The 111861-nt window shown below is 59.0% G+C and carries 116 protein-coding genes and 3 pseudogenes; 52 read left to right on the top strand and 67 right to left on the bottom strand.

What is annotated here, in order from left to right; all coding sequences use genetic code 11:
• Positions 1 to 104: 104 nt before the first annotated feature.
• Together HTT03_RS18945 and HTT03_RS18940 are read left to right on the top strand one after the other, a co-directional pair.
• A pseudogene (locus HTT03_RS18945) lies at positions 105 to 263 on the top strand (MgtC/SapB family protein); the annotation flags it as partial.
• A 19-nt stretch (positions 264 to 282) separates the two neighbouring features.
• Entirely contained in the window at positions 283 to 537 is a 255-nt protein-coding gene (locus tag HTT03_RS18940) for an MgtC/SapB family protein (protein ID WP_425506273.1), read from the top strand.
• Positions 538 to 635: 98 nt separating this feature from the next.
• Here the strand turns inward: HTT03_RS18940 and HTT03_RS18935 are convergent.
• Both HTT03_RS18935 and HTT03_RS18930 read right to left on the bottom strand, forming a co-directional pair.
• A pseudogene (locus HTT03_RS18935) lies at positions 636 to 1061 on the bottom strand (exopolysaccharide biosynthesis protein).
• The gene (locus HTT03_RS18930; protein ID WP_174858111.1) at positions 1033 to 1281 is read right to left on the bottom strand and encodes an exopolysaccharide biosynthesis protein; all 249 of its coding nucleotides are present in this window, start codon (positions 1279 to 1281) and stop codon (positions 1033 to 1035) included. Before HTT03_RS18930 ends, HTT03_RS18935 begins: the two are co-directional and overlap by 29 nt.
• Positions 1282 to 1504: 223 nt before the next feature.
• On the opposite strand from HTT03_RS18930, the gene HTT03_RS01500 reads away from it, so the two are divergent.
• On the top strand, positions 1505 to 2470 hold the full coding sequence (locus tag HTT03_RS01500) for a calcium/sodium antiporter (protein ID WP_174858110.1): 966 nt from the start codon (positions 1505 to 1507) through the stop codon (positions 2468 to 2470).
• A gap of 66 nt (positions 2471 to 2536) precedes the next feature.
• Here the strand turns inward: HTT03_RS01500 and HTT03_RS01495 are convergent, their stop codons facing one another.
• Positions 2537 to 2998, bottom strand: a complete 462-nt coding sequence (locus tag HTT03_RS01495) for a pentapeptide repeat-containing protein (RefSeq protein ID WP_246253318.1) — start codon at positions 2996 to 2998, stop codon at positions 2537 to 2539.
• A gap of 27 nt (positions 2999 to 3025) precedes the next feature.
• The gene (locus tag HTT03_RS01490) at positions 3026 to 3277 is read right to left on the bottom strand and encodes a TFIIB-type zinc ribbon-containing protein (RefSeq protein WP_174858138.1); all 252 of its coding nucleotides are present in this window, start codon (positions 3275 to 3277) and stop codon (positions 3026 to 3028) included.
• A gap of 879 nt (positions 3278 to 4156) precedes the next feature.
• Between HTT03_RS01490 and HTT03_RS01485 the strand changes: the two genes are divergently transcribed.
• Complete coding sequence (locus HTT03_RS01485; RefSeq protein WP_174858109.1) at positions 4157 to 5704, top strand: PAS domain-containing sensor histidine kinase; 1548 nt, start codon at positions 4157 to 4159, stop codon at positions 5702 to 5704.
• A 142-nt stretch (positions 5705 to 5846) separates the two neighbouring features.
• On the opposite strand, the gene HTT03_RS01480 is transcribed toward HTT03_RS01485, so the two are convergent.
• The 3 genes from HTT03_RS01480 to HTT03_RS01470 form a co-directional block, all read right to left on the bottom strand.
• Entirely contained in the window at positions 5847 to 6722 is an 876-nt protein-coding gene (locus HTT03_RS01480) for a DMT family transporter (RefSeq protein ID WP_174858108.1), read from the bottom strand.
• 63 nt (positions 6723 to 6785) lie between these two features.
• Positions 6786 to 7142 carry an H-NS histone family protein gene (locus HTT03_RS01475; RefSeq protein ID WP_174858107.1) on the bottom strand — a complete coding sequence of 119 codons (357 nt, stop codon included), beginning with the start codon at positions 7140 to 7142 and terminating at the stop codon, positions 6786 to 6788.
• An 841-nt stretch (positions 7143 to 7983) separates the two neighbouring features.
• Entirely contained in the window at positions 7984 to 9600 is a 1617-nt protein-coding gene (locus tag HTT03_RS01470) for an MFS transporter (protein WP_174858106.1), read from the bottom strand.
• Positions 9601 to 9767: 167 nt separating this feature from the next.
• Here HTT03_RS01470 and HTT03_RS18800 point away from each other — a divergent pair, with 167 nt between their 5' ends.
• From HTT03_RS18800 to HTT03_RS01460, 3 genes and pseudogenes are all read left to right on the top strand, one after another.
• The gene (locus HTT03_RS18800) at positions 9768 to 10022 is read left to right on the top strand and encodes an ATP-binding protein (RefSeq protein ID WP_281361029.1); all 255 of its coding nucleotides are present in this window, start codon (positions 9768 to 9770) and stop codon (positions 10020 to 10022) included.
• A gap of 19 nt (positions 10023 to 10041) precedes the next feature.
• Positions 10042 to 10365 carry an ATP-binding protein gene (locus HTT03_RS18795; protein WP_343035620.1) on the top strand — a complete coding sequence of 108 codons (324 nt, stop codon included), beginning with the start codon at positions 10042 to 10044 and terminating at the stop codon, positions 10363 to 10365.
• 79 nt (positions 10366 to 10444) lie between these two features.
• A pseudogene (locus HTT03_RS01460) lies at positions 10445 to 10797 on the top strand (IS3 family transposase); the annotation flags it as partial.
• Positions 10798 to 11050: 253 nt separating this feature from the next.
• Here HTT03_RS01460 and HTT03_RS01455 read toward each other — a convergent pair.
• From HTT03_RS01455 to HTT03_RS01415, 9 genes are all read right to left on the bottom strand, one after another.
• Positions 11051 to 11515 (bottom strand): PRC-barrel domain-containing protein, encoded by a 465-nt coding sequence (locus tag HTT03_RS01455; protein ID WP_174858105.1) that lies wholly within the window; start codon positions 11513 to 11515, stop codon positions 11051 to 11053.
• 274 nt (positions 11516 to 11789) lie between these two features.
• Positions 11790 to 12683, bottom strand: coding sequence for a DUF2189 domain-containing protein (locus HTT03_RS01450; protein ID WP_174858104.1), 894 nt, complete (start codon positions 12681 to 12683; stop codon positions 11790 to 11792).
• A 160-nt stretch (positions 12684 to 12843) separates the two neighbouring features.
• Positions 12844 to 13722, bottom strand: a complete 879-nt coding sequence (gene ccoP / locus HTT03_RS01445) for a cytochrome-c oxidase, cbb3-type subunit III (protein ID WP_174858103.1) — start codon at positions 13720 to 13722, stop codon at positions 12844 to 12846.
• Positions 13713 to 13883, bottom strand: coding sequence for a CcoQ/FixQ family Cbb3-type cytochrome c oxidase assembly chaperone (locus tag HTT03_RS18620; protein ID WP_174858102.1), 171 nt, complete (start codon positions 13881 to 13883; stop codon positions 13713 to 13715). Before HTT03_RS18620 ends, ccoP begins: the two co-directional genes overlap by 10 nt.
• A gap of 4 nt (positions 13884 to 13887) precedes the next feature.
• Positions 13888 to 14664 carry a cytochrome-c oxidase, cbb3-type subunit II gene (gene ccoO / locus HTT03_RS01435; RefSeq protein ID WP_174858101.1) on the bottom strand — a complete coding sequence of 259 codons (777 nt, stop codon included), beginning with the start codon at positions 14662 to 14664 and terminating at the stop codon, positions 13888 to 13890.
• Between the two features lie 5 nt (positions 14665 to 14669).
• Complete coding sequence (gene ccoN, locus HTT03_RS01430) at positions 14670 to 16322, bottom strand: cytochrome-c oxidase, cbb3-type subunit I (RefSeq protein ID WP_174858100.1); 1653 nt, start codon at positions 16320 to 16322, stop codon at positions 14670 to 14672.
• Positions 16319 to 16495 carry a cbb3-type cytochrome oxidase assembly protein CcoS gene (ccoS, locus tag HTT03_RS01425; RefSeq protein WP_174858099.1) on the bottom strand — a complete coding sequence of 59 codons (177 nt, stop codon included), beginning with the start codon at positions 16493 to 16495 and terminating at the stop codon, positions 16319 to 16321. Before ccoS ends, ccoN begins: the two co-directional genes overlap by 4 nt.
• Positions 16492 to 18669 carry a heavy metal translocating P-type ATPase gene (locus tag HTT03_RS01420; RefSeq protein WP_174858098.1) on the bottom strand — a complete coding sequence of 726 codons (2178 nt, stop codon included), beginning with the start codon at positions 18667 to 18669 and terminating at the stop codon, positions 16492 to 16494. The genes ccoS and HTT03_RS01420 overlap by 4 nt, the downstream gene beginning before the upstream one ends.
• Before the next feature lie 241 nt (positions 18670 to 18910).
• Complete coding sequence (locus tag HTT03_RS01415) at positions 18911 to 19357, bottom strand: RrF2 family transcriptional regulator (protein ID WP_174858097.1); 447 nt, start codon at positions 19355 to 19357, stop codon at positions 18911 to 18913.
• A gap of 81 nt (positions 19358 to 19438) precedes the next feature.
• Between HTT03_RS01415 and HTT03_RS01410 the strand changes: the two genes are divergently transcribed.
• The gene (locus HTT03_RS01410) at positions 19439 to 19594 is read left to right on the top strand and encodes a hypothetical protein (protein WP_174858096.1); all 156 of its coding nucleotides are present in this window, start codon (positions 19439 to 19441) and stop codon (positions 19592 to 19594) included.
• Positions 19591 to 19998: a group III truncated hemoglobin gene (locus HTT03_RS01405; RefSeq protein ID WP_174858095.1), complete on the top strand. Its 408-nt coding sequence runs from the start codon at positions 19591 to 19593 to the stop codon at positions 19996 to 19998. Before HTT03_RS01410 ends, HTT03_RS01405 begins: the two co-directional genes overlap by 4 nt.
• A gap of 246 nt (positions 19999 to 20244) precedes the next feature.
• Here the strand turns inward: HTT03_RS01405 and gabT are convergent, their stop codons facing one another.
• Positions 20245 to 21546, bottom strand: coding sequence for a 4-aminobutyrate--2-oxoglutarate transaminase (gene gabT, locus HTT03_RS01400; RefSeq protein ID WP_174858137.1), 1302 nt, complete (start codon positions 21544 to 21546; stop codon positions 20245 to 20247).
• Positions 21547 to 21668: 122 nt separating this feature from the next.
• On the opposite strand from gabT, the gene HTT03_RS01395 reads away from it, so the two are divergent.
• Positions 21669 to 22247, top strand: coding sequence for a cupin domain-containing protein (locus HTT03_RS01395; RefSeq protein WP_174858094.1), 579 nt, complete (start codon positions 21669 to 21671; stop codon positions 22245 to 22247).
• Here HTT03_RS01395 and HTT03_RS01390 read toward each other — a convergent pair.
• A complete protein-coding gene (locus HTT03_RS01390) occupies positions 22244 to 23152 on the bottom strand; it encodes a LysR family transcriptional regulator (protein ID WP_174858093.1) in 909 nt (302 codons plus the stop codon). The two genes, HTT03_RS01395 and HTT03_RS01390, sit on opposite strands and share 4 nt — an antisense overlap.
• Before the next feature lie 126 nt (positions 23153 to 23278).
• Between HTT03_RS01390 and HTT03_RS01385 the strand changes: the two genes are divergently transcribed.
• Complete coding sequence (locus HTT03_RS01385; RefSeq protein WP_174858092.1) at positions 23279 to 24427, top strand: CaiB/BaiF CoA transferase family protein; 1149 nt, start codon at positions 23279 to 23281, stop codon at positions 24425 to 24427.
• A gap of 47 nt (positions 24428 to 24474) precedes the next feature.
• Here the strand turns inward: HTT03_RS01385 and HTT03_RS01380 are convergent, their stop codons facing one another.
• The 11 genes from HTT03_RS01380 to HTT03_RS01330 all read right to left on the bottom strand — a co-directional run bounded on the left by HTT03_RS01380 (position 24475) and on the right by HTT03_RS01330 (position 36680).
• The gene (locus HTT03_RS01380) at positions 24475 to 25797 is read right to left on the bottom strand and encodes a TRAP transporter large permease (protein ID WP_174858091.1); all 1323 of its coding nucleotides are present in this window, start codon (positions 25795 to 25797) and stop codon (positions 24475 to 24477) included.
• A gap of 40 nt (positions 25798 to 25837) precedes the next feature.
• On the bottom strand, positions 25838 to 26413 hold the full coding sequence (locus HTT03_RS01375) for a TRAP transporter small permease subunit (RefSeq protein WP_174858090.1): 576 nt from the start codon (positions 26411 to 26413) through the stop codon (positions 25838 to 25840).
• Positions 26410 to 27429, bottom strand: a complete 1020-nt coding sequence (locus HTT03_RS01370; protein WP_174858089.1) for a TRAP transporter substrate-binding protein — start codon at positions 27427 to 27429, stop codon at positions 26410 to 26412. The genes HTT03_RS01375 and HTT03_RS01370 overlap by 4 nt, the downstream gene beginning before the upstream one ends.
• Positions 27430 to 27751: 322 nt before the next feature.
• Complete coding sequence (locus HTT03_RS01365; RefSeq protein WP_217482700.1) at positions 27752 to 27916, bottom strand: hypothetical protein; 165 nt, start codon at positions 27914 to 27916, stop codon at positions 27752 to 27754.
• 326 nt (positions 27917 to 28242) lie between these two features.
• Positions 28243 to 29637, bottom strand: a complete 1395-nt coding sequence (locus HTT03_RS01360) for a M20 family metallopeptidase (protein WP_174858088.1) — start codon at positions 29635 to 29637, stop codon at positions 28243 to 28245.
• The gene (locus HTT03_RS01355) at positions 29634 to 31223 is read right to left on the bottom strand and encodes a gamma-glutamyltransferase (protein ID WP_174858087.1); all 1590 of its coding nucleotides are present in this window, start codon (positions 31221 to 31223) and stop codon (positions 29634 to 29636) included. The genes HTT03_RS01360 and HTT03_RS01355 overlap by 4 nt, the downstream gene beginning before the upstream one ends.
• A 4-nt stretch (positions 31224 to 31227) precedes the next feature.
• Positions 31228 to 32223 (bottom strand): ABC transporter ATP-binding protein, encoded by a 996-nt coding sequence (locus HTT03_RS01350; RefSeq protein ID WP_174858086.1) that lies wholly within the window; start codon positions 32221 to 32223, stop codon positions 31228 to 31230.
• Entirely contained in the window at positions 32220 to 33218 is a 999-nt protein-coding gene (locus HTT03_RS01345; RefSeq protein ID WP_174858085.1) for an ABC transporter ATP-binding protein, read from the bottom strand. Before HTT03_RS01345 ends, HTT03_RS01350 begins: the two co-directional genes overlap by 4 nt.
• A 3-nt stretch (positions 33219 to 33221) precedes the next feature.
• Complete coding sequence (locus HTT03_RS01340) at positions 33222 to 34124, bottom strand: ABC transporter permease (protein WP_174858084.1); 903 nt, start codon at positions 34122 to 34124, stop codon at positions 33222 to 33224.
• A gap of 1 nt (position 34125) precedes the next feature.
• Complete coding sequence (locus tag HTT03_RS01335; RefSeq protein WP_174858083.1) at positions 34126 to 35043, bottom strand: ABC transporter permease subunit; 918 nt, start codon at positions 35041 to 35043, stop codon at positions 34126 to 34128.
• 119 nt (positions 35044 to 35162) lie between these two features.
• Entirely contained in the window at positions 35163 to 36680 is a 1518-nt protein-coding gene (locus tag HTT03_RS01330) for an ABC transporter substrate-binding protein (RefSeq protein ID WP_174858082.1), read from the bottom strand.
• Between the two features lie 163 nt (positions 36681 to 36843).
• On the opposite strand from HTT03_RS01330, the gene HTT03_RS01325 reads away from it, so the two are divergent.
• Positions 36844 to 37626, top strand: a complete 783-nt coding sequence (locus HTT03_RS01325; RefSeq protein ID WP_174858081.1) for an IclR family transcriptional regulator — start codon at positions 36844 to 36846, stop codon at positions 37624 to 37626.
• An 83-nt stretch (positions 37627 to 37709) separates the two neighbouring features.
• Here the strand turns inward: HTT03_RS01325 and HTT03_RS01320 are convergent, their stop codons facing one another.
• The 8 genes from HTT03_RS01320 to HTT03_RS01290 all read right to left on the bottom strand — a co-directional run bounded on the left by HTT03_RS01320 (position 37710) and on the right by HTT03_RS01290 (position 44125).
• Positions 37710 to 38045 carry a type II toxin-antitoxin system RelE/ParE family toxin gene (locus HTT03_RS01320; RefSeq protein WP_174858080.1) on the bottom strand — a complete coding sequence of 112 codons (336 nt, stop codon included), beginning with the start codon at positions 38043 to 38045 and terminating at the stop codon, positions 37710 to 37712.
• Positions 38042 to 38299, bottom strand: a complete 258-nt coding sequence (locus HTT03_RS01315; protein ID WP_174858079.1) for a type II toxin-antitoxin system ParD family antitoxin — start codon at positions 38297 to 38299, stop codon at positions 38042 to 38044. The genes HTT03_RS01320 and HTT03_RS01315 overlap by 4 nt, the downstream gene beginning before the upstream one ends.
• 90 nt (positions 38300 to 38389) lie before the next feature.
• Positions 38390 to 38581 carry a hypothetical protein gene (locus tag HTT03_RS01310; RefSeq protein WP_174858078.1) on the bottom strand — a complete coding sequence of 64 codons (192 nt, stop codon included), beginning with the start codon at positions 38579 to 38581 and terminating at the stop codon, positions 38390 to 38392.
• 336 nt (positions 38582 to 38917) lie between these two features.
• Positions 38918 to 39049, bottom strand: coding sequence for a putative transporter small subunit (locus HTT03_RS18545; RefSeq protein ID WP_217482694.1), 132 nt, complete (start codon positions 39047 to 39049; stop codon positions 38918 to 38920).
• A 14-nt stretch (positions 39050 to 39063) separates the two neighbouring features.
• Complete coding sequence (locus HTT03_RS01305; RefSeq protein ID WP_174858077.1) at positions 39064 to 40704, bottom strand: sodium:solute symporter family transporter; 1641 nt, start codon at positions 40702 to 40704, stop codon at positions 39064 to 39066.
• Positions 40705 to 40926: 222 nt separating this feature from the next.
• Positions 40927 to 42072 carry a 2Fe-2S iron-sulfur cluster-binding protein gene (locus HTT03_RS01300; RefSeq protein WP_174858076.1) on the bottom strand — a complete coding sequence of 382 codons (1146 nt, stop codon included), beginning with the start codon at positions 42070 to 42072 and terminating at the stop codon, positions 40927 to 40929.
• A 2-nt stretch (positions 42073 to 42074) separates the two neighbouring features.
• Positions 42075 to 43115 carry an aromatic ring-hydroxylating dioxygenase subunit alpha gene (locus tag HTT03_RS01295; protein WP_174858075.1) on the bottom strand — a complete coding sequence of 347 codons (1041 nt, stop codon included), beginning with the start codon at positions 43113 to 43115 and terminating at the stop codon, positions 42075 to 42077.
• Positions 43116 to 43222: 107 nt separating this feature from the next.
• The gene (locus HTT03_RS01290; RefSeq protein WP_174858074.1) at positions 43223 to 44125 is read right to left on the bottom strand and encodes a LysR substrate-binding domain-containing protein; all 903 of its coding nucleotides are present in this window, start codon (positions 44123 to 44125) and stop codon (positions 43223 to 43225) included.
• A 232-nt stretch (positions 44126 to 44357) separates the two neighbouring features.
• Here HTT03_RS01290 and HTT03_RS01285 point away from each other — a divergent pair, with 232 nt between their 5' ends.
• The 4 genes from HTT03_RS01285 to HTT03_RS01270 all read left to right on the top strand — a co-directional run bounded on the left by HTT03_RS01285 (position 44358) and on the right by HTT03_RS01270 (position 47122).
• Positions 44358 to 44711: an MliC family protein gene (locus HTT03_RS01285; RefSeq protein ID WP_174858073.1), complete on the top strand. Its 354-nt coding sequence runs from the start codon at positions 44358 to 44360 to the stop codon at positions 44709 to 44711.
• A gap of 316 nt (positions 44712 to 45027) precedes the next feature.
• Positions 45028 to 45315, top strand: a complete 288-nt coding sequence (locus HTT03_RS01280) for a DUF1127 domain-containing protein (protein WP_174858072.1) — start codon at positions 45028 to 45030, stop codon at positions 45313 to 45315.
• A gap of 90 nt (positions 45316 to 45405) precedes the next feature.
• A complete protein-coding gene (locus HTT03_RS01275; RefSeq protein WP_174858071.1) occupies positions 45406 to 45693 on the top strand; it encodes a hypothetical protein in 288 nt (95 codons plus the stop codon).
• 160 nt (positions 45694 to 45853) lie between these two features.
• A complete protein-coding gene (locus HTT03_RS01270) occupies positions 45854 to 47122 on the top strand; it encodes an MFS transporter (RefSeq protein WP_343035604.1) in 1269 nt (422 codons plus the stop codon).
• A 15-nt stretch (positions 47123 to 47137) separates the two neighbouring features.
• Here the strand turns inward: HTT03_RS01270 and HTT03_RS01265 are convergent, their stop codons facing one another.
• The 6 genes from HTT03_RS01265 to HTT03_RS01240 all read right to left on the bottom strand — a co-directional run bounded on the left by HTT03_RS01265 (position 47138) and on the right by HTT03_RS01240 (position 53212).
• Positions 47138 to 48238: an HPP family protein gene (locus HTT03_RS01265; protein ID WP_174858070.1), complete on the bottom strand. Its 1101-nt coding sequence runs from the start codon at positions 48236 to 48238 to the stop codon at positions 47138 to 47140.
• A gap of 177 nt (positions 48239 to 48415) precedes the next feature.
• Positions 48416 to 50284 carry a monovalent cation:proton antiporter-2 (CPA2) family protein gene (locus HTT03_RS01260; RefSeq protein WP_174858069.1) on the bottom strand — a complete coding sequence of 623 codons (1869 nt, stop codon included), beginning with the start codon at positions 50282 to 50284 and terminating at the stop codon, positions 48416 to 48418.
• Positions 50281 to 51258 carry a pirin family protein gene (locus HTT03_RS01255; RefSeq protein ID WP_174858068.1) on the bottom strand — a complete coding sequence of 326 codons (978 nt, stop codon included), beginning with the start codon at positions 51256 to 51258 and terminating at the stop codon, positions 50281 to 50283. The genes HTT03_RS01260 and HTT03_RS01255 overlap by 4 nt, the downstream gene beginning before the upstream one ends.
• A 12-nt stretch (positions 51259 to 51270) precedes the next feature.
• Positions 51271 to 51573, bottom strand: a complete 303-nt coding sequence (locus HTT03_RS01250) for a GNAT family N-acetyltransferase (RefSeq protein ID WP_174858067.1) — start codon at positions 51571 to 51573, stop codon at positions 51271 to 51273.
• Positions 51574 to 51584: 11 nt separating this feature from the next.
• Positions 51585 to 52286, bottom strand: a complete 702-nt coding sequence (locus tag HTT03_RS01245) for an alpha/beta hydrolase (RefSeq protein ID WP_174858066.1) — start codon at positions 52284 to 52286, stop codon at positions 51585 to 51587.
• Positions 52283 to 53212 (bottom strand): ring-cleaving dioxygenase, encoded by a 930-nt coding sequence (locus HTT03_RS01240; RefSeq protein WP_174858065.1) that lies wholly within the window; start codon positions 53210 to 53212, stop codon positions 52283 to 52285. The genes HTT03_RS01245 and HTT03_RS01240 overlap by 4 nt, the downstream gene beginning before the upstream one ends.
• 111 nt (positions 53213 to 53323) lie before the next feature.
• Here HTT03_RS01240 and HTT03_RS01235 point away from each other — a divergent pair, with 111 nt between their 5' ends.
• The 5 genes from HTT03_RS01235 to HTT03_RS01215 all read left to right on the top strand — a co-directional run bounded on the left by HTT03_RS01235 (position 53324) and on the right by HTT03_RS01215 (position 56543).
• Positions 53324 to 53665, top strand: coding sequence for a winged helix-turn-helix transcriptional regulator (locus HTT03_RS01235; RefSeq protein WP_174858064.1), 342 nt, complete (start codon positions 53324 to 53326; stop codon positions 53663 to 53665).
• A gap of 173 nt (positions 53666 to 53838) precedes the next feature.
• Positions 53839 to 54270 carry a DoxX family protein gene (locus HTT03_RS01230; protein WP_174858063.1) on the top strand — a complete coding sequence of 144 codons (432 nt, stop codon included), beginning with the start codon at positions 53839 to 53841 and terminating at the stop codon, positions 54268 to 54270.
• A 105-nt stretch (positions 54271 to 54375) separates the two neighbouring features.
• Complete coding sequence (locus HTT03_RS01225; RefSeq protein WP_174858062.1) at positions 54376 to 54930, top strand: NADPH-dependent FMN reductase; 555 nt, start codon at positions 54376 to 54378, stop codon at positions 54928 to 54930.
• A 36-nt stretch (positions 54931 to 54966) separates the two neighbouring features.
• Entirely contained in the window at positions 54967 to 55590 is a 624-nt protein-coding gene (locus tag HTT03_RS01220; RefSeq protein ID WP_174858061.1) for a glutathione S-transferase family protein, read from the top strand.
• The gene (locus HTT03_RS01215) at positions 55587 to 56543 is read left to right on the top strand and encodes a DUF5996 family protein (RefSeq protein ID WP_174858060.1); all 957 of its coding nucleotides are present in this window, start codon (positions 55587 to 55589) and stop codon (positions 56541 to 56543) included. The genes HTT03_RS01220 and HTT03_RS01215 overlap by 4 nt, the downstream gene beginning before the upstream one ends.
• Here HTT03_RS01215 and HTT03_RS01210 read toward each other — a convergent pair.
• A complete protein-coding gene (locus tag HTT03_RS01210; protein ID WP_174858059.1) occupies positions 56540 to 57010 on the bottom strand; it encodes an HIT family protein in 471 nt (156 codons plus the stop codon). The genes HTT03_RS01215 and HTT03_RS01210 overlap by 4 nt on opposite strands.
• A gap of 81 nt (positions 57011 to 57091) precedes the next feature.
• Complete coding sequence (locus HTT03_RS01205) at positions 57092 to 57829, bottom strand: 16S rRNA pseudouridine(516) synthase (protein ID WP_174858058.1); 738 nt, start codon at positions 57827 to 57829, stop codon at positions 57092 to 57094.
• A 175-nt stretch (positions 57830 to 58004) separates the two neighbouring features.
• Here HTT03_RS01205 and HTT03_RS01200 point away from each other — a divergent pair, with 175 nt between their 5' ends.
• The 3 genes from HTT03_RS01200 to HTT03_RS01190 all read left to right on the top strand — a co-directional run bounded on the left by HTT03_RS01200 (position 58005) and on the right by HTT03_RS01190 (position 59374).
• Positions 58005 to 58220, top strand: coding sequence for a hypothetical protein (locus tag HTT03_RS01200; protein ID WP_174858057.1), 216 nt, complete (start codon positions 58005 to 58007; stop codon positions 58218 to 58220).
• Between the two features lie 276 nt (positions 58221 to 58496).
• Entirely contained in the window at positions 58497 to 58808 is a 312-nt protein-coding gene (locus HTT03_RS01195; protein ID WP_217482693.1) for a YjiS-like domain-containing protein, read from the top strand.
• Positions 58809 to 58909: 101 nt separating this feature from the next.
• On the top strand, positions 58910 to 59374 hold the full coding sequence (locus HTT03_RS01190; RefSeq protein ID WP_343035598.1) for a Dps family protein: 465 nt from the start codon (positions 58910 to 58912) through the stop codon (positions 59372 to 59374).
• A 43-nt stretch (positions 59375 to 59417) separates the two neighbouring features.
• Here the strand turns inward: HTT03_RS01190 and mgtE are convergent, their stop codons facing one another.
• Complete coding sequence (gene mgtE / locus HTT03_RS01185; RefSeq protein WP_174858055.1) at positions 59418 to 60743, bottom strand: magnesium transporter; 1326 nt, start codon at positions 60741 to 60743, stop codon at positions 59418 to 59420.
• Positions 60744 to 60788: 45 nt separating this feature from the next.
• Positions 60789 to 61694: a mechanosensitive ion channel domain-containing protein gene (locus tag HTT03_RS01180; RefSeq protein WP_174858054.1), complete on the bottom strand. Its 906-nt coding sequence runs from the start codon at positions 61692 to 61694 to the stop codon at positions 60789 to 60791.
• A gap of 392 nt (positions 61695 to 62086) precedes the next feature.
• Between HTT03_RS01180 and HTT03_RS01175 the strand changes: the two genes are divergently transcribed.
• Genes HTT03_RS01175 through HTT03_RS01165 form a run of 3 tightly spaced genes read left to right on the top strand, consistent with a single transcriptional unit; the run spans position 62087 to position 64340 of the window.
• On the top strand, positions 62087 to 62578 hold the full coding sequence (locus tag HTT03_RS01175; protein WP_174858053.1) for a hypothetical protein: 492 nt from the start codon (positions 62087 to 62089) through the stop codon (positions 62576 to 62578).
• Between the two features lie 2 nt (positions 62579 to 62580).
• Complete coding sequence (gene rnk, locus HTT03_RS01170) at positions 62581 to 63021, top strand: nucleoside diphosphate kinase regulator (protein WP_174858052.1); 441 nt, start codon at positions 62581 to 62583, stop codon at positions 63019 to 63021.
• A 20-nt stretch (positions 63022 to 63041) separates the two neighbouring features.
• On the top strand, positions 63042 to 64340 hold the full coding sequence (locus HTT03_RS01165; RefSeq protein ID WP_343035619.1) for a D-amino acid dehydrogenase: 1299 nt from the start codon (positions 63042 to 63044) through the stop codon (positions 64338 to 64340).
• A 28-nt stretch (positions 64341 to 64368) separates the two neighbouring features.
• Here the strand turns inward: HTT03_RS01165 and HTT03_RS01160 are convergent, their stop codons facing one another.
• A complete protein-coding gene (locus HTT03_RS01160) occupies positions 64369 to 65913 on the bottom strand; it encodes a phospholipase D family protein (protein WP_174858050.1) in 1545 nt (514 codons plus the stop codon).
• A 75-nt stretch (positions 65914 to 65988) separates the two neighbouring features.
• On the bottom strand, positions 65989 to 66333 hold the full coding sequence (locus HTT03_RS01155; RefSeq protein ID WP_174858049.1) for a GNAT family N-acetyltransferase: 345 nt from the start codon (positions 66331 to 66333) through the stop codon (positions 65989 to 65991).
• 307 nt (positions 66334 to 66640) lie between these two features.
• Between HTT03_RS01155 and HTT03_RS01150 the strand changes: the two genes are divergently transcribed.
• The gene (locus tag HTT03_RS01150) at positions 66641 to 67759 is read left to right on the top strand and encodes a DSD1 family PLP-dependent enzyme (RefSeq protein ID WP_174858048.1); all 1119 of its coding nucleotides are present in this window, start codon (positions 66641 to 66643) and stop codon (positions 67757 to 67759) included.
• A 10-nt stretch (positions 67760 to 67769) separates the two neighbouring features.
• Entirely contained in the window at positions 67770 to 68699 is a 930-nt protein-coding gene (locus HTT03_RS01145; RefSeq protein ID WP_174858047.1) for an ornithine cyclodeaminase family protein, read from the top strand.
• Positions 68700 to 68766: 67 nt separating this feature from the next.
• Here the strand turns inward: HTT03_RS01145 and fghA are convergent, their stop codons facing one another.
• The gene (gene fghA / locus HTT03_RS01140; RefSeq protein WP_174858046.1) at positions 68767 to 69606 is read right to left on the bottom strand and encodes an S-formylglutathione hydrolase; all 840 of its coding nucleotides are present in this window, start codon (positions 69604 to 69606) and stop codon (positions 68767 to 68769) included.
• A gap of 58 nt (positions 69607 to 69664) precedes the next feature.
• Positions 69665 to 70780 (bottom strand): S-(hydroxymethyl)glutathione dehydrogenase/class III alcohol dehydrogenase, encoded by a 1116-nt coding sequence (locus HTT03_RS01135; protein WP_174858134.1) that lies wholly within the window; start codon positions 70778 to 70780, stop codon positions 69665 to 69667.
• Positions 70781 to 70790: 10 nt separating this feature from the next.
• Between HTT03_RS01135 and HTT03_RS01130 the strand changes: the two genes are divergently transcribed.
• A complete protein-coding gene (locus HTT03_RS01130) occupies positions 70791 to 71792 on the top strand; it encodes a LysR family transcriptional regulator (RefSeq protein WP_246253316.1) in 1002 nt (333 codons plus the stop codon).
• 82 nt (positions 71793 to 71874) lie between these two features.
• Here the strand turns inward: HTT03_RS01130 and HTT03_RS01125 are convergent, their stop codons facing one another.
• Positions 71875 to 73002: a ParB/RepB/Spo0J family partition protein gene (locus tag HTT03_RS01125; protein ID WP_174858045.1), complete on the bottom strand. Its 1128-nt coding sequence runs from the start codon at positions 73000 to 73002 to the stop codon at positions 71875 to 71877.
• 3 nt (positions 73003 to 73005) lie between these two features.
• Complete coding sequence (locus HTT03_RS01120; protein ID WP_174858044.1) at positions 73006 to 74301, bottom strand: AAA family ATPase; 1296 nt, start codon at positions 74299 to 74301, stop codon at positions 73006 to 73008.
• 499 nt (positions 74302 to 74800) lie between these two features.
• Between HTT03_RS01120 and HTT03_RS01115 the strand changes: the two genes are divergently transcribed.
• From HTT03_RS01115 to HTT03_RS01090, 6 genes are all read left to right on the top strand, one after another.
• Positions 74801 to 75481, top strand: a complete 681-nt coding sequence (locus tag HTT03_RS01115) for a DnaA N-terminal domain-containing protein (RefSeq protein WP_174858043.1) — start codon at positions 74801 to 74803, stop codon at positions 75479 to 75481.
• 264 nt (positions 75482 to 75745) lie between these two features.
• Positions 75746 to 76942, top strand: coding sequence for a kynureninase (kynU, locus tag HTT03_RS01110; RefSeq protein ID WP_174858042.1), 1197 nt, complete (start codon positions 75746 to 75748; stop codon positions 76940 to 76942).
• On the top strand, positions 76939 to 78552 hold the full coding sequence (locus tag HTT03_RS01105) for an alkaline phosphatase family protein (RefSeq protein ID WP_174858041.1): 1614 nt from the start codon (positions 76939 to 76941) through the stop codon (positions 78550 to 78552). Before kynU ends, HTT03_RS01105 begins: the two co-directional genes overlap by 4 nt.
• A 37-nt stretch (positions 78553 to 78589) precedes the next feature.
• Complete coding sequence (locus HTT03_RS01100; RefSeq protein ID WP_174858040.1) at positions 78590 to 79522, top strand: tripartite tricarboxylate transporter substrate-binding protein; 933 nt, start codon at positions 78590 to 78592, stop codon at positions 79520 to 79522.
• Positions 79523 to 79530: 8 nt separating this feature from the next.
• Entirely contained in the window at positions 79531 to 80091 is a 561-nt protein-coding gene (locus tag HTT03_RS01095) for a tripartite tricarboxylate transporter TctB family protein (RefSeq protein ID WP_174858039.1), read from the top strand.
• A gap of 10 nt (positions 80092 to 80101) precedes the next feature.
• On the top strand, positions 80102 to 81583 hold the full coding sequence (locus HTT03_RS01090) for a tripartite tricarboxylate transporter permease (protein ID WP_174858038.1): 1482 nt from the start codon (positions 80102 to 80104) through the stop codon (positions 81581 to 81583).
• A gap of 39 nt (positions 81584 to 81622) precedes the next feature.
• Here HTT03_RS01090 and HTT03_RS01085 read toward each other — a convergent pair whose 3' ends face one another.
• From HTT03_RS01085 to HTT03_RS01075, 3 genes are all read right to left on the bottom strand, one after another.
• Positions 81623 to 82159, bottom strand: a complete 537-nt coding sequence (locus HTT03_RS01085) for a cytochrome b (protein ID WP_174858037.1) — start codon at positions 82157 to 82159, stop codon at positions 81623 to 81625.
• Between the two features lie 90 nt (positions 82160 to 82249).
• Positions 82250 to 82843, bottom strand: a complete 594-nt coding sequence (gene wrbA / locus HTT03_RS01080) for an NAD(P)H:quinone oxidoreductase (protein ID WP_174858036.1) — start codon at positions 82841 to 82843, stop codon at positions 82250 to 82252.
• A 182-nt stretch (positions 82844 to 83025) separates the two neighbouring features.
• Positions 83026 to 83958: a VOC family protein gene (locus HTT03_RS01075; RefSeq protein WP_174858035.1), complete on the bottom strand. Its 933-nt coding sequence runs from the start codon at positions 83956 to 83958 to the stop codon at positions 83026 to 83028.
• Positions 83959 to 84071: 113 nt separating this feature from the next.
• On the opposite strand from HTT03_RS01075, the gene HTT03_RS01070 reads away from it, so the two are divergent.
• The 3 genes from HTT03_RS01070 to HTT03_RS01060 all read left to right on the top strand — a co-directional run bounded on the left by HTT03_RS01070 (position 84072) and on the right by HTT03_RS01060 (position 86373).
• A complete protein-coding gene (locus HTT03_RS01070; RefSeq protein ID WP_174858034.1) occupies positions 84072 to 84989 on the top strand; it encodes a LysR family transcriptional regulator in 918 nt (305 codons plus the stop codon).
• Positions 84990 to 85029: 40 nt separating this feature from the next.
• Positions 85030 to 85926 carry a LysR family transcriptional regulator gene (locus tag HTT03_RS01065; protein ID WP_174858033.1) on the top strand — a complete coding sequence of 299 codons (897 nt, stop codon included), beginning with the start codon at positions 85030 to 85032 and terminating at the stop codon, positions 85924 to 85926.
• 150 nt (positions 85927 to 86076) lie between these two features.
• The gene (locus tag HTT03_RS01060; protein ID WP_174858032.1) at positions 86077 to 86373 is read left to right on the top strand and encodes a hypothetical protein; all 297 of its coding nucleotides are present in this window, start codon (positions 86077 to 86079) and stop codon (positions 86371 to 86373) included.
• 111 nt (positions 86374 to 86484) lie between these two features.
• Here the strand turns inward: HTT03_RS01060 and HTT03_RS01055 are convergent, their stop codons facing one another.
• The 3 genes from HTT03_RS01055 to HTT03_RS01045 all read right to left on the bottom strand — a co-directional run bounded on the left by HTT03_RS01055 (position 86485) and on the right by HTT03_RS01045 (position 89763).
• Positions 86485 to 87921, bottom strand: coding sequence for an NAD-dependent succinate-semialdehyde dehydrogenase (locus HTT03_RS01055; protein ID WP_174858031.1), 1437 nt, complete (start codon positions 87919 to 87921; stop codon positions 86485 to 86487).
• 105 nt (positions 87922 to 88026) lie between these two features.
• The gene (locus tag HTT03_RS01050; RefSeq protein ID WP_174858030.1) at positions 88027 to 88971 is read right to left on the bottom strand and encodes a LysR substrate-binding domain-containing protein; all 945 of its coding nucleotides are present in this window, start codon (positions 88969 to 88971) and stop codon (positions 88027 to 88029) included.
• Positions 88972 to 88980: 9 nt separating this feature from the next.
• Entirely contained in the window at positions 88981 to 89763 is a 783-nt protein-coding gene (locus HTT03_RS01045; RefSeq protein ID WP_174858029.1) for an aspartate dehydrogenase, read from the bottom strand.
• Between the two features lie 158 nt (positions 89764 to 89921).
• On the opposite strand from HTT03_RS01045, the gene HTT03_RS01040 reads away from it, so the two are divergent.
• The 6 genes from HTT03_RS01040 to HTT03_RS01015 all read left to right on the top strand — a co-directional run bounded on the left by HTT03_RS01040 (position 89922) and on the right by HTT03_RS01015 (position 95340).
• Positions 89922 to 90875: a dihydrodipicolinate synthase family protein gene (locus HTT03_RS01040; RefSeq protein ID WP_174858028.1), complete on the top strand. Its 954-nt coding sequence runs from the start codon at positions 89922 to 89924 to the stop codon at positions 90873 to 90875.
• 10 nt (positions 90876 to 90885) lie between these two features.
• The gene (locus HTT03_RS01035; protein WP_174858027.1) at positions 90886 to 91764 is read left to right on the top strand and encodes a DMT family transporter; all 879 of its coding nucleotides are present in this window, start codon (positions 90886 to 90888) and stop codon (positions 91762 to 91764) included.
• 141 nt (positions 91765 to 91905) lie between these two features.
• A complete protein-coding gene (locus HTT03_RS01030; protein ID WP_174858026.1) occupies positions 91906 to 92469 on the top strand; it encodes a 3-hydroxyanthranilate 3,4-dioxygenase in 564 nt (187 codons plus the stop codon).
• Between the two features lie 37 nt (positions 92470 to 92506).
• Positions 92507 to 93484 (top strand): TRAP transporter substrate-binding protein, encoded by a 978-nt coding sequence (locus HTT03_RS01025; RefSeq protein ID WP_425506272.1) that lies wholly within the window; start codon positions 92507 to 92509, stop codon positions 93482 to 93484.
• 60 nt (positions 93485 to 93544) lie between these two features.
• Positions 93545 to 94084, top strand: a complete 540-nt coding sequence (locus HTT03_RS01020) for a TRAP transporter small permease (protein WP_174858024.1) — start codon at positions 93545 to 93547, stop codon at positions 94082 to 94084.
• Positions 94081 to 95340 carry a TRAP transporter large permease gene (locus HTT03_RS01015; RefSeq protein WP_174858023.1) on the top strand — a complete coding sequence of 420 codons (1260 nt, stop codon included), beginning with the start codon at positions 94081 to 94083 and terminating at the stop codon, positions 95338 to 95340. Before HTT03_RS01020 ends, HTT03_RS01015 begins: the two co-directional genes overlap by 4 nt.
• 35 nt (positions 95341 to 95375) lie before the next feature.
• On the opposite strand, the gene fahA is transcribed toward HTT03_RS01015, so the two are convergent.
• Genes fahA through hmgA form a run of 3 tightly spaced genes read right to left on the bottom strand, consistent with a single transcriptional unit; the run spans position 95376 to position 98627 of the window.
• Positions 95376 to 96626 (bottom strand): fumarylacetoacetase, encoded by a 1251-nt coding sequence (gene fahA / locus HTT03_RS01010; protein ID WP_174858022.1) that lies wholly within the window; start codon positions 96624 to 96626, stop codon positions 95376 to 95378.
• A 10-nt stretch (positions 96627 to 96636) separates the two neighbouring features.
• On the bottom strand, positions 96637 to 97272 hold the full coding sequence (gene maiA / locus HTT03_RS01005) for a maleylacetoacetate isomerase (RefSeq protein ID WP_174858021.1): 636 nt from the start codon (positions 97270 to 97272) through the stop codon (positions 96637 to 96639).
• Between the two features lie 5 nt (positions 97273 to 97277).
• Entirely contained in the window at positions 97278 to 98627 is a 1350-nt protein-coding gene (hmgA, locus tag HTT03_RS01000) for a homogentisate 1,2-dioxygenase (RefSeq protein ID WP_174858020.1), read from the bottom strand.
• 151 nt (positions 98628 to 98778) lie between these two features.
• On the opposite strand from hmgA, the gene HTT03_RS00995 reads away from it, so the two are divergent.
• Positions 98779 to 99255 carry a MarR family winged helix-turn-helix transcriptional regulator gene (locus HTT03_RS00995; protein ID WP_174858019.1) on the top strand — a complete coding sequence of 159 codons (477 nt, stop codon included), beginning with the start codon at positions 98779 to 98781 and terminating at the stop codon, positions 99253 to 99255.
• Here the strand turns inward: HTT03_RS00995 and HTT03_RS00990 are convergent.
• Entirely contained in the window at positions 99252 to 100037 is a 786-nt protein-coding gene (locus HTT03_RS00990; RefSeq protein WP_174858018.1) for an IclR family transcriptional regulator, read from the bottom strand. The two genes, HTT03_RS00995 and HTT03_RS00990, sit on opposite strands and share 4 nt — an antisense overlap.
• 122 nt (positions 100038 to 100159) lie before the next feature.
• Here HTT03_RS00990 and HTT03_RS00985 point away from each other — a divergent pair, with 122 nt between their 5' ends.
• From HTT03_RS00985 to HTT03_RS00970, 4 genes are all read left to right on the top strand, one after another.
• On the top strand, positions 100160 to 102019 hold the full coding sequence (locus HTT03_RS00985; RefSeq protein WP_174858017.1) for a TRAP transporter permease: 1860 nt from the start codon (positions 100160 to 100162) through the stop codon (positions 102017 to 102019).
• A 19-nt stretch (positions 102020 to 102038) separates the two neighbouring features.
• Complete coding sequence (locus HTT03_RS00980) at positions 102039 to 103070, top strand: TAXI family TRAP transporter solute-binding subunit (protein WP_174858016.1); 1032 nt, start codon at positions 102039 to 102041, stop codon at positions 103068 to 103070.
• A 76-nt stretch (positions 103071 to 103146) separates the two neighbouring features.
• Positions 103147 to 104775 (top strand): alkaline phosphatase family protein, encoded by a 1629-nt coding sequence (locus HTT03_RS00975; protein WP_174858015.1) that lies wholly within the window; start codon positions 103147 to 103149, stop codon positions 104773 to 104775.
• 51 nt (positions 104776 to 104826) lie between these two features.
• Positions 104827 to 106608: a SulP family inorganic anion transporter gene (locus tag HTT03_RS00970; RefSeq protein WP_174858014.1), complete on the top strand. Its 1782-nt coding sequence runs from the start codon at positions 104827 to 104829 to the stop codon at positions 106606 to 106608.
• A gap of 461 nt (positions 106609 to 107069) precedes the next feature.
• Here the strand turns inward: HTT03_RS00970 and rnk (HTT03_RS00965) are convergent, their stop codons facing one another.
• Both rnk (HTT03_RS00965) and HTT03_RS00960 read right to left on the bottom strand, forming a co-directional pair.
• The gene (rnk, locus tag HTT03_RS00965) at positions 107070 to 107504 is read right to left on the bottom strand and encodes a nucleoside diphosphate kinase regulator (protein WP_174858013.1); all 435 of its coding nucleotides are present in this window, start codon (positions 107502 to 107504) and stop codon (positions 107070 to 107072) included.
• A gap of 66 nt (positions 107505 to 107570) precedes the next feature.
• Positions 107571 to 108020: a hypothetical protein gene (locus HTT03_RS00960; protein WP_174858012.1), complete on the bottom strand. Its 450-nt coding sequence runs from the start codon at positions 108018 to 108020 to the stop codon at positions 107571 to 107573.
• A gap of 365 nt (positions 108021 to 108385) precedes the next feature.
• Here HTT03_RS00960 and HTT03_RS00955 point away from each other — a divergent pair, with 365 nt between their 5' ends.
• On the top strand, positions 108386 to 108673 hold the full coding sequence (locus HTT03_RS00955) for a hypothetical protein (RefSeq protein ID WP_174858011.1): 288 nt from the start codon (positions 108386 to 108388) through the stop codon (positions 108671 to 108673).
• A 40-nt stretch (positions 108674 to 108713) separates the two neighbouring features.
• On the opposite strand, the gene HTT03_RS00950 is transcribed toward HTT03_RS00955, so the two are convergent.
• Both HTT03_RS00950 and HTT03_RS00945 read right to left on the bottom strand, forming a co-directional pair.
• Positions 108714 to 109292, bottom strand: a complete 579-nt coding sequence (locus HTT03_RS00950) for a DUF1190 domain-containing protein (protein ID WP_174858010.1) — start codon at positions 109290 to 109292, stop codon at positions 108714 to 108716.
• 35 nt (positions 109293 to 109327) lie between these two features.
• Entirely contained in the window at positions 109328 to 110554 is a 1227-nt protein-coding gene (locus HTT03_RS00945) for a glutathionylspermidine synthase family protein (RefSeq protein WP_174858009.1), read from the bottom strand.
• A gap of 139 nt (positions 110555 to 110693) precedes the next feature.
• On the opposite strand from HTT03_RS00945, the gene HTT03_RS00940 reads away from it, so the two are divergent.
• A protein-coding gene (locus tag HTT03_RS00940) for an IS3 family transposase (protein WP_174858008.1) occupies positions 110694 to 111823 on the top strand; the annotation gives its coding sequence in 2 pieces (ribosomal slippage) (positions 110694 to 110937 and positions 110937 to 111823; 1131 coding nt in all).
• Positions 111824 to 111861 lie beyond the last annotated feature (38 nt).

Raw genomic sequence — 111861 nt, 5'->3', positions numbered from 1 at the left:
TGCTGTGCCTCGGTCGAGTTTGGCGGAATGAGGATTGAATCCGTATGGCAAGAAGTTTGGGCAACCATCATCAGTGAATTTTCGATATTCCCGACTTGTCGACCATGACGCGTATAACGCTGCGTTCGGTGTTGGCGGCGTTTCTGGGCGGGCTGCTTGGCTATGAACGCGAACTCAAGGCGCGAAGTGCCGGGGTGCGCAGCCATATGCTAGTGGCTGTAGGTGCGGCACTCTTCGTGATCGGCCCATTGCAGATTGGCATGCCCACACCAGACATGTCACGTGTTCTGCAAGGTATCATCCAGGGCATTGGTTTTTTTGGGTGCAGGAGCGATCATTATTCGCGCAGCAGAACAAAAGGTCCAAGGATTGACGACCGCTGCAAACATTTGGGCTACGACTGGGATTGGCATCGTTGCAGGACTCGGTCTGGAGGCAACTGCAGTCCTGGCGACAGTGATCGTGCTCATCAACCTAGCCGTTATCCCGCGCATCCTACCGTCGTCGGTCAGGTCCAACGAGGCCCAAAAATACTAAACGGAATGGGTTTAAATTGGTCATACGTTGTGGCCTATTAATTCAAACAGAGTGTGCTTACCACGATGCGTATCTGGTTTCATTTACCTAGGGTAATCTCAATGCATGACGGCTTCCGCTCCGACTGCAACTGACATTGCGACGAAAACCGTTAAGACTCTCGCCGCCAGCCCTATGCCAACTCCGGCAAGCACAACCAGACCGTCTCGCTCAATGAAGCCGATACCAGCGACGAAGAGCGCAATAGCAGGAAACCACCCGCTGAGCGGCAAAGGCACAAACAGTGCTAAAGCGATGCACAAGAGTACCATTCCGAGCAGCCGCTCGGTCGTAGGTTGAAATACGACTTGGAGACGCGGCTGAGTCAGGCGCTCAAGGGGCTTGGAAATAGGACGCTAACGTAGCACTGTGCGGCGCAGCGCGGAACGCGACAGTGTCCGCTTTGCGATCCAAGACGGCAGCCAAATATAAGAACAACCAAGCCCCAGTTGACCACTAAAGAAAACCAAGGGGAAGGCCGTCACCAGCGTAGCGCCGGGGGGGCAGTGGCAACAGGTTAATTAGGGATGAGAGCAGAATGGCCCATCCGAACGACCGCTCCCCCAACCGTTCTAAGAGATGACCAAGGGGTATCGCACTGTGCTGGCGCTCATTCCGAAGAACGCAGAGCAAATTGAAGGATAAGGAACGACCTCTCGCGGCTGTTAGTCTTTTCGACAGTAGATAACTAGAATTGGGTGTCACAATTCCCCTAAGCCCCGATGAGGGGGAGTTAAGAACAGTGTCTCTCGGATCGTCATCATTGGCCTGCCTTTAACTTGAGGGCCAAATCTGCCCGGCGCGTTGATTGGCAGATCCCTTTGGAAACCGCCTGTTCCACTCTTGTAGGGAGCTGACTGGAACTCTATCTGGGTATGAACTTGAGGGAACCAAGATCCTATGCGATATTCTGACGAAATGAGACCGCATGGGCGTTGATTTGATCTACATCGCAGCTGGCCTCGTTTTGCTCTTCGCCGGGGGTGAAGGGCTTGTACGCGGCAGCGTTGCGATTGCCGAACGAGCTGGGCTTTCCAAAATGGTTATCGGCTTGACGATCGTGGGGTTCGGCACCTCCGCACCAGAACTGCTGGTCTCCTTGAAAGCCGCTTTTAGCGGATCCCCTGAGATTGCTTTGGGCAACGTGGTCGGGAGCAATATCGCCAATATCCTACTCATCATCGGGGCTGGCGCCCTGATCATGCCGATTGCCGGATGGGATAGATCAGCGGTTCGGGAAGCTCTGGTTGCGGCTTTGGTCGCTTTCGCGCTGTTTGGTTTGCTTAAAGGCGCGTTCCTGAATCGGCTCGAAGGCGCGCTTTTGCTAGCGGTTCTAGCTGTTTACCTCGGCGCGACGTTCTGGATGGAGAAGCGTAGCCGGGACTCTCAGATGTTCGAGCGCGAAGCCGAAGAATTTGAAGGCTACGGTGCTTCAAGAATGAGCCTGGCCACAGTACTTGTTCTGGGCGGCATCATAGCACTTGTGCTGGGGGCTAATCTGCTAGTGTCTGGAGCTGGGTCTATCGCGAAAACGTTCGGCGTCTCCGATGCTGTGATTGGCCTGTCTCTCGTAGCCATCGGCACCTCCCTACCGGAGCTAGCCACATCTATATCTGCGGCCCTCAAAAAGCAATCTGACGTTGTCATCGGCAACGTGATCGGGAGTAACATTTTCAATGTTTTGGCGATCCTCGGGATCACATCCGCGATTGTTCCGATCGAAGTGAGTGAACGGTTTCAAGGGTTTGACATGGTGTTAATGGTGCTCCTGTCCTGCGGGCTGGCTGTGATTTTGTTTGCAGCCAAGCGCATCGGTCGAGTAGTCGGCATCCTGTTTCTAGCGGGCTATGCCGCCTACATCGGCTTCCTGTTTCAAAGCGGCGTGATCGGCTAGTCCTCCTAAGTATTCCCAGCCGAGACAGCAAAGATATTTCTCAAGCCAGATCGGCTGGAAGACCGATCAATCGCATTCGGTGCTGATCATCGTCTCGTCTGGCACCTGCGTGTTGCAATATATTCCGGCGTCAAGGTTGGTATTGATCAGAATTGCATCTTCGAAAACGGCTCCCTTGAGGATTGCATTGTCAAATGACACGTTGATGAACTTAGCGCCGGTAAAACTCGCGCCCGTCAGATCGGCAGAGTCAAACGAGATATTCTCCAATGTTGCCTGATCAAACAGCGAAAGATTAAGGCCCGCTTCCGAGAAGTCCACGTCCCGAAGCTCAGCTTCGGTCAGGTCTATTCCGGTCAGTTTCTTGCCCGAGAGGTCCAGCTGCTCAAAATTACAGCCAAAACATCTCCCGAGCATACGCAATTGTTTCTCTTCCTCTGGTTCCTGTCCGATCGCGGACGTGCCAGATAGCGAAACGACAGTCAGAAGCACGCCGAGGCGGCTCGTCTGAAACGCAGGTTTTTTCAAGAAGTACCGCCTTAGCCTACAAGGCCTCTAAAAATTAAAAAGCTCGCTCAAGAAACCCTCGCGGCGCTTCTTTTTATAGGGCCTGCCGCGCTCGCGATCTTGTCCAGTGCTGCGCAAGGGGGCAGTCTCTTGACACGCGGATTGGAAATTGGACCGCTCTATAATCTTGTCTAGCTCGCCTCGGTCCAACCAGACGCCGCGACACTGGGGGCAATAGTCAATTTCAACATCAGAGCGGTCTGTCATCACCAGGTGGGTTCCGTCAATCGGACATTGCATCGGGTCAGCCTCCTTCATTCTTAGGTTAATTGGGCACCCGCGCCCCAAACTGCAACCTAATCAAGTTTATTATTATCGTCAGAACCTCTGCAGGCTTGATCGGGTAAAACGGCGACAGCTCCGTCCCAAGTCTTTGCGCACTTTGCAGAATAAGGACTTACCCGCACAGCGGGTGGCACCCCGGCGGCCATGTAAAGTGTGGTGCATGCATGCTATCCAGGCCCGAGTTGGATTACACCTGAGCAGAGGGATCGCGCTACGCTGCTTACCAACGATCAAGTGAAGCAGCGCTTTTCAAGCAAGCTATGGCAGTCTCGGGGAGATAGAGTTTTGCAAGATATGCCGTGCCGGGCGGTACGTTGTTTGACGCTACATTTGAGGCTCCAGATGCGACTATGGTCGCAATGCGGGGCCATCGGCAGCGTACAACCTTCGCCAGTTCTAAGCCGTATGTTGAGGCAAGGCATTTCAATATTCGTAAACATGACGCCTATATCATTATGGGAATTTAGAACCGCGAATGCCTTGCCCGAGTGACCGACAGCGAGGCCCGAAAGTTCAGCATCCTCCACGAAACCCAAGCTCGCAAGGCGCAAAAAAGGATCACGCTCCATGACGAGAACACCGCATGCATCATTAACTGATCTTATCAGAGAATCCTTAGGCCTCTGGGATCACATTGTATGGTCAACCAATATTCCATCGCAGAACGAGCTTCCTTAACAATCTTTGCGCACCCACGCCTGCTAAAGCCTTGTTATGGACAAACATTTAACAATATTGAATATCCGCAGAATGCTTTTTTCCATGCGTGAAGGGTGGTTAAGTGGCGTCGGTGGAGGGAAGCGGAAATTTCGCTTTCGGAAGTAATGTGGCCCTATGAAAAGAACTACGCGCAGCGCCTCTCCTGAAAGTTGTCCGGCTGACCAGCCTTTAAATCAAGATCATCCGGTCAATAAAACAACGCATGCCATAGAGATGGAAACTATGGAAACGGCCTTGGCAGCCGCTCGTGTCGGCGTCTTTGAGCTTGATCTGGTTTCGGACACCTCGAATGTCTCAGCGACTTGGCGTGACCTTATGGATGTCAGCTCATCCGACAAGGTCGATTTTCAAGCAGAATGGCGGAAAAGGGTTCACCCTGACGACGAGATGGTTATCGAACGCGCATTGGCTGATCACGTAAGCGGACGGACATCGCACGTGGCTGTGGAATATCGGCTACGTTCACCTGATGGGCTGGATTGGCTCTGGATGCGTACAGATGCTCAGACAACTAGGTGGGATGCTCAGGGGAACGCTCTTAACCTAGTCGGGACCCAACGAGACATTACAGACCGAAAACGCGCCGAGCTAGCACTGCAAGGTAGTGAAAAGCAATTTAGATCTCTGATGAACAATGCCCCAATCGGGACCGCCGTGGTTTCACTGGAGGGTAAGTGGCTCGCGACAAACGCTGCAATGACCGCCTTTGTTGGGTATTCGGAAGAAGAGCTGAGATGCACGGATTTCCAGTCGATAACGCACGAGGATGATCTGCAAAGTTGCATACATAATGTTCAAAAGCTTTTAAGCGGTGAAGTTGACGCGTTCAAAATCGACAAAAGGTATGTTCGCCCTGATGGAGAGGTCGTGTGGGGCCATCTCTGCGTCGTCTTGGTGCGCAGCGAAAGTGGCCAACCCATGCACTACATAGCCCAGGTCCTAGACATAACTGAAAATCGGAAGCTGGATTTTCTTAGGAGCGAGTTCATGTCCATCATAGCGCATGAACTACGTACTCCCGTGACGGCAATCGCAGGGGCTTTGGATATGCTTGATCTAGCTTGTTCCAGCGGGTCCATCGAGAACGCACAGAAACTTGTAAAAATAGCCAAGCGTGGAAGTGACAGATTGCGCTCCGCGCTCGAAGATATACTCGACTTTGAACAGGTATCAGGCGGAGCCCTATCGCCCAATCTAACTGAGACGAATATTATCGAAGTTATAAAAGAGGCTCTGCTAAAAAGCCAAACTGTCATGGATAAGCATAGGGCTTCGGCGCGCTTGCTCTCCCAGGAAGACGAGATTTCCTGTCCCTGCGATCCGGTCCTGTTAGATAAAGTTCTTAAGCATCTGCTTTCAAATGCTGCAAAATTTTCGCCTGAAGGTAGGGAGGCATGGGTTATAGTGACGAAATGTGTTCGCCAAATAAGCATCCGTGTAAAAGATTCAGGCCCCGGAATTCCCGATAACCTTCATCAGAAGGTATTCCAGCCTTTCTGGCAACAAGACACATCTGACACAAGGGACCAACAAGGTATCGGCCTTGGGCTGACTATATCCCGGCGAGCGATCCGGAAGATGGGGGGCGAGCTGTCCATCAAAGCCTGTGGTGGGTCAGGGGCAGAGTTTCTCATCACGCTTCCCGCCTACCCCTCCCTATGAATCTACCTCAACGAGGAAGGCGACAGAAAGAGCCGCCATGGACGGCATCACGGCCCAGATAAATAGCCGTTGCTGTTTCATCCTATTGCGCTTCTCTTCCTCACCCAGATCATCTAAACACATCGTGTTCTCCGCGGGACGATCAAACTTTCATCTGACCTTCGCGGTATACGATGAACGCCCCGCTAAATACGATGACCGCAGCCCCGACAAATGTTGCGAGGTCGGGTACCTCACGCCAGATAAGCCACCCCAGCAGGGTAGCCCAAATTAGACCCGTATACTCGAAATTCGCCACGGTAGAGGCTTCAGAGAAACGAAAAGCTTGGGTAATAAAGGTCATGCCAGCTGTGCCAAACACCGCAATCGCCCCGAACAGCCAAAGATCTTCATATTGGACTGGCGTCCAATAAAACGGCGCAAACAGAGCGCTTATCAGTGCGCCTGCGCCGACGAGCCAAAGCATGACGGTCCAAACACTTTCACGCGGGTCCACCCAGCGTGATCCGATCATAAGCAAAGCATAAAATAGCGCCGTTCCGACCGGGAAAAGCGCCGCCGGCTGAAAAGCAGCACTTCCTGGCCGTACGACAATCAGCACACCCACAAAGCCGATGATGACCGCCGTCCAGCGGCGCCAGCCGACGTGCTCTCCGAGAAACAAGCTTGATAGCGAAATTATGAAGATGGGGGCAGAAAATGTCAGGGTAGTCGCTTCGGCGAGATTCAGATATTTTAAACCCGTAAAATAGAACGTCGCTGCACAAGTCCAGAATGCGCCCCGCAACAAATGTGCCAATGGCCGACGCGAACTAACCGCTGTTTTACCTCGCAAGAGAAGAACCACGGCCAATGCGAACGGAAGGGCAAGGATGTTACGCAGGAACAAGATTTGAACGGGCGCATATCCGTCGGTCAGCACTTTCGCGAACGCATCGTTAATTGCGATGCACGCAATGCCCGCGCACATCAGCAAGATCCCCGACCCAGAGGGCGAAAACGTTCGGGTTACCTGCATAATACTGCGCCTCCGACAGGTGCCTTAAACGGGATCGCCCCCTCTACGAGCCCGAAGTTCTCGTCAATTTTTGATGCGCATCGTCTCGGGATCCGTGCCAGTAGCAACCTGTTCACGATACCAGTTGGGTTGCCGCCCCTTCCCAGTCCAAGTTTGTGTCGCGTCTTCCGGATTAGAAAAAACCGGCTTTGATGGCATCTTGGCCGCCTTTGCCTTATTTTTTTTCTTCTTGGGAAGCGGCGCTGCGGTTTCGGCAATATCGTTTAGCGAAAAACCGAACTCGGCAGCCGCCCTCGCCGCGGCTTTTTTTGCCTCTCGCTGATCCCGCGCTTTGGCAGACGCCAGTGCTTTCTTGACGTCCGCCAGCAGCTTTTCAAGCTCTTTGCGCGACATCGCTTTCAACTCACTCTTATCGAACATGCATTTCTTCCGTTTGTTTGCTGGCCTAAATACTTGAGAAGCCTCATATGCTTGATCATATAACTATTCAACATAGCGACACCTGAGAAGTTAGATTACATTTTAAATCACCCGGCATCAGTCGGATGTTTCGTGACAAGAAGATCGCTTAATCTGAAGGCGTAATCTGTGCCCAAATGCTTTAACTACCCTTGGATTACGTCAAACGATGGTCGGAGCGTCCATCATCGAGGCAATGAAGCGTGAACTAACTTCCGCTGCGGGAGTCAAAAGTGGGCGCCAAGTCAGACCTAACCCGCGAAATCGGAGCTCGATAGATCAAAAACCAGCGCAAGCAAAATGGTAGATTAGGCACTCCCTGTAAGGGAATAAAAGCGACGACTCCAGATGCCAGGGAATGAATAGAAACTGCCGCAGTTTAGTGAAGCGATAGAGGGCAAGCCCCATTAGAACTGGGAGTCATCCAAAACCCTAAAATTGCACTAAAAGAAACCTCTACAATGCAAACCGTTCGCATATCATTTATTTAAACAGCTGCCGTGTTTTTGTGGCTGAACCCGCACCTGTTGCTCTCTGTCCGGAAGAGCGTCCGCTGCATTATTAGAGACATCGTTACCCCAAGCTGAGGATTGAGCGATGATCCGATATAACCCGTTCGAGGGGCACAGGTTTCTGCGCGAGGTCTTCCTGCTGGCGGTGCGCTGGTAGTGGCTTTATCCATTGTCGTACCGGCGCGTACAAGACATGCCTGCCGAGCGGGGTACACAGTTGACGCCTTGGCCTTTCGCTGGCCCTGGCTTGCGGTTAATGCTCGGCGATTTAGTTGCGAGATGGGGGTGTTTCAAACGTTCTTCTGCAACATGATATCGCGCAGCGGTACGGTCTGATGCTCGATCATCCTATGTACCTCCGGTCGCCCCTCCCCCCGGTGCAAACGCCTGATCCGGTCGGACAATTCCGCGTCCGACTGGGTGCGGCGTTCATTGTGGCGCACATATTCGCCCCACGTCGGCACATGGTAGCTTTCGCTCCAATGTTCTGGGCGGTGCAAGTCGCGCAGCAGCGCCCATTGCTGGGCGCCGTCGCGGATCCGCACCCGCCGCCGCAGCGCCATTGCCGCAAGGAAATCCGCCACGTCTTCCTGCGCAATTTCGTAATCCACCATGACCATCACCGGGCCGCTACGATAGCTGAGGTCAAACCGCGTGTCGGGTTCCTTAAAGCGTCCCAAGGGGTCGAGATTCAAGCCGCTGAATTCCGGCAGCGGCAGGACGCGTCCGACAAGCGCCCCGATCACCAGCATGACTGACGCACAGAGCAAAGCCGTCTCTGGCCCGCCCCGATCCGCGATCACCCCCCAGATCAGACTGCCTGCTGCCATGCCCCCGAACGTACCAGTTTGATAAAGCGCGATCACCCGCCCGACGACCCAACGGGGAGTGGACAGCTGAATTGTCACATTGAACATCGATAGGGACAGCACCCAACAGGCCCCGGCCAGCATTAGCGCAATGCCGGACAAAATGGGCTGAGTGCTAAACGCTAATCCGGCGCAACTAAACGCAAACCCGGTGAAACCGCCTTGGGCGATCATCTCATTAGCAAAGCGCGCTCTGAGACGCGCATTCAACAGCGCGCCCATGACTGCGCCCATTCCAAAACAGCCCAGCATCACGCCATAGACAAATGCCGAGCCTTGCAGGATTTCCCGAACGACCACCGGCAGTAGAGCCAGTAACGCGATGGCCGACAGCCCAAACCAGAACCCGCGCAAGATCACTCGCATCAGATTGGGTGACATCGCCACATAGCGCAGTCCGGCGGAAAAAGCGTTGCCCATCGGCTCGCGCGGCAGCCGCATGTCCCGCACTGGGGCCTTCCAACGCAAAAGGGCGAGAATAATCGCAATATAGCTGAGTGCATTGACCGCAAAGGCCGCCGCCGCCCCCGCGAGCGCCACAATCGCCCCTCCCGCCGCAGGGCCGATGCTGCGCATCAGATTGAACCCCATGGAATTGAGCGATACCGCCGAAGGCAATTCTTCGCGGGTAACAATGTCGCCCATTGTGGCCTGCCAAGACGGGTTGTGCAGCGCGGTGCCGCAGCCGATAGAGAAGGTGAACGCCAGCAACAACCAAGGCGTCAGCCAACCTTCGAACGCCATGAACGTCAGCAAGATTGACACGCAGAACATGAAGCTCTGTGCAATTAGCATCACCCGGCGGCGGTCAAAGTTATCGGCAAAAACACCCGCAAGAAGCGAAAAAATCATTATCGGCAGCGCTACAGAGCCTTGCACCAAGGCCACCATGTTCTGCGAGTCTGACAGCGAGGTCATCAGCCAAGCCGCGCCGACCGCTTGGACCAATCCGCCGAAGTTCGACGCCAGTGCCGCTATCCAGAGTGAGCGGAACGTCTGGTTGCGGAACAGAATCAGGGGCGAGATATGATCTGGCACAGGTTGGGCCTCTGGTGATGTTCCGTCTGGATATGACGCTCAATGTCCCGCTGTCGAGCACAAAGCGGCGGTTCACAGCAGGTTAGCGGCTGGCCTTTTCCCGTGGCTAACGGTGCCGCGGGAAACCCTGATCGCCGTCAGCGAGCCTGCCTCAGGCGGCGGGGCGTTTGACCAGCGGCGGTGTCACATCCTCGGGGATCGGGCAGACGGACTTTATCCGGCGGGCCGAGATCGTTCACTTCCTTGGGCCACCAGGCACCGGAAAGTCGCATCTGGCCACGGCCCTCGGCGTCGCCACTGTGAAGGCCGGCAAGAGCGTCTATCGCGCAACCCTCGCCGATCTGATCGCAGCGTTAAGCCAGGTCGAGCGGGAGGGCCGGTTGGCGGAGAAAATCCGTTCTATACCCGAGCGTCGCTACTGATCGTCGACGAGATTGGTTCCTGCCGATCACCACCGGCGGCGCCAATCTGTTCTTCCAACTCGTCAATGCTCGCTACGAAAAGGGCGCCATGATCCTCACTTCGAACCGTGGGTTCGCGGAATGGGGCGAGGTCTTCGGCGATCCAGTCGTCGCAACCGCGCTGCTCGACCGGCTCCTGCATCACGCAGTCGTCAGCCAGATCGAGGGCGCCAGCTACCGCCTGCGCGGCCATGCCGACCTTATCCCCGAGCATGTCCGGGCAAATGCTCCAATCGCTCCGCCACCGCCGCCAAAGCGCCGCGGACGGCCGCCAAAAGTAAGGAATGGCGCCGCTGATCACTGAGCCGGCTGATCACCGGAACCAAGCAGGTGGGGAATTTTACTTCGGCACTTTTAGGGAAAATTCAAACGGCGTTGACACCATGGTCCACAGTGATCGCGGAGGCCACTATCGCTGGCTTGGCTGGCTGGAACGTATCGAGGCAGCAAAGCTTGTTCGCTTGATGACACGAAAAGCGAGTTCGCAAGACAATGCCGCATGTGAAGGCTTCTTCGGAAGACTGAGTTCTTCTATCCTCGCGATTGGCGAGCCTTCACCGTGGCCCAGTTTATTGACGAGATTGATGCCTACGTCCGCTGGTACAACGAAACGCGCATCAAGATGTCCTTTGGTGACAGAAGCCCAATCGAGTACCGTAAGAGCCTCGACCTTATGCCGTGGAAACAGTCCAAGTTTTTGTCCGCCCCCCCCAGCAGAGCGAGCCGCCTGAAATAAAAGAAAGACCGGCCGCAGGGAAAGAGTATCTGCAGCAGGTCTTTCGTTTTACGACAACCAACAAGTATGGAGTTTGGTATCGGATAAACGACTGTATTGAGCAGTGGTTCCAATTTTAGTGCAAAGATATCAAACTGGCTGGAGAAAAGTTCCCCAAACTGAAGTTAGCACCTTACTTTCGCTCCAATAGAAAGGCGCGACACCGGTCAGGTGCCGCGCCAGAAACCCGTAGGGTTGAAGACTTAATAGAAGCTTACCAACCCCAAGTGTCGTCCACTTCTTGGCGGGACTCGAGTTGCTCTTCACTAAGCCGGGTGACGAAAGCAATATCCGCAAGATCGTCGCCCACAATGCGGACGTCATTCATATCGATGATCACATCTGCGTCCCCGATATCAAGCCAAACGCCGATTTCCGCGACCAAACCAACGATGCGGCCATCGCGAGAGACAACGATGTCCTCCACCTCGCCGATCTCTTCCCAGTCGGCGTCAACAGCGCCGCAATAATCAGCGTCGAACCACTCGTCTTCATCATATTCGCGCTCAAGCGTATAGATGTCAGCGTCGATCATTGCTTCTGCCCGCAGAGTATTTTGTGAGATATCAGAAGAAACGATGCCGCTATAGGTCGCCTGATCACTAAGATGGGTTTCGGCTGTCGCGGCACCTGCGGTCGCAATCGTAACTGCCAAGGCAGAAACTGTCATGCGTTTCATAGCTTGAATCTCCTTCATTCCAGTTGCGTTACCTACAAAACAACATTCTTGCCCAGAACAATTCCCAACACTTCGACACCCATCAGAATGTTCCTCTCTTTCCACCTATGCCCACAACAATAGCTGCGGTTTGGCGGGAAGGCAGTTCATCCCATTAGGTCAGTGTCGGTGTACCGTTCTCTCGTGAGATATCGTCTCGTAAAGTATGCCCCAGATTCAAAAAGCCCCTGGAAAGGGTTGAGAGATTTTAGGCAATAACTCAGTGCGCGCCTCATTAGGCGGGCCGCACGAACATGCGCTCGCTTTCCCCCTGCTGGCGATCTGCTGGGCGCACCGCGCGGTAGGCATGCCATGTTGCATGTCCCAGAACCGGAAAGACGATGATCAACGCCACGAACCCTGTCGCAAGAGACAACGCAGTCAAGACGACGACGATAGCGCCCCAGACCAACATCACCGGCAGGTTGGCCCAGACCATCGCCATTGAAATCCCCATGGCCGAGAGCGCATCCGTACGTTCGGTCAGCAGCATCGGCATGGCAAAAACGCTGATCGCGAAGGAAAAGGCCGCAAAGAGCGCGCCAACGGCGCCGCCTGTCACGAGCAGCGCCCAGCCGGTCGGGGTGAACAACAGCATCGGGATCAATTCATCGGTGCCGGGGAAGTCGACCAGGCCAAAAAACAGCGCATAGATCAGAACCGCGGAGCGTTGCCACAGAAGGAACAAGCCGAGCAGCAGCACGCCCATAAACAGCGCCTGATGTTTTGACGCGGGACGCGCAAACAGCATGCCCCCTATGGTGACCCGCTCATCCGCCTCAATCCGGCGGCTTTTCTCATATAGGCCCACCGCGATCAGCGGGCCGAGCAGAACAAAGCCCGCCAGCGCCGGGAAAAGCGCGTATTCATAGCGGAATTGAAACAGGCCCCAGACCACCAGTGCCGAGATTACAAAGACGAGAATACCGTACAGCAGGCTTAACGATGGCTGTGTCAGGAAATCCGACCAGCCGCGTTTGAGCCATGTGAAGGCCATGCTTGCAGGCAGTTGTCGCGCATGTGGACTTTCGCGCGGCAAAGGTGGGACGACTTGAGGAATGACCCCGCCCGCATGCGGATTGTCAGGCGGCGGTGGGGCGTCGGAATGGTTGGTACGGTCGCTCAGCATGATGGTTTCGCTACACGATTGGCAGCGCCCTCTTTGTGCGATGGAAGAAGAACGCAATCGGGCTGTGTCCCGATTGCGACGGAGACAAGATGCGCATTCGCCGCAACAAAGCCGGAGACCAGCAATGCCGCGCCAGCTGCGGCCCAGATACGGGGTCGGGTCATGGCTGTCCCTCCGTCGCGCGGCTTTGGATATAGAGGGTCAGCATCATCCGATCCGCTTTGGTCAGACGGTCCTCCCAGGCGGGCATCCAGCCTTGTCGGCCATCATAGATGGTTTTGAACATCGTCTCATCATCACCGCCATAGACCCAAGCGGCATCGGTCAGATTGGGCGCGCCCATTTCCTGAATGCCTTGGCCATTCTCACCGTGACAACTTGCGCAGTTCTCCGCGAAAATCGTGGCACCCTCTTCGAGGCGGGCAGCGGGCAGGTCGCGCTCCAATCCGGAAAGCGACTGGACATAATCCACCACGGTGCGGATCTGCGGGCGGCTCAACATACCGTCACGGCCAAAGGCGAGCATCTGGGCAAAACGGGTCTCGGGATGCGGCGCGTTGATCCCCACCCGAAGGGTTTCCATGATCGTCTCACTATCGCCACCCCAAAGCCAAGCGTCATCCACAAGGCTCGGGTAGCCCGGCGCACCGGCAAGGTCCAAGCCGTGGCAGGCCGCGCAATTGTCACCAAAAAGCGTGGGTGCGGTGCGCTCGACATGGGCCATCAGTTCGGGAATCTCACGGATTTCCTCGGCCGAGAGTGCTGCCAGTGGGGCGCGCCATTCGTCGAGTTCGCGGTACGCCTTGGCGACCTTTTCTTCGACCACGATCGCTTGATCGTAGTTCAATAGCCCCTTCCAATAGGTGTTGATCAGCGGCCAAGAGGGCATGAACACCCAGTAAACCAAAGCCCAGACATGCGTCACGGCGACAAAAAACCAAACAGCGCGTGGCACGCGGGTGTTTAGCTCTGTAATCCCATCCCATTCGTGGCCAGTGGTCTCATGGCCTGTGAGCGGATCGCGTTCTTTTACCGACATGGCCCCTCCTCGTCGTCCAGCACGCTCTGCGCGGCCTTGTCGAACCTATTTCCTAAACTTGGCCAAAAGGCATAGACGGTAATCCCAATCGACAAGGCGATCAGGTAAAACAGCCCAAAAGATTTGGCGATGGTTGACAGTGTTTCATAGCTTAGATCCACGGTCTTATTCCCCCTCAGCGAATTGCGTTTCTTGAGGTAGATCCGTCAGGCCGCCCATGATCTGAAGATAGGCAACAAGCGCGTCCATCTCGGTCAGACGGTCCCGGCGGCCATCAAAGAAGCGAATGTTCGTCGCTTCTCCATAGCGTTCCTCGACCGCATAGGCCTGATCGCTGTCCGGGTAGGCCTGCCCGCGCGCGTCTTCGGCGGCGTTTTCGATCTGCTCATCGCTATAGGGAACACCCACGGTGCGCAGCGCTGCCAAACGGCCCGGCAGGCTCGCGGTTTCAAGCGGCGTATCAAGCAGGAAGGCATATTGCGGCATCACCGATTCCGGCACCAAGGAGCGCGGATCGACGAGGTGCTGCACCTGCCATTCGTCCGAGAACTTCTCCCCCACCCGCGCAAGGTCCGGCCCGGTCCGTTTTGACCCCCAAAGCATCGGGTGGTCGTATTGGCTCTCCACCGCCAGCGAATAGGGGCCGTAGCGGTCCACCTCGTCGCGCAGGCTGCGGATCATCTGGCTGTGACAGGCGTAGCAGCCCTCACGGATGTAGATGTCGCGCCCGGCCTGTTCCAACGGCGTGTAGACACGCATATCGGGTGCCGCTTCGACGGTCTCGTCAATGCTGAAGAGCGGCGCGATTTCGACAAAGCCCCCTACAGCCGAGGCCGCGATGATCCCGATTGTCAAAGCCATGGAGTGCCGTTCGGCACGGTAGTGGCTCCGCGCATGGAACTCGAAGAACTTCGAAAAGGGTTTGAGTATTTTACGCAACATAGCCATCACTCCGCAGCTGGCACGGCGGGTTCACCCGCTTCGGATTTGGTCGGATAATCGAGTTCGGGGGTCTGCTCATGGACTTTGCGGATCGTCATAATGACGTTGAAAGCCCCGATGATTGCCCCGGTGAGGAAGAACGCCCCGCCGATGGTCCGCGCAACATAGTAAGGATGCATCGCGACCAATGAGTCCGTGAAGGAATAGGCCAGCGTGCCGCTCTCGGTATAGGTGCGCCACATCAGCCCTTGGATGATGCCGCTGTTCCACATCGCGAAGACATAGATCACCGTACCGCCCAGAGCGAGCCAGAAGTGCCATTCGACAAGCTTCCACGAATACATGGACTCGCGCCGCCACAGGATCGGAACCAGCGCATAGATCGAGCCGAAGGTGATCAGCGCAACCCAGCCCATGGCCCCGGCATGAACATGCCCAACTGTCCAATCGGTGTAGTGCGACAGGGAGTTCACAGCGCGGATCGCCATGAAGGAGCCTTCAAAGGTCGACAGGCCATAGAACACCGCCGCCACCATCATAAAGCGCAGCGTTGCATCGTCCCGCACCTTGCCCCATGCGCCGTTAAGCGTCATCAGCGCGTTGCCCGCGCTGGCCCAGCTTGGCACCAAGAGCATCACCGAAAAGGTCATGCCGAGGGTCTGCACCCACTGCGGAACAGCCGTGTAATGCAGGTGGTGCGAGCCCGCCCAGATGTAGAAGAACACGATGCCCCAGAACGACAGGATCGACAGGCGGTAGGAGTAGATCGGCCGCTCCGCACGTTTGGGCAGGAAGTAGTAGAGCATGCCCAGAAAGCCAGCGGTCAGGAAGAAGGCCACGGCGTTATGGCCGTACCACCACTGTGTCATCGCATCCTGCACGCCCGAAAAGGCAGAGTAGCTTTTCGCCGCGCTAAACGAGGCGGGCACCGCAAGGTTGTTAACGATATGCAGCACCGCCACAACGAGGATAAACGCCATGTAATACCAGTTCGCTACATAGATATGCGGCTCGTTCCGGCGGGCCAGTGTGCGCATGTAGAGCACGAAATAGACGACCCAGACGACCACCAGCCAGATGTCAGCATACCATTCCGGCTCGGCGTATTCCTTGGACTGGGTGATGCCCATGAGATAGCCCGACGCCGCGATGATACAGAACAGGTTGAACCCCAACAGAACGAACCAAGGCGAGACATGCCCCGCCAGACGTGCGCGGCTGGTGCGCTGCATAACGTGATAGGACGTGGCGATCAGCGCGTTGCCGCCAAAGCCAAAGATCACGCCAGAAGTATGCACCGGGCGGATACGGCCAAAGCTCGACCACGGCGCGTCAAAGCGCAGGTCAGGCCAGGCCAGTTGCGCGGCCACCCAGACCCCCATGCCCATGGCGATCACCGCCCAAAAAAGCGAGATCAGGATGCCAACCTTGGTCGGATCGTCGTAGTAGCTCGTCGCGCGGTCATCTGTGGGGGCGGGGGCATAAAGCGCGTTGCCCACGACAAAGAACAAACCGCCCGCAAAAATCATGGTGATCCACCCATGGACCCCCATCGCATCGCCACGCCCCACGATAGCGAGGGCCAAGCCGACAAGCGCCAGCCCCCCCGAGAGCAGCATGGCCTGTTGGCGTTCTGCAATGGTTAAACGTTCCATCATCTCAGTTCATCCTTTCGGGGAGGCATCGGAGTGTCGTCATTGTCATAAAGGATGCGTTCCGCATCGCCTTCGAGGTCTTCGTACTGGCGGTTTCTGAGGCTCCAGAAAAAGGCGCCCAGACCGGTCAAACCCATCACCAGCGTGACCGGGATCAATAGATGCAGAATCGTCATGCTGCCGCCTCTCGCAAACGGGGCGTGGCTGGGGCCACGCGGCGTCGGTTCAACCGCAGGGAGTTTGCAACTACGGCAATGGAAGACCCTGACATGGCGATGGCAGCGATAAGCGGCGTGACATGACCCGCAATCGCCAGCGGCACGGCGATACAGTTGTAAGCAATAGCAAGGCCGAAGTTCTGGCGCACGGTGGCGGCGGTGCGGCGGGCGACGGTGAGCGCCAGTGGCACCGCGTCCAACCCCTCGCGCAGGAAGACGAAATCCGCCGCCGCCCGGCCTGCTTCGGTGGCAGAAGCGGGCGACATCGAGACATGGGCCGTAGCAAGTGCCGCGGTGTCGTTCAGCCCATCACCGACCATCAGCGGGCGTTCATCCTGGGCCGAAAGCTCTTGCAGGCGCGCGACCTTGTCTTGCGGGGTCAGTCCGGCGCGGGTTTCCTCGATCTCAAGCTGGGCTGCGACGCGCGCCACTGCAGGGGCGGCATCGCCCGACAAGATCTCGCTCGGCAGACCTGCGTCGCGCAGAGTGGTCACCGCCTCAGCCGCGCCATCACGCAGGGTTTCGCGCAGGGGGAAACGCTGCATCTGCGCACCGGCAAAGGCAAAGGCCGGGCCGTCGCCCTCGGCCATCTCGCCCGCGATTTCGGCAACCCAAGAGGGGCGGCCCAAACGTGCAAGACGCCCATCAATCCGGCCTTCAACACCAAAACCGGGGTGCTCGCGTAGCTCTTCCACCGGCAAGGCAGGGGCGCGATGAGCAGCGGCGATACAGCGGGCAACCGGATGCGCGGAATGGGCGGCGAGTGTGGCGGCGGCATCGTTGTCCGGGCTGGCGTCGAGGCTTTCGGCCAGCACGGGGCTGCCATCGGTCAGCGTGCCGGTCTTGTCCCAAACGGCCCGGGTGGCAGTGGCCAGCCGTTCCAGCGCGGAGCCGTCTTTGATCAGCACGCCCTCGGCCATCAGGCGGCTCGACGCCACCACATGCGCCACTGGCACGGCCAAGGCCAGCGCACAGGGGCAGGTGACGATCAGCACGCTGATCGCGACAAAAGCCGCACGCTGCCAATCTCCGGTGGCCAGCAGCCAGCCGACAAAAGTGGCGAAGCCGATCAGATGGATCAGCGGCGCGTAAAGCTGGGCTGCACGGTCCGCAATGCGCACATAGGTGCTGCGGCTTTCCTCGGCCCCCGCCAGCATCCGCATGGACATAGCAAGGAAACTCTCCTCCACAGGCCGCAGCGCAACGGCATCCATCGGTCCGGTCAGGTTCAACGCGCCTGCTTCAACCTCATCCCCCACCGCCACGGCCACCGGGGCGGATTCACCGGTCACGAGGGAGCGGTCGAGATCGCTGGCACCGGAGGTGATGCGCAGGTCTACCGGGGTCCGCTCGCCCGCGGGAATGCGCAGCACCATACCGGGATAGATCGCATCAGCCGCCACAACGCACAGCGCCCCCTCGGGTGTCACCTCCCACGCCTCACGCACCGCAAGCCGTTGCAACCCGGTCATTGCAGACCGGGCCTTGCCCCGCATGCGGTAGTCCAGATAGCGCCCGATCAGCAGAAAGAATGTCAGCGTCACCGCCGCGTCGAAAAAGACCTCTTCGCCGCCGCGCAGGGTTTCAAACACACTCAACGCTAAGGCGAGCGAAATGGCCAATGCGATCGGCACGTCCATATTCATATGCGCGCGGCGCAGGGCGCCCCATGCAGAGATAAAGAAGAACCGCGCGGCATAGATCACAATCGGCAGCGCGATAATGCCAGAGATCAGGTGGAAACTGTCGCGTGTTGCATCCGAGGCGCCAGACCAGACCGCCACCGACAAAAGCATCACGTTCATTGCGCCGAACCCGCTGACCGCAACGGCCTTGAGCAACGCGACCTCGGTGTCATCCTTCGCTTCTGCTGACAGGTCAGCGCTATCGATCAAACGGCCCGGATGACCGATATTTTCCAACTCATCCAGCACGTTTTGCAAAGCGTCATCTGTCTGCGCTAGCGTCAGATTGATCCGCCGCAGGGTAAGATTGGCCCGCACCCGCGCGACGCCCGGCATGTCTGCTAAAGAGCGCTCGATCTTTGCCACGCAGCTGCCACAACGGATCGTGGGCGCGGTTAAGACGACGTCTTGTTCATAGGCGGAAGGGGCGAGCTGATCAGTGCGCACGTGGGGTACCTGTTCGTTTGTCTCGTCGATCTACCAACACGCAAAAGATGTGTCTTTGATCCAGATCAAATTGCGCATCCAAAAAACGCAAAATTCCACACGGCTCTATCGCAGCGGCCCTATAGAGGCAACGTATCGCATAGCGAAACAAATGAGGCATCCTGCCGCACCAGTCTACGGCTCTCGCGCAGAGCGGCATCTGTGCTGTCTGGAAAAGGCTAAACCGACGGCGGCAGCAAACTTATTGCGCCGCGTCCAACTCGCTGCGCAGCAATGCCGCCAGGTCTTTGCGTGGTCCGACGATATCGGCCAGACTATAACCGTCCAAAGTCGCAAAGAAGGCTTCTTGCGCGTCGGCAAGAGGTCCGCGAAGTCCGCAGACAGGCAGGATAAGACAGGTTTGATTGCCGCCGAAACACTCAGCAACCGGCGCATCCCGTTTGATCGCACGCAGAACAGCCCCCACGCTGATCGTCTCGGCAGGCTGACGCAATGTTAACCCGCCATTTCGTCCCCGCTCAGACCGCACGAACCCTTCACGCGCCAACTGCGTGGCAATCTTCGACAGGTGGTTCTCCGATATGTGAAAAAGCCTCGCGATTTCTGAGGTCGCCACGCGATCAGGCGCCCGAGCCGCAAGGGTGATCAAGATACGCAGGGCGTAGTCGGAAAATTTGTCAAGCTGCATGGGGATATAATTAGCATTTGCAATGCGTGTTTAAAAGAGGCAATATAATACGCAATGCAAATACGCATTAAGGAGTCCGACATGACATTATCCGAAGCATTCCTTTGGCCCGGAACGAAAGTCTGCGAGCGGCTTGGTGTTGATCCAGAAGGCGAAGCAGGCCTGATCCGTTGGATGGTCAATACGTTGGTCTATCTTATTATCAGCCTGATCTTCGTTTGGATTTTCGCCGTATGACCATGCCACCCCGCGTCGCGGTAAGCGAAGCGCAGATTGATCGCGTGGTATCGCGGTTCTACACTGCCGTGCGACAAGATCCGAATTTGGGCCCCGTTTTTGCCTCCCATGTGACCGACTGGCCCACGCATGAAGAAAAGATCGGGCGGTTTTGGCGCAATGCGCTGTTATTGCAGCGCAGTTATGACGGGAATCCAATGCAGGTGCACCGCGCCGCGGGCAATGTGCATGTAGAGCATTTTCCCGTTTGGCTGGCACTATTCGACAAGGTGCTGCACGAAGAGTTACCGGCAGCCCAAGCGCAAAGCTGGTCAGCGCTGGCCCATCGGATCGGACGCGGATTGAGTTTTGGGCTGACCCCGAAGGACGTGGTTAACGATATCCCCCGGCTTTCGGCTTTCTGATCGCCTGTCAGTCAGTGTTTTAAGGGCGCGGCATGCTAATACAACTGGCCTGTCGCCTGCGCTTTGCGTTGCCGGATCAAGGTCTCCGCAGCGAAAATCACGGCTGTCTGGCGGCGCGCTCACCTCAAAATAAGTACCGTTGCGCGCCTGTAGGGTAGATCGCCTGCGCCGACTGGTCGCCACCTTTGGCGAAGCGCAATAAAGGACGGCAAACGAACCGCAGGGTCCGTTTGCCGTCTTACTAATTTAAGCAGCCGCGCGTGCTTGTCCTACAGCCGCTTCAATGGAGGCTTCGAGGATATCCAGTGCCTCATCGACCTGCGCCATCGGAATGGTCAGTGGCGGCAGCAGGCGCACCACGTTGCCGTGGGTGCCACATGGCAAGATGATCAAACCACGGGCCTCTGCTTCTGCTACAATTGCTTGGGTCAAAGCGGCATCCGGTGCGCGGGTCGCGCGGTCGGTGACCAGCTCAAAGGCGACCATTGCACCAAGGCCACGCACGTCGCCGATCGCTTCCATCCCCTGCCGGGCGGCCAAGGCATCGAGCCGCTCGCGCAGCGCATTGCCAACTTCTTCGGCGCGCGCACAAAGGTCTTCTTCAACAATCACGTCAAGCACGGCATGGGCGGCAGCTACGGCAAGCGGGTTGCCCGCATAGGTGCCACCAATCCCGCCGGTGGGGGCAGCGTCGACGATTTCAGAACGCCCGGTTACCGCAGACAGAGGGAAGCCGCCTGCCAGACCCTTTGCCATGGTCACCAAGTCCGCAGCAACGCCCGCGTGTTCCATCGCAAAAAGCTTGCCCGTCCGGGCCATCCCGGCCTGCACCTCATCCGCGATCAGAATGATGCCGTAGGTGTCACAAACCTCGCGCAGACCGCGCAGGAATTCCGCTGGTGCGATGTTAAAGCCGCCCTCGCCCTGGACCGGCTCAAGGATGATCGCCGCCACACGCTCCGGATCAATCGTGGATTTGAACAGCTGATCCAACTGAGCCAAGCTCATCTCAGGCGTGATGCCATGATAGCTGTTTGGGAAGGCCGCGTGATAGACTTCGGGCGGCATGGCGCCAAAGGCTTTTTTGTAGGGCTGAACCTTACCGCAAAGCGCCATGCCCATCAGCGTCCGGCCATGAAATGCGCCAGAGAAAGCAATGACGCCCGAACGCCCGGTAAAGGCCCGCGCCATCTTCACGGCGTTCTCAACCGCTTCGGCGCCGGTGGTGACCAGCATGGTCTTTTTGTCGAAATCACCCGGCGTGCTTTTGTTGAGCCGCTCGGCCAAGCTGACATAGCTTTCATATGGCGCGACGTGAAAACAGGTGTGCGTAAAGGCTTCGGCCTGCTTTGCCACCGCTGCCATCAACTTGGGATGACGGTGACCGGTGTTGTTCACCGCGATGCCCGCAGCCAGATCGATGTAGCGCTTGCCGTCCACATCCCACAATTCGGCATTTTCCGCACGTTCTGCATAAATACCGCGGGTGCCCACACCACTGGCGACCGCTGCCGTGCGCCGTGTTTTTAATTCCTCGCTGCGTGACATCGTCAGCCCTCCTGAATAGCGAATATTGATCATCAATAGCTCATTATTTTGAACACTCCAATGCTTTTATCTCATTCTTAGATGCGGTAGCTTTCGACAGATATCATCAGTGAGAACAGCATATGACAGGTTTCGACGTGGGGGCTCGCCTTCGTGAACTTCGCATGAATCAAGGGCTTTCGCAGCGCAAACTTGCCGAAGCGGCAGATGTTCCCCATGGTCAAATCTCCATGGTCGAAACGAATAAGAGCAGTCCCTCCGTCGCCACGCTGCGCAAGATTCTGGGCGGCTTGGACATTTCAATGTCCGAGTTTTTTGAGCCTGAGGCCGCGCCAAGCAACGCGCCCTTCTTTACCCCTGATGAATTCAAAGACCTCACTTCGCGCATCTACTCCGAAAATGGGGAACCCGTGGGGCAGATGGCGCTGAAGCAGGTCGGCAATGCGCGGGAACATGGGCTACAAATCATGCATGAAACCTATGAACCGGGCGCTGATACGGGCGAAGAAATGCTCTGCCACCCCGCAAGCGAGGGGGGCATCGTGATTGCGGGTGAGCTTGAAGTGATTGTTGGCGACAACGCGCGGATTTTGAAGGCGGGCGATGCCTATCTGTTCAACTCGCGCGAGCCGCATCGCTTTCGCAATGTCTCGGACCGGGTCGCCATCGTCGTGTCTGCCTGCACGCCGCCCTACCTTTAAGCCCGTGTCACCGGGCTCTGCGCCCCGCAGATTTGACCGAGCCATGCGCGCAGGGCCACCAGCGCCGCGTCTTCCTCTTTTACCAGCGGCCAGGCCAACCAATAAGCCTCGCGTACAGGGATGGACTGGCGCAGAACCGGCTGCAACCTGCCCTCTTCAATCTCAATCTTTGCTAGGTAATCAGGCAGCAGTGCAACGCCAAGACCTGAGATTGCCGCTTGGATCATCATCGAAAACTGGTCCATCACCATGCCGCCGGTGTCTTTGGCCGCGCCGCCCTGCCCTGCGAACCATTCCTCCCAAGCGGTGGGGCGGCTTTCGAGATGCAGTTTGGGCAGTCGCGCAAGATCATCGATGCTGCCGAGCGTATGGGCGGCGGCGAACTCAGGCGACACACAGGCGGTGACGGTCTCTTCGAGCAATTTCATCTGACCGACCCCCTCCCAATCCCCGGTGCCAAAATAGATTGCCGCGTCGAAAGCCTCATCGGTAAATTGCACACGGCCGATCCGCGTGGACATATTGACCGCCACACCGGGATGCGCAGTCAGGAACGCGCCCAGACGAGGGCCAAGCCAACGTGTCGCGAAGGTGGGCAGCACCGCCAAAGACAGCGTTCCCCCATGCGGGTTCGTCATCACCGACATTGTTGCGCGTTGCACTGTATCCAACGCCCGAGCGATGTCTTGCTGATAGCGCAGCGCTGCGGGCGTAGGGATCAGCCGCCGCCGTTCGCGGGTGAACAGCTCCTTGCCCAATTGCGCTTCCAGCGTCAGGATCAATCGGCTTACCGTGCTTTGCGTCAGATCAAGCTCAAGCGCCGCTGCGGTGACAGAACGGTGGCGCACCACCGCGTCAACCGCAGTCAAAAGCTTGATCGAAGGGAGAAACCGTCGCTGTCGCATTCATTCATCCCCTACATGGTATCATGCGGTTTTAACGGTTTAGCCCGGGTGTTTCCATGCATATCCTCACTGTGAACCGCTAGAAGATAGGAACGAATATGCAAAAGTGTTTTCAGGAGGCCACCGATGAGTAACGATGCGCCACTCAAGGGCCTGAAGGTCGTCGAACTCGCCCGCATCCTCGCCGGCCCATGGATCGGCCAAACGCTCGCCGATCTGGGTGCGGAGGTCATCAAGGTCGAAGCGCCCGAAGGCGACGACACCCGCCGTTGGGGGCCACCCTTTATCGAGCGCCCCCTGCCCGATGGCGGCACGGAGAAGGTCGCGGCCTATTTTCACTCGGCCAACCGTGGGAAGCGGTCCATCACCTGTGACTTCTCTGATGCGGACGACCTTGGGCAGTTGAAGGAACTTATCGCCTCTGCCGATGTGCTGATCGAGAACTTCAAAGTCGGCGGGCTCGCAAAATTCGGCTTGGATTATGCCAGCCTGTCAGAGGCAAACCCGGCGCTGGTCTATGCCTCTGTCACTGGCTTTGGCCAAGACGGCCCCCGCGCGAAACAACCGGGATACGACTTTTTGATCCAAGGCATGTGCGGCATTATGGACCTGACCGGCGAGCCAGAGGGGGAACCGCAAAAGGTCGGCGTGGCATGGATCGACATTTTCACCGGACTTTATGGCGTGATTGGCATCCAAGCTGCTCTGGCCGAACGCGCACGCTCTGGCAAAGGACAGCATGTGGACTTGTCCTTGCTTGATTGCGGGGTCGGGGTTCTGGCCAATCAGGCGACCAACTACCTGCTCGGCGGCGCGGCCCCGACAAGGCTTGGCAACGCGCATCCCAATATCGTCCCCTATCAGGTTTTCCCGGTGTCCGACGGGCATTTGATCGTCGCCTGCGGGAATGACCGACAGTTCGGCGCCTTCTGTCAGGTGCTATCGCGCGACGACCTGTCTGCGCATCCCGATTACAAAACCAACCCGCAGCGCGTGGCCCATCGCGACGCCCTTTGCGCAGTGCTGGCAGAGGAGACATGGCGCTGGACAAAGGGCGATCTGATTGCCGCACTAGAGGTGGCCGGGGTGCCGGTTGGCCCGATCAACAATGTGGCCGAAGCCTTGGCCGAGCCGCAGATCGAAGCGCGTGGTATGCAGATCGCGCCGGAAGGCATCGCAGGGCTGCGCACGCCGATCCGTTTCTCGCGCAGCGACATGGCGCTGACCCATGCAGCCCCCCTGCTCGGCAGTGGCAAGGCGGGTTTCACGTCTTAACCACCAAGCGAGAACGAGGCGCGGAGGATCACCCCCCGCGCCTCAACTTAGTTGAACAGCACGCTCGGCAGCCAAAGCGCAATCTGCGGGAAGGCGACAACCAAGGCCAGACCGAAAAGCTGCAACAGCACAAAGGGGATCGCAGACCAGTAGATGTCAACGATGGTGATTTCCTTGGGCGCCACGGACCGCATGTAAAACAGGTTGTACCCGAAAGGCGGCGTCAAATAGGCCGATTGCATCGACAGGATAAAGAGCACTGCGAACCATGTCGTATCATAGCCCAGCTCTCGGACGATCGGCACAAAGAGCGGCACGGTGATAAAGACGATGGCGAAATCGTCCAAAAACATGCCGAGAAGGAAATAGGTCGCCAACATCGCGATGATCACCCAGATTGGTGCGACGTCGAAATCTTCGATCAATTCGCCAACGATCATGCCCGCGCCGAGACCTACGTAAATCTTGGAAAAGAACACCGCCGCAATGGTGATCCACATCAACATGCCCATCAGCTTGGTCGTGGTCAGCATGACGTAGCGCAAGAGATCCCAGTTCAGCCGCCCGTGCAGCGCCGCGATGAGCAGCGCCCCAAAGGCACCGATTGCAGAGGCCTCTGACGGTGAGGTGACACCCCCGATGATACAACCCAGAACCGCCGTGATCAGCAGGCCGGGTGCAATCAGATGGCGCAGAGCTTTGAGCTTTTCGATCCCGCTATAGCGCTCATCAACTGGCGTGGGCGGGCCGAGATCCGGGTTCAGGCGGCAGCGGATCAGGATATAGACCATATAGATCCCCGCCAGCATCAACCCCGGCATCAGCCCGGCGGCAAAGAGCTTGCCCACAGAGTCCCGCGATAAAAAGGCGTAAATGATCATCAAAACCGATGGCGGGATTAGAAAGCCAAGCGCGCCGCCTGCCATGATCGTGCCGGTGACCAGCCGTTTGTCATACCCTCGTTTGAGCATCGCTGGCAGAGCGATGATGCCAAGAGAGACCGTGGCCGCGCCAGACACCCCCGCCATCGCTGCGATCAGCGCACAGATAATCACCGTGCCGACACCCAAGCCGCCAGACACGCCACCCATCAGCTTATGGATCAGCCCGAACAAATCGTCGGTAATGCCCGACCGTTGCAGGACCAGCCCCATAAAGATGAACAGCGGCAGCGCCACCAACAGGAAGTTGTCCATCGCGCTGAAGGTCGAGCTGACCAACAAGTCGAGGCCCCCAGGCCCCCAAAGCATATAGGCACTGCCCACGCCCGAGATCGTCAAGGCCCACGCCAAGGGCGCGCCCATCGCCATAAGCACCAGCATCGACGCGAACATAATCGCGGTGATTGCGAGCGGATCGAGATCAGCCATCACATTTCTTTCTCGCAGGCGGCACCTGCGCGTTTTGGGATTATTTCTTCAGGGCATCCAGCAGGACGGGGTCAACTTCGCTTTCCAACTCACCCTCACGCGGGTCGTCATATGCGATGCCGAAAAGCGTCAGCACAGCCCGCAATAGTTCTGCAATATTTTGCAAGATCACCAGACCAACAGCGATCGGGATCACCGTTTTGATCGGGTAAAGCGGCGGCTGCCAAATGCTTTTGTTCGAATATTCGCGCACCGCCCAACTGTCTGCCGCAAACTCAATGGACAGTTTCAGAAAGACCAGGAGCACCACAAGACCGATTGAGAAAACAACGGTGTCACAGAAGGCATTGCCGCGCGGTCCCATGATGCCATAAAGCACTTCGGAGCGCACATGCCCGCGGTAGCGCAGCGTATAAGCGCCCGCCAAAAGGCAGAATGCGCCGTAGATCATCGTGCTGGCTTCATGCGCCCAAATGGTCGGCGCGTTCAAGAAATACCGCGCAACGATCTCAAGCATCAGCACCCCGATGAGCGCCAAGCTGAGCCAGGAAATAGCCCGCCCGACAAAGTCGGACAGGCCATCCTGAAGGACAAGATACCTTGTCACTGGCTTCATTTCAGGCGGCCCTGCGCCTTGGCATTGGCAACCAGCGCGTCGATGAACGCCTTGTTGCGCGGGGAGCGTTCAGCTTCTTCCTGCCAGACAGTCTGTGCGGCAACCGTCAGCTCTGCGGAATCCGCTTCGGGCAGGGTGGCGTATTCGAACGTGCCTTCGGCGACGTTCTCATTGCCTTCGGCCAGCCAGTTGTGGATGTCATCGGCGAACTGCGCGATGGCTTCTTCAAGGATCGCCTTATGCTCATCCGACAGCTTTTCCCATTTTGCGGGGTTGGCAAGGAACGTCTCAGTCCAGCCGGGCATCAGCATGTTCAAATAGGTGTAGTGCTTGGCTGTTTCGTTCAGCTTCAGCTGCTCATATTCAACCGGGCCACCGTAGATCGCACCGTCGATCACGCCTGTGGACATGCTGATGTAAAGCTCTTGTGCGGGCAGGTAAACTGTTGGGATACCGAAGTAATCCAGAACCTTCGCCACGTTCGATGTCGCGCGGATCTTGCGGGTCTTGAGGTCCTCAAGAGAGGTGACAGGCTCTTTGGTCAACAGGTCGTAGTTATGGCCATAGCCCTTGCCGAGAAAGACGGTGCCAGCTTCTTCGTAAGCCTCGGTCAGCAGGCTGTTGACCTCTTCGCTTTCAAAGATCGCCTTGGCTTCTTCAACGCTGGTCCATGCGCCGGGCAGACCTGCTTCGATATTGCCGATGTCGACCTGACCGGACCAATAACCGCCATGCCCGTGTACGATGTCGAGCGTGCCTTTAGACACCGCATCCGCAAACTGGTCAGAGGCGACAAGCTCCCCGCCGCGGAAGTATTGGATGCGCAGCGACCCGTCAGAGGCCTCTTTCACCGCGTCTTTGAACTTGTCCGCGATTGGGTCGATCTCTGTCCCATAGAACGTGTGGAACCGCAGCCGCACGGTTTCCGCCGTGGCAGCGCTGGCCAATGCGGCAAGCGAGACGGCACCGGCGATCATACCGGCAGTGGTGGAACGGGCAAACTTACTAAAATTCATTTTATCCTCCTGCGGGGGCAGCCCCCTGTTGATCGCGCCCCATGCCGTGCCTGCCAAAGCAGCCTCCCCCATAACGACGCAATATGCCCTTACACGCAGATCGCTCAAAAAAGAAGTAAATAATCCCGGAATTTGCTCAAAATTTGCGTTGATCCGCGGCGATATGGCGGAAAGTGCGAAAGAACACTAGCGATTCTCCCGGTCATTGTCGGTCATGTGGACAGCAGAATGCAAAGAATATCGAGCGCCGACCATACCAACGCGCTGCGCTTATAAGTCTGCGGCCCGGCAGGTCTTCGCCGGGCCGCAGGTATCGTTAAGTTCAGTGCGCGACCGAGCGCTTCTCAAAGCTCTCGCGGAACTGTGCTGTTGATTTTGGCATCAACTCACCTGTTCCCCAGTCAAGGATCACGGCGTATCTGCGCACGGCGTCCATCTCGTCGGTCGCGCCCTCCTGATACATCTTCGCGACCTTCTCGGGATCCATCCGCGCCCAGTCGGCCCAGCCGGCTCGGATATTCGCGCGGCATACGGCCTGCACAAGACCGCCAAAATTGAAAGCCAGCGCGGAAACCTACAGAGACCCGAAGGTCCAGTTGCGGAAGAGGATCAGAGGCGAAATGTGGTCTGGCACGGATGGAGCCTCTGATAGCTGCCCCGCTTGGATCGGTCCAAGATAGAGCACAGCCGACACCGGAATGTTGACTGAGCTTTACTGATCAAGTCGCAATCTCGCGTAGCGCGACACCGCCGTTGTCGGTTGTCAGTCGTACCAGCAAAGCGGTTGGCTGTTCTCAACCACCCGTCCGCGCCTTAACGCGCCTTTGAGGGTGTATTGCCTTCGCCCAGATCCCAGAACACCCCTGCCATCACTCGAAGCGCATCGCGGCAAACGGGTTTTAGCACGTGCTCGTCCGGGGCGTGCTGCGAGCAGCTGCGGTAGGAATGCGGCACCCAGACGGTCGGCACGCCCAAGATGTCGCTAAAGCTGTCGTTAGGCAGTGATCCGGCAAGGTTGGGCAGGATATGCGGCGCTTTCCCTGCGCTTTTCGTGAGGGACTGGGCCACGAACTTTACCCATGGATGGTCTGCATCCAGCCGTGTGGCGCGGAAGAAGCCGCGGTCATGTGGCTCGATCCGCACCTCGTCAAAGCCATGTTTGTCGAGGTGGCGGCGCAGCGATGGCAGAATATCCTCAGGGTCGGTCCCCACAACATAGCGCAGTTGACAGGTTGCCTTTGCATGGGCGGAGATCGCATTGACCGGGGCCTCAGGGACGCCGCTCTTCATTGCCAGTACGGCAAAGCTGTTCCAGCCATAGGCGCGCTCGACTGGGGCCAGGTCTTTCTCACCCCAATCCGTGTCGATGGGGGGGCCGCCGTCGCTTTCAATCGGCAGACCCTTCAGCGCTTCGCGGACTGAAGGGGTCAGGCTGTCAGGCCGCCATTCGGGAATTTGAATTTGCCCGCGTTTGTCGGTGATGGTCGAGAGCGCCTGCGCCAAGATCATCGCCGGATCGGCCAGCAGCCCGCCCCAGTTGCCGGAATGATGCGCCCCCTCGCGTTTATCCACGATGAGGTCGAACGAGACCCCGCCCCGCGAGCCCATAAACATCGTCGGCACATCCGGCTGAAGACGCGGTCCGTCCGAGGCGATCAACACATCCGCCGTCAGTTTTTCGCGGTGTTCGGTAAAGAACTCAGCCAACCCCGCACTGCCGGTCTCTTCGCTCATCTCAATCACAATGCGACAGTTAAAGCCAAGTTTGCCGCGCGTCTTCAACACCGCTTCCATCGCCGCGATGTTAATTAAGTGCTGGCCCTTATTGTCAGCGGTGCCCCGGCCATAAAGCCGGTCGCCCTCTTCGACGAGTTTGAACGGATGCAACCCCTTGCGCCACTGGTCGGTCTGGGCGCGAATTACATCGCCGTGGCCGTAGGTCAGCACTGTAGGCAAGGTGTCGCCCTCATGCCGCTCGCCCACCAAAAGCGGACCGCCATTTGGCGCGGGGTTGTCATAGAGCGTGCAAGTGAAGCCCATCGCCGAAAGGCGTGGTTCCATAGTTTCTTGCAGGTAGCGCTTGAGTTCGGGGGCCTGATCCGGGTTCTGGCTTTCGGTCTCATATGACACGAGATTGGCAAGTTCGGACTGGAAATCGCCTTGGTCGAAATAAGAGGTAACGTTATCGGTCGCGCTGTCGCGGGTCATGCTGAAATGTCCTTTGTCATATCTTCGGAAATGGCGTCCCCCCAAGGCGACATGATCTCGGTGCAGCCCGAATTGCGGCCCGCATCGCGCATCACCCCCGCAGGGCAGGCAAAGGCATAGGGGAAAATTGTGCGTTTAGTCTCGGTGACGTCGTTGTCTTCGCGCAGCCGGTTGAGCACCTCACGCGGCAGGCTATCGTCTGCAATCAATCTGGTCGCGTCAGACGCGTCAATGCGCGGCGCGTGGAAGCTGTCCTCCAACGACATGCCGAAATCGGTAACGAAGGACGACAGTTGCGCCACCGCGCCCAAAATCTTGCGCCCCCCAGATGCCCCGAAGGCAAAGCGTTTGTCGCCCTGTTCGCCGATCACCGGACAGACATTCATCAGGCAGCGCTTGTTCGGGCCTAGAGAGTTCGGGCGGCCCTGCACCGGGTCGAACCACATGATGCCGTTGTTCATCAAAAAGCCGGTGGAGGGCGAGACGACGCGTGAGCCGAAGATCGACAGCAGCGTTTGGGTTTGGGCGACCATATTGCCATCGCGATCCACCACCGAGAAATGCGTGGTGCAGCCCGGTGCGTCAGGGCTTTCGCCGGTGTCGCCCATGGAGCCGAGGCGGCGGGCATAGGCGCCTTTGAGCGCTTCGGCCATGGCGGCATAGCTGTCGGGGCCGGGAGCTTGGCCAAGGTCTTCGGCCGCGAGAGAGGCAAAGGTGTCACGGAAGGTTGGTCCGGCGGTCAGCCCCGGCACGACATGGAAACGCGCATCGCGATAGGCGAAATCAAGCGGCGCGCTGAACTCGGCGCGGTAGGCTTGCAGGTCGGCGTGGCTGAGGCAGCCGCCCTTGTCTTGTATATCTTTGGCCATGGCGGCACCCAGGTCACCGTCATAAAGCGTCCGCGCCCCGTGGCGGGCGATTTGCTCAAGACTGTCGGCCATGCGCGATTGGTCCAGCCGCTTTTCGGCCAGCGCGGTCCAGCCACTGATCGTTGGCCACTGCCCATCTTCAAGGAACAGCGCGGCGGCATCGGGGTCCTTGGCCAATTCGCGGGTGCAGGAGGCGATGATGAGCGCAGCGTACCAATCCACCATCATCCCCATGCGGGCGTGGTCGATCGCGGGCGAGAGCAACTCGCTCCACGGCATCTTTCCAAAGCGACCGTGCGCTTGACCCAGTCCGTCGACCACCCCCGGCACCGCCACAGCGGTGGCGCCTTGTACGTTGCGGTCGTCTTCGACATGCTCCCACGGGAAGAGATCCCCCGCCTTGCCGCGCCCGCTCAGCGGATAGTCGTCAGGGTTCAGCTTGGCGGGGCTGCGCATGCCGTGGTTCAGCGCATGGGCCTGCCCCTCCTGCGCGCGCCAAAGCATCATCGCCCCGCCCCCTGCCGGGCCGCTCATCCATGGCTCTAACACGCCGATGACAAAAGATGTCGCCACTGCTGCATCCACCGCATCGCCCCCCGCTGCGAGCACCTCCGCCCCGGCTATTGCGGCCAGCCGGTGCTGTGCGGCGACGACACCATGCTCGGTTTCGATAACGGTTTTGCGGGTTTGCGTGCTCTGCGACAGGTTCAGGGACATTTGACTACTCTTGTTCGTACATGGGTGTTTCCGGATCATGCAGATGGCAAGCGACATGCCCCTGCGGGATCGGGGTGTGACGCGGTGCCTTTTGTTTGCACAGGTCCGTTGCGCGCGGGCAGCGCGGATGGAAATGGCACCCGGGCGGCGGCGCGATCGGGTTCGGATAGGCCATGCCAAGCTGGGTGTCCGGCACGCCCAAACCGGGCTCCGGCGTCAGCACGGATTTCAAAAGCGCCTTGGTGTAAGGGTGGCGCGGCGCGTCGAAAAGACCGGCGACCGAGTTCTGCTCGACGATCTCGCCTAGATACATCACCGCCACGCGGGTCGCGAGGTGTTCGACCACCGCAAGGTCATGGCTAATGAAAAGATATGTGAGGCCAAACTCCTCGCGTAATTCGCCTAGAAGGTTGAGGATCTGACTTTGGACTGAAACATCAAGCGCCGACGTCGGCTCGTCGCAGATCACCACTTCAGGCTTCATGATGAGTGCCCGGGCAATGGCGACACGCTGACGCTGACCGCCCGACATCTGGCTGGGGTATGTGTTCATCACCCGCTGCGGCAAGCCGACGACGTCGAGGATCTCTTTGACCTTCTTCTTGCGGCTCGCTTCATCGCCGATGTTGTGCACCCGCAACGGCAGAGAAATCACGTCATAGATGCTCTTGCGCGGGTTGAGCGATGAGTAAGGGTCTTGAAAAATAGGCTGAATGCGCCGCGCCAGCGCCAGACGGCCCTGTTGGGTGATCTCTTCGCCGTCGATTTTGACGTGACCTCCGGTGGGCTGCTCCAATCCCAACAGGATTTTCGCGAGGGTAGATTTTCCGCAGCCGGATTCGCCCACCAGACCCAGCACTTCGCCACGCCCCAGTTGCAGCGATACGTCGTTCACCGCCGTCAGCGGTTTGACCTTGCCGAACATGCCCTGCTTCACCCGGTAGGTCTTGCTGACGCCAGAAAGCTCCAGCACCGGGGGGGTGTTCACGCTGTCCTTCATACGGTCAGCTCCTTCTCGGAATGGCGTTTGCCATCGGGGAATATGCAACGGAAAGCGTGGTTGCCGTCCTCGCGTTTGGGGATATCGCCGCGACATTCGGCCACCGCGTGGGGGCATCGGGTACGGAAGACGCAGCCCTCGACCTCGCCCACGAGCGAGGGCACAATGCCCGGAATGGTGCCCAGTTTCGCGCCCCGGTCGGTCTTACCTGGCAGGGGGATGCAGCGCAGCAACCCGCGGGTATAGGGATGCGAGGGCGCGTTGAAGATGTCGCGCACCGGGCCGGTCTCGACCAGCTCACCGGCGTACATCACCGCGACCTTGTCGGCCACGCGGGCCACGACGCCGAGGTCATGGGTGATGAGGATCACGGCCATATTCATCTCGCGCCCCAGATCGTGCAACAGCCGCAGGATTTGCGCTTGAATGGTCACGTCGAGCGCGGTTGTCGGCTCGTCCGCAATGATCAGTTCCGGCTCGCACATCAGCGCCATGGCGATCATCACGCGCTGTCGCAGACCGCCCGAGAGTTGGTGCGGGTATTGCGACAGACGGCTCTCGGCCGCGGTGATGCCGACTTTTTCGAGCAGTTCAATCGCCCGGTCGCGGGCCTGCTGGCGGCTGACTTTGCGGTGCAAGAGTAGCGCCTCTGCCAGTTGGTCTCCAATGGTGTAGGCCGGGTTAAGCGAGGTCATCGGCTCTTGAAAGATCATCGCCATCCGCGCCCCGCGCAGCCTGCGCATCTGGCCTTGGCTGGCGGTGGTCAGCTCGATCCCGTCAAAGGTCATCCGATCCGCGTTCCGCTTGATGGATTTGCCCAAGAGCCCCATCAACGCGAGCGAGGTGAGCGATTTGCCCGAGCCGCTTTCGCCGACGATGCAGAGGGTTTCGCCCCGGTTGAGATCAAAGTCGATCCCGCGCACCGCATGCAAGGTGCCGCTGCCCGTGGGAATGTCCAGCCGCAGGTTGCGGACGCTCAAAAGTGGTTCTGTCATGGGTCAGCTCCGGTTCTCGGGGGCGGTCACATCGCGCAGGCCGTCACCCATCAGGTTGATCGCCAGCACCAGCACGAAAAGGACAGCACCGGGGATCAGCACGAGCCACGGCTCGAACAGCATCATGTTTTTCCCTTCAGAGACCATAAGCCCCCAACTCGGCGTCGGCGGTTGCACCCCAAGACCAAGGAAAGACAGTGCCGCTTCGAGAAGGATCGCATGGGCCATTTCCAGCGTCACAACGACGATGAGGTTGTTGGCAATGTTGGGCATGATCTCGGACAGGAGGATGCGCGGAGTTGAGGCACCGATCACTTGAGCCGCCGCCACATATTCACGCCGCCGGACCTGCATGGTCGAGGCCCGCATCACCACCGCGAACCGATCCCAAAGCAGCAACCCGAGCACACCGATCACCACTTGCAGCGAGCCGCCGAGGATTGCCACGACCGCGAGGGCCACCAGCACCACCGGCATTGCCAGACGCACGTTGATCAGAAAAGTTACGACCGCATCGACCTTACCGCCAAAGTAGCCAGCAGCGACACCCATAGCCGTGCCGATCACGCCCGAAATCAGTGCCGCCACGGCCCCGATCAGCAGCGAAATCCGTGCGCCGTAGATCAGGCGTGACAGGTAGTCGCGGCCCAAATGGTCGGTCCCCAAAGGATGCTCCCAATCACCGCCCAGAAAGACTGGCGGTTCCATGCGGCTCATCAGGCTTTGCGCATAGGGGTCGTGCGGCGCGAGCCATGGAGCAAGGATTGCAACGATGGTGAGCAGGATCAGAACAATGGCCCCGATCAGGAAACCTTGATGCCCGAAGATCCGTTTGCGCAGCATCTGGGCCGGCGTCGGGCCTGAGATTTCGTCGAGAAGGCTGTCATGCGTGCTTGTGGTGGCCATGTCAGCTGGTCCTCATGCGGGGGTCGAGCCATGCGTTGAGCACGTCTGCGAGGAAGGTAAAAACGATGTAGAACATCGAGAAGATCAGGATTAGCGCCTGCACAGTGGGCAGGTCGTTGCGCGCGATGCTTTCCCACGCCAGATAGCCCGCGCCGTGCAGAGCAAAGATCGACTCCACAACAATGGAGCCTCCGAGCATGAAACCCATTTGCACCGCGGCGAGGCTCACGACCGGGATGATCGCGTTGCGCAGCGCATGGCGGAACATCACGCGGGTCTCGTTCGCGCCTTTAGCGCGGGCGGTTCGGATGTAGTCAGAACTCAGAACATCAAGCATCCCGGCACGGGTCAGCCGCATGATGGCGGGCATCGCGTAGTAGCCCAGCACAATGGTGGGTAAGATAAAATGGCGCCATGTGGCGGTGCCCGATGGTGGCAGCCAGCCCAGTTGAATGGCAAAGACCACGATCAAGATCAGGCCGAACCAAAAGCTTGGCATCGCTTGACCAGCTACCGAGATGAACAGGGCGATACGGTCGATGATCGAATTTGGGCGGATTGCAGCGACCACTCCCAGCGGCACCGCAGTCAGCAGCGCAAAGGTAATGCCGCAAACGCCAAGGATCATGGTAACGCTTAGACGGTCTGCAATCAGCGAAGCAACCGGCAGACGGAAATAGTAGCTTTCACCAAAGTCGCCTTGCAGTGCCGAAAACAGCCAATCGCCGTATTGTACCAACATCGGACGGTCGAAACCATAAAGCCTGCGAAGCGCTTCGACGTCTTCGCCACTGGCGGTTTCGCCGGCCAATGCCGCGGCTGGGTCGCCGGATAAGAACAGCAAGCTAAAGCTGATAAACGACACGGTGAAGGCCACGAGAATGGCCAATCCCAAGCGTTTGAGAATGAATTGAAGCACCTGTGCAACTACCTTGAGGCTGTGCCGGAGGCAAAATGCCTACCGCCTTGGATATGGAAGGATGTTGGGGAGAGAGGAAAAAGGCGGGGGCGGCAATCAAGTCGCCCCTGCCGATTGGCTTATTTCCATTCCATCGTCGTGAAACGCAGAACCTCATCCGCCGTTGGCGTATAGTTCACTTCGTTGGTCATCACGTAGTTGGTGTTATAGGAAAACATTGGCGCCCAATAGGCTTGCTCGGTGATCCGTTCGATCGCCTTGCTGTAGTTCTCTTTGCGCACTTCTGGGTCGGTCGAGCTATCCGCTTTTGTCAGGTAGTCGCGCGTCTCGTCATCCATAGCATAGTCGAGAGAACCATGTTTGAAGAACTGGCTGACCATCGCTGAAGCGTCGTTGATGGAATAGCTGCCCCATGTCTGGAAAGAGATCGGCGTCTCGCCCTTCATATTCTGCTCGCGCAGGGCGGAGTATTGCAACATCTTGAAGTTCGTATCGATGCCCACAGCGTTCAGATAGCTTGTAATTGCTTCGGCATATTCGCGGTCACGGTAAGCGTAGAAGTCAACTGAAAGCCCGTCCTCATAGCCTGCTTCCGCAAGCAATGCTTTTGCTTTTTCCGGGTCGTACTCATAGGCCACTGCAGCGCTTTCATCGCAGCCGAACTGGCTGGGGAAACAAGGCGTGTTGACGACCTTGGACTTACCTTTCAGCAAAGCATCTACCAGCTCTTGCCGGTTGATCGCGTAGTTTACCGCCTTGCGGACCCGGATATCGGTGAAAGGGCTGTCCTCCGAACGGCCAGCCGCGTCCATCGTCAGATAGCCGACACGCATGGTGGATTCATTGGAGACCTGAAACTCATCACGTTGCCCAAGCTTCTCGGCTTGGTCAGACGGGACTTGCCAAATCATATCGAGCGAACCGCTAAATAGCTCTGCCATTTGCGTGTTCACATCCGGAATTGTACGGATGTCGATATTCTTGATGCTGGGCTTGCCCTTGGGGCTGTCGTGGTAGCCTTCATAGGCTTCAAGTTTAAACTGCTGGCCGGGGATGACCTCGGTTACCTTGTAAGGGCCAGTGCCGACGGGTTTCAGGCCCATGCCTTCGGGACCGGCTTCCGCGTAATAGTCGCTGGGATACATCGACACCGGACCAGAGAGAAATTCGATTGCCGCCGGGAATTTCTCTTTCAGCATGATGCGCACGGTGTAGTCATCGACTTTCTCAGCCGATTTCATCCAGTTGACGTTGCGCTGTGTTTTTACGCCATTCGCTTCATCCGCAACGTAGTTGACTGTGAACACCACGTCATCGGCGGTAAAGTCAGAGCCATCGTGAAACTTCACGCCTTCGCGCAATTTAAGTTCGATGGTCGTGTCGTCGATCCAAGTCCACTCGGTCGCAAGGTTGCCTTGGTATTCATTGGTCACTGGGTCGCGATAGATCAGACCGTCCCAGACAGCGCGCTGCAAAACCACCCCCTCGCGAGAGGAGTTGAAGTAGCTATCGACGTTTTCAAGCTCTTTGGTAAAGGCGACACGCAAAGTGTCATTCGCCTTGTCCGCCGAAGCGGTGCTTGCCGCAGCGGCTAGAATGAGCCCCGCGACGGTTGATTTCAAGACCGTGGATTTCATGGTCAACTCCCTGTGATTAACGAACATGCGTCCGGACCGTTTTTTACTTGCAGCGAAGTATTACATAGTAATACGCAATATCGCTATACGATCAATAAACGCGAACTGATAACGAGGCGTCAAGCCCCGCTAAACGCGACAGACGAAGGAGAGGGCTAAAGCTTTGGAAAAAAAGAAAAATACACTCTACGTTGGCTCGCTCGCCAAAGGTTTGCGTCTGCTGCGCGCCTTTGATGAATCACATACAGAACTTTCGCTGGTTGAGCTTTCAGCGCGGACCGGGCTCGACAAAAGCGCGGTTCAGCGGTTGACTAATACGCTGCATATCGAGGGCATGTTGGACAAAGATCCGGCCACACGGCGGTTTCGTCCCTCCCATGCGTGGCTTGAACTGGCCTATGCCTATTACTGGTCGGATCAGTTGGTGGGGCAAGCCATTCCGAAGCTCATTGACCTGAGCCAAGAGATTGGTGAGACGGTGAACCTCGCTGAACTGTCGGGAGACCATATCATCTACGTCAGCCGCCTGCCCTGTCAGCGCACCTATTTCGCGGCTACCGTCGTGGGCCGCCGCTTGCCCGCGCTATCAACTTCGGCGGGGCGGGCGATCCTCTCGACGTTTTCCCCCGAGGACCGCGCCGAGGCTATTGATACATGGTCTTTGAAGCCCTTCACCGCCCGCACGACTTTGGACCGCGAGGTCATTCGGCGAAACATCAATGAAACGGCACAGCAAGGGTTTGCCATTTCTAGCGATCAGATGATTCTGTCTGAAATCGGTGTCGCTTGCCCGATCACTGGACCGGATGGACGCGCCCTGGCGGCTGTGCAATGTTCGGTCTCTGCCCACACGTGGACGCGCGCGCGGATTGAGGCGGAGATACTACCGGCGCTGCAAGACACTGCGAATGCCATTTCACCCTCATCACATGTCCATCGACGGTAGGAGCAGACGTCGGAGGAACACCGCAAAAATTTGAAACGTCGCATTTTCTGTCAATCTGACGAAGGCTTTCGGATTAACGTAGATCAGCAGTTTTCGAACTTCATAGCCGACAGCGAAGCAACATGACGCGGGAGATCGCTGCGGGAATGGAGGATATCGACAATTATGATCTCGTCCGATCGATCCAGAAAGACCAAGAAATGCTCCCCTGCCCTTATGAAACGCAGGTCCTTCACACCATCAACGAGATCTGCGCAACTCCGACTATGGGCTTCGCCCTTTAAAATACTCTCACAGCGGTTGAGCAATTCGGCCTCGTAAAGCTCTGCTTGTCGCAGCCCGAAAGTTTTAATCGTCCATCTGGCGATTTCAATGAGGCTGGATTCCGCACGACGGGTCAGCCGGAAGGATCGGCTCATGAACGCGCGCGCGCGGTCGCAAAGGCCCGACGGATCGCATCTTTGCCGCTGCCCTCAGCGAAATCACCCGCCTCGGCCTGCGCGAGACCTTCTAAAAGCCCTTGGCGGATGTCACTGATCTGCGCCTCCTCCTGCTCAAGCAACCTCAAGCCAGCGCGCATTGCTTCACTCGCATTCTGGTAGCGCCCTGACGCGACCAAGGCTTGGATCAGATGGTCTTGGGTTTCGGTCAGGACAACGTTGCGTGTCACCATGAGTTAGGGCTCCTTTATTGGCAATATATGCCAATACTGAGTTTTGGTCAATGGAAGCCAGACACGAGCAACGAACAGCCAAAATATGAACTACCCTCTACCATTCCATTTATGCGTCCACTCCTCCGCACGCTCCAACCCTTCGTAGGACACAGCCTCGCCCGCGCCGTCGGCGGCATTTATCACCTCAAAAGGCCAAAGCGCCTCTTGCGCGGCGGCGCCTGTGGTCAAGCTGGCTGCGATAAAAGCGGCCGTGGGTAAACGTGTAAGCGTAGATTTCATGTTGGACTCCCACTCGGTTGATGGTCAGCGCACTTTGTTTGAGATGTTTTATCTGCGCTGCGGTACGACGTCCGATATGGGCGCGCCGGTTTACTAGACTGGGAGTATTGGGCCTGCCTATCGCGCTTTATTGGCTATAAGCGGCCTAAATTGCTGTTCTCAGCGCACAAGCGGTGCTTGACAAACGTAAGTTCCCGCGAGGCGGGACCGGGAGGGACACGCGCTACGCAAAAGGGGCAGCCAGTGCGAGCGTTCCTTAAACCGCCCACCCTGACTGCCCCAGGCCACCGACTTTATGCTCGGCGGTGCGGCTCAATGCCGCCGGCCAAAGCCGCGTTAGATGATGCTCTTTCCGCTCCTGCGGGCCTTACGCCACTCTTTCCAGAAGGCTTGCAGCAAAAAGAACAGCACAGCGGCAACAATGGCCGGGAAGATCAGAACATAGATCGTCAAAAATGTCGGAGACATTGGACTTCCTTTCGTTAAACGGTGGGTGTGGCGTCATCGAAATTGCCGGTCTCGGCACTGATACGGGCGAAATCAAACCGTTCCCGCCCGGCCCATGACAGGGCCACGCAAAGGATCATGCTGACTGCATAGGCCAAAAGAGAGGCCGTCAATACCGGGTATTGATGCAAGAAGCCGATCCCGAAGGGCAGCACGACAAGCGCTGCAATCGCCCCCGCAACCACGCCAGCGGTCCGCCCGAGAAAGCCAAACACCATCAACCCTGCGATCACGCCCACGCCGATGACGGCCAGCAGGTCGGTCACAAAGGCGGTCGGACCTTCCAGCGCGATCCAGCCGAAACGCACGGGAAAGAAGGCCGCAAGGGCTGCAATGACAGAGATCGAGAAGGCCCGGTTTGTGACCTTGTCCCAGTAAAAGCTCGCAATCACCGGGAAAACCAAAGCGCCCCAGATCGCACCGACCAGAACCAATAGCTCCAGAATGTTGAACTTGCTGGAGGCAAAATACAGCGCCGCGAGGGTTGCCGTGATCATGGTCACCCGCCCAACAAGCAGCAGTACCCGGGGATCGGCTGCGCCCTCTTTAGCGATATTGCGTCCGTAGATGTCTGTCATCACGATCGAGGACATGGCGGCCAGATCAGAGTCCGCCGTTGAGGCAAGCGACCCAATGACCATGACAAAGAAAACGCAGAGCAAAATCGGGCCGAGATACATCGACGCCAGCTGCGGGATCAGGTTGTTGGTATCGCCGTCCATCGGATCAACGCCGAGGTAAAGCGCCAACACCCCAAGGATGCCCACCCCGATCACAGTCGCCCCATAGCCCACGGTCGCGGTGACAAAGGTCTGGCGGATTTTGTCCTCACGCACGGCAAACAACCGCTGCGCAATGGTTTGGTTACCGATGGCATAGGCCAGCACCGCCGCGATATAGGGCGCGCCTTGGTTAAAGAAGGCGTCGGAGGAGAAAAAGCTCTGCTGCGATGGCGTTAGATTGGCCGCCCCGGTTACAAAAATCTCAGGCCCGCCCGCAGCAAAGAAAACCGCGGGCACGATGATCACCACGGCCCCCAACATGGCGCAGACCTGAATGAAGTCCGTGAGGATCGACGCGCGCACCCCGGACCACAGCGTATAGAGCAACACCCCGGTGCCGATCATCAAAATCCCCGCGCTGAAGGAGATGGGCGACAGCATCGAAATCAGCGCCCCGCCCGCGATAAAGTTGGAGGTAAGGCTCAACAGGCTGCCCAGCAAATTGGACCCCGCAAGGATCAACTGGCTGGATCGCCCGTGGCGCGCGTGCAGGATCTCGGCCAGCGTATGCGCATGTGGCGCGATGCTGCGGATGCGGCGCCCGAAGGGGTAGATGAAAAGGATCATCAAAGCGCCCCAGAGCCCGTAATGGATCGGCCCGGAAATCCCATAGGTGTAGCCCGATGTGGCCGAGGCATAGAGCGACGCGGCCCATATCCATGTGGCGGTCATAGAGGCGGCAGAGATGCCGAAGCCGACCTCGTTGCCCGCAGTCATATAATTATCAGCGTTCTCGCGTTTGCGCCCGATGGTGAGCGACAGCAGAAACGTTCCCCCAAAGAAAAAGAGGATGAGAAAGAGTATAAGCGGTGTTCCAAGGGTGTTCAGTTGCATAGGTCCTTGCCATGTTGTTATCGCAAGCGGTCATTGACGGTGTCGCACACGACATCGCCTGAGCTATTGCCACGGACCGCGGCTTGTTCGGGGTCGGCGCTTATGGCGCCTTCGTGCTGCTCTAACGGCGGCACGATGCGCAGCCAAAGCTGCGCTGACCTCAGCCTCTATCGGGCGAGATCGGAGGCTTCTTAGCCTGTAGACAAGCGGAATACAAATCGATCAGAGATCGAGCACAACAACTCCCTTGGGGCGGCTGCAACAGATCAAAACCTCCCCGGCTTGCGGCATCTCCAACGGTTCTTCGACGTATTCCACTTCGCCCGATATCAATTGGCATTTACACGCGTTGCAAATCCCCGCACGACAGGTGAACGCTGGCTCTAGCCCCGCATTTTCAGCGAGTTGCAAAAGCGACCCCTGTGCGGCGTCCCAGGCCACTGTGGTTCCAGAGGCGCGGAACTCGACCTGTGCGTTACCGCTTGCCACCGGAGCGCTATCTGCCTCAACCGTCTCTTCCGACGCCCAAGCGTCAGGATTTGTAATATTGGCAAGCGACCGGATCGCCGCCGTTGCACCCGAAGCAGCGATTTGCGGCGCGGTGTCTGCTTTGCTGGTTTTTAGCGACGTCGCTTTGCCAAAGAACTCATAGGCAATCCGGTCCTCTGCCACGCCAAGCTCTCGCAGAAGCTGATAGATCGCAGCCATGAAGGGCGTTGGACCACAGACGTAGGCCTCGTAGTCACCAATCGGGACATGGTTGCGCAGGAAGGTCTTGTCGATCACGCCTTCCGCATCAAAAAGGTTCGCGCGCCGATCTGCGTCAGTTGGGTTGCGGTAGATGAACCGGGCCTGAATTTTATCACTGACCTGAGCCAAGACCTCCTCGCGCAGCGCATGTACCCGCCCGTTTTCGCAGGCGTGGATAAAGTGAACCTCCCGATCCGTCTCGGCCAAGCGGTGCAGCATGGCGACCATCGGCGTTAGCCCTACCCCGCCGGACAGCAGCAGCACCGGGCGTTGGCTGGTTTCGTCCAGAACGAAACTGCCCCGCGGCGCCGCGATGTCGAGCTTGTCGCCCACCTCAACCCGGTCGTGCAGCCAGCAGGACCCAAGTCCGCCCGGCGCGCCATTCGCCCCCGCCTCCCGCTTTACAGTAATCCGATAGTGGCGCATTTCCGAAGGCGCGCTGGACACTGAATAGGTCTTGAGCACCGGCCCATCTGGCCCCGGCACACGCAGGGTCAGGTATTGGCCGGGTTTGACCTCCCAAAGCGCTCGGCCATCGCAGGGCTCTAGGTAGAAGGAGGTGATAATGTCACTTTCCGCGACCTTATCCGCCACCCGAAACGCGCGAAACTGGGCCATGGTTACTGACTCATCTTGGCATCTACCATTGCCTCTTCGGCAATCATCGCCTCCAACTGTCTGCGAAAGCGCAGCTGGCCCGCGTCGATCCCAAGGTCGATATGGGGGGAGGTTTTCTCTGACATCCCCATTTGCACCGCATCCAAGACTGCGCGGTCTTCTTCAAAGGCTTTGCGCACGTCCTCGCTCATCATCTTTGACAGGTCTTCGTCGTCAGGACGGACGTTGCGCAGCTGGAACCAATAGTACCGCGTCTCAGTGGCAGTTGTCGGGGTCATGAAATTGTAGCTGTCCATCACGAAGGTCTTTTCATGCAGCGGCCCATCGACCCCGCCGGTGCCAGCCGGGGTAAAGACAGCACGGATCAGCGCATGGCTCGGATAACGCACTTCGTAGTGTTGAAGCCGGTCGCAATTGCCTTCGAACTCAATCACCTTTTTGTAGAAGGGTGCAGGTTCGTGATCCATCATCCAACGATGCACGATTACTCCGGTATCGGTCTTCGTCACGCGCAAAGGGGCGTCCTTGGTCTGAGCGGAGGCAAAGGAGCTTTCATGCACCCAAGCGACATGGGTCGGGTCCAACAGGTTGTCGCACATCAGCAGGTAGTTGCAGTTCAACTCCATCGCCGCGCCGCGGTTCAGGCCCCATTCGGGGCTGTCGAAATTCGGAATGTCGATAATGTCTTCAGGGTCGGCGATGGCGGCATTGCCCATCCAGATCCAGACCAACCCGTATTTCTCATGCACCGGATAGGGCCGCACCCGCGCCGCCGAAGGAATACGCCCCCCGCCCGGCGCCCAGACACATTGCCCCGCGCAATCAAAGGTCAGACCGTGATAGCCACATTCGACGTTGTCGCCCTTGATCCGCCCTTTGGACAGCGGCAGTTTGCGATGCGGGCAGGCATCCTCCATCGCAATGACCTCGCCCTCGCTGTTGCGGAACATGCAGATCTTCTCGCCCAGAACTTTTACTTGGGTCAAAGCGTTTGCGATCTCTTCGCTCCAAGCGGCGACATACCATGCATTTTTCAAGAACATGAGGTTTCCTTGCTAACGTAAACTACCGGCGTTTCGCCGTAAGGATACGTCGCACTGCGGGCCAAAAAAACCGCCCATTTGTTTCGTTACCATTTAGCATACCTAAACTATCCGGGGGCTTCTGAGAGCACCCAGTTCAGGAAGTTGCGGTGCGTGTCATTCTCCATCACCCCCGGTCCCCAACAGATGTAATAGGGTTCAGGCATAGCGATTGAAGCCTGCGAAAGTCGGATGAGCCGCCCAAGCGCGAGGTCGGCAGAGGCAAACGACATCTGCGCCAATGCAATGCCTTGGCCAGCGGCCACTGCTTCGATCGCGGAACTGGAAAGCGAGTGGACCGAGGCCGCACGCTGCGCAGGCTTTGGCAGCCCTTGCGCCGCGAGCCATGTGCCCCACCGGGGAACGCTGCTGTAGGCTGGCCCCCAATCGATATCCACCCAAGGCAGGTCAGGCAGGCAAGCGGGATCAAGCGCCTGCGGATGTGCTTTGAGGAATTCAGGCGAACAGACCGGAAAACAGGCGTCCTGATACAAGGCCCGCGCATGAGGGAACTCTTGCGAAACAGCACCATAGGTCAGCCGAAACATATGATCGAGAAATTCTGGCTCCGGTTCGCCGTGGGTCGCCTCAAGCCGGATGGAGGCGGGGCCAAAGCGGGTCTCAAACTTGTGCAACCGGGGTTGTAGCCATTTCAGCAAAAGCGTGGGCAGCCCCGATACATAGATGTCGTGGTCCGAGGTCTGTTGCGCCAAAAGCACCTGCGCCTGCCACAGTTTTTCAAACCCTGCCGTCAGAACCGCATGATAGGCCTGCGCCTTGGGAGCGACTGCAGCGCGGCGGCCATCCTTGACGATCAAAGGGATGTCCATCTGCGCTTCAAGCAGTTTGATCTGCTGGCTGATCGCGCCCGGTGTGACTCCAAGCGCACGGGCCGCTGCGGTGACAGAGCCCAGACGGCCAAACGCTTCAAAAGCCTGCAACGCCCGCAGGGGAGGCAAATTCGATCGCATAGACAGCCTAAATCGTTTGGGGTTGAAGCAACCCAAGTTGCTATCACGGATAGTCGCGGAATTTTCGCCAAACGCAAGGGTGCCGCTTGGGTCTTTGCGTGAACGGTGAGCGGCCCTGCCAGCCTCGCGCAATCGACCGTCAATCAGCCCACCTTGCAGACCAGTTGCCTGCGGACTACCTCAACGAGAGGCCATCACTCCCCCTTGGCCCTCACAACATAGGATATAGACCATGCGTTTAACCCTCGCCGCCCTCGCCTGCTCTGCATTGGCTCTCCCAGCCACAGCAGAGACGACCCTGAACCTCGCGCTCGGCCCCATCGATACCGTCGAGACCATTAGCTATGACTGCGAAGGCGCCGATCCTTTGCGGGTACAGTTTGTGAACGCGGGCGAGAACGCGCTTGCGCTGACGGAGATCGACGGTGCGATGCGGGTTTTTGTCAACGTCGTTTCGGGGTCGGGCGCCAGCTATGTCTCGGGCGCTGACACCTTGTCGACCAAAGGCAGCACAGCGCTTTTGGAGAACCAGATGAACGAGACCAAAGTGCAATGTGAGCAAACCGGCGACATGCCACAGCAATAACCTCTCACGCCCCTCGCGGGGCCTGTTGAGACAGAAGGTCGCAGGCCGCCCCCCATGCTTGATAAGCCTCTCGGGGCGGCCCATGTCAGAGGCATGACGATGTTCAGACTTCATACGAGGTTCCTGCCGAACGCAGGAAAAACACTGAACCGCCGGTAACCCCGGGCGGACCACCGCGCTGTCGCGTGTTCCGGCCTCGGGGTTCATTCGATCTCAGGATCAATCCAAATGACGGACGCCCATGCCCGCCTTTCAAGTGAGGCCGGGCAAGAGGTTATGTCCGTCGCGGTTCAGCCATCTCGTTACGGAGGGTGTCATGTACGCCTATTTCATCGCCAATTACGCCCCATTCAAATCATCTCCGGCCTCGCCCAAACCAGTTGGACGCTTTGCCGCCAAACCCGGTGCGCTGCGCCGTGGCCTGCAGGCGATCCGCCAAAGCTGGAAACGGCGACAGACGATTTATGCTTTGCAAGAACTGGACGAACACGTCCTGCGCGACATTGGCCTTCAGCGGGAGCAAATCCCGATGATCGTTAAGAATATGCACGCCAATGACACGCGCAGGAGCGGCACGACCCCCCTCACGGCACAGGCCGCGTAGACGCCGATCTCGCGCCTCACCCGGCAACTGCGCTGCCCAGAACATAGGTGCCGTTGCCCTCATATGCTTGCCTATTAGAGGATAAATAAGATGATGCTTTGCAAAGCCGACTTCGAAGAACTCTTTCCTGAACTGTTCGAAAAGTCCCGCCGCACCCCTGCGCTACCTTCTGCGGATTGCGTGGCCCGTTGGGAAGACGACGGCGGCGCACCTGCGGTTATGGACAGGACCGCCATCAACAGGCCATGGCCCGCGCAGGCCGTCGCGCCTATGGTCGCGGCAGTTTTTGGCCTCGCGGCGATCCACTCTGCCATGCAGTTTGGCAAGGTGGCCATGCCCCCGGCGCGGCGGATGCTGGATGTGGTGGAGACGCGGTAACCTAGCGGGCACAGAGCTGTACCCCGCGCCACCCCTGCCCACACAACATCAAGCTCCGGCCTGCGCCGGGGCTTTTTTCTTCAACAGAACCAATATTCTCAGTTAGGCTCGGTTATGGAAGTCTTTGAGGCTTCAGCACCGCTCAGGAGCAAGCCGTACTGTGCCGCAAACTTTCCGCACCCTGCTCGCCCCGGTCAGAGCCCTGCTTGGCGGGACGGCACTGTTCATGGCAGGCAACAGCCTTTTGGGGGTCATCCTGCCCCTGCGGTTGGAGGCTGCGGGCTATCCCGTTGCGCTGACCGGGATCGTGATGGCCGCCTATTACATGGGGTTGGCCTTTGGTGGGCTATACACCAAACGTGTCATTCTGCGGATCGGTCATATCCGCGCGTTCTCGACCTTTGCCGCGCTCACAGCGGCTGTTTGTCTGGCCTACGGGTTTTTCGAGTTTCCCGCCGCTTGGGTGCTGTTGCGAGCCATTAACGGCTTTTGCATCGCAGGTATGACCACCTCTATCGAAAGCTGGCTGAACGAGCGCAGCAGCAACGAAACCAGAGGCCGGGTGCTGGGCTATTACATGCTGGTTTTTTATCTGGCGATTGCCATGGGGCAGACCTTGGTGAACGCAGGTACGGGCGGGGGCAGCGATCATCTGATGATGGCTTCGACCCTGATCGGCCTGTCGCTGATCCCCATCGCCATGACGCGCTTGGGCGAGCCGAACCTGCGAACCTCGCAACCGCTCCACATTCGAACACTGTTTGAAGCCTCACGCGTTGGTGTGGTCGGCGCGGTGGTTGCTGGGATGCTCGTGGGGTCCTTCTACGCGCTTGGCGTGGTCTTTGCGCGACAGATCGGGCTGAGCGTTACCGAGGCGGCCCTGTTTATGAGTACCGTTGTCCTTGGGGGCCTCGGCTTTCAGGTGCCGGTGGGGATGCTGGCAGATCGCTATGATCGGCGCATCGTGATGTCGTGTCTTTTGCTGGCTGTCGGCATCTCATGGGGGCTGTTGTCGAGCGCTTTGGCCGGGGGCGTTCCATTGCCCGTCCTCATCGTCATGGCGCTGGCCTTTGGTGGCGCAATCAGCAGCGTCTATCCCCTCTGTGTGGCGCAGACCTTCGATCGGTTGGAAAAGCGGTTCTACGTGGCGGCTTCGGGGCGATTGCTAATGGTCTACTCCATCGGTGCCACGGTCGGGCCGCTTCTCGCCTCGCTCCTGATGTCGCTTTTCGGGCCAACGTCGTTCTTTGTGTTCGAATCCGGGGTCGCCGTGCTCTACGCGCTTTTCGTGCTGACCACCGTCCGCAGCCGGGGCGCGTTGCCCAAAGAGGGGCGTGAGAAATTTGTCCCCCTGCCCGATATTTCGCCCGTTGCCGTCACACTCGACCCGCGCACACCAGAGGAAGAGGATACCGCCCAAAGCGCTTGAAGCGTCGACCTTCAATCACGCGGCGGCGCGTTCGTCCGCGCCTTGAAGCAACAGACGCATAATGTCAGTGCGGGTGATGATGCCGACGAGCGCGGTGTCTTTCACCACCGGGATCACATCGCTCCCCTCGTTCGCAAGCCGGTTCAGCAAGACCCCCACCGGGAGGTCATGTGGCACTGCGCGATTTGCCGAATGCATAACCTCCGCAACGCGCCGCCGAAGCACGCGCGGCCTGCGCGCCAACGGGCGGGCCTGTGCCGCGATCAGATCAATGAGGTCGGCCTGTAGGATCACGCCGCGCAAGGTCTCCCCATCCGCTGCGACGACCGGCAGGCTTTTGATCCGATGTTTGCGCAATAACCCTGCCGCGTCTGCCAATGACGTCTCTGGCCGGACAGTGACCAGATCGGTCGTCATGATATCGGCGCAGGTTGTCCCATCAAAACGATGCTGTGCCGCTTCGGCCTCCGCAGCGGCCAGAAGACGGCCAAGGTCAGCAACACCAAGGTTCGTGGTCTGGTTATAACGGTCCAGCAATTCGCCAAGCTGTTCCGTCGACAGCCCCAGACGTGGCGGCGCGTGATCCGGCTCTTCCTTCGGCAAGCGAAAAGGGTACTTTCGCCCCGTCAGCCGGTTATAGACCGTGGCACTAAGCACCAGAACCACCGTCGCCAGTCCCAGTGGCACCAAGGCAAACCAAGGCCCCGCTGCAAAGGCCGCCTCTGGGTTGAGCGCGGTGAGCAGTGCCACCGCCCCGCCCGGCGGATGCAGGGCGCGCAAAAACATCATCGCGGTAATCGCGGCGCCGACAGCAACGCCTACAGCCAATGGTCCGGGGATATACCACACTGCAACCAGCGCCACTAAAGCCGCGCTGATATTACCGACAACCGCCGACCAAGGCTGCGCTAGGGGCGAGTTCGGCACACAGAAAAGCAAAACCGCCGTCGCCCCCAAAGGGGCCACGAGGTAAAACGAAGCCTGGCCATAGATCGCGCTGATATAGGCCAGCCCCACACAAAGGCTGATCCCAATGAGCGCCCCGATCCCCGCCCGCAACGGCTCGCCGTTGTGGAACCGGGGCAAAGCCGGCTCAAGGTGGTGCCAAATTCGCATCTGCTGTCTCCCCCGCCCATGGCACGCCGCGTGCCCGCGCAAAGCCCAATGCTCTGCCTATGGCGGTTTGCGCGGGGAAACTGAACACCGCGGCTTGGAAAAAGGGCGCGGCTTCTGCGATTTAGCGCGGGGAAAGAACAGGCTGCCTTCGAAATGGGGGATCAGACGAATGTCTTGCTACCTGCCCCGTACCGGCTCTGGCGTGATTGCCGCAACGATCTGCGCACGCTCGCTTTCGTCCCGCGCAGCAGTGATCTGTTCGGCCAGCCGTTCAGAATCGCGTTTGCGCAGGCGGGCAATCACGTCGTCTGCGTCCCCGTCGGCATAGCCCAAGGCCCGCAGGGTCAACCCGCCAAGCGCCAGCGCAGAGAGCCATGTCTCCCGCAGGATCGCGTCATTCGGCACCCCTTCGCCCGCCAGACGGACCGCGTGGATACGGTCATGCGCGCGGGCGAGCAGCTTTGCGTTCGGGAATTTGCGATGCACGATTTTGACGATCTTCAGCGTGGTGTCAGGATCATCCGTGGCCACGACAATCACCTTGGCGGTCTCCGCCCCGGCGGCGGCCAGCACATCGGCCCGCGTGCCGTCGCCAAAATGCACCCGCTCATTAAACCGCTTGGCCTCGCGAATACGGTCGGCGTCATGGTCCAGCAGGGTAACCGACACGCCCTCAGCCAAAAGCGGCTGCGCCACCAATTGGCCGACCCGACCGAATCCAATGATCAACACGCTGCCCTCGGCATCTGTGTAATCCTCGTCAATCGTTTCTCGGGCGGGTTGCCGGACGACCAAGCGATAGGCGCGGTCCGCTTGTGATGAAAGCGCCATTGATAGGGTGACGATTGCCACGACGATTGATGACAATTCCTGCGGCAGCAACAGGGCAGAACTGGCGGCGGCGAACAAGACAAAGCCGAATTCCCCGTGCTGCCCCATGGCAAAGGCAATGCGCAGCGCGATGGGATGCGGCGTGCCAAAGGCACGGTTCACCACATAAGCGCCCAGCCCCTTCAGCGCGACGGTGATCGGCACAGCCAGCAGAATAATCAGCCAATTGTCAGCCACGGCGCGCAGATCAAGCGAAAGCCCCACGGCGACAAAGAACAACCCCATGAACAAACCCCGGAAAGGCTCGATATCGGCCTCGACCTCATGCCGGTACGAGGATTCCGCCAACATCACCCCGGCGATAAACGCCCCCATCGCATAGGAAAGCCCCGCCGCTGCCATGATCAGCGCGGCAAAGACCACAACACCGAGCGCGGCAGCGGTCATCAGCTCCGGCGTGCGGGTACGCGCGATGATGCGAAAGATCGGGTCGAGTGCATAGCGTCCGATGAGGATCAGCGCAGTGATGGCGCCAATGCCGATGGCCGTGGCTTGCAGACTGTCTGCCAAACTCGCTTCCTCGCCCGAAGGGGCCAGCAGCGTGACCAGCAGCAAAAACGGCACGATGGCGAGGTCTTCGAACAGCAAAATGGCAAAGGCGGTTTGACCAAAGACCGAATTACGCTCCCCGCCGTCGTCAATGCCGCGCATCACCAGCGCGGTGGATGACAGCGCCAGCCCCAGCCCGACAATCAGCGCCACGCGCCATTCAAGCCCGACAAGCAGCGCCGCAGCGGTCAGCAGCGCCGCGCAGACCATCACCTGCACCAGCCCCCGGCCAAAGATCGTACCGCGCATTTCCCACAAACGCGCCGGACGAAACTCCAACCCGATAACAAAGAGGAACAGCACCACACCAAACTCGGCGAAATGCAAAAGCTCACCGGGATCGCGGGTAAAGGAGATCGCAAGCACGATCCCCGCCACCACGCCAGCCACCAGATAGCCGATCACAGTACCCAGCCCCAAGGCGCGGGAAATTGGCACGAAGATACAGGCCAGCGCGATCAGCGCCAATGCTTCGAGAAAGGCCAGCTCCATACCGACAAGGCCGAACATGCTGCGGGCGTTTTCCGCTTCAGCAGCGAATGCCGGTGCGCCCGTCGCGGTCAAGAGAACCGGAAGGGCGCAGAGGGCTGACAGGGCTGACTTCATGGGTAGAATACGCCCCCTTCGGCACGCATGATCTTGGGTTTGCCCTCGGGCGCGGGGATGAACTCTTCCTCATCGCCCGGCACGGTCTCGAACCGGCCCCGGCGCCATTCCTCCCGCGCCTGCTCAATGCGGTCCTTGCGTGATGAGACGAAGTTCCACCAGATGTAGCGCGGCCCTTCCATCGGCGCACCGCCAAAGAGCATGAAACGCGCGTGATCACCGGTGCCATCGTCAACGCCTTTGACCGTGACCTCATCCCCGGGCCGCAGGACCAACAACTGCCCCGGCTCGAAAGTATCGCCAGAGACATCGATCTTGCCGCGAATGGTGTAAAGCGCGCGTTCCTCGGTATTGGCCACGATGGGCGCTTTCGCTCCGGGCGCGAGGGTGATGTCGGCGTATAGCGTATCTGAGGCTGTCTTAAGCGGAGAGGTTACGCCAAAGGCAGAGCCTGCGATAAGCCGCGCCGTCAGCCCGTCGGCATCAACCGTTGGCAGATCGGTCTTGCCGTGATGCATGAAATCGGGGTCGGACTCCTCTTCATTCTCAGGCAGCGCCATCCAAGTTTGCAGGCCGAACAACCGCTGGCCGGTCTTTTTCCGTTCGGGCGAAGTGCGTTCCGAATGGACGATCCCCTTGCCTGCTTTCATCCAATTCACCGCGCCGGGCTCAATCGCGAGATCGGTGCCAAGACTGTCGCGGTGGTGGATTTGTCCCTCAAACAGATAGGTCAGCGTGGCGAGGTTGATATGCGGATGCGGGCGCACGTCGATGCCCTGATCGGTCAGGAACTCCGCCGGACCCATCTGGTCAAAGAAGATGAAAGGCCCGACCATTTGGCGTTTTTCCGATGGCAATGCCCGGCGCACTTCCATTTCGCCAAGATCGACCGCGCGCGGCACAATCAGGGTTTCAATGGCATCAACGCTTTCGGCATCACCGGGGACGGGATCGGGGCATGGGCTCCAACTCATCGCAGAACTCCTTTATGGGTTTTTCTTTTGTAGCACATCCTGCCATTCCGCGTGACGCTCAATCTGCGCTTTGGCGAAGGGGCAAAGCGGAACGATCTTGCGCCCCTCCGCGCGGGCATCCTCGACCCCGCGTTTGACCAGCGCCTGACCGACACCGCGCCCGCGCAACGCATCCGGGACGCCGGTGTGGTCAATGATGATCGTGCTTTCGCCCATGCGGGAATAGGTCATCTCGGCCTCATGCCCATCGACGACAGCGAAATAGCGACCCTTGCTGTCACCCTCTTCGCGAGTGATCTCAAACTCATTGTCCATCGGTGCTCCCTTCATGCCTTGTTCAGATGTTTACGCAGCCAAGCGGCCTCTTCTGCGATGATGCCGTGGCCCGCGCCGGGGATGACCAGCGTGTCGACCTTGGCGCCCATCGTGCCCAACACCTTAGCGCTTTCGCGTACGCGGGCCAGTGGGATATGCGGGTCTTGTTCGTGGCAACCGATCAACACCGGCACGTCTGACAGCTGCCCATCGTAGTCAAAGGTTTTAGCTGGGCGGTCATACAAATCAGCACGCGGCGCACCGCCCGTCTCGCCGGTACCGACCAAACCACCTGACAGCGCAGCCACAGCGCGGAATGGACGGGCCAGCCGTGCGGCAGCCTCAATCGCCAGACAAGCGCCTTGCGAGAACCCGACCAGTGCGACCTGCTCGGGGCCAAAGCCCTGCTCGTTCAGATCATCCAGCAGGTTCGAGACAACGCTCAGCCCACTGCTTAACCCCGGCTCATTGGCCTCCAGCGGCGCAAGGAAACTGTCCGGCCACCACGACCGCCCCGCCGCCTGCGGTGCGAATACCGCCACGTCCGGCAGAGCGAGGTGATCGGCCAAGCCGACCATATCCTCCGGCCCGCCACCTCGGCCATGGATCATCACCAACGCCAGCCGCGCGCGGTCCAGCGAAGCACCGGATGTCACCAAACGTTGCTCCGCATGAGGACCGGAGCCGCGGGTTTTTGTCTGTACGCCGCTCATGATGGCACCCGGATTTCTGGCAGAACCTGCTCGATACGGGTGCGGTGCGCCTCGTATTTTTCGGGCAGTTTCAGCGCTTCCCCTAAATGTGCCGGGTCTTCGTCCACGGCAAATCCGGGCGGATCGGTGGCAATCTCAAACAGCACCCCACCCGGCGTGCGGAAGTAGATCGCGTCGAAATACTGCCGGTCGATCACCGGCGTCACCTCTTGCCCGATTGCCGAGAGCCGCTCACGCCATGCCAGTTGCTCCGCTTCATCCCGCGCCCGGAAGGCGACGTGGTGAATGGTGCCTGCTCCGGGCCGCCCGATAGAACGTGCGTCCGAGGTCATGAGATCGACCGCAGAGCCGCGCTCAGGATCGGTCGATCGATAGCGCACGCGGGTCTCTTTGCCGTCTGTGCCGCCCGTCGCGGTAGCATCTTCGCCTTCGCGCTCATAGCCCATCGCCTCCAGAACCCCAGCAGTGGACGCGATCTCATCAAGCCAAAGCGTGACGGAGTGAAACCCCTCATCCTTCGCCCCGCCTTCGATCAGCTCCACGCGCAGCCCGTCGGGGTCTTTCAACGCGATGGCCCGCTCACCAAAGCGCTCGAACGGTCCATCGAAATCAATCGCGGCCTCTGCCAGATTGCCCATGCGCTGATCAAGATCAGGGATCGCATAGGCCACGGCAGAAGCCATGCCCGCGCCTGCACGGCCGGGGCCAGCATCCACGAAGGGGAAGAAGGTCATGATCGATCCGGGCGCGGCGTCCTTATCCCCGTAATAGAGGTGATAGGTGCCGGGATCGTCAAAGTTCACGGTGCGCTTCACCAGCCGCTGACCAAGGGTACCAACCCAGAAATCAAGGTTATCCTGCGGCGGGCCAGAGATCGCGGTGACATGGTGCAGACCGGGGATGGCCCGGTTTTCGGTATGAGACATGGTACTCTCCTTTCAGCGCAAATAGCATGTAAGAAGAAGCCATTGGCGCATTGTGTTCGTCCGTTGAGGCCATATCTAGGACGCAAGTCACCTATTGAAAGTCGTTACCAAATGGAAACCACACAGAAAGCCAATCCTGCTTCGGATGAGACGGTCGAGGTTAATATGCCCTGTGGGGCGGACAAGCTTCTGCGTAAGCTCTGGGGCCAATGGAAAACCCATGTGATTTATGTGCTGGGCGAAAAACAGGCCTGCCGTTTTGGCGTCCTACGCCGTCAGATTGACGGGATCTCGCCCAAGGTTCTCACCACCCGCTTGCGTGAGTTAGAAGCCGACGGGCTGGTCTGGCGTGAGCAGGAAAACACCATTCCGCCAAAGGTCACCTATGGGCTGACCGAGACAGGTCTTGCCGTCCATGCGGTGCTGAAAAACATCGAAAAGATCGACGTCTGACAGCGCAGTTCAAGGGAAGCGGCTGTGGTCGAGCCACTCCCAAGCGCAACCCACGCATTGCGCGATTACATCCCGCATGGAAGCAATAAACTGCCAAATCTCCGTATTATAAACCGCGGCGCAATGGTCGATATAGGGCGCAGACAACAGACACGCTCATCAGGAGATACACCATGACCTTTGAAACCAACACCAATGTCGGCGCCACTCTCGCCCGCCTGTCGCTCGGCGTCGTTCTTTTGGCGCATGGCTTGCTCAAGCTTTTCGTCTTTACCCTGCCCGGCACCGTGGCCTTCTTTGGCAGCCTCGACCTGCCCGCCATCGCCGCCTATCTGACTGTTTTCGCCGAAGTCGTCGGCGGTGTCGCCATCATCGCCGGTCTCTATACCCGTCTTGCCGCGATCTTGTCGCTGCCGGTTCTGATTGGCTCGCTCTGGGTTCACCTCGGCAACGGTTGGCTGTTCAGCAACGAAGGTGGCGGCTGGGAATTCCCCGCGCTGCTTGTGGCACTGGCTGTCGTTGTGGCCATCCAAGGCGGCGGTGCCTTTGCCCTGCGCAAACTGCCAGTGATTGACGGTTTTATACCGCAGGCGTTGAAGGCTTAAGTCTTCGCCTTACCATTACAGCAAGGGGCATCGTTCACGCGGCGCCCCTTGTCTTTTTGGCCAGATGCCGCAGTTCATCGGACGAAGAAGCGCGAAAGGTGACCCATGACACAGATCCTCGGAATATCGGGCAGCCTACGAAAAGGCTCGTTTAACACCGCCCTGCTGCACGCAGCGCAGAATTTGATGCCAGAAGGCAGCACGCTGGTCGAAGGCAGTATCGCAGAAATCCCGCTTTATAACGCAGACGAGGAACAGGCCCACGGCCTCCCCGAGGCAGTGGTGCGGCTGAAAGAGCAGATCATCGCAGCAGACGGCGTGATCCTGTTTTCGCCCGAATACAACAACTCGATCCCCGGCGTTCTGAAAAACGCGATTGACTGGACAAGCCGCCCTGCCAGCGACATCTCCAAGGTGTTCGGCGGCAAGCCCTTTGCCGTTCTTGGCGCGTCGCCTGGCGGGTTTGGCACGATCCTGTCGCAAGATGCGTGGCTCAGCGTTCTGCGCACCCTGACCACCCGCCAATGGCACGAAGGCCGCCTGATGGTCGCCCGCGCGGGCGATGTGTTCGACGAGAATGGCGCGATGACCGATGAAAAAACGACCGAGCGTCTGAAAGCCTACCTTGCCGGTTTCACCGAGTTCGCCGCCGCGCAGTGATCCGCCGTTTGCAATCCCCCTCAAAGGAGACACAACATGCCTACGCTTTACACCATGCCCGGAACCTGCTCGCTCGCCCCCAATATTGCGGTGGCTTGGCTTGATGCGCCTGTCGAGGTTCACACGATGGCCTACGGCGATCACAAGAAGGACGACTACCTTGCGATCAACGACAAGGGCAAAGTCCCCGCCCTGCGTTTTGAAGACGGCGATGTGCTCACCGAAGCAGCGGCGATCCTGAGCTGGCTTGGGGCCGCACATGGGGGCGAGGGCTATGCCCGCGACACGGTGCTGGGCCGCAAGGAAGCCGAGGCCCTGTCTTACATGACCTCCGAGGTTCACGCCGCCTATGGAGGGCATTTCGGCCCGCAGAACTTTGCCGAAAGCGACGCCGCAATCGAAGAGGTCAAACGCAAGACCTATGAAAAGCTCGACATGCATTACAAGCGGATGGATCAGATCCTGAGTGAGAACGGCGATTGGTATTTGGGCAAACGCAGCTTTGCCGATACGTTTCTCTATGTCCTGATGCGCTGGATCGAAAAGACCCCGCTGTCCTATGACGACTACCCGGCCCTGAAGCAGCATATGGTGCGAATGGAAGCGGACGCAGGTGTGCAACTGGCGTTGAAGCGCCAGAACATGGAGCCAATCGGATGAGCGACATCGCGAAAGGCGCATGGCCCGAGCTTGGCTTCGCGGACTGGTCGGAGACCTGCACCGCGCTGCATCTCTGGACGCAAATCCTTGGCAAATATCGGTTGGCCCATACCCCTTGGGTCAACCACTCATGGCACGCAACCCTCTATGTCACACCGCGCGGGCTGACGACTGGCCCAGTGCATGAGGCGGAAGGATGTCTGACCCTGACGCTCGATCTGGTCGATCATCAGTTCGTCGCCGAGACCGATGGCAATTCGCGGGAGACTTTTGCGCTCAAACCGATGCCCATCGCCACGTTCCATGAGCAAGTGGCCAAAGCCGTGAAGGCATTGGGCGGCACTTTCGACATTCACGGTGCGCCCAACGAGGTGCCTGATCCTACCCCCTTTGCTCAAGACACTGCCGAGCGCCCCTATGACGCCGAAGCGGTTGCGCGTTATCACCGTGCGCTGCTTCATATCGTGCCGGTGTTTGAACATTTCCGCACCAGTTTTCTGGGCAAAGTCTCCCCTGTCCATCTGTTCTGGGGCGCGCTCGATCTGGCCGTGACCCGCTTTTCTGGTCGCCGCGCGCCGCTGCATCCGGCGGGTATTCCGCATCTCCCCGATGACGTGGCGCAGGAAGCCTATAGTCATGAGGTCTCCTCTGCCGGCTTCTGGCCGGGGGGCAATGGTGTCGAAGAGCCCATGTTTTATGCCTACGCGTACCCCACAGCGGATGGGTTTGCTGATTACCCCGTAAAACCAGAGGCGGCGTATTTCGACAAAGACCTTGGGGAGTTCCTTTTACCCTATAACGCGGTACAACGCAGTGATGACCCGCGCGGAACGCTTATGGCGTTTTTGCAATCCACCTATGAAGCTGCGGCTGACACAGGCGATTGGGACCGGGATGCGCTGGAATGTAGCTTGGGCAAACCTCGCGTCCCTCGGCCAGTGGATCGGGACTAATCAGAGGCTGATCGCGCTCCGCCCTGTTCATCAGTGCGGGCCAAGCGCGCACGAATACGATCCGCCGTCTGCTCCAGCGCGGTGTCCTCCGGCTTAGGCGGCAGTGAGAACTCTTCTACACCGTCCTCCAGATACCGCACCGAGGTCACATCATGCCGGTGCAACATCGGCACCACATGGGCATGGGTGTGTGCGACATGGATGCCGGTAAAGAAGAAGGCAACGCGCTCCACCCCCCACTCGTGCTTCATCGCCCGCGCCAACCGCTGCCCGGTGGACATGATCCGCGCCGCGACAGGCTCTGGCAGGTCTTCAAACCACGGATGGTGCTCTTTGGGTATAATCAGCGCATGTCCTTCGCGGATCGGGTGAAGGTCCAGAAAGGCCAGCACCAGATCGTCCTCAAACAGTTTGAAGGCTGGCAATTCTGATTGCGCTATCCGGCAGAAAATACAGGTCTCGTTCATTGTCTATCCAACTCAATCTTTCGCACGTTATAACGCGGTCTTGCCGGTTGTGTAGCGCCGCTGGTCACTGTTCCGCGCCAGCTATTTGGCAAAGACTGAGGCAATCTCGGCCTCCGTCAATAGCACCCAAGCCCCCTCCCCCAGATCATCCGGCAGGCGCAGTTGGCCCAACGCCTCGCGGTGCAGAGCCTCTACATGGTTGCCCACGGCGGCGAACATGCGTCGCACTTGGTGATATCGGCCTTCGGTAATGCTCAACCGCGCCTCTGTGGCGGACAATACGTTGAGCTTCGCAGGGTGCAGCGGCTTTTTCTCTCCGCTCAGAACTAACGCGCCTGAGGCAAACACCTCCACCTCATGGCCCTCAAGGGGCCGCGCCAGACTGGCCCGGTAGGTCTTTTCGACAGCGTGGTTGGGGCTGGTGATCCGATGCAACAACGCGCCATCATCGGTGAGCAACAGCAGGCCGGATGTCTCTTTGTCCAGCCGACCGACGGGCGAAAGCATGGGTTTGCGGTGCCGCCAGCGGTCGGGCAACAGATCATAGACCAACGGCCCGCTGTCTTTGCGCGAACAGATGTATCCGGGCGGTTTGTTCAACATCACCACCACCCCCGGCAAAGGGTCCAGCGGGGCGCCGTGGACGGTCATCCGTTCCGTAAGATCAGGGGTCATGGGAATGCGCCTTGCCACATCGGTGATCGGCACGCCGTCCAGCACAATCCGGCGCGCCCGCGCGATCTGCGCAATCTGCCCGCGCGAGCCGTAGCCCAAGGACCCTAGCAGCCTGTCAATTCGCGTGGTCGGGACTTTGGTCATCTGGCCAGACCTTTCTAAACCACATCGTGTTGACCTGTTGTGCTGCGCCCTGCCAGCGAAGACAAGCCTCATGCTGAAATCAACGGGGGCCGCTTTGCCGCACACCCACGCCAGCGTTTTTGCCAAACCGTTTTTCGTGCTAGCTTCAGGTCAGAATAATCAAAGGAGAGCCGCCATGCCATACTTCGGAAAATACGACATCCCAGAGGAAATCGTGAACGACGACACGCTCACCCGCGACCGCAAAATCGAACTGCTCAAGGCATGGCGGGATGACAAGAAGGCCTATATGCGCGCGTCTGACGAAGGCATGGATGGCACCGACCGGACGGAGTTGCTCCGCCGGATCAAAACGGCCCTGAGCAAGCTAGAGGACCCTGCGACATCATAGGCTCACCGACCCCGCCCCATACTTGAATGCTGCGGGGGGCGCTCCTATATCAACAGTATGATGATCCGCTTTCATATGAGGGTTCTGCCGAGCGCAGAACGTCTGCTGAACCGCCGGTAGCCCCGAGCGGGCGGCCTTTGGGTCTGCTCATAGCTCGGGGGTTTGATTTCATTTCCCACAGTCAAACAGAACGACGCTTTGCAGCGGAGGTGCGCAGTGCCACCCGGTTGGTCAGCGCGCGTTCAGCCAGCAGCACCTGCTGTTATGGAGGATCAAATGGCCATCTATATCACCCGAAAAATGCTCACCGATTTCGCGCGGCAAGAAGCGAATGCGGCACCCTTCTCAGCCTTCCGCGATCTTGCGACCTCGTTCGCCCGTCGCAGGCAGCGCCGCCGCGCCATCGCGGAACTAGAGGCGATGGACGATGCCACCCTGCGCGATATCGGCATTTACCGAGGCGAGATCCGCAGTGTGGTTAACGGGCTGAGCGATGCCGATCTGGGGTTAGAACCGGCTCGCGCCCCCGCTCAGCACCGTTCCGCGAATTCGCCCGCGCGGGCTGGTCAGAACGTCTCTCTGGCCTAGCTTAGTCTTACAGGCTCATCCCAATGAGCCGCCCGCGCCCCAGTGACGCCACCCGGGGCGCGGGCGTTTTGTCGTTCACCAAATTACATCAGGAGCTATCTGTGTCAGCAACCAATCCCGAAACCAGCAATATTTCCAACGTCGCCTCTGTCGCGGAGGCTCTGTCCGACGCGCTGTCGGCCACGTATCGGTTGGTGATGAAGTCGCATATGTACCACTGGAACGTGACCGGACCGCATTTCTTGACGGTGCACGAACTGACCGAGACGCATTATACGGATATGTTCGCCGCCGCCGATGTCATCGCCGAGCGTATCCGCGCCTTGGGAAAAACGGCTGTGATCAACCCCGCGCAAGTCTCCGGGGGGCGCGAGGCCGATGTGTCGCAGTCTGCCGAAGAAATGCTGCGCGATCTGCTGGCGGACCATGAACGTCTTGCCGCACAAATGCGCGCTTTGGTCGGAACGGCCGAAGCCGCCGAAGACCCTGTGACCGCCGATCTCGCCACCACGCGGGCGGATTTCCACGAGAAGACCACATGGATGCTTCGCGCCACAGCGGGGTAAAGGCGCTTCTGGGGCGTGCCAATCGGCTGGCGCGCCCCATTGCTCAAAGTTGCAATATCAATGTTGCGATAGAGAAGTAGATCACCACGCCGGTCGCGTCCGAAATGGTCGTGACCAACGGCCCGCTCGCCGTGGCCGGGTCCAGACGCAGGCGGCTCAGCAAAAACGGGAGCGACATGCCGACAAGGCTGCCGATCATTACCACGACGAACATCGTCAGCCCAACGGTCACCGCCACATCGGTGCCGCCACGCCATGCGCCGATGGGGAAAACCACCGCCGCCATTGTGGCCCCAAGCGCTGCGGCCACGGCCAATTCCCGCAGGAGCAACGCCCGCCAGTCCTTCATCTGCACATCGCCAGTCGCCAAAGCACGTACCATCAGCGTGGCCGATTGCGAACCAGCGTTGCCGCTGCTGTCGATCAGAAGCGGCAAGAAAAACACCAGTGAGACATACGCAAGGATCATATCCTCAAAATGCGCGATGCCCGCGCCGGAAAACAGATTGCCCACCACCAAAAGCGCCAGCCAGATAATGCGGCGCGAATAGAGCATACCGATCCCGGCCTGTCGCATGTTCTGCTTAAAGGGCAGCACATGCGATATTTTCTGAAAGTCCTCAGTCGCTTCGGCCTGCATGACGTCTGACGCGTCATCATGGGTTACGATACCGACCAACCGCGCCGCGTCGTCGATCACCGGAATGGCCAGAAGATCGTAGCGCGCAATGCGCTGCGCCACCTCTTCTTGATCGGTATCAATGCTGACAGATACCGGGTCATGCTCCATCAGGTCACAGACCTGCGCATCCTGTTCTGCGAGGATCAGACTATGCAGCCGCACCGATCCGATAAGCCGCCCCATTTGATCCACCACATAGGAGCGGTAAATGGTTTCAGAACTGCTCGCCTGCCCACGCAACGCGCCTATTGCCTCCTGCGCTGTCATGGCGGCATCAAGCACCGCATAATCCGAGGTCATGATCGCCCCGGCGGTTTCCTCGGCATAGAGCGCAAGCTGTTCGATATCGCGGCTCACCTCGGGCGGCAGGGTCTCGATCAGCCGCTTTTGCGCAATGGGGCCAAGGGACTGGAACAGGTCCACCCGATCATCAGCAGACATCAGGGCAACGATGGCGCTTAGATCCGGGGTGGGGATAACGGCGGCGAGCGCTGTTTGATCGTTCACCGGGAGCGCGCCAAAGGTCTGTGCCTGTCGGGGAAGAGGCAGCGCGGCGAGGTGATGCCACGCTTGATCCACCGGTAGTTGGCTGAGCCAAGATGCCAGATCAATGGGCCGTGACTGGCGGTAAAACTGGTCAAGCGCCTCGGGGGTCTCGTCTGGCGGGGATAGCGGGGTATCTGACATGATTGGCCTTTCTTAACGACCTTGACGGGTCCGGCACGGCACTTCCTATTCCTCCGCGTCATCCTGAGCAGAGACCACCGGGGAATTGATCAACTGTATGCGGCGGTAAGGTGCGATGCTGCCGGCCTTGCGCAGTGCCTCATCGATCAAGCGGAACACTTCGTCTCGACAGTCCACTGCTTGTTCAAACCGTGGCACCCAATAGCGCACCGTGTAACAAATGCCCGCCTCTTCGTAGGAGCGCACGCGGACATCAGGCGCAGGGTTTTGCTGGATCAGCTTGGCCTCACCAAGCGCCGCGACCATGATCGCCCGCGCCTTTTCGATCGGCAGAACATGGTCGAGCGTGATGTTCACCTGTGACCGGAATTCGCGCTTGGGCGCCGAAAAATTGGTGATCCGGTGCCGCGCGATCTGGCTGTTGGGCAGGATCATGTAGGTGGCATCCGGGGTCTGCAACCTTGTGGTGCGCCACCCGATCTCGATCACCTTGGCCAGCGCCAAGGTGTCGATATCGACCCAATCGCCAATGCGAAACGGGGCCTCCATCGCCAGTGCTATGCCTGACAATGTATCGGCCACGACGTTGCGAATGGCAAAGCCCAGCAACGCGAGCACGATGCCCGACCCGGCCAAGGCACCAATCGCCCCCTGCCCCATGTAAAGCGCCCCGGTGGAGGCCAAGGCGATCGTAAAAAGCGCCGCCGCGATCAGGTCTTTCAGCAAGCGCGGATAGGGCCGCTTCCCCGCAGCTTGGTCGAGTATCATCGCCAAAACACGGCTCGCGAGCCAAGCGCCGGAAAGATAGACAGAAGCCTTCAGGAACAGTGTGACTTTCTGACTGTCGGCAAAAGCCCCCGGCAGGTCACGTTGAAAGGTTGCCAGACCCACGGTAACGGTCATCGTCAGCAGCGGCAGGATCAGCCGGCGGAAGTGCAGTTTTAAGCTCACGCATCTAATCCTTATTCTTTGCACCCTGCGCAGTCCGCACGCAAATGTCTAAAAAGGCTAACATATCATTGCTCTGGCGGAACCGGCAAACGCCACCAAGCCATTCTAGAAAGTCTGCGCCTGCCCTATCCACGTTAAAACGACCGATCCCTCCGCACAATCTCGCTCAGCAAGACAGCGCGGGTTAAGAAGTCCTCTCAGCCAGATTGACGAAGCCCATACCAGTGCTTAGGTTGTCTTGCATGTTGGAACACGTAGATCATTATCGATTTCTACTTCTAAACCGCCTGTATCCCCGGGCGGTCTAGGCGCGACTGCGCCTGACGTACTCCCCGGGGCCTCTTCACATTCTGGAAAACGTGAAAGCGGCGCCCTGCGCCCGAGGAGAGAACATGGCCAACATCACTGCAACCGATCCGTCCCCGTCCACCAGCCGCAACGTCTTTCGTGCGCTTGGCAACACGCCAACAGTCCTTCCGCAGTCAGACTATCACAAGCTGCAAGAACACCTTGAGGATTGCGATAACGCCACCCGGCCGGGGTCGACACTCTTGGCTTATGTGCTCGCCAACAAACTCTTGAACGTGCGCCCCGTTGCCGATCTGCCCTATCTCGATCTGGTCTTGGGCGGCACCCAAGTGACCTATGACATCGACGGTGCTGCGCCCTGCACAGGGCTTCTTGTGCATACGGCAAGACCCGGCGCGCCGGGAGGTGTGATCGCCGTGGCCTCCCTGCTGGGGGCCACGCTTATCGGCATGCGCGTCGGAGAGCGTGCGCCATTGCTGAACCAAGACGGCAGTATCGTCACCCTATCTGTGATCTCCGTTGTGCAGCCCTTCTGCACAGCGGAGAAGACCGGATTTCAAGCGCAGGAGTGTTAAAAATGACTGAAGCCATTCAGGTTGCAGACCACGTCACAAGCCCCAACCCACATCTGATCTTGAACGCGGCTGATCTGGTTCACCTCGAAGCGCTGGCGGAGGGAATGATGCGCCGTCACCCAACGCTGGCCGACCGCTTTTTCGAAGAGATCGGCCGGGCGCAGATCGTCGAGGATCAGCAAATGCCCGGCGATGTCGTCGGCATCGGCAGCAAGGTGACCTACCGCGATGAGACAACCGGACAGGAGAAATCGGTCACGCTCGTCTATCCTGAAGATGCGGATATCACGCGGTCTCAGGTCTCGGTCATCACCCCCATCGGCGTGGCACTCTTGGGCCTGCGCGAAGGGGCGAGCTTTTACTGGGACACGCGCCGGGAAAACCAGCGGCGCATGTTGACGATCCTCAAGGTCGAACAACGCTCTGAGGACTGTCAGGGCTGATTTAAGGCAACTCAACAGATCTGCGGCGCTGCGCCGGGGTCGTACACAAGGCGGTTGGAATGAAAGTCGTGGTCATGGGTGCGGGCGTCATCGGCGTTACCACCGCGTATTATCTGGCAAAGCAAGGGGCGGAGGTCGTGGTGATCGACCGACAGCCCGGGCCGGGGCAGGAAACCAGCTATGCCAATGCGGGCCAGCTCAGCTACGGCATGACCTCCCCCTGGGCAGCGCCGGGCATCCCGATGAAAGCGGTCAAATGGATGTTCATGAAGCGGCGGCCTCTGTTCATCTGGCCGCTGATCAGCCCGACCATGTGGGCTTGGTGCGCGCGTATGGTCCGCAACTGCAACGAGGAAAGCTACCGCATCAACAAGGGCCGCATGGTTCGCGTGTCGAGCTATTCGCGCGATGTCATGCCCGAACTGATCGCCGACACTGGCATTGACTATGACGGACGCGAACAAGGCACGCTGCAACTGTTCCGCACCGACAAACAGTTGGAAGCGTCACAGGCGGATCAGGATGTTCTGGCCGAATATGGCTCCCCCTACGAGGTCTTGGACCGCAATGGCTGTATCGGCGCCGAACCCGCCTTGGCCGAGGTCCGGCATAAGTTCGTCGGCGGTCTGCGGCTGACTGCGGATCGAACCGGCGATTGCCGAAAGTTCACCGTCGCGCTGACTGAAAAATGCGTCGAACTGGGCGTGACCTTTCACTATGGCCAAACCATCCGCGCAGTTGCTGTGGAGAATGGCCGCATCGCTGGCATTGACACAGAAGCCGGCGAGCGTATCACCGGCGATGCCTATGTCTGCGCCATGGGCAGCTATGCGGTCCGCGTGCTCAATCCCATTGGGATCAAATTGCCGGTGTATCCGGTCAAAGGGTACTCGGTCACCCTGCCGGTGATGGACGATGCTTATGCCCCGCAATCGACAGTGATGGACGAGACCCATAAGGTCGCGATCACGCGGCTGGGGGATCGCATCCGTGTTGCAGGTCAGGCCGAAATCGCAGGCTATTCCAACCGGCTTGGACCTCATGCGGTCGATACGGTCAAACACGTCATCGGCGATCTTTTCCCGCGTGGCGGCGACATATCGAAAGCCGAAGGCTGGACGGGTCTGCGCCCCATGACCCCGGACGGCACGCCGGTTCTGGGGGCCACCCAATATGACAACCTGTTCCTCAACACTGGCCACGGAACGCTGGGGTGGACCATGGCCTGCGGCTCAGGCCGTGCGGTGGCCGATCTGGTCCTGGGAAAACAGCCCGAAATCTCCATGGAGGGGCTGACCGCAACGCGGTATTTCCGCTGAGTCGAATGCCACGTCAATGGCGCGCAAGCTAGAGCAACCACTCAACCGGCAGCCAACCGATGATCGTCAAAGCCAGCCGTTTCAGCAGGCTCGTTCCCGGCTCATCGGTCGTCACAACCTCTGTTTGCGGGTCTCTCCAAACTAGGTCTCCATCGTCGAGTTCCACCCGCCACGCCAGCCCGCGCAGGTCCGCGTCAAAGGCGTCGTGCAGCCCCTGTGCCATACGCGCGCTGTCGATCAAAAGACCCATCTCTGTGTTTAATGTGGTGGATCGTGGATCAAAGTTAAACGAGCCCACGAAAATCCGCGCGCCGTCCACGGCAAAGGTCTTGGCGTGAAGGCTCGCGCCCGATGACCCGAAAGGGCCAATCCGGTCTGTCGGCGCATCCACCGCAGCTTGCTGGCGCAATTCGTAAAGTTGCACACCGCTGCGCAGCATACTCTTGCGCCGCTTCGCATAACCCGCATGGACCGGCAGCACATCTGTCGCGTCGAGCGAGTTGGTCAACATCCGCACCTGCACCCCGCCTGCCGCCAGTTGCGCAAACGCCTCGACCCCGGCCCTGCCGGGCACGAAATAGGGAGAAACCCCGTCAAAGTGGCTGTCAATCTTTCCGACCGCCTTGGCCAACCGTGTGGCCAGCAAGTCCTCCCGAGCGACAGCGCCCTCGCCCTTGATCGGGTCGTCGCTCACCAACTGTGCTGTGGTCCACTCCACGCCGAACTCCCCCGCTGCAAGGGCGTTCACGATGTCTGAGCTTTGCAAAATCTGTCGGTACTCAGCAAGTTGCGGGTCCGCTTCCAACCCTGCCAGCCGTGCGGCAAGCGGATCACCCTCCCACGGTGCGCCAACAATCGGCCCCGCAGGATGAACCGCATCCGCACGCCAGTAGTGGTCAAAGTCTGCTGACACATCGGCCACCACCCGCCCCACTGCCAAAACGTCGAGATCGACATAAAGCGCGGTCGGGCCGGTCGCGAAATACTCATCCCCGATATTGCGCCCGCCAAGGATCGTCGCATGGCCGTCCACGGTGAAGGATTTATTATGCATGCGGCGGTTCAGCCGGAAAAAGTCAAAGCCATAGGACAGCATCTTGAACCGGCGCAGGTTAAACGGGTTCCACAACCGCACCTCGATCATCGGATGGGCGTTGAGCGTGGCAAGCTCCGGGTCCAGACCCGCGGTCCCGTTGTCATCAAGCAAAAGCCGCACCCGCACCCCCCGATCCGCCGCGCGGCGTAGGGCGCCGAGCAAGAGCGTGCCGGTCAGATCGTCATGCCAAATGTAATATTGCGCATCGATGGAGGACACCGCCGCATCGGCCAGAAGGATACGTGCCGCAAAAGCATCCGCCCCATTTTGCAAGGGCGCAACACCCGTTTGCCCCTGATGTGCTTCCTCTTGGGATGCCAAAGCCGTCGCCAACGCCCCCTCCGCCGTCGGAGGTAGGGCCTCCGTATCCTGACGGTTCTCGATCTCGGGCAGGGGAAAGGCCAGACGGGCAATCACGACCAAAACGCCGAGGGTTACGACCAGCCCGGCAAGAAATTTCGCAACTGCCGTAATCATCGCAACGCCCTCTAGTCTGCTAAAGGGTAAACTTGCATGTCTGATGCAAGCCGTCCAGCCGCGCAGGGGCGCGTGTCAGAGTTTGATGGTCGACATACAGTCTGATCCGTTTGCGCGAATGTCGCCGCCCGCCTCAAGACAAAGCTTCCGGATCGCTTGGTTGGAACGCAGAAAATGCACATCTACCGTGTCCAACCCTCTGGCCCGCGCCTCGGCCAACCCCCGGTTGAACAACGCACGCCCCATGCCGCGCCCTTGGTAGGCGTCCTCGACCGAAAGACCAATCTCCGCCCGTCCGGCGTCGATGATATAGAGCTCCAGAATACCCCGATACGCGCCGTCGCTCTCGATCCCAAAGGTGACATCCGGCGAAGAGGTATTGGCCGTTTTCGCTAGCACGTCTTCTTTGATCTTGCCCATAAAACGCAATCTACGCGAAGTCTCGCTCAGGCGGCGATAGTGCCACAAAAGCGTCTCCCGCAGCTTGGGAAGTGTGAAGATAAGGGGGTGTGGAGTTGTTGCCTGCATGACCTGTCCAATCTGCCCAATAGATGGGGATGAACAGACAAATGAGCAGGGCCGAAACGGTCTTGCCGGGATGCGCGGGACGCATAGCTGAGCGCGCGATGAGCACCAAACGCAGCACGCAAACCCTTCGCATGTGTTTGCATATGTCGTCCTTCGGTGTTCGGTGATAAGTCACTATAAAACGCGAAAGGACTGCCCGATGACCGACCCAACCGCCGGCCTGCCCGACACCCCTGCCCTCCTGCTCGACGAAGCGCGGATGGAGCGCAATATCTCGCGGCTGGCCCGTCACGCGGAATCGCTCGGCGTGACCCTTCGCCCGCATCTGAAAACCGCGAAATCCGTCGAAGTTGCCCGCCGCCTGACCGGCGGAACACCGGGGCCGATTACCGTCTCGACCTTGGCCGAGGCTGAGGTTTTCTTTGCCACAGGTCACAGCGATATTCTCTACGCCGTGGGGATCGCGCCGCAAAAGCTGAAACGCGTACAGGCTCTGCGCGAAAAGGGCTGCGATCTTGTGGTGATCCTCGACAACGCCGCGCAGGCACAGGCCGTCGCAGAGGCCTCCGTCCCCGCGATGATCGAGATTGACAGCGATGGCCACCGGGGCGGCCTGCAAGCCGAAGACCCCGCGCTGCTGCAGGTCGGGCGTATTTTGCATGACGCCGGTTGTCTGCGCGGTGTCATGACCCACGCAGGCGAAAGCTATACGGTTCGGGGCGTAGCTGCCCATGCAGATTTTGCCGAACAAGAGCGCAAAGCCGCTGTCACCGCCGCCGAAAACCTGCGCGGCGCGGGCCTCCCCTGCCCCGTGGTCAGCATCGGCTCAACCCCCACCGCCCATGCCGCGCGCGACCTGACTGGCGTGACCGAACTGCGGGCCGGTGTGTATATGTTCTTCGATCTGGTCATGGCCGGGATCGACGTCTGCACCCAAGATGACATCGCCCTAAGCGTGCTGACCACGGTCATCGGCCACCAACCCGCAAAGGGCTGGACCATGATCGACGCAGGCTGGATGGCCCTGTCGCGCGACCGTGGCACGGCGACCCAAGATGTGGACCAAGGCTACGGGATTGTCTGCGACGAAGAGGGGCGTGTCTTGACCGACTATATCGTCGTCAGCGCCAATCAAGAACATGGGATCATCGCGCCGCGCGCCGGGGCAAACCCCGCGCCGCTGGACCTGCCCGTTGGCACCCGCCTGCGCATCCTCCCCAACCACGCCTGCGCCACCGCCGCCCAGCATGACCGCTACCATCTGGTGCGGCAAGACGGCGGCCCGCTTGAGGTTTGGCCGCGTTTCAACGGCTGGTAAGGGGCAGAACATGATCTACATTACTGAAGCCCAATCCGCCGCAATCGTCACGCCAGACCTCGCATTTGACGCCATGCGCGCGGCTTTCATCGCTGCGGTCTCCCCCGGTGCCGTGAGCTTTCCCGTTGTGCTGGGCCACGGCAGCGACCCGCAAAACCGCTTCACTGTGAAATCCGCCGCTGCTGCCGACGTATCAGGGCTCAAGGTCGGCGCCTATTTCCCGACCAACGACGCCCGCGGCCTGCCGCGCCATGCCTCAACCATTCTGCTCATTGATCAGTCAAGCGGGCGGATCGGTGCTCTAGTCGAAGGCTCCGCCGCCAACTGCTACCGAACTGCCGCTGCAGATGCAGTGGCGACCGACGCGCTGGCCCGTCCGGATGCGCAGGTCTTGACCCTCTTTGGCACCGGCCACCAAGCCGCCTATGAAGCCCGCGCCATCGCTCGTATTCGCAAACTAACCCGCGTTCTGGTCGTCGGCAGAGAGGCCAAGCGCACCGCAGATTTCGTCGCCAAACTGCGCCAATCTGGCCTTCCGGCAGAGGCTGAGAGCGCAGAAACAGCAGTGCGGGCGGCAGACATCATCGTGACAGCAACAACCGCCACCGCGCCGCTTTTTGATGCGGACTGGGTGTGCGCTGGCACGCATATATCGTCGATGGGTTCAGACGCGACGGGCAAACAAGAGCTGCCCCCTGCGCTTTTTAATCAGGCACATCTGTTCTGCGATCTGCCCGAGCAGTCCACGCGGATCGGAGAGTTTCAGCATGCCTCCGGTGCGGCCCCAACCGCGATCGGCGCCGTGCTCAAAGGCGAAGCGCTTGGCCGCCGACAGGACAGCGATATCACCATTTTCGACAGTTCAGGCATATCGATTCAGGATCTGCACATGGCCCAGGCTATCCTGCACGCGTTTCAAGAGGATGCAGCGGCCAGCTAGGTCAGCATCACCGGCGCCCCTCGCAAGGGGCGCCGGTCTTCGCGTTCATCATCGCGGCTAAGCCGCGTCAGGCACCCAGATGCTCGGCGTGGAAACGCAGGTGGTCATCAATGAAACTTGAGATGAAGTAATAGCTGTGATCATAGCCCTCCTGCCGTCTTAGGGTCAGGGGATAGCCGCTCGCCTCTGCCGCCGCTTCCAATGCTTCGGGCTTCAACTGCTCGGTCAAGAAGTCATCTTCCGCCCCCTGATCGACCAGCATCGGCAAGCCGCCCTGCGCCTGTCGCATCAGCAGGCTGGCATCATAGGCCTCCCACGTCTTTCGATCCTCGCCCAGATAGGCAGAAAACGCTTTCTCTCCCCAAGGACATTTCACCGGGTTACAGATCGGGCTAAAGGCCGAGACGGACTTGTAGCGCTCAGGATTGCGCAGCGCCAAGACCAGCGCCCCATGCCCGCCCATTGAATGACCAAAGATCGACTGCTGATCGGTCACCGGAAAGGTCTCTTCGATCAGCTTTGGCAGTTCGTGCAGCACATAGTCATACATCTGGTAATGCCGGTTCCACGGCGCCTCTGTCGCGTTCACATAGAACCCGGCCCCCTGCCCCAGATCATAACTATCGGCATCAGCTACATCCTCGCCGCGTGGGCTGGTGTCCGGCGCGACCAGTGCCACCCCCAGTTCCGCCGCAAGACGCTGCGCCCCGGCCTTTTGCACAAAGTTCTCATCCGTGCAGGTCAGGCCCGAAAGGTAATAGATCACCGGCACCTTTTGCCCCTGCGCCGTCTGCGGCGGCAGGTAGATCGCAAACCGCATGTCGCAGTTCAGCACGTCAGAATGATGGCTATAGTGTTTGGTCCAGCCGCCAAAGCCTTTGTTTGCGCTGGTGATATGAAGGGTCATACGGCACCTCGTAAAATGAATGGATGGGCCGCGCTTTGGCAAAGCGCGGCCCGTGGCTTTAACTGTCGAAATGAATGACAGAGCGGATGCTCTTGCCCTCATGCATCAGGTCGAAAGCCTCGTTAATGTCTTCCAGCCCCATGGTGTGGGTGATGAAATCGTTCAGCTTGAATTCACCGGCCATGTAGCGCTCGACATAGTCAGGCAGCTCGGACCGCCCCTTGACCCCGCCAAAGGCCGACCCGCGCCAGACGCGGCCTGTAACCAGTTGGAACGGACGGGTGGAAATCTCCTGCCCTGCCCCGGCGACGCCGATGACCACGGACTCTCCCCAACCCTTGTGGCAGCATTCCAGCGCCGAACGCATGACGTTGACGTTGCCGATACATTCAAAGGAATAGTCCACACCGCCATCGGTCATCTCGACAATGACATCTTGGATCGGCTTGTCGTGGTCCTTCGGGTTGACGAAGTCGGTCGCGCCCAGCTTGCGGGCCAGATCGAATTTGCTCTCGTTGATGTCGATCACGATGATCCGGCTCGCTTTGGCCATGGTCGCACCGATCACAGCCGAAAGGCCAATGCCGCCCATGCCGAAGATCGCAACGGTCGATCCTTCTTCAACCTTCGCCGTGTTCATCACAGCACCCATACCCGTGGTCACGCCGCAGCCCAGCAAGCAGACCTCTTCCAACGGCGCTTCAGGGTTCACCTTGGCGAGCGAGATTTCCGGCAGCACAGTGTATTCAGAGAAGGTCGAACACCCCATGTAATGCAGGATCGGCTGACCGTCTTTATAGAACCGGCTGGTCCCGTCGGGCATCAGACCCTTACCTTGGGTTTCGCGGATCTTCTGGCAGAGGTTGGTCTTACCGGATTTGCAGAACTTACACTCGCCACATTCGGGCGTGTAAAGCGGGATCACATGATCGCCCACCGCCACGCTGGTAACACCTTCACCGATGGATTCGACAATACCGCCGCCTTCATGGCCAAGGATGACCGGGAACAGCCCCTCCGGGTCTTCGCCGGACAGGGTAAAGGCATCGGTGTGACACACGCCCGACGCGATGATTTTGATCCGGACTTCGCCCGCTTTGGGCGGCATCACCTCAATCTCTTCGATGGAGAGCGGCTCATTCACGGCCCAGGCAACGGCGGCTTTGCATTTAATGATATCTGTCATGGCACTCGCTTTGACTTGCTTGATGTCTGACCGATATTTAGACTATTCCTATGAGGGTGATAATCCGACCATTCTGCAAAATACTATTACCATGCAGAAACAATGGAGGCCGCCTGTGCTAAGCTGGGAAGGCGTATCAGAATTCGTTGCCGTGGCTGAAACCGGGAGTTTCACGGCCGCTGGCAACCGCTTGAACCTTTCCACCGCGCAGGTCAGCCGCCAGATCAGCGCCCTAGAGGCACGGCTCGATGCCAAACTGTTTTACCGCACCACGCGAAGGGTCACGATCACCGACACCGGACAGGTCTATTACAACCATTGCCGCCAAGTGCTCGACGGATTGGCCGAAGCCGAGCGTGCGATCTCCGACCTCAATCAGCGCCCCACAGGTCGGCTAAACCTCACCGCCCCCGTAACCTTTGGCGAGACCCAAATCGCTCCCCTGGTAAACGACTTTCTACGCCAATACCCTGAGCTTGAAGTGAACCTAAAGCTCACCAACCAACTGCTGGATCTGGTTGCAGAAAGCTATGACCTTGCGATCAGATTGGGCGCGTTGGAAGACAGCACCATGATGGCCAAACGCCTCGCCAGCCGAACCCATTACACCTGCGCCGCCCCCGACTACCTCGCCCGCCACGGCACCCCGCATACTTTGGCTGAACTTGACGCGCACAACTGTCTGCAAGGCACGCTTGGCTATTGGCGTTTTCAAGAAAAAGGCACTACCCGCCATATTAGGGTCAAGGGCAACCTGCGCTGCAACAGCGGCTGGACCCTCGTGGACGCGGCACGCAAGAACATCGGGATCATCCAACTGCCAGACTACTACGTTACGTCTGAACTGCGCGCGGGGCGTTTGGTGTCGGTGCTGGACGGCTACCGTGCGCCCGATGATGGGATTTGGGCAATCTATCCGCAAAACCGACACCTGTCGCCGAAGGTCCGGTTGCTTCTGGATCATCTGACGGAAGGTCTGCGGCGAACGGGCGATTTCTAAACCGTGATCCTCCTAAAAAAGGCCGCGACCACCATATCTGGGGTCGCGACCTGTAGGCTGAACAACATGCAGACAAATGACGCTATTTTTCAGTCTCGTCCAAGATGGCCAAAAGGGCCTCAATCCCTTGCTGCAATCGCGCTCTTGGCACTGCTGAGAAATCTCGGTCTAACCGCAACTCGACCTTCCCGTCAGATGCCGTCACCCGCGCTTCTCCTTCTGGACGGCCCATTCTAAGTGACGTTTTAGACACCGATTTAGATACACGGGGGGAGGTAGGTTTCGCTGGCGTTAAAGCGCTGCGCAGGACTGCGATCTCAGCCTCGGCATTCCGATCCGGCAAAGCACGCAGGCTCGCTGCGATCTCCCCTGCCCTTTCAGGCTGACCGTCGATCAACTTGTAAATGTCCAAACCCAACGCACGTGGCATTGCCTCTGGGTGACGCATGGCGCCTTCCAAAGCCTCCAAGACCCGTGCGAATTGGCGAATGTAGGTGCGTTTCTGTTTAAGGACCGAAGCGTAGAGCGTTGAGACCGCGTCGCCTACTGGGATGTTTTCGTCCTTCGCATAGGACAGCGCCAGCTGCGCCATCTCACCGAAGGACAGGTCTTTTCGGATGAGGTTTTCGTCGACCATCTTGCGGTAAAGGCCTACCAAAGGTTCCCCGCGGGGAACCATCGCCGCAGGAATACGCGTATAACGCGGATCGCCCGTTTCTTCGGCCAATTGCTGAAACGCCGAGAGGCGGCGAAAACCTTGGATAAGCTCATATCCTTCATCAGTCTTTTCAACACGGATTGGGTTTGAGAGCCCAACCGCCTTAATAGACTCTTTTAGCTCCGCAAGCTCAGGGTCTATGTTAGCCGAGCGGTCTCGCGTGAGTTTTGAAGTTTTCACCTCTGATGTCTGAATAAGATCAGTGATCAAACCCAGCTTCTTCAGCCTCACATGCTCATGCGCCAAGGCGTCATTCTCAGCACGGATCGCCGCCTCTGCATCCGCACGCTCCCGTGTCGCCTCCGCAGTTTCCGCAATGGCGCTGGCCATCGGGCCACGGCGCGCGGGCGCCGGTTCGTGGTTTTGTAGCGGGTGCCCTTGAACATTGTAGGCTTTGGTTTCCAGAGGGCCGTTCCCCGCGGGGAACTCGGTGGCTTCCTCTTCGGCATCTAGCTCGAAGTTAATATCGAAAACAGAGCGCTTCTTTGCCATCTATCAATCCTCCAGTTTGTCCCACGCGTTGACGAGCGTGGTTTGGAATTCGTCATAGGCGCGGTCAAACGACATCCGGGCGCGCCGCCAAGTTTCGCGCGTCATCTGTCGGTAATCCATTTCGTAGATCGACGAGAGGAACCGCCCAGATTGCTCAACCGCACGGGTCATCTCAATCGGATGCTCTGTCACATGTGACTTGAAAACCTGATGAAAGGCTGACTGCATCGCACGGTGCAAATCGTTGTTTGGCTCGAACCGTGTGAGCAGGAACCGCAGATCGGCGAACACTTTGTCCGGGTCCGTGCCAGAGGGCAGCCGCCCGCGAAACCGCCCCAGATCCTCCAGCGCTTCGGCCAACTGGCCGATAAAACTGGTCGTACTGTCATACTCCCAATAGCCCGGGCCAGAGGGCACATAGAGCACATCGGCCGCGAAGACGGCGTTCATAGACTGGTAACCGATCGCGGGCGGGCAGTCGAAGATCACAAGGTCATAGGCATCCGCCGGAAGCTGATCGAGATAACGCGAGACAGCCGCGAAGAAGGACCATTCAGGATTCAAATGCCGATACTGTGCGCTGGCGAATTCGACAAAGGCAGCATTCGCACAGCTTGGAATGATATCAATGGTCGGCCAGCTTGTCGGCTTGATAAAATCCATTACCCGCAAATCGTTCAGCCCCATCCCCGTGACCGAGGGCGGCAGTTTTCGCTGGGGCAGGGCGGTCCCGCTTTCAGCGCCACCTGCCGTTGCATTCATCCGCTCTGTCTCCCGGATCAGATCGCGGGCCATGATCCCCCAGACCGTCACCTCCTCGGAGACATCCGACAGTCCCATCGAATGGCTCAAGGTCGCCTGCGGGTCGAAATCCACTGCCAGCACGCGGTAGCCATCAAGAGCAGCGGCATGGGCGAAATGCAGCGCGACGGTGCTCTTGCCTGCGCCGCCTTTAAAGTTCGCAATTGCCGCACGGATGGCCCGCTTTCCCGCCGGACGCTTGGGCATCAACGACTTGCCTTTGATCTTTAGCTTGCGCCGCAGTTCGTTGATTTCCTCCAGCGCGTACCAGCGCTGACGGCCTTCTTCCTCAACAGCCCCCTCGGGCAAGGACGGGTCTGCCGCCAACCGGCTGCGCAAGGTAGAGGGGTTAATTTTCAGGATAAGCTCGGCCACTTCCCAGCTTGAAAAGCGCCGCAGGGTTTTCTCCATCTCAGGGGAGTAGGTCTGTTGCCGGATGAACCCCTGCATCTTCAGGGACTGGGCCTGCAACTTCGCCAGATCAGTATGGGTGTACATATACCTTCCTCAATGCCGCCTCCCGTTTTCCAAAGTTCCCCGCGGGGAACCTTTTACCGGGACGCTAATTATTGCTCTTTGCTGATTTACGCCGAGATTGGTGTTTTTGAAAAGACCTATTATGGGGTAAAGCTAGAATTCCGCCTTTTCATGCTACCAACTGCCTTGATTCCCTCATGCGAGGAAAACACCCACCAGAGGGCGCGCAACACATAATATAGGGGGACGCATCAATTCTCCCGCCGACATATTGGGGGACAGAACCGCTCTATTGGGGGACAGCCTGTATGTCCCCCAATACCTATATACCCAAAAAATCATTATTGTTAGATGAGGTTTGGTCTGCGCTGGAAATCCGCCTCTTGACAGAATCAACGGTTTGGACGCAAATCAGGGCAGAGGTCAGAAAGACGTTGTGTCGTTCAAACAGACCCCGGGTCCGGCGAAGACCCACCGCGAGGACAAGAGCGACTGCGCAAGCCGCAGCTAGAGGGCATCCATGCAACTGGTCAAACCGGCAGGTCAACGCGACGCTGCCCGCAAATACGATATTATCACAGCCTTAGGCGCTTACGCGCTTGCACGCAATAAGCACGACCAGCGTTTGGTGCTCCGCCTTATTACTTTGATGACAGCGCGGTATAATTGGGCGCGAGATGAGCTTGCGGTTGGCCAGCGCGAGATCGCGCAGCTTTGGTCCGTCGATGAACGTACTGTTAAACGCGACATGGCGAAGCTGCGCGGAATGGGGTGGCTGGTGGTCAAGCGCCAAGGAGCGCGGGGCAGGGTGACGGAATACGGGCTAGATCTTGAGCGTATTCTCGCCACGACCGAAGGCGAATGGCGCAACGTCGGCCCTGATTTCGATCTGCGCATGAGCGGCAAGCCAGAACAGACCCCCATCGTTCCTTTGCCGGTCAAGGGCCATGTTCCAGAACCCGACACCAGTAGCGGCAGTGAATGGGCCTTGGCGCAGGCGATCCTTTATGCGGAAGCGCCCGATCTCTATGGCAGTTGGTTGCGCAACCTTGTGCGTGTGGAAAGGGCAGGGGGCCGCCTAACCCTTCGTGCGCCGAGCCGCTTTCATGGCAGCTATGTGCAAACCCACCTTACGCGGCGGATATTAAGTGCCTGTCAGGCTGTCGATGGTGATGTGACTGAAATCGCGGTGATCGTCTGAAGCCGCGCTCCACCGGTGAGCACATCTATTCCGGTAACTGAAGGCTGGTTGGTATCGCTTTTTCAAATATCTAATTCGGCCTAATCTGAGCGCTTTCTCGTGCGGCCCGATGTATCCAAACCCGAACAATATGGGTCGGCGTCTGCGGCCTTTGACGCGGTGGCACTGGTCCGTCAGACAGCTTGTTTTCAGGCTGGCAGATTTGATGGACCCCGTTCATAAGCGGCTGGAAAAGATCGCTATTTTGCATAGAGAGGACACAGGTTGACTGATTTTGACTGGACACGAGAGCAGTTCGACTTGCCGGAAGGCATGATCTATCTGAACGGCAATTCGCTGGGCCCGATGCCGCGTGCGTCTGTGCCTGCGATGACCAGCTTTCTGAATGATGAATGGCGCACGGAACTCATCAAGGGTTGGAATACCAAGAACTGGTTCATGCAGACCAATACGCTCGGTGATCGGGTCGGCCGTCTGATCGGCGCGCCTGAGGGGACGACGGTGGTGGGCGATACCCTGTCGATCAAAGTGTTTCAGGCTGTGGCCAGCGGGATGGCGATGGTGCCAAAGCGCAAGGTGGTTCTGTCAGACAACGGAAACTTCCCGACCGACCTTTATATGGTCGAAGGACTGATGAAGCTGAAGGACGCGGGCTATGAGCTGCGCGCCCCGGACCCCGAAGAGGTGATGGACAATATCACCGAAGAGGTCGGCGTGGTGATGTTGACCGAGGTGGATTACCGCACAGGCCGCCGTCACGACATGAAGGCGGTCATCGAGAAAGCCCATTCTGTCGGCGCCGTGGTGGTCTGGGATCTCGCGCATTCGGCGGGCGCGGTGCCGGTGGACGTGCATGGCACGGATGTGGATTTCGCCATTGGCTGCACCTACAAATACCTCAACGGTGGCCCCGGTGCGCCTGCGTTCATCTATGTGGCGCCGCGGTTGCTGGACACGGTTGAGCCGTTCCTGTCCGGCTGGTACGGCCACGAAGCGCCCTTTGCGTTTGACACGGATTACCGCCCGATGCCGAACAAGATCGAGCGGATGCGGATTGGCACGCCGTCGATCGCCTCTTTCGCTTTGCTTTCTGTCGCCTTGGACATCTGGGACAAGGTGGACATGGAAGAGGTCCACGCCAAGGCGGTGGAGCTCTCGGAACTGTTCATTCGCGAGGTTGAGGCGCGGTGTCCCGGTCTTACGCTGGTTAGCCCGCGTGATCCGCAGGTGCGCGGCAGTCATGTGTCCTTTGCCTTTGAAGATGGCTATGCCGCGATGCAGGCGCTGATTGTCGACAATGTGATTGGCGATTTCCGCGCGCCGAATGTCATGCGCTTTGGCATCACGCCGCTGTTCGTGAATGAAGCCGATATCATGGGCGCGGTCGACAAGCTTGAGGCCATTCTCAAGGAAGAGCGGTATAAAGAGGAACGGTTCCAGAAGCGCTCGCTGGTGACATGAGCCCACGGAACATCCTCTTTATCATGTGTGACCAGCTGAGGTGGGATTACCTCGGCTGCACCGGCCATCCGTCGATCCGAACCCCGAATATCGACGCATTGGCCGCACGCGGTTTGCGGTTTGATCGGGCCTATGTTCAGTCGCCCATTTGCGGGCCGAGCCGGATGAGCTTTTACACGGGCCGCTATGTGCGCAGCCACGGGTCGAGCTGGAACATGGTGCCGCTGAAGTTGGGCGAGCGGACGCTGGGGGAATACCTGCGCCCGCTTGGCCTGCGCAGTGTCCTTTGCGGCAAGACCCATATGACCGCCGACATCGAGGGGATGCAGCGGCTTGGCGTCTCGAAATCCTCGGACATCGGGGCGTTGGTGTCGGAATGCGGGTTCGAGGTCTGGGACCGGCTGGACGGGGTGCATCCCACCGGGGGCAAAGTCCCTTCCCACTATAACGATTACCTCGCAGACAAAGGCTATGACGGGGAAAACCCCTGGCAGGATTGGGCCAACTCCGGCGAGGATGCCGATGGCAATATCCTTTCCGGCTGGTTGATGAAGAACGCCCGCCAACCTGCTCGGGTTAAGGTCGAGGATTCCGAGACCAATTACACCACCGCGCGGGGCATCGAATTCATCGATCAGGCAGGCGATACGCCGTGGTGCCTGCATCTGAGTTATATTAAGCCGCATTGGCCCTATATCGCGCCCGCGCCCTACCACGATATGTACGGCGCGGAAGACGTGCCACCCGCCACGCGGAGTGACGTCGAATGCGACGATCCACATCCCTTGCTGGCGGCCTATCAGGCGCATCGCACGTCGAAATGCATGGCGCGAGACGAGGTGCGCGAGGCGGTGATCCCGGCCTACATGGGGCTGATCACGCAGATCGACGACCAAATCGGCGTCTTGATGGAGCACCTCCAAAAGACCGGGAAACTCGATAACACGTTGATCGTCTTTACCTCGGACCATGGCGATTATCTGGGCGATCATTGGCTGGGGGAGAAGGAGCTTTTTCACGAGCAATCCGTGCGTATTCCGCTCATCGTGGTGGACCCGGATGCCCGCGCCGATGCAACGCGGGGGCAGGTGAATGGCGATCTGGTTGAGGCGATCGACCTCGTGCCGACGTTCATCGAGGCGTCGGGTGGCGAGGTACCGGACCATATCCTAGAGGGCCATTCGCTGATGCCGCTGCTGCGCGGCGGGCAGGACTGGCCGCGCGAAGTTGCCGTTTCAGAATATGATTTCGCTTTTCGCGAGGCCCGCGCCTTGCTCGGCAGCGACGTGAAAGACAGCCGCGCGGTGATGGTGTTCGACGGGCGGTGGAAGCTGGTTCATGTCACCGGATTCCGCCCGATGCTGTTTGACCTGGAGCGTGATCCGCAAGAGTTCACCGACCTTGGCGATGATCCGGCCCACGCCGCCACCCGCGACCGTTTGGGGCGAGACCTGTTGCGTTGGACCGAACGGCTGCGCACGCGCACGACCATGAGCGACGCCCGCGTCGATCAACTGACTGAGATCGAAAAGGACGAGGGGATCTGGATCGGTTTCTGGGACGAAGCGGATGTCGAGCGCGCCAAGAAAGCGCCGAAAGGCCGCTCCTGACCGAACGTTAGAACATTCATGAAATGGAGGAGATATCATGAAACTCAAAGCCCTCGGCCTTGCCGCCGCGACCGCCCTTGCGCCGCTTGCTGCACTTGCGGAATATCCTGAAAAACCAGTGTCTTTCGTTGTGCCGTGGCCTCCGGGTGACTTGGCGGATATCACGACCCGGATCATCGCGGATGAATTTCAGGCGACCTATGACGTGGCCTCGGCAGTTTTGAACAAGCCCGGCGGCGGTGGCGGGCCTTTTCCCGGTGCGGTCTATGCGGCCCAACAGCCAGCGGATGGCTATACCGTGGGCGCGCTGGTCAATGCGATCCCGGCCTTTGGTGACAAGGTGGGCATCGCAGAGCTGAACCCAAACCCCTTTGAGCCGCTTGGCATCTATCTGACCTATCCTTTCGTGATCGCGGCGCGGGGTGATCTGCCCTTTGCGTCGATCGAAGAACTGGCGGACTATTCGCAGGACAATGGCGTGGTCCTGGGCCACTTCGGTGCGAAGCTCTTGCCGACACGCGCGGCCTTTGCGCTGGCCAAGACGACGGACATCAATTTTGCCTCTCACGCGGCTTTCGACGCGCTGGATTGCAACACGCTGGCTTCGGGCGATGCGGATATCATCACCGTGACGGTGCAGACGATCCTGCCCTGTATGGACAGCATTACGGTGCTCGCGACCTTTGGCGACACCCGTTTGCCGCTGGCGCCTGATGCCCCAGCCGTGACCGAGATCGTGCCGGATCTGAACCTGTCTTTGTGGAACGGTTTGTTTGTGCATAAGGATACGCCGCAGGAGGTTCGCGACCGGATCACCGAAGTGGCCGAACGTGCTGTGAACTCCGAGCGGATGCAAAAGATCGCGGCCCAGACCGGTGCGCTGATTGAATGGTCAGACAGGGACGCCACAGAAGCGCGGATCGAGTCCGACAAGGCCGCGCTGGCGGTCATTAACGAGCTGTTGCAGTAGAGCGTCCGATGCAAGAGAAGACAGGCATAGAGCAACCTTCAGTCAACGTTCTGAAGATGTTTCGCCGGGAGCGGCGGCGGGGTGATTTCGTCTTTGCCGTGGCGATGCTTGTCTTCTCACTCTTTCTGCTCGCGAGCTTTCCGTCGCAGACGACCCGGGCAGAGTTCACCGCCTGGTCTGCCCAGCCGACCCTTTGGCCCGCCATCGCGGTGATCGGCATGGTGATTTTCGCGGTGCTGAACCTTCTGGGCTCGGTCATGTCGCCGCGGATTCCGGGACGGCTCAAGGAGTTGCGCGTCTGGCTTGGCTTTACCGAGTTCGCGGGCTGGTTTATCGTCTATGTGCTGCTCGTTCCGGTGCTTGGCTATCTGCCGATGAGCCTTTTGATGGCCGTGGCACTGTTCTGGCGCAGCGGCTATCGCAGCCGCAAGATGTTGGGCTTCGCCGTACTGATGGGCCTTGGCACTGTGCTTTTGTTCAAAACCGGGCTGCGCGTGAATGTCCCCGGGGGCGCTGTTTACGAGTGGCTGCCCGCCGGGTTGCGCAACTTCCTTATCGTCTATTTCTAAAGGACAGAGCATGGAACATCTGCTTCCCGCCTTTGAGCTGTTGTTGCAGCCTGCGGTGATCGTGGCGCTGCTGATCGGTTCGGTCGGCGGGGTCGTGATCGGGGCCATTCCCGGCGTTGGGCCGGCGGTGGCGATTGCGATCCTCTTGCCGACGACCTTTATTTTCGAGCCGCTGGTTGGGCTGTCGCTGCTGCTGGGGATTTACGGCTCGTCGATGTACGGCGGGGCGCTGCCGGCGATCTTGATGAACACGCCCGGCACGGCGGTTAATGCGCTGACAACCTATGACGGCTATCCGCTGACCCGAAAGGGGCAGGCGCAGCGCGCGCTTGGACTGGCCTATTCGGCGTCCTTCTTCGGGGCGGTGGTCTCGATCATTTCTCTGGTTGTTCTCATGCCAGTGCTGGCCAAAGTTGCGCCGATGTTTGGCTCGCGTGAGATTTTCCTGGCGGCGCTTTTCGGGATCATCTTAATGATCCTGACCCACCGCGGGCAGGTTTTCGCAGCGGGGATGATGACCTGTTTTGGCATCCTGCTGAACACCGTCGGGATGGAGCCGATCAACTACACGCAGAGGTTCACCTTTGGGCAGTCGTGGCTAAGTTCGGGCGTCAATTTGGTGGTGGTCGTGCTGGGGTTGTTCGCGCTGAGCCAAGCCTTTCTGCTGCTCTCGGGGTCGGACAAACATGTCGAGCCGCAAAAGATCAGCGGCAGTGTTTTCAGCGCGATGCGCGAGTTCTGGCAGCATAAACGCGTCGCAGCAGTGTCCTCTGGCGCGGGGGTGGGAATCGGGATCATCCCAGGCGTGGGTGAGTTCGTCTCTCAATTCGTGGCCTATTCCTATGCGTCGAGAACCTCGAAAACGCCGGAGCAATTCGGCAAGGGCGCGCCCGAAGGTTTGATCGCCTCTGAGGCCGCGAACAACTCGGTGCCGGCTGCCGCGCTCATTCCGCTTTTGGCGCTTGGGGTGCCGGGGGAAAGTCTGACCGCGATGATGCTGGCGGTGTTTTATGTGCATAACGTCGTGCCGGGGCCGCAGCTTTTGACCGGGCAGATGGACTTTGTCATAGCACTCTATCTGGCGCTGTTGTTTCTTAATATCGTGGCGCTGTTGTTCCTGCTGGGATCGACCAAGACGCTCATCCGGGTGATCAACATCCCCAACCGCATCGTGGGCACGATGGTGCTGCTGTTTTCCTTTGTCGGGGTCTATTCGCTTCGAAATTCGCTGACGGATTGTCTGATCGCCACTGGGTTTGGTCTCTTCGGTGCGATCTTGAAACGGCTGAACATTCCGATTGTGCCGATCATTCTCGGCATGGTTCTGGGCGGGATCATGGAGGCGAAGTTCCGCAGCGCTATGACGCGCATCCAATCGCCGTTCGATCTGTTTGATCGACCGATTTCGGCGGTGTTGATTATTGCGATTGTCGGTCTGTTGCTGATGGCGTTGCGCACGGCGGCGCAGCATTATCGCAGACATTGCACCTAACGGCGTGTCGGCTGCCGTGATCCGGCAGCCGACATGTGATCAGGTCATCTTCTGCAGTGACCCATCGCGTTTGATCAGGTGATGCCAGCCCACCGCGATGGCGATATGGCCAAGCACCAGCAGCGCCAGAACCCAACCAAGTTCGCCATGCCATTGAGCGGCGATCTGTGTCCATGGGATTTCGGGCTGTTGCGGGGGAAAGATCTGCAGACCGAGAAAGCTGAGACCTCTGTTGCTGCCTGCCGAGGCGAGCAAACGCAGGGCGGGAACGACGATCATCAGCAGATAGATAGCAAGATGCCCGGCATTGGCGGCCTTGCCCGCAAGCCCGGTATGGCTGGGGCGTTGGTTGATATTCGCAAGGCCCCAGACGCCGCGCAGCAGCACCAGCAGGAACAGCGCGATCCCAAGGTCGGCGTGATAGAACCAGAAGGCTTCGCGCCAAGCGTTTTCGCGTGGGAGCGCCCAGTGAAGCGCGGCGGACAGGAATTGCAGCGCAAAGAGCGCGGCCATGCCCCAATGCAGAGCACGGCTGACCGGGCCATAGCGATGGGGCGTGTCTTGGAGCTTTGTCATATCGGGGGGCTCTCAATTTATGGGCGCGGGGGCCGCGGTGTCAGAGAGGGGGGTAGTTTGCGCCGCCGGACGGCGCAAACTGGAGGACGCTTAGGCGTTCAGTTTCTGGGCGGTTTCCACCAGACGGCGGGCTTGATGGCCGATGGCGGCTTTGACGTCATCGGTGAATTCCGCGCCCTGGGTGTGGCTGTAGCCGTAGGGGTTGCCGCCTGTCTTGAAGATCACCTGATCCGTGTAGCCCGGTGCCACGATAAAGCCGCCCCAGTGCATCGCGGTGATGTAGAAAGACTGCAGCGTCGATTCCTGACCGCCATGAGCGTTCTGAGCCGAGGTCATGGCCGAGATCGGCTTGTTCGCCAGACCGCCTTTGGCCCAAACACCGCCCAGAGTGTCAATGAAGGCGCGCATCTGGCTGGCCATGACGCCGAAACGGGTGCCAGCAGAGAAGAGATAGGCGTTGGCCCATTCCATATCCTCCGGCGTGGCTTCGGGGATGTCGGCGGTTTTTTCCTTTTGCGCCTGCCAAGCATCAACACCTGCGACAACCGCATCAGGGGCGGTTTCGGGGGCCTTCAACAGACGGACTTCGGCACCTGCAGCCCTAGCGGCTTCGGCGGCGATTTCGGCCATCTGGTGGTTCGTGCCGTAGCTGGAGTAGTAAACGATCGCGAGTTTGACGGTCATGATTGGTCTCCTTTGTTGGGTTATCGGGGGCGCCGGTAGAGCGCGTGTTCACGGATAAACTAGCCCACGGCACCATTGTTGAGAATGGACGCGTAACTGCATTCACCGTTGCGTATGCGATAATAATTAAACGGTGCGGTGGGGCAGGGGCCAGCCCGGTGAACTGGCCCCCCGCCTGCGCTCTAGCTTGCGAGCGGTGGCAGCAGGCTTTCGATTTTGTCACGGTGCGGCTCGTAGCGGGTCGGCAGCTTCAGCGCTTGACCGAGATGTGCCGTGTCCTCGTCGCGGTCAAAGCCCGGCTCGTTGGTTGCGACTTCGAACAAGACACCGCCCGGCGTGCGGAAGTAGATCGCCCAGAAGTAGTCACGGTCGATTACTGGGGTTACCTGGTAGCCAGTGTCCATCAGCGCCTTGCGGACTTCGAGCTGCGCCGCACGGTTTTCCACAGCAAAGGCGATGTGGTGGACCGATCCGGCGCCCTGACCGGCAGCGTGACCGTCCTGGATCTCTTCAAGGTCGATCGTATCGGCCGCATTGCCGCCCTCGATCCGGTAGCGCGTGACATTGTCTGCGGTTTCGTCCTTCTGGTAGCCCATGTAGCGCAGCAACTCGCCGGTCGCGGATGCGTCGCGGAGGCTGAAGCGCGCGCCGTGAAAGCCGAGGATGCCCGCCTCTTCCGGCACATCCGCGCCGGTCCAAGGGCTGCGGCCCTGATCCTCGCTTTCAACAAGCGCGAAGCCGTCGTTGTCGGGGCCGTCAAACTTCAGACGATTTTCACCCAGAAAGCTGTCCTCGGCCAAGCCGGTAACGCCGTGGTTGCCAAGGCGTTCCTTCCAGAAGGGCAGGGCGCCTTTAGGGACGGCGAATTCAGTGGTGCCCACCTCGCCCGTGCCGCGCCGTCCGCGGGGCATTTGGCCAAAGGGGAAATAGGTCATCACAGAGCCGGGTGTGCCGACCTCGTCGCCGTAGTAGAGGTGATAGACGTCGGGGGAGTCAAAGTTGACGGTCTTTTTGACACGGCGCAGGCCGAGGGTTTGGGTGAAGAACCGATTATTTTCAGCCGCATCGTCTGCCATAGATGTGACGTGGTGCAGGCCTTTGATCTGGTTAATCATGGGATCGCCTTTCAAGTCGTTGCGTTTGCTTGCTCCCCAGATAGCCTGTCCGGTCATTGCGCAGAATAGAAAGGACCTTGCATTGACTGTTGTCGCCAGTGCAATAATAGGACATGCAAGATATCAAGCCCGTCCGCGTTTTTCTCAAAGTCGTCGAACACAGCAGTTTTGCGGCCGCGGCGCGCAGTCTGAATATGACGCCCGCCTCGGTCACGCGGATTGTGGCGCGGTTGGAAGCGGATTTGGGCCAGCAACTGTTGGTGCGCACAACGCGGCAGGTGTCTTTGACCAGCGCGGGGGCGATGGTGGCGGCACGGTTTGGGCCGGTGGTTGAGAGTTTCGATCAGGTCACCGAAGAGATCACCCGCGCCACCCGACCCGACAAGGGGCGGCTGTCGATCAACGCGCCGTTGTCGCTGGGGATGCGGTTGCTGCCTGCGGTGATTGACCGGTTTCGGCTGGCCTATCCAAATATTTCCGTAGATGTGCGGCTGAACGATCAACTTGTCGATATCGTCGAGGAAGACTGCGACCTCGCCATTCGTGTCTCAGGGCCGCCGAGCGATAAGTCGACAATCTGGCGCAAGATATGCGAGGTGCCGCGCCATGCCGTGGCCGCACCTGCGTTGCTTGAACGTATGCCCCGCCCGCAGACACCAGACGCGTTGGAGCCGAAGTTCTGCATGTCCTATTCGATGACCGGTCAGGCAGAAACATGGACGTTTTGCAAAGACGGCAAACGCCGGGCGGTGACAGCAGGCAGCGATATCCTTTCGAACAATGGTGACTTTTTGTATGCGCTGGCTCGTTTGGGGAATGGCGTTGCGGTTTTGCCGGACTTCATCGTCAACGACGGGTTGAAGTGGGGGGAGGTTGTGAAATTGCTTGAGGACTGGCAGGTGTCGCCGCTCTGGCTCACGCTGTTCTACCCGCCTTATGAAGTCCTGCCGCCGTTGGTGGCGACATTTACCGATTTCTTTGAGAGTCACCTGAGCGAGGTTGCAGAGTTCGATTTTGGCAAGAGCCTGTAACGCTGCCACACGGCTGGCGCCTGCGGGTTGAGGGGGAAGAATGGACCGACTGGAAAGCGACCGGATGTTCGTTGCGGTGATGGAGACCGGCAGTTTTATCGGCGCGGCAGACCGGCTCAAGACAAGTTCGGGGCAGGCGTCGAAACTGGTGTCCCGGCTGGAGACGGATCTGGGCGTGCGGCTGCTCAACAGGACCACGCGTTCGGTGTCACCGACAGAGGCGGGTCAGGCCTATTACGACCGCCTGCGGCCTTTGTTGGACGAACATGACGCGCTGGACCTTGATATCCGCAACATCTCGCAGACCCCGCGCGGGCGGCTTCGGATCTCTGTGCCGCAGACCTTCGGCGTTGTCGGTCTCGCCCCGATCCTCTCGCGCTTTGCGGCGGATTATCCAGAGATTGAGCTTGATGTGAATTTTTCGGACAGGGCAGTGCATCTGGTCGAAGATGGCTTTGACCTTGCGGTGCGGATCGGGCGTCCGCAGATGTCGAGCCTTGTCATGCGCAAGCTTTTCAATGTGCGGCTGACGGTTGTCGCCGCGCCGGACTATCTGGCCCGCAATGGGACGCCTGTGCGGCCTGAAGAGTTAACCGCCCACAACTGCATCCTTGATACCAATTTCGCCGATCCCAAGAAATGGCCGCTCAAGGCATCTGCCGATCAAAGCGAGGGGGTGCGGGTTACGGGCCGGGTGCGCTTCTCAAATGCCGAAGCCTGCCTGAAGGCCGCAGAGGCCGGGTTGGGGCTGGCCTGTGTGCCGAACGTCATTATCGGTGATGCTGTCAACCGCGGTCGGGTCATGCGGATCTTGGAGGATTTCGAGCCTGATCCCTATGATCTCTATGTGCTCTACCCCCACAGCCGACATCTTTCGACGAAGGTGCGGCTCTTGGTGGATACGCTGGTTGAGCACTATAAGAGCCAACCGCAGTAGCAGAGCTGATCTGCGTCATTGCTTCCCAATAAGAAGCAATCATATTCCAAAACGGCGGATTATATCCTTCACGGGTTTGCCCCATATGAGGTCTCGAAGGCGCCAATGACGGCGCTGACCTTGCAAACTAAGATACGGAAGGAAAGACCCATGAAACGCATTCTGAGCACCGTAGCCGCAGCAACTCTGGCCACTGGCGTTTATGCTGACACCTCGACCAAATACGACGACATCCGCCTTGATACCCGCAATTCTGCGGATGTGGTTTACAGCGTTGGCAAAACCATCCGGGACGCCGACCTGTCCGACCGCGAAGCCGATCTGCGCCTGGATACATCGAAATACGGCCAGACTGGCGAGCCGACATTTTCGAGCCGTAACGGTGAACACACAGTGAACTACACACCTGTCTATGGCGGCTACGGCCCCGGTAACGACAGCCGCTGATGCGGTTAGATCTTACGCTACCGATAGACGATGACGATGCAGCCGCGAGGATTTCCCCGCGGCTGCATTTTTTTGGTTAAGAGGTAAGGCCTGCTTTGGGGTTTCCCCGCCTTAAACGATCGTCATGCTATGGGAGACGTTCTTGACGTTCATGTAGTTTTCTAGCCCTTCAGTCCCGCCTTCGCGTCCGTAACCGCTGGATTTGACACCGCCGAAGGGGGTTTCGGGCAATGAGGCTTCTAGCGTGTTGAACGAAATGTTCCCCGCCTCGACCTCATCGGTCATCCGGTCCACATAGTCCGCACGGTTGGTAAAGCCGTAGGCCGCCAAGCCGAAGGGCGTGGAATTGGCTTTCGCGATGGCCTCGTCCAGCGAGGCGACGGGGTTGATGACAGCCAGCGGGCCAAAGGGCTCCTCCTGCATGACATTCGCATGGTCCGGCACGTTGGCCAAAACGGTAGGCTGGAAGAAATAGCCCTTGTTGCCGTGGCGCGCGCCGCCGGTCAGCACTTCGGCGCCTTTGTCGCGGGCGTCCTCGACCAAGGCGGAGAGCGCGGGCACACGGCGGTCATTGGCGAGCGGCCCCATCTCGACCCCGCTCTCGGCACCATTACCCACAACCGTCGCTTTGGCCCGTTGAACGAAACTGTCGACGAAGGTCTGATAGATGCTTTCATGCACAAAGAACCGCGTGGGCGACGTGCAGACCTGACCGGCGTTGCGGTACTTGCGGATCGCGCTGCTGATGGCGGCTTTCTCGACGTCCGTGTCTTCGCAGACGATCACAGGCGCATGGCCGCCCAGCTCCATCAGGACGCGGGTCATATGTTCAGAGGCCAGCGTGGTAAGTTGCCGCCCGACGGCGGTTGAGCCGGTGAAGGCCACGAGGCGCACAGGGTCTTGTGCGATCAGATGGCCGGAGATCTGCGCCGGTTCGCCAAAGACAAGGTTGAGCACGCCCGACGGCAGGCCCGCGTCATGAAAGGCCTGCACGATATGCTGCGCCCCTGCGGGGGTTTCCTCGGCGGCTTTCAGGATGATGGAACAGCCGCTCGCCAGCGCCCCGGCGATCTTGCGGCAGGGTTGGCTCATCGGGAAGTTCCAAGGCGATAGGCCCAGAACGACCCCGACAGGCTCATGGTGGACCACATAGCGCACGCCGTGGGCCGAGGGGATCACGCGCCCATAGGTGCGCACCGCTTCGCCTGCGTCCCATTCGATGAACTCGGCCCCCCGGATCACTTCCAGCCGGGCCTGTGCCAAGGGTTTGCCATGTTCGGCGGTAATGGATTGGGCGATTTCTTCCTGTCGGTCGCGCAGCAGTTTGGCAGCGCGCAGCATCAGGTCTGCACGGTCCCGCGGCGCGGTCCGACGCCAGATGCGGAAGCCTTCTTCGGCAGCGGCGAGCGCATCATCAAGGTCCGAGATTTCAGCGCGGGGCAGGCGACCGATCTCCGCCTCTGTCGCTGGGTTGACCACGGCCATGTCGCTGGCTGTTGTCCGCCATTCGCCGCCGATATAGAGCTTTAACTCCGGATATGTGACCATGATGCCCTCTTACATGAGATGTTGTGGCGAAGGTCACATGACGGGGGCCATCGTCTCAACTGAATTGATCGGATACTGATATCCGTATCCGTGATACCGTCGAGATCACAGAGCAGCGGCCTCTGCGCGGAGCGCTTCCAAGAACGCGATACCAGCGGGGGAGAGGCTGTTGTCACCCCGGTAAGACACGCCAATGGGGCGGCCGCCGAAGGGCACGTCCCAGTCAATCGCGGTCAGAAGTCCCGCTTCGATATCGAGCGAGGCGACATGGGCCGGCAGCAGACCGATCAGGTCATGCGACCGCAGCAAAGTGCGGTTGGCGAGATAGGACACGGATTCAATGATCGTTTTCGGCAGGTACTGTCCCTGTTTGATAAAGAACTGATCCGTCTGGCGGCGCAGGGTTGTCTCGATGGGCGGCAAGACCCAGCCAAAGGGTTTTAACTGATCAAACGACACATCCGTCGCTTTCGCCAAAGGGTGCTGGTTTCCGGCGACGATCATCACCCGTTCGTCAAAGAACGTCTCTTGCTCGATCTTGGCCCGGTGCCGGTGGCTGGGCAGGCGTCCGACGATGAGGTCAATCTCACCTGACCGCAGCGCGGGCATCAGGGCTTCGTTCGTACCTTCAACAATTTTGATCGCGACATTGGGGCGGTCGGCCAGCAGTCGGTTGATCGCCCGGGGCAGCAAGCGGGGGGAGGCGGCAAGCAGGGTGCCGATCACCACGCGCCCACTGTTGCCCTCGTTCAGATCGTCAAGCTCTTGCGCCGCGTTAGACACCTGCGCGAAGATCAGTTTGCCATGGCGGATCAGCGCTTCGCCAAAGACTGTGGGGACCACGCCGCGATTGGTGCGCTCAAACAGCTGCACCTCAAAGTCGATCTCAAGGTCTTGGATCATCTTGGTCGCGGCGGGTTGCGAAATGCCCAGATCCCGCGCGGCATGTTGGATGTTTCCGTGTTCGCTCACTTTCACCAGCAACCGCAGTTGCCGCAGTTTCAGGCGGGTGAGAGCGCGGTCAACGATACGGGAGTGGTTGGAGACCATGAGGTTGCCTTATGTGGTGATCGCAGCGCGGCGGCGTTCGACGGCGGAAACGACGCTCATCGCCGCAAGGGCGGAACTGCGGGGGTTGTCGGGCAGGGCGGTGCCTTCGATCCGGAAATGAAAGCTGCCAAAAGCACCGGAGGCGTGGATCTCGTGGATGTTCGACGTCACCGTTGGATCAGCGATAAGCTGGGCGGTGGTGTTGTCAAAACCGACGCCCGCAAGCGCGACCGCTGCGGCGACATTTGCGTTTTTTGGGTATTCGGTGGCCGCCTCTCTCGCGGTCCCTTCAAAATGGATCGCGGCATCGGTCAGCCCGTCGAGATCAATGCGGTCCTCTGCCGGGGAGCCGCGCCAGCCGGTTGGCGGTTTGCGTCCGGTATAGGTCACTTGCGTCAATCCGCCCACGCGGGCGGCATGAAGGCAGTCCAATGCGCCAATCGCTCCGGTGGCTAAAATCAGTTGCGCCCCGCCCGACTGCGCAGCATCGTTCAGGCGCTGTTCTAATTGCTGATCTGCAAGAGCACCGATGGAGACCGTCACGAGATCGATGCCACGCTCCAAGATCGCGGCCCCATGTTCGATCAGCGCGGCATGTCCGGCGCAATCGACGACGAGTGTGATGTCTGACGGCAGATCGGCGGCACTGTCCACGCGCAGAACCGCACTGTCCTGAGCACCTTGCACACGCGCAGGACGGGTCAGCACCGCTTGCGGTGCCAGTCCAATCTCGGTCAGTTTTTCAGTCACGTAGCGCCCGATGGCCCCTTCTCCGATCAGTCCGATTTTCATAAATGACTCCTTCAATCGGCATAAGCCATAAATGAATTTCCAGCCAGCCCGTTATCGATTTTTTGAATACCCACATAAGACCCTGCACGTTGGCTTTTGTCCGTAACAGGCGCTTTAGTGGCGTAAATCCACCGCGATGACCTGCCGGAGTTCCCATTATGAAATATGCGAAACATGACGCCAAAGCCTATGCGCGCGAAAACATGCGCGGCATCTGGGCGGCGGCGCTGAACCCGTTTGATGACAATCTGGCACTGGACGAGGCCGGGCTGCGCAAGAATATCCGCCATTGGATCGACGACCTGAAAATCCAAGGACTTTTCATCGCGGGCAAACAGGGCGAGTTCTGGTCGATGTCGCTCGAAGAGCGCAAGCGCAACATGACCATTGCTGTGGAAGAATGTGGCGACAAGGCCGGGACGATCATGTCGATCTCGGACCAGAATGTTGACACGGTGCTGGACCTAGGCCGCCACGCGCAGGACTGCGGGGCGGACTACGTGGTGGTCCATGCGCCGATGCTGAGCTTTTGCAGCGACCGGGATGAGGTGCTGTATAACTATTACAAATACCTCTGCGATCGGCTCGATATCGGCATTGCCATGTGGAGCCACCCGGACAGCGGCTACCTGATGGAGCCGGAAACCTGCGCGCGGATTGCAGAACTGCCTAATATCATGGCGATCAAATATTCCGTCCCGCGCGAGATGTATGCCCGCCTGACAAAGATGGTCGGGGATAAGATCCTCGTGTCGACATCAGCTGAGGCAGAATGGCTCGACAATATCGAGGAGTTGGGCTGGCAGCTCTACCTGTGTTCTTCGCCCCCCTATCAGCTTCAGACCGCGAATGACCTGCGGATGCATGAATACACCGAACTGGCCTTTGCGGGTAAATTCGATGAGGCACGGCGGGTGCGTGACAGTCTTGATCCGGTGCGCCGCGCGATCCACGACACCAAGCCCGGCGGCAAGCCAACGGCCCACGGCAAATACTGGCAGGAATTGCTGGGGCAGGTCGGCGGGCGCGTGCGCCACCCGATGTTGGAGCTGACCGAGGCGGAAAAAGCCGCGACGCGAACAGCCTTTGAAGGATGCGGCCTGAAGCTGTGATCCTGTCGCGATGAGCGGTGAACTCTACGCGCTTTTGGCGGCGCTGGCCTATGGGTTCGCCGGCGTCGCCATAACCAAAGGGCGCGCAACCGCGCGGGGCGACAACGGGTTGTTCCTGTCTGTCATCGCGACCGCCCTGCTGTCCGGTTTGATCTGGGTGCTTTGGGGGACTGTATCTGTCCGCGCTATGTCTGCGGATAGTCTGCGACCCATGGCCCTTTTCGCCCTCGCGGGGCTGATGGCGACCGTGTTCGGTCGCCTCTTTATGTTCAAAGCAACCGAGCGCACCGGCCCGGTGATCGCCGGGCTCTTGCGGCGGTTGACCCCGGTGTTCGGGTTGCTGTTGGGCTATCTGTTCCTGTCGGAATGGCCGGGCGAGGTGACCTTGGCCGGGGCCGCGATTGTGACGGGGGCGGTTCTGGTCTATCTGCGCCCGGCCTCACTGAACGAAGCCAGTTTCAGCCGGATCGGCCTTGCATTCGGGGTGGGGTCTGCGGCGGCTTATGCCTTTGCCTACACCCTGCGCAGCGCGGCGTTGGAGAGCTTGCCGGATGCGGCGTTTGGCACGTTTGTTGGGGCGTTGGTCGGGGGCTTCTGTATTTTGGCGGCGGCACTGCTGCGGCAAGGTCAGGCTCCGCTCCGCACACTGCTGGTTGACCGAGGGCGCTGGCATCTGCTGACGGCTGCCGCGCTGAGCAGTGGGCAATTCCTGCAATTTCTGGCCCTCAAGACCGCGTCGGTCGTCACTGTTGCGACCCTTGGCACGCTGGAGGTTTTCTTTGCGGCGATGATCTTGCGCTGGATGACTGGCGCTCGCCCTGCCAACCTGTGGCGACTTGTGACAGCGGGCAGCGCCGCTCTTGTCGGGACGGCGATTATGCTGGCATAAAATGCGGCAACCGATCCGGAACGCAAACCGGTTCGATATCATGAATGCAAATACCAGCATTCTTAGAAATTCGTATTTCTGTGGGCGCAACCTGCATAGGCTGATCGCGATACGCCTGCGCTACAATCAATGGGGACCACCATGACCAACCATCCTACGCTCAAGCCGTTCAACTTTAAGAAATGGGTCGAGGACAACGCTGACAAACTGCGCCCCCCGGTTGGCAATCAGTTGCTGCACAAGGAAGGCGATATGATTGTCATGGTCGTCGGCGGGCCGAACACCCGCGTGGATTTCCATGACGACCCGGTGGAAGAGTGGTTCTTTCAACAAAAGGGCGACATGATGCTGAAAATCGCAGACGGGGGCAAAATCTATGACGTCCCGGTACGTGAGGGCGAGGTTTTCATGCTGCCCCCGCATGTCCGCCACGCGCCACAACGCCCGCAAGAAGGCTCCATCGGGATCGTCGTCGAAGCGCCGCGCCAGCCGGGAATGACCGAAGGGTTTGAGTGGTATTGCTTTAATTGCGAGGGGTTGGTGCACCGCGAAGAGGTCACGCTCGATGGGCCGGAGGGGATCGTGACGGTGCTGCCGAAGCTCTACGACAAATTCCACAATTCGACCGAGGCGCGCACCTGTCCGAACTGTGGCGAGGTTCACCCCGGCAAAGGCAAGCCGCCCGCGGAGTGGGTCCAGCTTTAATCTACCATCGTCGATCAGGGAGGATACGATGAATATGATGACCAAAGCATTTGGCAGCATGGCCTTTGCCGCCGTTGCCGCGATGAGCGCGAGTTCTGTTCAGGCCGAGGAGTTCCGGCTTGGGTTGATCACCCCGCCGCCGCATATCTGGACCAAAGCCGCCGAGGCGTTCGGGGCCGAGCTGGCCGAGGCAAGCGATGGAGAGCACAGCGTCACCGTCTTTCCCGCCCGCCAGTTGGGCAATGAGGCCGAGATGTTGCAGCAGTTGCAAACAGGTGCGCTCGACATGGCGTTCATGACCGTGGCGGAAGTTTCGAACCGTGCGCCGGACTTTGGTGCATTCTACGCGCCCTTCTTGGCCGAGGACATCGACCATGCGGGGCGCATTCTGCGCAGCGACACGGCAACGGATATCCTGGAACAACTGCCTGCCGAAGTGGGCGTGGTCGGTGTTGCCTATGGCATGGCCGGGCTGCGCCAGATCGTGGCCAAGGGCGAAGTGAACTCCGTCGAAGATCTGGAGGGCCTGAAACTGCGCATCACGCCGTTTGATCCGATCCTTGATTTCTACAACGCGATTGGCGCGGCACCGACGCCGATGCCCCTGCCAGATGTCTATGACGCGCTGGCCAATGGGCAGGTCGACGCGATTGATATGGACGCCGAACTGATTTGGGTGCTCAAGTATTTCGAGCAAGCCGATACGGTGGTTCAGTCCAACCATATGATGTTCCCGATGGTGGGTCTCGTCTCTGGTCGGGTCTGGGCGCAGATGTCCGAGGAAGACCGTAAGCTGATCGGCGATCTGATGGCCAAACACGTCGACAGCACAATCGACAGCTATGTTGAAAAAGAGCAGGGCTGGCTTGATCAAGTGCGCGATGCAGGCACCAATTATGTCGAGGTGGATCAGGCGTTTTTCAACGATGCCGTAGGCGAATGGAATGCCATCTGGGCGGAGAAATCAACGCGTCTTGACGCGCTGCGCCAGACCGCAAACGATACGGCTGAGTAGGCAAAAACCTGAGCCGGGACGTCGATAGGACAGCCCCGGCCTTAGCTTGGAAGGGCGCGCATGATCTGGCGCATATCGGCAACTTGGGCGCGCTGCGAACTGGCTTTGGCCTCTGTGCTGGCGGCGGCGATTACCGTTTTGATCCTGCTGAATGTGGCCACGCGCAGCTTGGGTGCGGCGCTGTTTTGGGTGGATGAACTGGCGATCTATGCAATGGCATGGATGACCTTTCTGGGCGCATCGGCGGGGTTGCACTATGGCCATGCGGTTGCTGTAACGATTTTGACCGACAACCTGCGCGGCCCCCTGCGCCGGGTTGTGGCCAAGCTGGTAGACCTGATCATCTTGGGCTTTGCGCTGCTCATGCTGTGGTTTTGCTGGCGCTGGTTCTCTCCTTTGGAATTGGCGCGGCAGGGCTTCGACACCAAAGCGTTTCAAGCGGCAACCTTTAACTTTATCTATGCCGAACCGACCACCACGCTTGGGATCAAAAAGGTTTGGGTCTGGCTGGTGATGTGGGCCTTTGCTCTTGGTGCGACCCTGCATGGGTTGGCCCATGTGCTAAAACGGGGCGAGACACCGGAAGCGGAGGCCTCATGACCCCGTTTGTCTTTGCTTTCAAACTCCTGATCGCGGTGCCGGTCGCCCTTGTTCTGGCACTCACCGCGATCTGGTACATTTGGGAAAGCGGCAACACGGTGCTTTACGACAGCTTCGCGCAAAAGATGTTTGCGGGGTTGGAGAATTACGGGCTGCTGGCAATCCCGCTTTTCATGCTGACCGGCGAGATGATGAACGAAGGCGGCATGACGCGGCGTCTGATCAATGCGGCACGGGTCTTTGTTGGCGGGTTCCGGGGCGGGTTGGCCTATATCAACCTGCTGGCAAATATGTTCATGGCGGCGATTATCGGCTCTGCCACAGCGCAGATCGCCGTGATGGCGCGGGCAATGACACCCGAGATGGAGAGCGAAGGCTACTCGCGTGGCTTTGCTGCGGCGACCACAGCCGCGGGGGGGCTGCTCGCGCCTGTCATTCCGCCGTCGATGATGTTCGTCATCTATGGCGTTCTGGCGCAACTTCCCATCGGCGATATGTTCCTTGCGGGCATCCTTCCGGGTCTGATGCTCTTTGCCGCCTTTGCCGGGGTGATCTTTGTCATTGGCGTGATTGAGGGCTTTCCCAAAGGCAGATGGTTCACCGCACCGCAGGCCGTGGCGGCGCTTGTGTCCTGTTTGCCCGCGATGCTGATCCCCGCAGCTATCATCGGCGGCATCCTGTTTGGCATCGCCACGCCGACAGAGTCCGCGGCGATTGCGTCGCTCATCGCATTCCTTGTGGGTTGGTTGATCTACGGCGAGTTGAAGCCTCAGCGCATTTTCGGCCTATTCAGGCGCACTGCGATCAATGCCTCTATGGTGATTTTCATGATCGCGGCGGCGAATGTCTTTGGCTGGGTGATCATCTACGAAGCCCTGCCGCAAAAGCTCGCCGCGCTGATTACATCGATCACCAGCGATCCTTTCATGTTCCTGCTTATCGTCAATGTGATCTTGCTGCTTGTGGGCATGTTGATCGACGGGATCGCGGCGGTGATCCTGATCACGCCGATCTTGCTGCCAATCGCGATGAACGACTACAGCATCGACCCTTTCCACTTCGGCGTGGTGATGTGCTTGAACCTTGTCTTGGGGCTTTTGACACCGCCTGTCGGTGTGGGTCTCTACATCGCCTCTTCGATGAGCGGCGCACGGCCTGGGGAGATCCTGCGCTCGCTTTGGCCGTTCTTGCTGGCCGTGGCACTGATCCTCGTTCTGCTCAGCCGGTTTGAATGGCTGTCGACGGCGCTGATATAGCGCCGCCGAAGATTTTTAACGCCTGCTATCGGCGTTCAGTCGATTGCAGGTGCGGGGCGCAGGGTGCCTGCACAGTCGCCAAAGCCGATCTTATAGCCGTCGCCCTTCGCCGCACCGCGCAGCGTGAGCGTGTCGCCGTCCTCAAGGAAGGTCCGTGTCTCGCCGGTATCCAGCGTAAGAGGTTCCTTACCGCCCCAGCTGAGTTCCAAGAGACTGCCCCGGTTTTCCTTTTCGGGACCGGAGATCGTGCCGGAGCCCAGCAGATCGCCCACCCGCATCGGGCATCCGCTGGTGGTATGGTGGGTGAGCTGCTGCGCCGCTGAGTAGTACATTACATTGTAATTGGTGCGCGACAGGATCGTCTCGGACTTGCCTTCGGGGGCAAGAGCGACTTCGAGGTCGATGTCATAGAGCATCGGGCCGGGTTCTTGCAGATAGGGCAGAAGCTCTTTTTCCCGCGGCGGGGTGGAGGCACGGAAAGGCTCCAGCGCGTCCTTGGTGACGATCCAAGGGCTGATGGTGGTCGCTGTGGCCTTCGCCTGAAATGGTCCAAGCGGCTGGTATTCCCACGCCTGAATGTCGCGTGCGGACCAGTCGTTCAGCAGGACATAACCAAAGATCATGTCGTCGGCCTCCTGCACAGTGACACGGCCTTTCGAGGGTTTGCCGACGATGGCGCCCATCTCAAGCTCCAGATCAAAGCGTTTGGACGGGGCAAATACCGGCATTTCAGCGTCGGGGGCTTTTAGCTGCCCATTCGGTCGGGTCACATCGGTGCCGCTGACCACGACAGAGGAGGCACGGCCATTATAACCGATGGGGATATGCAGCCAGTTCGGCGGCAGCGCGTTGGCCGGATCGCGGAACAGGGAGCCGACGTTGAACGCATGATGCCGCCCAGCGTAAAAATCGGTAAACTCGGTGACGGTGAAGGGCATCTCCAATGTCGCATCGGCCATCGGCACCAGATGCGCCTGCAATGTGGCTTGCTCGGATGCGCCTTCGGCCAGAACGGAGGTCAGATGGGCGCGAAAGCTGCGCCAGACGTCCGCCCCGAGCGCCATGAAATCGTTCCAGGTGCCACGGGCAAAGACTGCCTTGGCGGGCAGATCGAGCAGGCCCGCTTCTTCCAAAGCTGTCACGTCGAGAATTTGGTCTCCGATGGCGACGCCTGCATGCAGGTCGCTGCCAGCGACATGGAACGCGCCGTAGGGCAGGTTGTTCAGGGGAAAGTCGGTCTCGGCAGTATTGGCGCTTTCGACCCATGAGCGCATGAGTTGTGTCATATCGTGTCCTTCATTTGGCGTCTGGCTGATTTTCGGGGCGCGCGGCGTCAAAGGCCGGGAGGCGCAAGGCCTGCTGTTCGATGTCGAGCAGCCGCGCGAAGGGGGTCATGTCGACCCCCCAACGGTGAGCATTGTAAAGCTGCGGAATGAGGCAAAGGTCGCAAAGCAGGGGGACATCCGCGAAGCTGAACGACGGGCCGTCTGGCAACAGCGCTTGATAGGCGTGCAGCCCTTCCGTCATCCAATGGCGCATCCATGCTGTCCCCTCATCCGCAGTCAGCCCATGTTGGGTTTTCAGGTGGCTGACGACTTTGAGGTTGTTGATCGGATGAATGTCCGTCGCGATGACCTGTGCGGCGGCCAGCACCTGCGCCCGCTGAAACGCAGGCTCAGGCAGAAGGGCCGGATCGGGGGCGATCTCATCTAGATAGGACATGATCGCCAACGACTGGGTTAGTGCCCTACCGTCTTCAAGGAGCAGGGTCGGCACCCCTTTGATCGGGTTTTTGGCAACATAGTCCGGGGCGCGTTGCTCCCCGGCGACGAGATCCACCGGGACCACCCGGTAGGGCAGCCCCTTGAGGTTCAGCGTCACCCGCACGCGGTAGGCTGTGGTCGAGCGCCAGTAGGAATAAAGCGTTAGCATCGCGATTATTTCTTACCGGGCGTGCCGTCGAACTTCTTTTCCATATCCGCCCAGCAGTCGATGTAGTCGTCCTGAAGCGGTGCCTCTTTCCCGGCGAATTGGGTCAGTTGCTGCGGAAAGCGGGTCTCGAACATGAAAGACATGGTATTGTCCAACTTCTCCGGCCCGAGGTTGGCGTTCGAGGCTTTCTCGAAAGCGTTGCGGTCCGGCCCATGCGGCAGCATCATGTTGTGGAGGCTCACCCCGCCCGGCACGAACCCCTGTGGTTTCGCATCGTACTCGCCATAGATATTGCCCATCAGTTCGGACATGATGTTCTTGTGATACCAAGGCGGGCGGAAGGTGTTTTCGGCCACCATCCAGCGCTCGCGGAACAGCACGAAATCAATATTCGCCGTACCCTCCTGACCCGAGGGCGCGGTCAGCACGGTAAAGATCGAGGGGTCGGGGTGGTCAAACAGGATCGCGCCGACGGGGCAGTAGTTGCGCAGGTCGTATTTATAGGGGGCATAATTGCCGTGCCACGCGACCACGTCGAGCGGGCTTTGCCCGATCTTTGTCTCATGGAACTGACCGCACCATTTGACGGTAACGGTCGACGGCACTTCGCGGTCTTCATAGGCCGCCACCGGCGCTTTGAAATCACGCGGATTGGCCATGCAATTCGCACCGATCGGGCCGCGGCCGGGGAGTTCAAACTTCTGGCCGTAGTTTTCGCAAACAAACCCGCGCGCCGGACCGTCGAGCAGCTCGACCCGGTAGACAAGGCCGCGCGGCAGGATGGCGATTTCCTTGGGCTCTACGTCGATGATGCCCAACTCGGTCGCAAACCGCAGGCGACCCTCCTGCGGGACGACGAGCATCTCGCTGTCGGCAGAGAAGAAATAGGCGTCCTGCATGGACTCGGTGACCAGATAGATATGCGTGGCCATGCCCACTTGGGTATGCACATCGCCCGCCGTGGTCATGGTGCGCATGCCAGTGAGCCAGGTCAGCGACTCATCCGTATGCGGCACAGGGTCCCAGCGGTATTGGCCAAGGCTGGTCACATCGGGGTGAATATCGGGTGCAGAACGGAAATAGGGCAGGTCGATCTTTTCATAACGGTGGCTGTGTTTGACCGAAGGCCGAATGCGATAGCACCAAGTGCGCTCGGGCCGGACATCGGTAAACGCGGTGCCCGACAGCTGCTCGCCATAAAGGCCGTAGTTGCATTTTTGCGGGCTGTTCATGCCTTGGGGCAGAGCACCGGGGAGCGCTTCGGTTTCGAAATCATTGCCGAATCCGGGCATATAGCCGGGGGTGATCGTCTCACCCTTGGCTTGGATCAAAGAGCTTTTGCCAGTGTCTGTCATGGTTTTCCCTTCCCTCGATGCTGCTGCGTGTCAGCCATAAACTAGGCCCGACTCGCCGTTTGAGAATCGTTTCACTTGCAACGAATAGCCAGCCGTGGGACAATCCGTCAAGAACATTTCATTTGCAACGATCAAGAACGAGCAGCTTCAGATGGCATCGGATGACTTCAACCTGTCGGATTTTCTGCCCTACAGACTGTCTGTATTGGCCGCGCGCATGAGCAAAAAGCTGTCGAAAGTTTACGGCGACACCTACGGTCTCTCGACCCCGGAATGGCGGGTTCTGGCGCATGTGGCGCACCGCGAAAAAATGTCGGTGCGTGAAATCCGCGACAGTGTTTCCCTCGACAAACCAAGCGTTAGTCGGGCCGTATCAAAGCTTGAAAAGGCCGGCCTTCTTGCCAAGTCGATCTGCAGCAGAGACCATCGTTTGGTTGAGATCGAAGTGACCGAAAAGGGGCTGGAGGTCTTTCACCAGATCGCGCCTGAGGCTTTGGCGTTCGAAGCTGCGGTCTTGAGCAGCTTCAGCGCAAAAGAGCGACAGCAACTGGACGATCTGCTAACCCGATTGCAGGGTGTTGTGGACGAACAGACCGGCGAGGTCTGCGCGGTGGATCAACCGAATTAACCCAGATTGGCGGCGTAGAGCTTACCAATTTCCTGTGCCGTCGCGTTCAGTTTATCCAAATGCGCTTTGGCAACGCTGGCGACGCTGTGCTGTTCGGCCAGCCAGATCAGGCTGACCGCGCCGACGATGTGACCCGGCGAGCCGATGGCGACCGCGATCGCGCTTGGGATGCCGCCATAATCCACCGCCCGCCCCCAATAGCCGTCCTCTCTCGTGGCGAAACCCTGCGCACGCACCTCGCGCAGTTTGGCGGGCAGGGCCAAGGCGGCGGCACGGTCCTTGCCTGTGGTGTGGACGGCCAATCGGGCGGAGTATTCGGCTTCCTGCTCTGGCTCTAATGCAGCGAGAAAGGCGCAGCCCAAGGCAGAACGAAAAGGCGAGGGCCTGTAGCCAATGCAGTCCGGGAAGATCCCATGTTCTGAGAAGGTCCGCGTTGTATCGACGATCTCAACCCGCCCGTTGCCGATTGGCGCGGCAAGGTCCACGCCGAGTCCGGTCGCGTCCGTGAGGGCGAGGATTGCAGAGGCGCCAGCTTCGACCAAAGAATCTATCGAATCAGGGTGGGAGTTCACCCGCGGAAAACGGGAGCCAACCCGATAGCGGCTGTCACTTCTGCTTTGGGTGAGCCAGCGTTGTTGGACCAAAGTGGCGCAGATCCGCAAGATTGTCGGCTTAGGCAATCCGGTCCGCTCAGCCAGAAAGGCCAAAGAACACACGCCATTGCTAGAGATCACTTCAAGAATGCTGAGGCCGCGTTCAACAGAACGATTTAATTTCGTCATAGCGTTCCACCTAGTGAAATCCATATTGGACCGTCAAGGGTTCGCTGTCTAGTTTTTGCGAAATCGCGGTAAGGTCGGAGGAGACCTGAACCGGACGCCGCATTCGGAGGAGATGAGGACCGATGCAAAATCTGCTTTCAAAATCCGTGACCGGATTGAACCTTGCGCTATCGGCTCTGATTATTGCTGTCGTCTTTTACGTCTCCGTCTTTGGCGTGTTCAGTGAGTCCTATCTGCGCGTGGGGATGCTGTTGGTCGGGGGGCTGCTGATCTTGCTGACCCAGATGGAAAGCCGCCACGCTGTCGCCGGGAAACCTTTGGCCCTGCTTACGGCAGCCTTCCTCGGCGTTTCAGTTTTCCAATACTTCCGCGCAGCAGCAGAGATTGAAACCGGGCTCTATTTCCTGACGTCCACTGACATATGGCTCGGCACATTGGGCCTGATCGCGGTGATTGAACTCACGCGGCGGTCTGTGGGCATGGTGATGGCAACTGTGGCGGCGCTTGTGCTGCTCTACGGGGCCTTTGGGCAATATGCGCCGGGATTCATGCGCCATGCGGGCATGACCTCTGAGGAATTGATTCAGGTTCTGTGGTATTCCTTCGACGGGGTATTTGGCCGACCGATGGCGACGGTGGTTTCGACCATCCTGATCTTTATCGTTTTCGGTGCTTTCCTTGAGTTTCTGACGATCGACCGGGTGCTTGTGAAGCTGGCTCTTGCGGCGACGGGGCGTGTCCGGTCGGGGCCAGCGGCGGCGGCGACCATTGCGAGCGGGCTGTTCGGCACGATCTCTGGCAGTGCCGTGGCCAATGTCGTCGGCACCGGAGTCATTACGATCCCGCTGATCAAGAAACGCGGGTTCAAAGCCCATTTTGCTGGCGCGGTCGAAGCCGCGGCCTCAAGCGGGGGGCAGATCACGCCGCCGATCATGGGGGCCGTGGCCTTTATCATGGCCGATGTCACCGGGGAGCCTTACCTCACCATCTGCGCCGCCGCTGCCGTTCCGGCGATCTTGTACTACGCGGGGTTGTTCATGGCGACCTCTAGCGCCGCGCGGGGCATGGATTTGGATGTGTCCGAACAGCCAAAGCTCAGCTTCGTTTGGCGTGAGCTTGCGCAGATCATCGTCTTTATGCTGTCGCTGACCGCCATTGTCGTTGCCATGGTGGGTGGCTCTTCCCCGGCCTATGCGGGCTTTATTGGTGTGGCCTTTGCGGTTGTACTCGGCTTCGCGATCAAGCCCGGACTGCTGACCGATGTGCCTTCTTGGATCAGGTTCATTCGTTCGGCGGGGCTGATCTCGGCCCAGCTTGTGGTGATCGTGGGCGCGGTTGGTATCATCATCGGCATCTTGAACCTGACCGGAGTCGGGCTGCGCTTTGCGTCGCTGGTATCGAGCTATGCCGATGGCCAATTGGCGATATCCCTGCTGCTCATGGCGGTGGCGTGCTTGCTGTTGGGCATGGGGATGCCCACGGTGCCTGCCTATCTGATCATCGTGTTGGTCATGGGGCCTGCGCTACAGCGGCTTGGCGTGCCGATCATCCATACGCATATGTTCGTGCTCTATTTTGGTGTGCTGTCGGCGGTCACGCCGCCTGTGGCCCTTGCGGCCTTTGCCGCCGCGCCCATTGCCGGGGCCGGTGCCATGCGCACGGCGATTGAAGCGTCACGGCTGGCGATGCCCGGTTTTGTGATTCCCTTTGCCTTTATCTACCAACCGGCCATGCTGCTGGGAACAGGCTATCCGCTCGCGGAATCGGCGCAGTCGATCCTGTTCGTCACCCTGGCGGTGCTGCATATTTCGCGCGCTTGCTACCCCGCAAAAGGCAAGGCGCGCTATGCGCCCTTGGGCCTCGCTATTGCCTTTGCGCTGTTGTTTTTCGGACCCCTCGTGTCGTGGATTGCCGTGGCAGCCACCGTAGCGCTTTGGTCCGCCGTTCGGTTCGGGTCATTCCTGACACCCGAAGTTTCTTAATCCAGAGGAGGACTAACCAATGACCAATTCAACCTTCACGCGCCGTGGATTTCTCGGCACCGCCGCAGGTGCGGCCACGCTTGCTGCTCTGCCGGGTGGGGCCTTCGCGAAAGATATCCTGCGCATGTCGACGCTCGGGCCCGGCACCAGCCCGAACCTCGTGATGACTACGTTTGCGAATATCGTGAACGGTGCGTTGCCGGATTATGAAATCCAGCTGAATGCGACCGGCGCGGCCACGCGCCATGTGCTTGAAGTGGCGATGGGGCGCAGCGATTTTTGCATGTCTTCGCCGGTTATCCATTCGCTGATGCGCCGTCAGGCGGCGATGTATGAGAAGATCGAACAGGCACCGGAACTGGTCAACAACCTGCGCACCGTGCTGAACTTCCCGATGGGGGTCTATCACATCGCGGTTTACGACTCCTCTGGCATCACATCGATGGACCAGATCGCCGGCAAACGCGTCTTCCTCGGCCCCCCCGGCGGCGCGGCCTACACCACCATGGCGCGTCTGTTCAAAGCCGTGGCCGGTTTGGAAGAAGGCACCGATTACGAAGCGGTCAAGCTCGGCTGGGACGCGGCAGCGGCGGCCTTCCAAGACGGTAACATTGACGTCTACTGCAACCCGACCAACGCACCGAGCCCCGCACTGACCCAGATCGCAGTGACCAACAAGATCCGCTTCCTTGGTATCCCTGCTGATGCGCTTGAATCAGAGGGTGTTCAGGCGCTCGTGGGTCGCCCCGGTTTCAGTGCGGCAACCCTGCCTGCGGGCATCTATGGTGACAATCAGGTGAACGATGAAGACGTCACGACATTGGGCGTCACTGTTGGGATCGTCACCAACAAGGACGCGGATGAGGAGATGGTCTATCAGATGACCAAGGCCTTCTATGAAGGCGTCAAAGAGGCGGGCGAAAGTGCGCCTTGGCTGCGGGCAATCACGCCAGAGGGTGCTGTTCAGGACATCAACCTGCCACTGCACCCCGGCGCTTTGCGTGCCTTGACCGAACTGGGTGTCGAAATCCCTGACGCGGCAAAAGCCTAAAAACATTGACCGGGGCATAATCAGCCCCGGTCCCCCCCTGCTACAGCCTGAATACTTCTCGGACCCGGACGCCATCATGACAAAAAACGTGCTCTTCATCATGTGTGATCAACTGCGATGGGATTACCTGTCCTGCGCAGGGCATCCGGGGCTTGATACGCCGCATATCGACGCGCTGGCCAAGCGCGGCGTGCGGTTTGACCGCGCCTATGTGCAATCCACGATCTGCGGCCCCTCGCGCATGTCTTTCTATACAGGGCGCTACGTCAGCTCGCATGGGTCGACGTGGAATAACGTGCCGCTGAAAGTGGGCGAAATGACTTTGGGCGACCATCTGCGCCCTCTCGGCGTGCGGACAGCGCTCTGCGGGAAGACCCATATGAGTGCGGATGCGGAAGGCATGAAGCGGCTAGGCCTCTCGCCCGACAGCACCATCGGCGCGCTGGTGTCTGAATGTGGCTTTGAGCCCTATGAGCGTGATGACGGGCTGCACCCAAGCACGGCCTATGGCAAGCGCAACAAAGCCTATGACGCCTACATGAAAGAACGCGGCTGGGAGGACGAAAACCCTTGGGACAGTGTCGCCAACAGCGGTGAAGACGAAGACGGGAACATCCTGAGCGGTTGGTTCCTCGATAATTCGGACCTGAAGGCCCGCGCGTCGGACGAGGAAAGCGAAACCCCCTATATCACCCGCCGTGCGATGGATTTCATCGAAGAGGCTGGCGACACACCTTGGTGTCTGCATCTGAGCTATATCAAACCGCATTGGCCCTATATCGTCCCTGCGCCCTACCACGACATGTACCCGCCTGAGACCCATCAGCCGGTGCTGCGCAGCGAGGCCGAAAAGTCAGACCCGCATCCGGTCTTTGGCGCTTTCATGGAAGAACGTGTGTCCAAAGCCTTTACCAATGACGTCACCCGGACCAAGGTGATCGGTGCCTACATGGGGCTGATCAAACAGATCGACGATCAGATGGGCGAGTTGATGGCGTTTCTCGACGCCAAAGGCCTGACCGATGAGACGATGATCGTCTTCACCTCGGACCACGGCGACTATCTAGGCGATCACTGGCTGGGCGAGAAAGAACTGTTCCACGATCCTTCGGCACGGATTCCGTTGATCGTTGTCGACCCCAGCGAAGAGGCGGATGCCACACGCGGCACGGTTTCGAACGCGCTGGTCGAGGCGATCGATGTGGTGCCGACCATTCTTGATTATTTCGGTGGTGCTGCGGTCCCGCATATTATCGAAGGCAAGTCCCTGCGCCCGCTCATGCAGGGCAAGGCGGACAGCCTGCGCGATTTCGTCGTCTCTGAATATGACTACTCCTTCCGGCAGGCGCGCCGTCGTCTGGGCGTGAGCGTTGCCGAAGCGAAACTGACAATGCTTTTCGATGGGCGTTGGAAATACGTCTTTGCTGAAGGGTTCCGCCCGATGCTGTTTGACTTGCAGACCGATCCGGATGAGTTCAACGATCTGGGGAATGATCCGCAATATGGGCAGGAGTGTGAACGCCTGCAAAAACTGTTCTTTCAATGGACCCGCCGCATCAGCCAGCGCACCACGATGTCCGACGCCGAAATCGAACGGCGCGGGCGGGATCTGAACGAAGCGAGGGCGGGTGTGCTGATCGGCTTTCCGACGGAGGCCGACCTTGAAGCTGCCTTTGCAGCGGCGGGTGCCAAACCGAAGGGCTAACCATTCCTCGCGCTGACAGCAGAACCTCAGACACAGGTTCGGGAGAAGCATATGCATCAGCGGTTAACCGCGTTGTTCTCGGCGCTTAGCCCGGCGCGACCTTGGTTCAAACAGGTTGATCGCAACACGGTCAAGGCTGATGCTGTAGCCGGTCTTTCGAATGCGGCGGTGGTTTTGCCGCAGGGGGTGGCCTTTGCCATTATCGCCGGTCTGCCGCCGGAATTCGGGCTGTTCACCGCTGTCGTCGTATCGCTGATTGCCGGCATCTGGGGGTCGTCGATGATCATGGTGTCGGGGCCGACAACGGCGATCTCGGCTGTGGTCTTTGGCTCGATGTCGCAATTCGCGGTGCCGGGGTCTGACGACTACATCGCGATGGTGTTGTCTCTGACCCTGATGGTGGGGATGATCCAGATCATTGCTGGCGTGTTTAAGCTCGGCGGGTTGATCTCCTTTATCTCGCACTCGGTTCTGATCGGGTTTACCGCCGCCGCTGCTTTTTTGATCGCGGCCAGCCAATTGAACGGCGCGCTCGGCCTGGCCAAAGGGGCGGGGGGCGGTGTTTTTGAGCGGGTGTTTCATGCGGCTGAGAACATCGGCGGAGTGAATGCAACGGCGCTTCTTATCTCAGCGGCGACGATCCTCACCCTTATCCTGCTGTCACGTTTCAGCAAGAAAATGCCCTCCTATATCATCGCTTTGGCCGTCGGGACGGGGGCCGCTTGGGTGCTGGATGCGCCTGCGCAGGGCGTCGCGATGTTCTCTCCGCTGACCTCCATCGTGCCGTCCTTCGGCGCGCCTGAGATGTCCTATGAGATTTTAACGGAGCTTTTGCCCGTCGCGGCGACCGTCGCCTTTGTCGGTCTGCTCGAAGCGATTTCCATCGGGCGTTCTTTCGCACTCCGGCGCGATGAGCCTTACGACTCCAGTCAAGAGATGGTCGGGCAGGGGCTGTCCAACGCGGTGGGGTCGTTCTTTCAGTGCTACGCCGGGTCCGGCTCCTTCACGCGGTCCGGTTTGAACGCGGATGCGGGCGCGCAAACTCCGCTGTCGACGATTTTCGCGGCGGGGTTCTTGGTGATCCTGCTCTTCGTGCTCGCGCCCTATCTGGAGTTTGTCCCGGTTCCGGCGATGGCGGGGGTGATCCTTTTCGTATCGTACCGGCTTATCAACTTTCATGAGATCCGCCATATCCTGACCTCGAACAAGAGCGAGACAGCCATTTTGGCCGCGACATTTCTGACCGGGGTTTTTACCGAGTTGGACCTCGCCATTGTCATCGGCGTGATCACATCGCTTTGCGTCTTTCTTTACGACAGCGCACACCCCATCGTCGCGGTCGGCTCCCCGACAGAGATCAACGGCAGGCGGGTGTTTAAAAACGCGGCAAACTACGGGCTGCCGGAATGTCCGCAGATTTCTGTCATCCGGGTCGATGGGCCGCTGTTCTTTGCCTCGGTCGAGAACGTGGAACAGCAGTTCAGGCAGGTGGAGGAGCGCAGCTCGATTCCCAAGACAAAACTGATGGGGTTGAAAGGTCTTTGGAAGATTGATCTGTCAGGCGCAGGGTTGCTGTTGAAAGAGATCAGGCGCGCGCGCAGGGCGGGGGCCGATTTTCACATCTTCACCACCAACGCGCCCGCATTGCGCATCATGCGACAGTTGCATGTGTTCGACGAGCTTGGCGAAGACAACATGCATAACAATAAGGGCGAAGCGATTGCCGCCGCCGTCAAAGCTGCCGATGACGACATTTGCCGGGGCTGTGAACTGAGGATTTTTATGGAATGTGCGACAAAGCCCGGGCCGGAAAAGAAGCCGTCGCAGGGTTGAGCGCAGGCGGCAGTGGGTGGCCACCTTGGAGGGTCCACCCAGATTGAGCCGCAGCCCGCTATGCCGCGAGACGCGACGGGCGCTGTGTGCGGCAGCCAGTTATGCCGCGAGACGCGACGGGCGCTGCGTGCGGCATGTCGCGCAGGTAAGGGCTGCCGCCCCCTGAAGCGGTATCGGTGCATCACAGCGGCGACATCTGACGGATCTTACCGCCAGCGTTTCGGCGAACTGATACCGGCAACTGGGGCAGCGCCCGGCGGCAGCGCGGGGGATCGTGGCGCTGCAAGAAGGGCATTTATGGGGAAGATGAAAGGTCACGGCGGTTCTCCGGCTTGGAATTAGATTTGCCGACGGATCGGCGACGATCATCCCGGACGGTGCGCCATGCTGTTCACAGCAGGATATCACACCCCCCGGGCCGCGCATGGTTCTTGCGCGCCCTCAACTTCGCATCTCTCACGTCAGGCCCCCTGTAGCGCTTCGTGGTCTGCCGGGAAGACTTTGAGGATTTTCAATTCGCGCCGATGCCCGTCGCGGGTTTCCCAGTGGAACACGGCGTCTTCGGCCAAGCCGATCAGCGCCACGCCGAGCGGGGTCATGACCGAGATGCGCTCGTTGGAAATATCCGCGTCCTGCGGAAAAACGAGCGTGATCGTATGATCCTTTTCAGCGGTCTCATCCCGGTAGGTGACCTTGCGCCCGATATCGACAATATCAGGCCGCAGTCGCGCCGGGGTGACAATGCGCGCGCGTCCCAGTTCTTCGACGAGTTGTTCCGCCAAGTCTGGGTTGCGGCGCATCATGCCTTCGGAAAGCGCCTCAAGCTCCGCCAGCCGCGTGCTGCTAAGAACGATCTTTGGGCGACGGGGCCTGCGGGCTTTGGTGGGGGTAGACATGGAGGAACTCCTTTGGTCGGAAATTACAAGTCGGGAAGGCGGTGACGATGCGCTGGCTGCGCCGGATCAAGCGCCGCCCACGTCCAGCACAACGAGGGTGTCAATCCACCCATCCTCGCGCAGGAGCGGTACTCTTTGCTGCTTTTGCATCCCCAACATCGTTGCCCCCAGAAAGGAGGTTACAGGGATGCAGCTCACGTCATCGCTTTGGACCATTGTCAGCAGGCCGCTTCGGGCTTTGCCGCCAGCGGTCATGTAAGACACGTAGCGTCCAGCCACCACGAGGCTTTTGGGGGCCGGTTCGAGCGCAGGTCGTGCCAGACGCAGCTTATGGCGCAGGAAGCCTTCGATCAGCGTTGGGTTTGGACATTCCGCCGTGAGCCCGAGGCTGAGCAACCGTTCGATCCCAATCCGGTCGGCTTGGGTCAGTTGAAAACGGCCCCGGAGCGGCGGGGATTTGAAGGATGGCTGATATGTACTGCCCGCAGGCAGGTGCATCGAATTGGTGATATACATGGTCGTCCCCCGTGGAAGGATCGCAGTCTCAATGAAAGGTTTGAGATGGCCCCGGGGGTTGAAGATACGCCTAAGCGTGCGCCACCCGGGGACGGGGGCGGTTCAGAAGCAGAAACCGAAAATGATTCTCATGCGTAACCATAGGGCAAGCCTACCCTGTATCCCTAGACTGTCAATGCGCCTTTGCCGCTGATCATCCTTGTGGACCGCATTCAGGTGATTGCTCGGCGGTTTCATGCCCGACGCATCGCGCTACGTCATTTTGTGCGGGCTTTGACGCGAGGTCAGCCCGTGCGGCGCGCATGGTTCTGTTCATAAATGTTTCTACGCGAAAATAGCGTTTGCGACAGAATGAAAGTGCGCCCATGCAGGTTTGGAATATAGCGATCACGTCCCCCACAGGCACCTTTGATGCCACGCTCAATATCGATGCAGCGCAATCTCCGCCCGTCGGGGAAATGCGCGCGAAGAACGGGTCGGGCCCGATGCTCAATCTGACGTTTGGATCAGACACCATTGAATGGGCCACCAAGATAGAGCGGCCTATGCCAATGAAGCTTGTGTTCAAAGGCAATCACGAAGAGCAGAGCATGTCAGGCACGGTCAAATTCGGTATTTTTGCATCGGGGACGTTTACCGGAATGCGAGCCTAGGCCTGCGATCAAAAGCCTGCGGTGCGGGCGGAGAAATACCCTAGCCGCCAAATCCGCGTGAGCCGCCAGTTCGGCCAAACCCACCCCGAGAGGCCGCCGTCGCGCGGGTCATTGGCGTTTTCCCGACTGTGCTGGCAGGGCGCGTGAACTGCGATGTGCTGAGTTTGGCCGCGCCTCGGTTTGTTGAAAAACTGCTGGAGCGTGCAGCATTGGTGAAACGTCCGTCTGCGGTCTTGTAGAGCGGTTGGGCCGCCGACATGCCGGAACGGCCGCCCATCATATTGCCGATCAGATAGCCCGCCAACAGCGGCATGAAGATCCGACTTGAGCCGCCCTGCGTTGCCGCCTCCTCTGTGCTACAGGCGTCCGGACCGTGCTGCTCTTCGCAAACCTCAAGACTGTCATAGCGCGGTGCCGCTTCGACATGCAGCGTTTGCGCTTCGGCGAATGCGGTCTCGCAGTCGTCTTTGCTGAAGATGCTGTTCTCTGAGGTTTCGGCCAAACAGCTTTGCAAGTCGGGAAAGGCTGCCGCATCGACCTTTTCCTCCTTACAACCCGCGAGGGTAAAGGCGGTGGCACCTACGATGGCGATGGAAACATGTCTGGAGCGTTTGGTCATATCTAGGCCTTTCGGCAAGCTGGGATTAGGGCGCATTAGGGCTTTATGTAGTGCGGCTTGAAGCGGGACAAATCTTGCGTGATGCGCGAACAGTCCTCGCGGATGCCGATTCCGGCGCAGGTCTGGCCAACGATCCATGCCCCCACCACAGGATGAAAGCCATCCAAGGTGGGCAGCGGCGCATAGGCTTGGATGATCCGAGGGTGCTGAGCATAGTCAGTGTTGGTTGATGTCTCGACGACTTCCCCAGCCTGATGGATAGAAACCGATGCACCCTCGCGCGACAGGATCGGCTTGCGCACATGGGCCTCTGCCAAACGCGCGGCGGCACGGTCAAATGCGGCTGCAGCCCGTTCAGAGGCCGCCCCACGACCAGCAAGCGCCTCGCCAACCTCTGCTTCGAAAAACGCGGGCAGCAAGTTCGGGTGGCCTTCAAACATCTGCCACAGGACAGGCAAAAGCCCCTTGTTGGACAGCAGCGCCTTCCACGCAGGTTCGAGAAAGAGACAGCCTGACCCTGCGATATGCGCAGCGTAGTCGTCTCGCAGCAAGTCCTCCCAAGGGTAGAGCTTGAACAGGACAGCGATACGGCGGTCTTGGTCATCGAGAAACTGGCCGTCATCACTGAGCGCAATTTTATCAAGATCGCAATAATGCGCGCCCAACCCGGCCTCACGCGCGGCCCAGCCCATCGCCTCGACCGTGCCATAGTCTTCGGGGCTGTCCGCGACGGCAGTGAAATGCAAATCGCTGTCCGGCTCGAACACTTCTGCAAAACGGGCGACCAAGGCCTCGTGGATGCCGTTGAACTGATCCGCCCCCTCCGGCAGAACACCTGCTTTAAGCTGGTCCTCCAGCCACTGCCATTGAAAAGCCGCGCTTTCATAAAGCGATGTGGGCGTGTCGGCGTTGTATTCTAGCAGCTTTGCTGGCCCGTCACCGTCATATGCGAAGTCAAACCGCCCATAAATCTCGGGATCGCCCTCGCGCCAGCTTGCCGCGACAAGATCACGGTGTGCCTCAGGAATGGCGAGACAGTCCATTAACTCTTCGCTCGCAATAATCTCCGCCACCGCGTCGCGGCACATCGCGTGCAGTTCGGTCGCCGGGTCTTCGAGATCGTTCTCAATCTGCTCAAGCGTGAAAGCATAGGCCGAGGTTTCGTCCCAATAGGGTTCGCCATGCATATCAGCAAAGGAAAAGCCGACGTCCTGAGCGTGCTCGCGCCAGTTCGGGCGCTCAGGCAGAGTGATCTTTTGCAATTGTCCGCTCCCAAGCAGTTTCGTTCGCTTCTAAACGGGTTTGCCTTGGGCAGCTAGGGGAGGAGCCGCAGAGATTTGGACCTGTCGCAGTTTGATGCCGCTCCTTTGATAGCATTTACTGCAACAAAGGAGATGAACTATGGGACTGAAACGGACGGACGAATTCCGCCAGGATGCGGTGCGTATCGCACTGACGAGTGGGCTGACGCGCAAGCAGGTGGCTGACGATCTGGGTGTTGGCATGTCGACGCTTAACAAATGGATCACCGCGCACCGAGGCACAGACGTGGTGTCGAAAGAGGATTTGAGCCTCGCCCAAGAGAATGAGCGACTTCGGCGCGAGAACCGTCTTCTCAAGGAGGAGAGGGAAATCCTAAAAAAGGCCACCCAGTTCTTTGCGGGCCTAAAGCAATGAGATTTAGGTTTGTCGAGGAACACCGGAGCCACTTCCCCGTGAACCGCTTGTGTCACGTTGTCGGTGTCAGTTCGCGCGGTTTGCGAGCATTCCGAAGCCGTCCTGCCAGCCGCAGACAGCGGTCTGATCTGGTCACCTTGGCGCACATCAAAGAACAATCCCGTCTCAGCCTGGGCAGCTATGGCAGGCCGCGCATGACAGAAGAACTGAAGGAGATCGGCCTGAATATCGGTCACCGCCGTGTGGGTCGTTTGATGCGCCAGAACGGCATATCCGTGGTGCGAACCCGTAAACACAAGGTGACGACAGACAGTGATCACAAGTTCAATATTGCGCCAAACCTGCTGGACCGGGATTTTATGGCTGACCAACCGAACCAGAAATGGGCCGGTGACATCAGCTATGTCTGGACGCGTGAGGGATGGCTGTATTTGGCTGTCATCCTCGACCTGCATTCAAGGCGCGTGATCGGCTGGGCGGTCAGCAACCGTATGAAACGAGACTTGGCAATACGGGCTTTGAAGATGGCAATTGCGTTCAGGGCACCGCCCAAGAGCTGCATCCACCATACGGATCGCGGGTCGCAATATTGTTCGCACGACTACCAGAAACTTCTGCGCCAGCAAGGCTTCAAGGTGTCGATGTCTGGCAAGGGCAATTGTTACGACAATGCTGTCGTCGAGACCTTCTTCAAAACCATCAAAGCTGAACTCATTTGGCGCAGGTCATGGGAAACACGGCGGCAAGCTGAGATGGCGATCTTTGAATACATCAACGGCTTCTACAACCCACGGCGACGCCACTCAGCACTGGGCTGGAAAAGCCCCGTCGCCTTCGAACGGAAAGTGGCTTAAACGAGCACTTGGGGCGGCACGAAAGCGGGACAGGTCCA

The organism is Sulfitobacter maritimus, from assembly GCF_013346665.1.
Lineage (GTDB): Bacteria > Pseudomonadota > Alphaproteobacteria > Rhodobacterales > Rhodobacteraceae > Sulfitobacter > Sulfitobacter maritimus.
Note: the sequence above shows the minus strand (reverse complement) of the source record. Positions and strands in the feature narration are given on the sequence as shown.

Bases quoted from the DNA above. Each gene is read 5' to 3' on its own strand.
- HTT03_RS01500 (WP_174858110.1), top strand. From the start codon at position 1,505: ATGGGCGTTGATTTGATCTACATCGCAGCTGGCCTCGTTTTGCTCTTC.
- HTT03_RS01490 (WP_174858138.1), bottom strand. From the start codon at position 3,277: ATGCAATGTCCGATTGACGGAACCCACCTGGTGATGACAGACCGCTCT.
- HTT03_RS01485 (WP_174858109.1), top strand. From the start codon at position 4,157: ATGAAAAGAACTACGCGCAGCGCCTCTCCTGAAAGTTGTCCGGCTGAC.
- HTT03_RS01480 (WP_174858108.1), bottom strand. From the start codon at position 6,722: ATGCAGGTAACCCGAACGTTTTCGCCCTCTGGGTCGGGGATCTTGCTG.
- HTT03_RS01475 (WP_174858107.1), bottom strand. From the start codon at position 7,142: ATGTTCGATAAGAGTGAGTTGAAAGCGATGTCGCGCAAAGAGCTTGAA.
- HTT03_RS01455 (WP_174858105.1), bottom strand. From the start codon at position 11,515: ATGAAACGCATGACAGTTTCTGCCTTGGCAGTTACGATTGCGACCGCA.
- HTT03_RS01450 (WP_174858104.1), bottom strand. From the start codon at position 12,683: ATGCTGAGCGACCGTACCAACCATTCCGACGCCCCACCGCCGCCTGAC.
- ccoP (WP_174858103.1), bottom strand. From the start codon at position 13,722: ATGTCGGTAAAAGAACGCGATCCGCTCACAGGCCATGAGACCACTGGC.
- ccoO (WP_174858101.1), bottom strand. From the start codon at position 14,664: ATGTTGCGTAAAATACTCAAACCCTTTTCGAAGTTCTTCGAGTTCCAT.
- ccoN (WP_174858100.1), bottom strand. From the start codon at position 16,322: ATGATGGAACGTTTAACCATTGCAGAACGCCAACAGGCCATGCTGCTC.
- ccoS (WP_174858099.1), bottom strand. From the start codon at position 16,495: ATGACGATTCTGCATCTATTGATCCCGGTCACGCTGGTGATGGGTTTG.
- HTT03_RS01415 (WP_174858097.1), bottom strand. From the start codon at position 19,357: ATGCAGCTTGACAAATTTTCCGACTACGCCCTGCGTATCTTGATCACC.
- HTT03_RS01410 (WP_174858096.1), top strand. From the start codon at position 19,439: ATGACATTATCCGAAGCATTCCTTTGGCCCGGAACGAAAGTCTGCGAG.
- HTT03_RS01405 (WP_174858095.1), top strand. From the start codon at position 19,591: ATGACCATGCCACCCCGCGTCGCGGTAAGCGAAGCGCAGATTGATCGC.
- gabT (WP_174858137.1), bottom strand. From the start codon at position 21,546: ATGTCACGCAGCGAGGAATTAAAAACACGGCGCACGGCAGCGGTCGCC.
- HTT03_RS01395 (WP_174858094.1), top strand. From the start codon at position 21,669: ATGACAGGTTTCGACGTGGGGGCTCGCCTTCGTGAACTTCGCATGAAT.
- HTT03_RS01390 (WP_174858093.1), bottom strand. From the start codon at position 23,152: ATGCGACAGCGACGGTTTCTCCCTTCGATCAAGCTTTTGACTGCGGTT.
- HTT03_RS01385 (WP_174858092.1), top strand. From the start codon at position 23,279: ATGAGTAACGATGCGCCACTCAAGGGCCTGAAGGTCGTCGAACTCGCC.
- HTT03_RS01380 (WP_174858091.1), bottom strand. From the start codon at position 25,797: ATGGCTGATCTCGATCCGCTCGCAATCACCGCGATTATGTTCGCGTCG.
- HTT03_RS01375 (WP_174858090.1), bottom strand. From the start codon at position 26,413: ATGAAGCCAGTGACAAGGTATCTTGTCCTTCAGGATGGCCTGTCCGAC.
- HTT03_RS01370 (WP_174858089.1), bottom strand. From the start codon at position 27,429: ATGAATTTTAGTAAGTTTGCCCGTTCCACCACTGCCGGTATGATCGCC.
- HTT03_RS01365 (WP_217482700.1), bottom strand. From the start codon at position 27,916: ATGGATCCCGAGAAGGTCGCGAAGATGTATCAGGAGGGCGCGACCGAC.
- HTT03_RS01360 (WP_174858088.1), bottom strand. From the start codon at position 29,637: ATGACCCGCGACAGCGCGACCGATAACGTTACCTCTTATTTCGACCAA.
- HTT03_RS01355 (WP_174858087.1), bottom strand. From the start codon at position 31,223: ATGTCCCTGAACCTGTCGCAGAGCACGCAAACCCGCAAAACCGTTATC.
- HTT03_RS01350 (WP_174858086.1), bottom strand. From the start codon at position 32,223: ATGAAGGACAGCGTGAACACCCCCCCGGTGCTGGAGCTTTCTGGCGTC.
- HTT03_RS01345 (WP_174858085.1), bottom strand. From the start codon at position 33,218: ATGACAGAACCACTTTTGAGCGTCCGCAACCTGCGGCTGGACATTCCC.
- HTT03_RS01340 (WP_174858084.1), bottom strand. From the start codon at position 34,124: ATGGCCACCACAAGCACGCATGACAGCCTTCTCGACGAAATCTCAGGC.
- HTT03_RS01330 (WP_174858082.1), bottom strand. From the start codon at position 36,680: ATGAAATCCACGGTCTTGAAATCAACCGTCGCGGGGCTCATTCTAGCC.
- HTT03_RS01320 (WP_174858080.1), bottom strand. From the start codon at position 38,045: ATGAGCCGATCCTTCCGGCTGACCCGTCGTGCGGAATCCAGCCTCATT.
- HTT03_RS01315 (WP_174858079.1), bottom strand. From the start codon at position 38,299: ATGGTGACACGCAACGTTGTCCTGACCGAAACCCAAGACCATCTGATC.
- HTT03_RS01310 (WP_174858078.1), bottom strand. From the start codon at position 38,581: ATGAAATCTACGCTTACACGTTTACCCACGGCCGCTTTTATCGCAGCC.
- HTT03_RS18545 (WP_217482694.1), bottom strand. From the start codon at position 39,049: ATGTCTCCGACATTTTTGACGATCTATGTTCTGATCTTCCCGGCCATT.
- HTT03_RS01305 (WP_174858077.1), bottom strand. From the start codon at position 40,704: ATGCAACTGAACACCCTTGGAACACCGCTTATACTCTTTCTCATCCTC.
- HTT03_RS01300 (WP_174858076.1), bottom strand. From the start codon at position 42,072: ATGGCCCAGTTTCGCGCGTTTCGGGTGGCGGATAAGGTCGCGGAAAGT.
- HTT03_RS01295 (WP_174858075.1), bottom strand. From the start codon at position 43,115: ATGTTCTTGAAAAATGCATGGTATGTCGCCGCTTGGAGCGAAGAGATC.
- HTT03_RS01290 (WP_174858074.1), bottom strand. From the start codon at position 44,125: ATGCGATCGAATTTGCCTCCCCTGCGGGCGTTGCAGGCTTTTGAAGCG.
- HTT03_RS01285 (WP_174858073.1), top strand. From the start codon at position 44,358: ATGCGTTTAACCCTCGCCGCCCTCGCCTGCTCTGCATTGGCTCTCCCA.
- HTT03_RS01280 (WP_174858072.1), top strand. From the start codon at position 45,028: ATGTACGCCTATTTCATCGCCAATTACGCCCCATTCAAATCATCTCCG.
- HTT03_RS01275 (WP_174858071.1), top strand. From the start codon at position 45,406: ATGATGCTTTGCAAAGCCGACTTCGAAGAACTCTTTCCTGAACTGTTC.
- HTT03_RS01265 (WP_174858070.1), bottom strand. From the start codon at position 48,238: ATGCGAATTTGGCACCACCTTGAGCCGGCTTTGCCCCGGTTCCACAAC.
- HTT03_RS01260 (WP_174858069.1), bottom strand. From the start codon at position 50,284: ATGAAGTCAGCCCTGTCAGCCCTCTGCGCCCTTCCGGTTCTCTTGACC.
- HTT03_RS01255 (WP_174858068.1), bottom strand. From the start codon at position 51,258: ATGAGTTGGAGCCCATGCCCCGATCCCGTCCCCGGTGATGCCGAAAGC.
- HTT03_RS01250 (WP_174858067.1), bottom strand. From the start codon at position 51,573: ATGGACAATGAGTTTGAGATCACTCGCGAAGAGGGTGACAGCAAGGGT.
- HTT03_RS01245 (WP_174858066.1), bottom strand. From the start codon at position 52,286: ATGAGCGGCGTACAGACAAAAACCCGCGGCTCCGGTCCTCATGCGGAG.
- HTT03_RS01240 (WP_174858065.1), bottom strand. From the start codon at position 53,212: ATGTCTCATACCGAAAACCGGGCCATCCCCGGTCTGCACCATGTCACC.
- HTT03_RS01235 (WP_174858064.1), top strand. From the start codon at position 53,324: ATGGAAACCACACAGAAAGCCAATCCTGCTTCGGATGAGACGGTCGAG.
- HTT03_RS01230 (WP_174858063.1), top strand. From the start codon at position 53,839: ATGACCTTTGAAACCAACACCAATGTCGGCGCCACTCTCGCCCGCCTG.
- HTT03_RS01225 (WP_174858062.1), top strand. From the start codon at position 54,376: ATGACACAGATCCTCGGAATATCGGGCAGCCTACGAAAAGGCTCGTTT.
- HTT03_RS01220 (WP_174858061.1), top strand. From the start codon at position 54,967: ATGCCTACGCTTTACACCATGCCCGGAACCTGCTCGCTCGCCCCCAAT.
- HTT03_RS01215 (WP_174858060.1), top strand. From the start codon at position 55,587: ATGAGCGACATCGCGAAAGGCGCATGGCCCGAGCTTGGCTTCGCGGAC.
- HTT03_RS01210 (WP_174858059.1), bottom strand. From the start codon at position 57,010: ATGAACGAGACCTGTATTTTCTGCCGGATAGCGCAATCAGAATTGCCA.
- HTT03_RS01205 (WP_174858058.1), bottom strand. From the start codon at position 57,829: ATGACCAAAGTCCCGACCACGCGAATTGACAGGCTGCTAGGGTCCTTG.
- HTT03_RS01200 (WP_174858057.1), top strand. From the start codon at position 58,005: ATGCCATACTTCGGAAAATACGACATCCCAGAGGAAATCGTGAACGAC.
- HTT03_RS01195 (WP_217482693.1), top strand. From the start codon at position 58,497: ATGGCCATCTATATCACCCGAAAAATGCTCACCGATTTCGCGCGGCAA.
- mgtE (WP_174858055.1), bottom strand. From the start codon at position 60,743: ATGTCAGATACCCCGCTATCCCCGCCAGACGAGACCCCCGAGGCGCTT.
- HTT03_RS01175 (WP_174858053.1), top strand. From the start codon at position 62,087: ATGGCCAACATCACTGCAACCGATCCGTCCCCGTCCACCAGCCGCAAC.
- rnk (WP_174858052.1), top strand. From the start codon at position 62,581: ATGACTGAAGCCATTCAGGTTGCAGACCACGTCACAAGCCCCAACCCA.
- HTT03_RS01160 (WP_174858050.1), bottom strand. From the start codon at position 65,913: ATGATTACGGCAGTTGCGAAATTTCTTGCCGGGCTGGTCGTAACCCTC.
- HTT03_RS01155 (WP_174858049.1), bottom strand. From the start codon at position 66,333: ATGGGCAAGATCAAAGAAGACGTGCTAGCGAAAACGGCCAATACCTCT.
- HTT03_RS01150 (WP_174858048.1), top strand. From the start codon at position 66,641: ATGACCGACCCAACCGCCGGCCTGCCCGACACCCCTGCCCTCCTGCTC.
- HTT03_RS01145 (WP_174858047.1), top strand. From the start codon at position 67,770: ATGATCTACATTACTGAAGCCCAATCCGCCGCAATCGTCACGCCAGAC.
- fghA (WP_174858046.1), bottom strand. From the start codon at position 69,606: ATGACCCTTCATATCACCAGCGCAAACAAAGGCTTTGGCGGCTGGACC.
- HTT03_RS01130 (WP_246253316.1), top strand. From the start codon at position 70,791: ATGGCACTCGCTTTGACTTGCTTGATGTCTGACCGATATTTAGACTAT.
- HTT03_RS01125 (WP_174858045.1), bottom strand. From the start codon at position 73,002: ATGGCAAAGAAGCGCTCTGTTTTCGATATTAACTTCGAGCTAGATGCC.
- HTT03_RS01120 (WP_174858044.1), bottom strand. From the start codon at position 74,301: ATGTACACCCATACTGATCTGGCGAAGTTGCAGGCCCAGTCCCTGAAG.
- HTT03_RS01115 (WP_174858043.1), top strand. From the start codon at position 74,801: ATGCAACTGGTCAAACCGGCAGGTCAACGCGACGCTGCCCGCAAATAC.
- HTT03_RS01105 (WP_174858041.1), top strand. From the start codon at position 76,939: ATGAGCCCACGGAACATCCTCTTTATCATGTGTGACCAGCTGAGGTGG.
- HTT03_RS01100 (WP_174858040.1), top strand. From the start codon at position 78,590: ATGAAACTCAAAGCCCTCGGCCTTGCCGCCGCGACCGCCCTTGCGCCG.
- HTT03_RS01095 (WP_174858039.1), top strand. From the start codon at position 79,531: ATGCAAGAGAAGACAGGCATAGAGCAACCTTCAGTCAACGTTCTGAAG.
- HTT03_RS01090 (WP_174858038.1), top strand. From the start codon at position 80,102: ATGGAACATCTGCTTCCCGCCTTTGAGCTGTTGTTGCAGCCTGCGGTG.
- HTT03_RS01085 (WP_174858037.1), bottom strand. From the start codon at position 82,159: ATGACAAAGCTCCAAGACACGCCCCATCGCTATGGCCCGGTCAGCCGT.
- wrbA (WP_174858036.1), bottom strand. From the start codon at position 82,843: ATGACCGTCAAACTCGCGATCGTTTACTACTCCAGCTACGGCACGAAC.
- HTT03_RS01075 (WP_174858035.1), bottom strand. From the start codon at position 83,958: ATGATTAACCAGATCAAAGGCCTGCACCACGTCACATCTATGGCAGAC.
- HTT03_RS01070 (WP_174858034.1), top strand. From the start codon at position 84,072: ATGCAAGATATCAAGCCCGTCCGCGTTTTTCTCAAAGTCGTCGAACAC.
- HTT03_RS01065 (WP_174858033.1), top strand. From the start codon at position 85,030: ATGGACCGACTGGAAAGCGACCGGATGTTCGTTGCGGTGATGGAGACC.
- HTT03_RS01060 (WP_174858032.1), top strand. From the start codon at position 86,077: ATGAAACGCATTCTGAGCACCGTAGCCGCAGCAACTCTGGCCACTGGC.
- HTT03_RS01055 (WP_174858031.1), bottom strand. From the start codon at position 87,921: ATGGTCACATATCCGGAGTTAAAGCTCTATATCGGCGGCGAATGGCGG.
- HTT03_RS01050 (WP_174858030.1), bottom strand. From the start codon at position 88,971: ATGGTCTCCAACCACTCCCGTATCGTTGACCGCGCTCTCACCCGCCTG.
- HTT03_RS01045 (WP_174858029.1), bottom strand. From the start codon at position 89,763: ATGAAAATCGGACTGATCGGAGAAGGGGCCATCGGGCGCTACGTGACT.
- HTT03_RS01040 (WP_174858028.1), top strand. From the start codon at position 89,922: ATGAAATATGCGAAACATGACGCCAAAGCCTATGCGCGCGAAAACATG.
- HTT03_RS01035 (WP_174858027.1), top strand. From the start codon at position 90,886: ATGAGCGGTGAACTCTACGCGCTTTTGGCGGCGCTGGCCTATGGGTTC.
- HTT03_RS01030 (WP_174858026.1), top strand. From the start codon at position 91,906: ATGACCAACCATCCTACGCTCAAGCCGTTCAACTTTAAGAAATGGGTC.
- HTT03_RS01025 (WP_425506272.1), top strand. From the start codon at position 92,507: ATGACCAAAGCATTTGGCAGCATGGCCTTTGCCGCCGTTGCCGCGATG.
- HTT03_RS01020 (WP_174858024.1), top strand. From the start codon at position 93,545: ATGATCTGGCGCATATCGGCAACTTGGGCGCGCTGCGAACTGGCTTTG.
- HTT03_RS01015 (WP_174858023.1), top strand. From the start codon at position 94,081: ATGACCCCGTTTGTCTTTGCTTTCAAACTCCTGATCGCGGTGCCGGTC.
- fahA (WP_174858022.1), bottom strand. From the start codon at position 96,626: ATGACACAACTCATGCGCTCATGGGTCGAAAGCGCCAATACTGCCGAG.
- maiA (WP_174858021.1), bottom strand. From the start codon at position 97,272: ATGCTAACGCTTTATTCCTACTGGCGCTCGACCACAGCCTACCGCGTG.
- hmgA (WP_174858020.1), bottom strand. From the start codon at position 98,627: ATGACAGACACTGGCAAAAGCTCTTTGATCCAAGCCAAGGGTGAGACG.
- HTT03_RS00995 (WP_174858019.1), top strand. From the start codon at position 98,779: ATGGCATCGGATGACTTCAACCTGTCGGATTTTCTGCCCTACAGACTG.
- HTT03_RS00990 (WP_174858018.1), bottom strand. From the start codon at position 100,037: ATGACGAAATTAAATCGTTCTGTTGAACGCGGCCTCAGCATTCTTGAA.
- HTT03_RS00985 (WP_174858017.1), top strand. From the start codon at position 100,160: ATGCAAAATCTGCTTTCAAAATCCGTGACCGGATTGAACCTTGCGCTA.
- HTT03_RS00980 (WP_174858016.1), top strand. From the start codon at position 102,039: ATGACCAATTCAACCTTCACGCGCCGTGGATTTCTCGGCACCGCCGCA.
- HTT03_RS00975 (WP_174858015.1), top strand. From the start codon at position 103,147: ATGACAAAAAACGTGCTCTTCATCATGTGTGATCAACTGCGATGGGAT.
- HTT03_RS00970 (WP_174858014.1), top strand. From the start codon at position 104,827: ATGCATCAGCGGTTAACCGCGTTGTTCTCGGCGCTTAGCCCGGCGCGA.
- rnk (WP_174858013.1), bottom strand. From the start codon at position 107,504: ATGTCTACCCCCACCAAAGCCCGCAGGCCCCGTCGCCCAAAGATCGTT.
- HTT03_RS00960 (WP_174858012.1), bottom strand. From the start codon at position 108,020: ATGTATATCACCAATTCGATGCACCTGCCTGCGGGCAGTACATATCAG.
- HTT03_RS00955 (WP_174858011.1), top strand. From the start codon at position 108,386: ATGCAGGTTTGGAATATAGCGATCACGTCCCCCACAGGCACCTTTGAT.
- HTT03_RS00950 (WP_174858010.1), bottom strand. From the start codon at position 109,292: ATGACCAAACGCTCCAGACATGTTTCCATCGCCATCGTAGGTGCCACC.